Raw genomic sequence first — 115343 nt, 5'->3', positions numbered from 1 at the left:
CACGAAGCGGCGGTCGGTGGCCGCGTTCGCGAACACGATGTGCGGCGCGACGAGCATCGCGCCCGCGCCGGCGGCGGCGACGCGCAGAAAGTGACGACGGGAGAGCATCGGTTATCTCCTCAGAAAATCGGGCGAAACGAGCAGCAGCGCGACCGCGGTCTGCGCGCTTTCGGCATGCGTGACGGCGGCGGCCGTGGGCGCACTCAGCACGCCCGGCAAGACGCTCTCGCCGAGCGTGCGCGGGTCGAGCCGGTCGCCCACGCGCGCGGCGAAGCGCTGCGCGACCTCCACGCGGCGCACGAGCGCATCGGGCGCGGCCCAGCTTGCGGCGATGTCGTCGTAACCGGCGGGCGAGCCGGGGCGCCACACGGGCTGGCCCAGTTGCGCGAGCAGCGGCGCCGCGTTCAGGTCGCCGCGCTCGCGCCAGCCGAGCGCGCGCATCGACGAAACGCTCCAGTCCCACGGCGTCTTGAACTTCGCGCCGGTGGTGCCGCGCCACGCTTGCGGCGCGGCCACGAGCGCGCGATACACCGTGGGCAGGTCGCCGCCGCTTTGCTCGAAGGCTTGCGCGAGCTGCGCGGTGAGCACGGGCGGCGGATCGTCGGCGACGAAGTGCCGCGCGAGCTGAAACGCAATGTGCCGGCTCGTGGCGTTCGCGTGCGCGAGGTCGTGCAGCACGGCCAGCGCTTGTGCTTCGTTATCCTGACTATAGGTTTTGCCCATGACCGTGCGCGCGCCGGGCTCGTGCAGCGCGGGGCGAAACACGAAGGCGCCGGGCGCCGCGTTGCCGGGCTGCGGCCCGCGCACGCCCGCCACGCTCCAGCCTGTGAGCGCGCGCGCGAATTCGGTCACGTCGTCCTGCGTGTAGCCCGTGCGCACGCCGAGCGTGTGCAGTTCCATGATCTCGCGCGCGAGGTTTTCGTTGAGCCCGCGCTTGTGCTCGGGGTCGCGCGCGTCGGCGCGCAGCGCGGCACGGCTGTTCGGCCCCACCGAGCGCACCTGATCGAGAAAGACCTGCATGGCGGCGTGCTGTTCGACGGCCACGAGCAGGTCGTCGAATTTGCCGAGCACGTGCGGGCGAATCGCTTCCATTTCGAACGAACCCGCGAGACCCGCGAGCGCCGGTTTATCGACGGATACGGCGAAGTGGTTGGACCAGAAATGCACGAGGCGCTCGACGAACGGCGTGTCCGTTTGCAGCGCGCTGGCGAGGCGCGCATTCACGGCGCTGCGATACACCTGCGCGCCTTCGCGGCGAATCGCGCGGTTAACGGCCTGGCGTTGCGCCTGTTTTGCCGATGCAGGCGATGCAGGCGATGCAGGCGATGCGGACAATGCGGACGATGTCGACGATACGGCAGGCGGCGCGCTCGCGGCCGTATCGGCGGCATTATCGGCACCGTTCAACCCCTGCATGCGCTCCTCGCCGAAGCGCGTCGTGAGCGCCACCGCGCCGGGTTGGTCGCGCCACGCGGCGGGCAGCGGCTCGTAGCGGTCGAACTGATCGAGCAGCCATTGCTGCGGATCTCGCGGCGGCGTTTCGTCGGGGCGCGCGCCCAGGCCGAAGCGATTCATCGCGATCGCGGCGGCGCGTGCGGTCGGCTGGCTTTCCATGCGCGTTCCTCGTGGCGTTGCGTAGGTGTCGGTGTGTGCCTCTCTGTTCCTTAAACGCCGCTCGCGCCACTATCCGTCGCACGATTTTTGATTTTTTTCGCGCCGCGCCTTCGCTGCCGCCTTTATCGTTTCAAGCGCCGTTCTAGTCGGCTTCGCTGGCCTTGTTGCGTGGCGGCGCGGCGGGTTGCCGCCACTGGCCGCTGCGCTTCAGCCCTTCGGCGAACTTCTGGCGTTCGTCGGGCGTGAGCGTGGCTGCGTAGTCGGCCACGCCGCCTTCGATTTTCGCGCGCAGGGCGCTGTCGGCGGCGCGCGTGCGCGCGAGCGCGTCGTCGAGCGCGGCGCGGTCGAGCGTGGGCGCGGCGAGCAGATCGAGCACGGCGCGGCGGTCTTCGCGTGCCTCGATCGCGTCGGCGCGGCCCGCGCGGCGCGCGGCGCGCAGCGCTTCGACGAACTGCTCGCGGCGCGCCGGCGAAAGGTCGTCGGTGGCGAAACGCAGCGCGGTGCGTGGGCCGGGATGCGCCGCCGTCTGCTTCTGCATCAGCGACTGCATCGTGCCCTGCGCCGCGACCCAGCGCCACGCGCCGCCCGCGATCGCGCCCAGCAAAAACACGTTGAGCAGCACCGATCCCACGATCAGCGCCTTCCAGGAACGGCGGTTCATTCGTCGCTCCCTTCGTCGAGCGAGCCGAGGAAACTGCTTTCGTGCGCGCCGTCGTAACTGCCGTAGCTGCTGTCGGCGATCGGGTGTGCCGTGTTCGGCGCGCCCGCGAGCAACGAAAACGACATCGCGAACGACACGGCGAACGCGCCGGCCAGCGCGCCCGCGAGTCCCACGCCGGCGAGTCCCACGCCCGACCACCAGAAGCGCCGCCGCGTGGCGGGCGGGCGCGCGGGCGGCGCCGCCGAAGGCGCGCCCGTCGCGATCCGCTCGATCAGCGCGCGTGAGGGCGGCTCGATGAAGTCGCGTGAAAGCCACGCGTCGAGTTCGAGCGCGCGCGCGAGCGCCGCGTCGGCTTCGTCGCGATGCGCGCGCGCCCACGCCAGCGCTTCGGCGCGCTCGTGCTCGGGCCAGCGGCGCGGGTCGCCGCCCCACGCATCGACGAGCGTGTGGAATCGTTCGGGTGTCATGCTGAGTCCTTGCCGGCGCTTTCGCCGGCCAGTTGTGCGCGCAGGGTGCGCCGGGCGCGCGCCAGCAGGCTTTCGAGCGCGTCGACCGAAATGTCCATCAGGCCGGCGGCTTCCAGATTCGAAAGCTCTTGATAATAAGTGAGCACGAGCGCTTCGCGCTGCCGCACGGGCAACGCGGCCAGCGCCGCGCGCACGCGTTCGTCGCGCGAGCGCGTTTCCATATGCAGATCCGGCGCGGCGGCGGGATCGGCTTCCTCGGGCATGGTGTCGGCGGGCTGCTCGCGGCGGCCACGCAGGCGGTCGTAGCAGAGATTGAGCGCCACGCGATGCAGCCACGTATCGAATTTCGCCTCGCCGCCGCGCCAGTGGGGCGCCTGTTTCCAGATGCGCACGAAGGTCTCCTGCGCGATGTCCTCGGCCTCCATGCGGTCGCCGAGCAGGCGCGTGGCGAGCGCGAGCAGGCGCGGCAGCTTGCGCGCGACGAGCGTGCGCACCGCGCCCGCGTCGTGTTCGCCCACGCGTGCGACGAGGTCGGCGTCGGGATCGCGCTCGCTCAAGGCGCGGCACCGTTCCGGCGAGGCGCGGCACCGTTCCGGCGAGGCGCGCGCGGCGATCGGGCGGGAATGCGCGTCGGCGCGCGTGTCATCGTCGTGTTCTCCGTGGAGGGCGGGCGCCGGCCGGGCGGCCCGCGCGGCTTTGGCCGGTTCGCGAACGTTCAATATACGACGACCGCCGGCCGGTAGTACGCCGGGCGCGCCGGCACCACGATGCAGCCGCTCAGGGTGGCCGCAACGAGCGCGAGCAGGGTGAGGGCGGCGAGCGTTTTCATGGCCGCGCACCGCGTCGGCCGACAGGGCTCATGCCGCCGTCTCACGCCCAGTGGCCCGGCACCCAGCGCCAGTTCGGGCCGCGCGCGACCCAATGCCCCGGCACCCAGCGATAGCCCGCGCGCACCGGCCGCCAGTGGCCCGGCGCCCAGACGTAGCCGCCGTGCGCCCAGCGCCAGTGGCCGGGGTCCCACGCATAGCCCGCGCGCGGCGGCGGCACGGTTTCCACGCGCGGCGGCGGCGGCGCATTGGGCGCGACGATCACGGTCTGGGCGAAGGCGGAAGCGCTGGCGAGCGCGAGCACGGCGGCGCCGAACAGCGTGCGCAGCGGGCGGGCGGATTGTGTCGGCATGAAGGGCCTCCCGGAGTTCCTGGGTTCGCAAGGGCGGGCCGGCGCGTGCGGCTGCGCGCGGCCTCTATCGCTTGAACGGAGGGAGGCGGGGAAATCCGTCGCGCCAATCGAGAATTTTTTCGCGCGACGGGTTGCGCCGGCATCGACGGGGAAATGCCGGGAAGCGCCTGCGTTCGCTCAGAAGCGATGGCGCAGATTGAGCCGGATCGCCACCTGATTGGGCGTGCTCGATGCGCTCAGGCTCGCGATATCGGCCACGGCGGCTTTGCCGGTCGAGTCCGTGCCCGTGGCGTGTTGCCAGACGCCGATCAGGCCGATGTCGGTGCGGCGCGACAGCGAGTAATCGGCTCCCAGGTTGATCTGCGTGTATTTAGCGGTTTCGCCTTTCGTGTAGATGAATGCCGCGCCCGTCAGCAGTTGCGGCGCGAAGCGGTAGCTGCCGTTGACTTCGACCGTGTTGAACTGCGCGGTGCCGCCGCGAAACGGCGTGGTTGCCGTGGGTTGCACGTTTTGATAGCGCGTGTTCGTGTAGATCGCGTCCAGCCGCAGGCCCGCGAGCGTCACGTTCGCGCCCGCGCCCACGATCTGCAACGTGTCCGCCGAGGCGTAGCCGCTGTAGATCGGGCTCGCCACCGGACTCGCATAGCCCGTTTGCCCCGGCAGCACGGTGCCGCCATACGCCGACACCGAAGGATCGTTCAGGTTCAGATACGCCGCGCTCACCCCGCCGAACGCGCCTTGCCAGCCCGCGCCGAAGCTCATCGCCCGCTGGCGCGCGAACGAGCCGGCCACGCCGCCCGGCGCGAACATCGCCTTGAACGAGAAGCCGTTCCATGCCGGGCTTGCGTATTCGAGCGAGTTGTTGAAACGGATGGTGGACTGCATGTTGTCGACGTCGCCCGGATGCGCGCCGGTCCAACCCGCCCATTGCAGCGCGCTGCTCAGCGAGCCGAGGTATTCGCTCACCGGTTCGTACTGGCGGCCCGCCGTGACCGTGCCGTAAGGCGAGGCGATGCCGACGCTCGCGGTGCGGCCAAACAGCAGACCGCCCTGGCCGAGCTTGCCCGTGGAGGCGTCGAAGCCGTTTTCCAGCGTGAATACCGCGCGATAACCGCCGCCCAGGTCCTCGGCGCCGCGCAAGCCGACGCGACTCGTGTTGGTCGCGCCCGTGGTCGCCTGGAGCGTGGCGCCGCCTTTCTGGTTGTTCGTATAGACGAGGCCGTCCTCCACGATGCCGTAGAGCGTGACGCTGCTTTGAGCGTGCGCATCGGCGGCGAGAACGAACAAGGCGGCGCTGGCCGCGGTGGCGGCGCAATGCAGCGGGCGCCGGCGCGAGAAGTGAGTTGTCATTGTGGGAATCCGGACGTAAGCGTGAGTGAGTGAAACGATGCTGGCGCGGCAGATCAATCTGCAATCCTTATTAATTCGACGCCAGGTAAGAGGCGGATCGTCGAATCCGCCTGCATGGGTGGTGCGGGTTACGGCAAGGCCGAACGCGATGCGTTTATTCGAGCGCTTGCATGATGGCGCGATGCACGTCGAACAACGCGGGATCGTCGGGGTTGCGCGGGCGCGGCACGTCCACGTCGATGGTTGCCGCAATGCCGCCCGAATGCTTGCCGATCACGTAGATGCGGTCGCACAGAAATGCCGCCTCCAGCATGTTGTGCGTGACGAGCACGCCGGTCGGGCGGCGCTCCTCCTCGCCCACCCACATCGCTTGCAGCAATTCGCGCAGCTTTCGCGCGGTGAGTTCGTCGAGCGCGCTGAACGGTTCGTCGAGCAGCAGCACGTCGGGATGCACGGCGAACGCGCGCGCAATCGCCACGCGCTGTTTCTGTCCGCCCGAAAGAAACTGCGGATACGCGCGCCGGTGGCCGAGCAAACCCACTTTCGCGAGCAGGTCGTGCGTGGCGGCCTCGCGCGCGGCCGCGTCGGGCGCATCGCGCGAGCCGTCGCGCACGCGGTCGAACGCAATGGCAATGTTCTCGTCCACGTGCAGCCAGTCGATCAGGCGCGGCTGCTGAAACACCACGCTCAATTCGGGCGCGGCGCGCGAGCGGCCGTCGCCGAAACGGATCGCGCCCGCCGTGGGCGCGTCGAGGCCCGCGATCATGTTGAGCAGCGTGGATTTTCCGCAGCCCGAAGGCCCGACGAGCGCCACGAGCTGCCCGGCGGGAATATGGATGTCGATGCCGTCGAACACCGTCAATGCGTTGCCGTGCGCCGAGCGCGGAAACGTCTTGCGCACGCTTTCGATCGTGATGCTGCTGCTCATGCGGCGGTCCTTTTCTTCCAGCGATTGGCGTGGTGCTCGATGGGCGCGAAGATCAGATGCTCGACCACGAGCATGGTGGCCCAAAACGCGACCGTCCACGCGATCACGCCTTCGACGTTCTGCGTGCTGAACTGCGCGTTGAGCTGATAACCCACGCCATCGGACATGCCGAAGATTTCCACGAGCACGATCACTTTCCATGCGATCGAAAAGCCCACGCGCGTGCCCGGCACGATGAAAGCGTAAAGCAGCGGCAACCAGATCTTGCGCAGTATCGTGAGCCGTTTGAGACGAAACACATGCGCCATTTCCACGAGTTCGCCGCTCAGCGACTGAATGCCTTCCTTCACCGAAATGACGAGCGAAGGCAGCACGCCGAGCGCCACCGAAATCACCGGCGAAAGCAGGCTCGTGCCGAACCAGATCACGCACAGCAGCGCCCACACGAGACCCGGCACCGTGAGGCCGAGCGTGATGCCGGGCTCGACGAAGCGCGCGAGCAACTTCGAGCGCGCCGTGGCGATGCCCACCGGCAGCGCGACCGCGAGCGCGAGCAGAAAGCCGAGCGCCATGCGCGCGAACGTGAGCCAGATTTGCACGAAGGCGCTGCCGTTCGCGACGATCTCCACGATCTGCGCGTAAATGGCGCGCACGTCGGGCACGAGCGGCGAATGCAGCGCGCGCGCCATCGCTTCCCACGCGGCCAGCAGCACGACGAAGTACAGCAGCGAAGGCAGCACGCGCGCCGCGAGCGGGCGCAGGAGCGCGGCGAGCCGCGGCGGCGCGGCGGGGCGCATCAGGCGGGTCTTGACGGCATCGCTCATGATAGTTGCGTGTAGATTTGGCGATTCGGCTTCTTCGCGAGAATGCCGAGCGAAACCGCCGTGTCGATCTGCTTGTCGATGGTGGCGAATGTTTCGGTGTCCCAGGCGGTTGCATAGGCGTCGGTCAACCGTTGCGGCAGCAGCGCGGCGGCGGCCGTTTCGTCGGGCCTGAAGCCGATTTGCGTCGCGATCTGCGTGAGCGATTGCGGACGCCGATGCACGAAGCCGTTGACCTCGACGAACATCTTCACGATGCGTTGCGCGGTGTCGCGATTCGCGTCGAGCCAGCGGCGGCTTGCCGCCAGACCGACGAGGAACGGCGAGTTGCGCTCGCCCGTGGCGTGCTTCCAGATGTCGGCGACGCGCGCGATTTCTCGCGCGCCTTGCGCGACGAGGCGGCTCGCCGTGGGTTCCAGCGTGACGATGGCTTCCACGTCGCCGCGCTGGAACAGCGCGAGATTCGCCGTGGGCGAACCGTGGATCACCTTGAAGTCCTTGCGCAGATCGAGGCCGTCGAGATGCGCGGCGATCAGCGCCTGCTGCCAGGTTTCGCTGGTTTCCGCGGTGGAGGCAATCGGCTTGCCGATCAAATCGCGCGGCGTGCGATACGGGCTGTCCGCCTTCACGAGCCAGCGGCCGTGATTGTTGAGCGCCGGGCCGAACAGCACGATGTCGCTGCCCTTGTTGACGAGCGTGGCGAGGCCCACCGCGCCGAACACGCCCACGTCGAGCGACCCGGCCGTGAGCTGCACCTGCATGCTGCCGGGGTCGGCGGTGACCCAATGCAAATCGAGACCCTGGTCGAAATGATTCTGGTCGATCAGCGGACGCCAAACCGAGCCGGCGCTGCCCGTGGAAGGCAGCGTGATGCGCACCGGCCCGCTGGACGAAGCGCCGCCGGCCGCGAGCGCGCGGCCGGCGGTGGCGCTCCATCCCATTGCGCCGAGCGTGCCGAGCGCGGTCAGGCTTTTGAGTGCTTCACGGCGATTCATCGTTATTTTCCGTAGCGTATGAGGAATGGTTGTGGCGCGCCGTCACTCGACCACGGCGCGCAGCAGCACGCGATGCCCCGAGCCGTAATCGCCCACGCCGCGATGCTGCACGACGCGGTTGTCCCAGATAAGGACCGAGCCTTCTTCCCACTGGAAGCGCGTGAGCACTTCGGGCGACTTCACCAGGTCGAACAGAATGCCGAGAATGTTCTGGCTGGCGATGCGCGAGAGCCCGAGAATGCGCTGCGTATACAGCTCGTTGACGTAAATCTGCTTCTTGCCCGTTTCGGGATGCACGCGAACGAGCGGCGTGCGAATCCACGGAAAACGCGCTTTCTGGCGTGCGAGTTCTTCTTCGTCGCGATAGGCGAGCGTGAGAAAGCCCATCGTTTCCACGTCCTGCGCCACGTAAAGTGTTTCGAGGTACTGAGCAAATAGCGGATCGAGAAGTTCATAGGCGGCTTGTGCGTTGCTGAACACCGTGTCGCCGCCGAACGGGGGCACCTTCTTGCCGAACAGCACCGTGAAGCGCGGAGGCTCGGCGCGAAACGCCTGGTCGATGTGCCAGATGAAATTCATGCGCGTTTTCTTGACCTCGGAGTCGATCGTGTTGACGTTCGAACTTTCCTCGGCAACGGGCGTGTACGGTGTGCCCGTGTACTCGGAACGGCCGAACAGTTGCACGAGATGCGCGAAATCGGCCGCCGACACCGTGCCGGGCTCGAACGCGAGAAAGCCGTGCCGGCTCAGGCTGTCGAGCAGGAACTGGCGCACTTCGCCGGGCACCGTGTCGGTGCTGTTGATGCGCAGGCCGCGCACTTTCGCGCCCACGACGGGCGAGTAGGGTTCGAGCGCGATGCCGAAGCGCGCTTCGCCGTGCGCGCGATAGGCGCTTTCCGGCAGCAGGCGTTGCTGTAGCAATTCGAAATCGTCGTCGAGAAGGGTTGCCATGGGAGGCTCCAGAATGGGATCGGGTGTTGTGGTTATCGGAATGCGTCAATTCGCGGACGTTTCGACGGGCAGATCGGCGCGCGCACCCCATTCGCCCCACGACGACTGGTAGACGCTCGCCCGCGTATAGCCCGCGCGCTGGAGCGCGAGCCAGGTGCGCGACGCGCGCGGGCCGCCGCCGCAATACACGACGATGGGTTCGTGCTTCGCAAGGCCGAGTGCGCCGAAGCGTTCGGCGAGGGCGTCCGGGGTGTCGAGCGTGCCTGCCGCGTTCAGCTCCTGGCGGTTGTCCCAGTGCAGCGCGCCGGGAATGTGGCCCGCGCCAGGCTTCGTGCCTGCGTTGGTGCCTGCGTTGGTGCCTGCTTTCGTGGCCGCTTTCGTGCCGCGATAGTCGTCGGCTTCGCGGGCGTCCACGATGCGCGTGCCCGCGTTGCCGAGGGTGGCGGCAATGTCGTCGGCGGTGGCGAGCAGGGCGCGTTGCGCGGAAAGCGCGAACGGTTGCGCGGCGAACACCGGCGCCTCGCGTGAGAGCGGCACGCCGTCGGCCTGCGCGAGCGGCCCGGCGAGCACGCTGACGCGTTTGACGCCCGCGAAGGCCAGCGCCCAGGCGGCGCGCGCCACGCTGCCGTCGAAGTTCTCGCCGTAGACGAGCACCGGCGCATCGGCGTTCAAACCGAGGGTGGAAAAGAGCCAGCGCAGGCGCGCTTCGTATTGCTGCACGGAGGCGGCGTCGGTTTTCGGCAGCGCGAAGAGGGCGGCGTCGACCTGCCGCGCGTTCGGCAAATGGCCTTGCCAGTAGCTGTCCGGCGAGCGCAGGTCAAGGGCGATGCCGGCGCTCGCCTGGGACAGTGCCGAAGGGTCGATCAACGAAAGCTGGGTCATGGCGGTTGCGGGATGAAGAATTGGCGCGAACGGTGACGGTCGGCCCGGAATAAGTACGTACACTAACTATTGGACTACACTATCTGCGAAACGAATCCGCTGAGAACACGGTGATGCTATGCGAAAAACATCGCGACGTTTATATCAATTGATTCAAAGCAAAGCGCAAATTCACATTTGATGCCGTTGAAATAGGCGTCAAAATCGCGTCTCGCTGCGAAAGCAGTCGTCGTGAAGCTGCGGCAACGCCATTTCATCGTGTGTAGTTAGTATGCGAACCCATATGCCGAATATGATCGACGCCAAAACAGATTTTCGTCCGCTTTCGCTGCTGGTCGGCAGCGCGTTCTTCATGGAGCAGCTCGATTCCACGATCATCGCGCCGGCCGTGCCGCAAATCGCGCATGCGCTGGGCGTGGGCGCGCTGAGCCTCGATCTGAGCATGACGGTCTATCTGCTGTGCAGCGTGATCTTCATTCCGCTGAGCGGCATGCTCGCCGGCAAGTGGGGCACGCGCTCGACGTTTCAGTTCGCGCTGCTGGTGTTCGTGCTGAGTTCGGCGGTATGCGGCGTGGCGGGGAACTTGCCCACGCTCATCGCGGCGCGCGCGGTGCAGGGTTTCAGCGGCGCGCTGATGGTGCCGGTCGGGCGCATCGCGATCGTGCGCACCACGCCGCGCGCGTCGCTCGTCGCGGCGCTCGCGTGGATGATTACGCCCGCGATGCTCGGGCCGTTGTTCGGGCCGCCGCTCGGCGGCGTGATCGCCACTTACGCGTCGTGGCGCTGGATTTTCTGGCTCAACATACCGGTCGGGCTTGCGGGTTGTCTGCTGACGAAGCGCATCGTGCCGCAGATCGTCGACGAGGACGACACGCCGTTCAATCTGCGCGAATGGGCGAGCTTGAGCGTGGCGCTCGCGGCCTTGGTGGCGATGCTGGAAATGGCGCGTCACCGCGAGATTCCGCTCGCGGTTTATCTCGCGCTGGGAGCGGCGTTCGCGCTATCGGCCGCGGCGTATGTCACGTTCGCGCGCCGCAGCGTGCGTCCTTTGCTCGACTTCACGCTGCTGCGCTTTCAGACCTTCAGTACGTCGTTTTGGGCGGGTAGCCTCGTGCGCGTGGGTTATGGCGCGGTGCCGTTCCTGCTGCCGCTCATGCTGCAAATCGGGCTGGGCTATTCGGCGGTCGAAAGCGGGGCGGTGCTGCTCGCGAGCGGCGCCATCGCGTTCGTGACCAAGACGCAGACTTCGGGGCTGCTGCGCCGTTTCGGCTTTCGCAACGTGCTGATCGTCAACGGGGTGCTGTGCTCGGGCGCGCTCGTCGCTTGCGCGGCGTTTCGCGCGGACTGGGGCATCACGTTGATCGCCGTGATCGTTTCGGCGGGCGGCTTTTCGCGCTCGGTGCAATTCAACGCGCTCGCGGCCATTGCCTACGCGGATTTGCCGGGCAGCAAGGTCTCGCCCGCGACCACCTTGAACACGGCCGCGCAGCAACTCGCGGTGATGCTCGGTATTTCGATGGCGACGGTGATCGTCGGGCTTTCCGCGCAAATCGGCCAGCGCGCGCAGCCTGGCGCGATAGACTTCGCGCACGCGTTCGCGCTGATCGGGTTCATCGCCATGACGAGCGTGCCGTTCTGCTTGCGTTTGAGCGCGAAAGCCGGGCTCGAATTGAGCGGGCAGACGGCGCGGCGTTGACGTTTCATGCCGCTTTTTCCGGGCTTTTTTATCATCGCGGGCAGCGTAGCCTGACCGCCAATCGTCGTTATCTCAATCATTACCTCATGCCCACCATCAAGGCCGCCGAACGCGCGCGCATCGCGCGCCGCGCGAACACATTGACGCTCGATCTGCCCGCGACGCTCGTGCAGGCGCTCGGTTTGCGCGAGGGCGAGCAAGTCGAGATTCGCCCGCATGGCGCGACGGGTTTCGAAGTCGTGCGCGTGGCGCCCGCCGCCGATGCGCTCGAAAATCTGCGGCGGTTTCGCGGCCGTTTGCCCGCAGATTTTTTCGCGGACGAAGGCGAGGGCGCATGGTGACGCAAGCGTTCGTGGACAGCAGCGTGCTGCTGCTTTTGCTCGACGGCGACGCCGCGACAGCCGACACGGCCGAGCGTATTCTGCGCGAGGGCGTGGTGCTCACGGCGCAAGGGCTGACCGAGACGATTCAGGTGCTGCAAGGCACGCTCGGCCTGCGCTGGAACGAGATCGACGAATGTATCGAAACGATCCGCGCGCATGCCGTGACGCACGACGTCACGAGCGCCACGCTCGATGCCGCACGCACGATCGCGCAGCAAAGCGGCCTCGATTTCGCGGCGGCCGTGCTGGTTGCGGCCGCCACGGAAGCCGGTTGCGCGACGCTGTATTCGGCGCGGCTTCGCGACGCGCAGGTCGCGAACGTGAGCGTGCGCAATCCGTTCGCCGCCGGGCGCAAAGCGGCGGCGCGCGCACGCACGACGCGAAAAACGCCCAAGGAGCGCCTTGCGCTGCTGTACGCGCGGCCCGGTTTTTTGCTGCGGCGTGCGCATCAGATTTCGGCGGCGATTTTCGAGGGCGCGTGCAGCGGCGTCGGCATTACGCCCGGGCAGCTTTCGGTGCTCACGGTGCTGCATGCGTGCCCGCGTCTCGATCAGGCGACGCTCGCGCGCGCCATTGGTCTGGACAAGGTGACGACCTCGCATCTCGCGCGTGCGCTCGAAGCGCGCGGGCTTTTGACGCGGTCGCCCGCGGACAGCCGGCGCGGCGTGTCGATGGAATTGACCGGCGAAGGCAACGCGTTGCTCGATCGCGTCGATCCGTGCCTGGATCATGCGTACGAAACGTTGATGTCGGTGTTGAACGCGGCCGAGCAGGCGCAATTGCTGACGGTGTTGCGTCGATTGAACATGCGGCTCGAGGATCGGGCGCGCACGCCGTTTCATCCGTTGTGAGGGTTTGCGGCCGGCGGCATGCGTTTGTTGCGAGTGCGGAGAATGTCGATAATTTGCATTATGTTAAATAACGCTTAAAACAAAAAGCCTGCGCATGGCAGGCCTTGCCGGATCTTGCCGAATCACGCGCGCTTCTTACCTCGCGCGCCCGATCCGAAAACCGTCAATCAAGCCTTGCGCACGAACTCGGTCTTTAAGCTCATCGCGCCGAAGCCGTCGATCTTGCAATCAATGTCGTGATCGTTGTCCACCAGCCGGATGTTCCTGACCTTGGTGCCCATTTTGATGACGCCGCCCGAGCCCTTGAGCTTCAGGTCCTTGATGACCGTGACCGTATCGCCGTCCTGGAGCACGTTGCCCGCCGAATCGCGATAGACCCGGCTTGCGGAGCCGGCCGCCTCGTCCGTTGCCGCGGCGGCCGAAGTCGACCACTCGTGCGCGCATTCCGGGCAGATAAAGACGCCGGCATCCTCATACGTGAACTCGGAATGGCATTTCGGGCAGGAAGGCAAGGCGCTCATGAGAATCCTGAAACTGGCTGGGCAAGAAAGCGCGAAAGTATAGCGCGGCGCGACGGCGTTTTTCGCGTCGCGCCGTGTGCCAGCGGCTATTCGCCGCGCGACATGATGTCTTGGCGCGAAGTTGCCAAACGCGTTTCCGGTCGCCCGCCAATGCGCCGCGCCGGAATTCTCGAAAATAAGTGCTGGCCCGCCAAAGCGAAATCCGGGTGCGGTGCGAGCGTCGCACGGGACGTGGCGCGATGTGAGATCGCTTGAATAACGGGCGATCGCGGGCAACGCGCGGGCATCGCGCATTACATCGCATTACTTTCATAAGGCTGATGAAACCCCGGCATTGCCTGTTGGCAAACCCTTCTCGTCGCTCGCAGCACGCGCTGGCCGACCTGGCGCTTCGTGCGTTTCGTTACATTCGGCAAAGGCTTGTAGGCATGGCAAACGCTAGCATGCACGCAAGTCCAACCCACATGGATACGAAACGACATGACACACGCCCTCCTCCGCCGCCGCATCGCCATGAGTTTGTCGGCCGGCGTCGTCCTGGCTTCCGCATGGTTCGCCGGCTGCGCGCCCGCCAACGCGCAGGTCATGGTGCTCGCGCCGCCCGCGCCCGTTTATGAGGCCGCGCCCGCGCCGCGCGTGGGCTATGCGTGGCAGGCCGGCTATTACCGCTGGCAATATGGCCGCTACGTTTGGGTGCCGGGCCACTGGATCGAGGTCGCGCGCGGCGCGCCGGTTCCCCCGCCCCCGCCCGAGCCCGTCGCGCAAGTGATGCGGCTTTCGGCGGACGCGCTCTTTCCGTTCGATCGCGGCGACGTTGCCGACGTGCTGCCCGGCGGCCGCGCCGACATTCGCGAGATTGCCGCGAAGCTGAACGCGAAGCGCTTCGGCCATATCGAAGTGCGCGGCTATACGGACCGGCTCGGCGCCGCTTCGTACAATCTCGCGCTTTCGCAACGCCGCGCGGAAGCCGTCAAGGCGCTGCTGGTCGAGCAAGGCATTCCGGCCGATCGCATCGACGCGCGCGGCTTCGGCATGCAGGACCCCGTTTCTCATTGCGCCGACAATCAGCCGCGCGAGAGCCTCGTCGCTTGTCTGCAACCGGATCGCCGGGTGGAGATCGTGACTTATGCGCGTAACGACCGGCGCTATGCGCCGCCACCGCCGCTATGCGCCGCCACCGCCGCCACCTGTGCAATGACCTGGATGCGGACCCATGACATTGCGTCATTCGTCTTGGGCCTTTCATGCCATGTTGTTTTCGCGCGATTGGCCGGAATGCCGGTCGAGGACGACGTCATGGAATACAGCGCACTCGGCAGAACCGGGCCGCGCATTTCGCGCATGAGTATTCTCGATGACGTTCGGTGCAGGAACGGGCATCCGCCTAAAACTGAGCCGTTAGCTGAAACCCGACTGTCACGCGGGCAGTCGGGAATCCTGATGGTTTGTAGATCGGCGTTCCTGCGAACAGGTCGTAGGACACGCCGACATATTTCGACGGCACGCCGCCGCGAATGCCAATCACCGCGCCCGCCAGTTGTGTCCCCGCCAGAGCCGCCGTGTTCGGTCCGAACACGCGCCCGTAGTCGATCCCCGCATACAGCGTCTGGCCCGTCCGGAACACCGGCCATTGCAGTTCGTTGCGCCAGTAGAAGCCGCGTTCGGCCGCGAGCATCGTTTCGCCGTCGAAGCCGCGCACCGTGTAGCGGCTGCCGATGGTCAGGTCGTCGATATAGAACAGCGTGTCGTTCGTGAACTGGCCGTGTACCGTGCCGACATACTGCAAACTCTGGCCGCCGATTGCGAACGGCACCGAGAGATTCGCGTCGAGTACGGCCATATGGAAGCGGTACGTCGGGCCTTCCGCGTAGGGATCGTCGGTTGCGCCCAATCCGCCGATGCCCTGACGGTAGGCGAGCGTGCCGTCGAACTGTGCCGCACCGAAGTAATGGCGGTCGTTCGCGCCGAGCTCCAGGAAGGTGTTGTTGCGCGCTTGTGTCGGGACGGTCGCGTCGTTTAGGAAGCTGTCGCCGAAGCGCTTCGATAGCTGCACATAGCCGCCGAGCACGTCGTTCTGGCTGCGCGAGAGCACGCGTGCGATGCGTAGTGCTGCGCTCTGCGAGTTGCCGCTGGAGACCAACGTCTGGTTCACGCCCGCGATGTTCTGGTAGTACGTGTTGGTGTTGCCCGAAAGCGTTGCGGTCCAGTAGCCCCACGGGATTGAATACGAGCCGTTGAAGCCGTGCGAGCCGAGTGCCTTGTTGCCGAACGATAAGTCCTGATTTGCGCCGAGAGAAAGGATGTCGTTCAGGCCGAGCGGGTTATCAACACCGAGGCTGACGTTGCCTTGCCATTTGCCCGTCGATTCGGTTCCCGAATTATCGACCGATGCGACGAACGTCCAGGGCTTCGCGCGCTTGATCGCGAGCACGACATCGCTTTCGCCCGGTACGTCGGTCGGCCGGATTTCCATGCTCACGTCCTGGCTGCTGACGCGCTTCATCTGCTCCAGACCTTGTTCAAGATCGCGCAGGTTCAGCACGTCGCCGCTGCTGGTCGGATAGGCCGTTTTCCATGTGCCCCACATCGACGGATCGGCGAAGGCGATGCTGCGCACGATACCCGGCACAAGTGCGAGTTTCAGGGTTCCGCTTGACAGGTCTTGCGGCTGCACGAGTACGCGCGTGGTCACGTAGCCACGGCTCAAGATTGCCTGCTGCAATCCCTTGGTGAGCACGTCGATACCTTCCTTGCCGACACACTGACCTTGATAGTGGGCGAGCCATTCGCGTGCGAATGCGAACGGGTCTTGCGGTAATGCTGACGCGCCTTTCGTGCGCGCGCTCTCCGGCAGAGCGTCAGGCACGTCGAGCGCGAAACGGTCGATGCGGAAACACGGCGATTCGTGCGGGAGTGCGGGATACGCTTCGATCTTCGGCAGTTCAGAGCGCACAACCGGCGCAGATACTGCGGCTTCACGTTGTTGCGCGTCGCGCCGTTGCTGTTGGTTCTGTTCGGTTTCGATGCCGCCAAGGCTTTGCGCCGGGACATTGGGCGCGAGCGTGACCAGGACTGTAAGCGGCAGCGCCGCCAGCCTCTTTCGAAATTTCATGATGTTCCAGGGTTACAGCTCGTATGTATTGCCGTCTTCGTCCGAGGGCGCGGCCACAGAAAATAGCGGACTCACGATCACAGCGACGCCGTCGAGCTCGGCCGGATCGCTTTCGGAACCGCGTGTGAATTCGTCAACGTGCGCGGGATGCAGGATGAGCGCGACGGGCTTACGCCCATGCTCGCGCTCGTACTGCTCAATTCCGTGCTGAATCAACGACCAGATGCCACAAGCCAATTGATTCATACTAGAACGGCTCTATGTCGAGAATTCGTATCTCGTTGCCGAAACGCCCCCTCTGGAGAGCAACATCGACATCGTCGCCTTCGTGAACTCGGTCATATTTCCAAGGAATCGGGGAGAATTGCAAAGAGTGATTCTCGACAGCTATTTCGAGTGTGTCCTTTGCTGGCATCGTGACATATGCTTTCCCTTGCCATTCGCGGTGTTCGGGGATCACCCATTTCCGCATGACGCGCCCCTTGCTCCTGTGCTGCTTTGCTCCGGCGAAAAGGGAGAGGCGCCGTAAAGACGCAACGCCTAGAAGTAGCAGGCAGACCGTTATTGCTAGTAGTGCGCCGCTCACTTCTTGTCCTCGTCGTCCTTCGTTTCGTAACTTTTGCGCGCTTTTTTGTAGCTGTTGTCGAAGGGCTTCAGTCCGAGTGCGCCCGCGCGTGAGGCATACCCGCCAATCCCGGCGATGGGCAAGCCCAAGATCGCGAATGCGAGGGCTATTGGCCGCGGCAAAAAGTCAAGCCCAATACCACAGCCAAACATTCCGATCCCCAAGATGATTAGACCGATTCGGCCCCACTCTGAGATGTTTCCGTCCACAATGAACTTAATCTTGCTCACTGGAAATGTCCTATTAGCTTCGACCAATTGTTGTTCACCCATTCCTGCGCATTCTGAGCTTGCCCGCTGTTGCTCGTTATGTTGCCAAATTCATTGATTACCGGTGCAGCTACTGGATAACGATTGCTAAGTGCTCCGGTCATTTGGCCGATTGCCGTTGAAACTGCGTAGTTTCCTGTGTTTGGGGTAGCCGCCTGTTGGACGCCATTCAAGAGCCATGAACCGAAAGTGGCACCGACTGCAATGGTTCCGGCCGACACAGAGACGTAGGGAATTGGTGAGCCCGCAGCCTCAAACGCCGTCGCAAATGCAGCGGTGCGGTCTAGTTGAGTAGCACCGAAGCCCGCGACGGCTCCAGCCGTGCTTCGTACGAACTGCGCATCTGACTGGTCGAATTTTGTAAACGGCCCGGTGACATTCATCGAGCCGCTGCCCGTCTGTTGATACGTGAACTGACTCGGCACTTGTCCTGACGATGCGCTGTTGTAGTTCGAGAGAATATAGGACTGCAACGCTGGATCGGCCTGCGCGGTCACTTGCGTCAGGATTGGTTGACCATTCGCCGTCGTGCCGCCCGATATCCACTTCGCGCCGGAATCCGTGGGTGCCTGACCAATCAGCGTCGTCGGCGCGCCAGATTCGCTCGTGCCGTTGTCGCTGACGCCCATGATACGCATCTGGTCCTGGATTTGCGCTTGCGTATATTTGCCGCCGCTCTTGTCGGCGAGTTGCTTCGCGAGCGTCTTTTCTTCTGGATGCAATTGCCGGTTGTAGCGGTCCACGTCCGAACTGGAGAATGCACCCGCACCGCCCGCAGCCGCACCCGCGCCGGTCGCGATGACGTTCGCGACGATGTTCCCGAGCGCCTGATTCACGTTCGCATCGCCGGTCGGATTCGACGCCGCAATCGAGTCGCTGACTTTGTTGAGTTCGCGGCCCATCTTGGAACCGATGGCCGCACCCGCTGCACCTTCGACAGCGCTCGCCACGCCGCCACCAAGGCCCGCCACGACTGCCGCTCCTGCGGCCTGCATCGCTGCGCGCTTGTTTCCGCCTTCCGCCCACTCAGGATCGCCGGTTGCCTTTTCCTGTGCATTCGCGTAATCGCCGATACGCTGCGCAACCGCCTGGCCCGCTGCCTGTGCCGCGTTCATCCGGTCTGCCTGCTGGTTCAGTAGTGCATTCACATCCGGCGTGTTTGCGACCTTGCCGTTCGTGTCCGTGGTATCGCGGCTCAGGCCCGCAACGTTCTGCGTCTGGTGCGCGGTATCCGTAACCGTAATGGTGCCCGCGCTTACTGCGCTGCGCGTTGTCCCGCTTTGGTCGCCGCTTGCGTTCTGCGGAAGCATCGGCGAAATGCCGCCGCCGTTGCTGACCGAACCAGGGCCGACTGACTTGCCCGTATTGCCTACGCCCGCGCCCGCGCTGATGCCGTTGCTGTTGGCACTGTAGTGCGACTGGTTCTCGATGTCGCTGTAGGTGAGCGTGCCGGTGGTGAGGCTGTTCTTCGAGGCGTCTGCGGTACTCGCAATGACCGCGCCGGACAGGCCAGTGTTGCCCTTGACGTTGACGTTGAATCCACCGTTCCCCGCGTAAATCCCGGCCTGCTCGTTCACGCCTGCGTAGTTCGAATCGGCGTGCCCGTTCTGCGCGCTGAAACTTGCGCTGCCGCCGCCCTGGCTGATCGTGACGCCGCCGCCCGCGCTGCTCTGGTGCGCGGCGCTGTTCGTCACGTCCTGCACACTGACGATGTTCAGGTTGCCGCCCACGTCCGCATTGATCTGCTTGCCGCTGATCTGCGAGCCGGTGATGTTCGTATCGCCACCCGAGACGACGGTAACGCTATTCGCACCCGTAACGTGTGAAGCATTCTGGATCGACGCATCGCTGTTCGCGTCGCCGTGCGCGTTCGCCATTGCCGCAGAAACACCGAAGCCGCCGAGCATCGACGCCTGAACGCCGACACTCGCACTACTGGAACTGTTCGAACTACGCATCGAATCCGTGTCCGTCGTGTTGATGACGTTCACCTGATTTTTCGCTGCGAGAACGACATCATTCGCGTTCACGTTTGACCCGGCGATGGTCAGGTCGCCGTTCGTTGCAATGAGTCCCGCGGTCCCGCCCGCCTGAATGCTGGTACCGCGTTGCGTCGTCTGGTCTTCCGACGACTGGCTTTGACTCTTGCTCGAACCGATGCTGACTTGGATGCCGATATCCGTTTTTTTGCCAGCGGCTGTGGTCATCGCGCCACCCGCTGCTGTGAGGATATCGCTCGCCGCCGCGATACCGTGCAGCGCTGCGGCGCGGTCGTTGCCGGTGCTGGTGGAACTCTTCGCCGCCTGACTTTCGGAATACGCATTGTTGATCGCATCGCCCACTGAACCTGCAAGTCCAATCGCGAGACCGCTGCTGCTCTGCTTCTGCGTCTGCGCCTGGTGCGACGAGTCAGTAGCGGCGTCGATGATGACGTTCGCCGCCGTGCCCGCGAGATTGCCGCCCGCAACAAGATCGCTGCCCGTAACATGCAGGGTGTTGCCCGCCTGGATCGACAGGTCGCCATTGATCGAGCCGACCGTACTCGCGTTGTTGGTGACGCTCGACTGCTCGCTCGTCGTCGCGAGCTTGTTCGTACCCACCGTCACCGTCAGGCCGCTCGTGCCGAGGCCGGTGCGCTTCTCCTGATACGTACTCGACGACTGCACCGTGTCCTGCGTCGTCGTGATGTTCACGTCATGCTCGGCGCTGAGCGCAACATCGTTCGTACCGGCAATCGTACTGCCCGCGACGTTGATATCCCTGCCGCCCGCAATCTGCACCGCGTCGGCCGATACCAGGCTGCCTTGCGAGAGCGTCGCCGTGGTATCGCTCGAACTCTGCACCTGCTTGCCGCTCACGACGTTGCTGTGGCTGTGCTGCTCCTGTCCGTTCTCGACGTGCGTTTCCGTCACCGCGCCGATGTTGACGTTGCCCGTCGCCGCGAGCGTGGCCGTGCCCTTGTCGAGCGTGAGCGCGCTGCCGGTGACGTCGATATCCTTGCCCGATGCCACGGTCAGCGAATTGCCCGCATTGAGCGTCGTCGCCGTGAGCGTATCGTCGGAAGTGTGTTTCGACTCCGAGTAGCTGCCGTGACTGTCGCTGCCCGCGCTGTTGCTGTCGACGGTCGAAGTCGCCTTCGCGGCCTGAAGCGTCACGTTGCCGTTCGCTGCGACCACGCCGCCGCCGCCAAGGTTGATGTTCGCGCCCGTCGCCGTCAGGTCGCCGCCCACGCCAATCTGCGAAACGCCGCCGACATTGATCGAACTGCCCGTCGTCTGGTTGATGCTCGTGTTCGACACGCCGTTCGCGCGCTCGACAACCTTGTGTTCGCCGGTCTGCACCGAGCCGATGTCGTAGTTGCCGCCGACCGCCATGCCGAGATTGCCGCCGACGTTCAGGTTCGCCGCGTTCTGCTCGAAGTTGCCGCCCGTCACGATGGCCGCGTTGCCCGCCACATTCAGGTTCGCAACCGGCCCGAGCGTGGTCGTGGTGCGCGTTGCCCCCGTCGCGCTCACCTGGTCGACCGTCTTGACCGCCGTGTTCAGCAGCACGTCGCCGCCCGCGACCAGCGCGAGGCTGCCCGCGTTCACCGTCGCCGAAGTCAGGTCGACGTTGCCCGCCGTCGTCAGCGACATGAGTCCGCCGCTTTGCAGCGTGCCGAACGCGTTGTTGATCTGGCTGCCCTGGATCGACAGTGTATTGCCGGCCTGCACCGTGCCGCTGTTGGTGAAGGTCTGCGCGTTCTGGATGTCGATGTCGGTGGCCGCGATCAGCGGGCCGTTCATGTTCTGCTGGCTCGCCTTCGCCAGATAGACGACCGGCACCAGCACGGACTGACCGTCAACGACTTCGGTCTGCATGATGATGACGTTGCCCGTCAGTTGCGCGACCTGTTCGGCGGAAAGGCTCATGCCGAGCGGCAAATTCAGCGACTGCGCGAGCGATGCGCCTGCGGCAAGCATCGACTGGTACATCGACTGGATATCGGTGTACGGGCCGAGCACGGCCTTGCCCGTGAGCGCCGTCACCTGGTTGCGCACAAGCTGCTGCTCGTACATGCCGTCGCCGAGACGCTTTTCCGTCGTCTGCGGATTGAGGCCGAGCTGTTGCAGGTAGTAATCGCTGGAGATGAATGTTTTCGCGTTCGTGAAGGCCGGGTTGCCTTCGATGAGGTAGGTCGCGCCTGGTGTCGTCGTCGGCCTGAACAGACCGCCCTGGGGCACCGTGAGGTTTTGCAGCACGTTCTGCGCGGTCGCGCTCGCGATGGCCGGATCGACCGTGCGGGAGCCTCCGTTGACCGATGCCGCGCCGGATTTCGCGCCGCTCGCGTTGCCTGTGACCGACGAGGCGCCCGATGTCGCGCCGCCCGCATTGCCGCTCAGGCCGCCGATGGTCACGCCCGACATGGCCTGACCCGGCGCGAGTCCCATCGACGGAATGCCCGCGTTGCCGGCCGTGTTGTCGATGCTGATGCCCGAGCCCGAGAGCGTGCCGCCCGCGACGAAGCTCGATTCGTAGCCCGGCAACAAGTAGTAGCGGATATCGGCCGGCGCGGCCTGCGTGTAGCCGCCGGGATGCGAACCGGTAAACGGCGCGTCGCCGAACGGCAGCGTCCAGTCCGCGATGCTGCCGTCGTAGTTGCGATAGTGGTATTCGCCCGAGTACGTCACCTGCACTTCGGGCGCGCTCTGGCCTTGCCAGCTATTCTGGTCGAGCGACACCGGCGCGGCGATGTTGCCGGCCGCCGTGACCGCGCTCCAGTAGTTCTGGAACATGCCGACATTCGACGCATCGAGATTGCCGCCCGCCACGATCTGCGCCTGCGGGCTGAGGCCGGCGATGAGGTTCGCCACCGCAACGCCCGTGTACGTCGTGTACTGCCAGCCGCTGTTCCACTGGCCGCCATGCGGCGGATCGACGGGCACGCCGCCGATGAGGCCGTCATTGCCATTGATCCAGCCGACAAACGGGTGATTCGCCGCGCACGCCGCCATGTTCGTCGAGATACAGCCCGACAGGCTGATGCCGAGGCTGTCGATCAGCACGGGATCGACGGGCTGGTTCAGGCCCGTCGTCGTCATCGTCGTGCGCGTGTTCGTGACCTGGCCCGCGCGCAGTTCCATGTCGCCCGCCGATTCGATCAGCGCCGACTGGTTGCGGATCAGGTTCGCGTTCGTGTAGTTGCCGTTCGCGTCCTTGCCGCCCGCGAGCACGACCTTGCCGAGACCGTAAATCGCCGTCGTCGCCTGGGTGTCGGTGGCCGTGGTGTCGTCGCGGTTCTCGATGTCCTGCGCGAGCAGTTCGAGCGTGCCGTTGCTGTCGGTCGCGCCGATCAGTGCGCTCGCGCCGACGTTGGCAATCGTGCTGTTCGCGTTCAGCGACACGCTGCCGCCGATCATCGCGCCGGTATTCGTGAGCGTGTTCGAATGCGTCGCGAGCGTGCCGCCCGCCATCATGACGCCGGTGTTTTCGATGTCGCCCGCATTGATGCCGAGGTTGTTCGCGGCTTCGAGCGTCGCGCCGTTGGTGAACGTGCCCGGCAGCGTAAAGGTCAGGTCGTGGCCGGCTGCGAACTGCAAGTCAGGCGTGGGCGCGAAATCGCCCTGGACGCTGACCGCGACATCGTTGGCTGCGCTGTATGCGCCGCCGCCCGTGAGCGCGGCTGCGTTGACGGAAAGATTGTGTGTCGCGCCGATCTGGCCGTTCGTGTTCGTGACCGCGCCCGTCGCGTTGACGGTGACATCGCCGTTCGAACCGGAGAAGCTGCCGATCCGGCCTGCGCTGTTATCGACCGTATCGGCCTGAATGGCGACGTTCGCGCCGCTGACCTGGCCGTTCTGCGTGTTCACGAGCGCCGAGGTATCGACGGAGACGTTGCCGTTGCCGGTCATGACGCCGCCGCTGTTGCCGATCTGGTTTGCAGCCTGGATGGTCGTATCGCCCGCGCCGAGATTGCCGACGAGACCGTTCGTGTTGCCGACTGACGCGGCCTGGATCGCGAGCGTGCTGGCGTCACCCGCCGCGCCCGTGCCGGACTGAATCTGTCCGTTCGTGTTCGTCAGCGTGCCGCCCGTCGTCAGCGACGCCGAGCCGAGCGCGCGGATAGCGCCTTGCGTGTTGTTCGCATCGCCCGCAATGTTCGCCGCGAGTTTGCCCTGTGCGGCAAGGATGCCGTTTGCGTTGTTCAGGCTGCCGGCCTGAGCGGCAAGCTGCCCCGCCGTGATGATCTGTCCGCCGGCATTCGAGAGCGCGCCCGCGCCGTTGCCCGGCGTGAGCGTCAGCGTGCCGGTTCCAGCGTGCAGAATCTTGCCGCCGTCGTTGTCGAGCGTGGCCGGCGCAATCGTCAGGTCGATGCTGTTGGCTTGCAGCGTGCCGCCGTTCGAATTGTCGAACGTGCCGCTGATGTTGAAACCCATCGTCGGCGTGCCGTACTGCGTAATCGTGCCGCCGTGATTCAGCAGGTCCGTCGCGCCCAGGGCGAGCTGGTTCGCCTCGATGTTGCCGCCGCTGTTGTCGAGCGTGCCGGTGGTCGTGACAGAGAGATTCGGCGCGACCATCGAACCGCCGCTGTTCGTCAGCGATCCCGCCCGCACGGTGGCGTTCGTGCCCGCGCCAATCTGCCCGCCGTTGTTGTTCAGCGTGCCGCTCGCAAGGCTCAGGTCCGCGTTCGACAGCAGCTTGCCGTTCGCATTGTCGAGCGCGCCCGCGACCGCCGCCGACAGACCGTTCTGCGCGTTGACCGAACCCGCTGTGTTGTTAAGCGTTCCCGCCTGGATCGTGGCCTTGCCGTTGGTCACGATCTTGCCGTTGGCGTTCGACACGGCGCCTGCGTTCACGGTCAGCGTGCCCTTGCCGGCGTGGGTGATCGTGCCGCCGTCGTTGTCTAGCGTGGCCGGCGCGAGCATGAAATCCGTGCTGTTCGTTTGCAGCGTGCCGCCCGCCGAGTTGTCGAACGTGCCGCTGACGTTGAAACCCATCGTCGGCGTGCCGTACTGCGTGATCGTGCCGCCGCGATTCAGCAGGTCCGTCGCGCCCAGGGCAAGCTGGTTCGCCTCGATGTTGCCGCCGCTGTTGTCGAGCGTGCCGGTGGTCGTGGCAGAGAGATTCGGCGCGACCATCGAACCGCCGCTGTTCGTCAGCGATCCCGCCCGCACGGTGGCGCTCGTGCCCGCGCCAAGCTGCCCGCCGTTGTTGTTCAGCGTGCCGCTGGCAAGGCTCAGGTCCGTGTTCGACAGCAGCTTGCCGTTCGCATTGTCGAGCGCGCCCGCGACCGTTGCCGCAAGACCGTTCTGCGCGTTGACCGAGCCTGCCGCATTGCTGAACGTTGCCGCCTGGATCGCGGCCTTGCCGTTGGTCACGATCTTGCCGCCGACGTTGGACACGGCGCCTGCGTTCACGGTCAGCGTGCCCTTGCCGGCGTGCGTGATCGTGCCGCCGTCGTTGTCGAGCGTGGCCGGTGCAATCGTCAGGTCGGTGCTGCCGGTTTGCAGCGTGCCGCCCGCCGAGTTGTCGAGCGTGCCAGTTACGTCGAGTGTCGTCGTGCCGGTTCCAGTCTGCGTGATGCTGCCCGCGCGATTGACGAGGTTTGCCGCGTGCAGCGTGAACTGGCTGGCGCTGGCCGTGCCGCCGCTGTTGTCGAACGTCGCCGCCGAAAGCGCGAGCGCGCCGGCCGCGCCGATCTGGCCTGCGTTCGTCAGCGTCGATCCCGCCGCGAGCGTCATGTTCGCATTGGCCGCCAACGTGCCGCTGTTGAACAGCGTCTGCGCGGCCGATGCAATCAGGCTCTGGACGGCGGTGAGGGAACCCGCGTTCGCAATCTGTCCAGCCTGCAAGGCGACGCTGCCGTTGCCGCCGATGGCGCCGCCCGCGCCGTTGTTGAGCAGGCCGGTCGTCGTCATGTTGACGCCATCGGCATTCAACGAGGCGACGTGACCGCCCGTATTGTCGAGCGAGCCCGACGTCGCCGAGAGCGCGCCGTTCGCCTGCATCGTGCCGCCCGAATTGTTCGTCGCGGCCGAAACGTTTTCAGTCAACGCGCCGCCCGAAACGATCTGGCCGCTGCGGTTCGAGAGCGCGCCCGCCGTGACCGTCTGCGCGCCGCCCGAGGACATCGCGCCGTGATCGTTGGTGAGCGTGCCGCCCGCGCGCGCATTGAGCGCGCTGCCCGCCGTCGTGGTCGCGCCCGACAGGTTCAGGTCGCCGCCGTTTGTGCCGCCGTTTGCGACACCATTCGCCGCGAGCGATATGGCGCCATTGGCCGACGTGGTGCTGCCGGCGAGGTTGAGCGCCGCGCCGCCAATCGAGGCATTGCCGCCCGCAACGTTTCGGCCCGTCGTCGTGACCGTGCCCGAGGCGTTCACGTTCAGGTCGCCCGACCGCGCCAGTGAACCGTCGCCGTTCACGCCGGCCGCGAGCGTACCGGTCGAATTCACCGCGCCCGCATTGATCGCCGTGTTCTGCTGCGCCGCGACCATGCCGCTGTTGCTGAGCGTGCCCGACGTGCTCACGCTGACGTTCTGCTGCGCGTAGGTCGTGCCGCTGTTGTCGATGCCGTCGCGCGCGCTCGCGCTGATATTGCCGCTTGCGTTCTGCGTGCCGCCCAGCACGAGCTGTCCGTTGGACTGAAGTACGAGGTCGCCCGCATTCGCCGCCGCTACGCCCTTGAGCGACACCCCGACGCCCGACTCGGTGCCGACCAGAACGATACGGTTCGCGTACATCCCGCCGAGATTGCTCACGTCGATGGAGAGACCCGGCGCGAGGCCGTCGCCAGCAACCGGCGTGGTGTTCAGCGTGTCATGGTCGATGCTGTTCGCGCCCGCGATGACGTTCAGGTTCTTCGCGTAGATGGCCGCATTCGCCTGCACGGCGCGCGCAAGCAAATCGACCTGATCGACATTCGACGCGTTCATGCCCGCGCCCGTGACCGTGATGTTGCCGCCCGTGACGCTGAAGCCGGTCAGCGAGCCGTCCGCGCCGTAGTTCGGCGTGCCGGTCGTGAGGATCGCGCGCGACGTGTTGATGAAGCCGCCGCCGTTCACCGAAATCCCCGAGGGGTTCGCAATGACGACTTCCGCGCGGTTGCCCGCCACTTCGAGATAGCCGTTCAGTTGCGACGCGCTCGCGCTGTTGACCTGGTTGACGATGATCTTCGCCGACTGGCCCGCCGCGAAGTTCGGGTTGCCGTTGATGACGCCGCCTTGCTGCGTCTGGACGATGACGGGCGAGTTGTTGAGGATCGCGCCCTTCGACGGCACGTCGAGGCGGTTATAGGTATTCACCGAAACGCCCGCGCCGGACGGTCGATTGATGTTCACCTGATCGAGCCCGTTGGGCGTCTGGATGACGTTGGGCGCGTGCGCGCCGCCCGCGACGATCTGCGCGAAGGCGAGCATCGGCACGAGCGCCAGCAACGCGGCCGGCAGGAGCCGGCGCAGCGCGACGCCTGCTGCCGCCAAACCCGGCGCGCGCCCCCTAATCCGCGTCTCGCCGGCCTTGCCGGCGCCCGTCGCGGTTTCCTCAACGGCGACGAGCATGTTGCGCGCGCGACTCAATACCAGCCTGTAACAACGATTCATCAACCCAATCCCACACTAACCCATCTGCGAGATTTTTCGGGTTCCCTCGGTAAAAATCCTTCAAATATCGTCAAAGCGTGCTTCTTTCGAACTTGTCCTATGAGTGGGCAACGCGCGAGGCATAGCCCGTGGCGTCTCGCCAACACAGAATAAAAAAGCCCGCACAAGGCGGGCAAAACGCGCATGAAGCCTTGCCGCACGGGGAGAGCGGCAAGGTTTGGTATCGAAGTTCGAACTCGATACAGTCCGAATGTGAGGACGCGCGGTGCGCGCGCCATGGAAGCATTCCGATTTATCCGCGTCGCCTCCGAACATCGTCGAGATACACGTTCACGATGATCGACAGCCGCTTGGCGACCGCAGGATCGTCACGGTCCGCCGCGACGATCTTCTCGATCATCGCGCGGGTTCCGTCCGTCGCCGGAACAAAGCGCCCGGCGGGTCGGATCGGCCCGCGAATCAGGCGCTCAAACGGATTACGCCCCGCCGCAGCACTTCGGTTGTCGTTGCGCGGTCGGCGGGACGGCCGAACAGATAGCCTTGCGCGTAACCGCAGCCGAGGCGCCGCAAATCGGCGGCCTGCGTGTCCGTTTCCACGCCTTCCGCGACGATGCGCATGCCCAGCCCGCTCGCGATATCGAGCAGCGCCTTGATGATGAGGCCGCCCGCGCCGCCCACGGCGAGCCGGTCCACGAAGCTTTTGTCGACCTTGATGATGTCGACGGGAAAGTTGAGCAGATGCGTGAGCGACGCGTAGCCGGTGCCGAAGTCGTCGAGCGCGACGAGCACGCCGTCGCGGCGCAATTCGCCGAGCGTGCGCGAAACCTTGCGCTCCCCTTCCCCCTCGTTCATGTAGACGGATTCGGTCACTTCGAGCACGACGCGGTCGAGCGGCACGCCGTAGCGCGCGAACGCTTCGCGCATGCGCTCGCGCAAATCGTGCTGCTCGAAATCCGCCATCGAGACGTTCACGCTCACCGGCGGCACCGGCACGCCATGATCGAGCCAGTAACGCAGATCGCCCGCAACGCGATCGAGCATGCGCTCCGTGACGAGATACCCCATCGAGCGGTCGTGCAGCGCCTGCGCGAGCGCACCGGCCGCAATGATCTCGCCGTCCTTCGTGCGCACGCGGCATAGCGCTTCCAGGCCGACCGGCTCGCCCGTATGCAGATTCACGATGGGTTGATAGTGCGCTTCGAGCCGGTCCTCGGCGAGCGCGTTCGCGAGCGTTTGCAGCACGCGCATGCGACGCGTGAGCGGTCCCGCGAGGCTGGCGTCGTAAAGCACGAACTGGCCGCGCGTCGTTTGCTTCGCATGATTCAGCGCCAGATTGGCGTGCTGGAGCAAAGTGCCCACCGGCTGCGGCCGCGCAAGATCGAAGATCGCGCCGCCGCAGCTCACCGAAAGCGCAATGGCGTGCGTGCCCGCGAGCGGCGAGCGCTGCGCCAGCGCTTCGAGAATGCCGCGCGCCATGGCGGGCAGCGTCGCGGCCGGATCGTCGCCTTCGAGCAGCACGGCGAATTCGTCGGCGTCCACGCGAAAGGTGGCTTCGCGCGTGGCGAGCCGGGCGATGGCGTGGCCCACTTCCTGAATGAGCTTGTCGCCGGCTTCGTGACCGAAAGCGTCGTTCACGCGGCCGAGATAGTCGATGTCGGCGAGCAGGATGCCGAGCGGCCGCCGCGCCTCGCCGACCGCGTTTTCCAGCGTCTTGATGAAGTTCGCGCGATTACCGAAGCCGGTGAGCCAGTCGAAATTGGCGAGCCGCCGGTTTTCGGCGCGCACTTCCTCGCGTTCGAGCACGAGCGAGCAAAGATCGACGCAGTCCGCGACGATCTCGCGTTCTTCCTCGGTCGGCCCGCGATGCTCGCGATAGTAGAAACCGAACGCGCCCAGCACGCGCCCGTCGCTTTGCACGATCGGGCTCGACCAGCACGCTTTCACGCCGTGGCGTTCGAGCAGCACGTTGGCGAGCGCGCGATACGGCAGCCAGCGCGCATCCGCGAAAATATCGTGTACGGCAACGGGATGGCGAAAGAACGCGGCGGTGCCGCACGAACCCACGTCGGGGCCGATCCGGATGCCTTCGAGCGCCGACGAATAATCGGGCGAGAGACTCGCGCCGGCGAACGGATGCAGCATGCCCTCGCGATCCACGACGACGATCGAGCACAGCACGCCGGCGGCGCGCTGTTCCGCATGCCGGCAGATGTATTCGCCGGTTTCCCGCACGGAATGGCCGCGCGCCAGCATGTCCAGAATCCGCTGTTGAAGCTGTCCTTTCATGGCTCGTGTCCGTCGGTTTCCACTGTGCGGAATGCGTTATGTTTATCGCCTCGCGCGTCGGCGTGCGCAATGCAGTCTAGCTCAGCTCTGCGTCATTTCAGTATTCGCCCGAATTCCCCCGCTTTTCATGCCGCCTTTCACGCCGCCTCACGCCGTCATGCGCGCGCGGCTCGAACCTGTCGATTCAATTACGGTTCGCGGCCCTTTCCTTGCGAATTTCCGCGCCCGCTTCCTTGAGGCATTCGACGAACAATTGGCCCGCGCCCTGCAACGCGTCCGCGCGCCAGTATGCGACCACTTCCGTGAGCGCTTCGAGCGGCGCCAGCGGCAGCACGCGCAAATGGCCTCGCATCGCGTGCTCGCGCGCCGTCGAAAGCGGCAGGATCGAGACGAATTCGCCATGCGTGAGCAGCGTGATGTTGAGCGAAAGCGAACTCGATTCGATATGGCTCGCGCCCGGCGCGATCTCGTGCGAAGTGAGCGTTTCGATCAGCGTGGCATAGGCGGGCGAGCCGTGCAGCGGCGTGATCCAGCGGCAATGGCGCAAGTCCGGCCAGTCCACCGGCGTGTCGAGCCGGCCGAGCGTGTGATTCGCGCTCGCCACGAACACGAACGGCTCGCTATGCAGCGTTTCCTGGCGCAATTGGGTTTGCGAAGTCGAAAGACGGTTGCGGCCGATGGCGATATCCAGCTCGCCTTCGTCGAGCATTTTCATGAGCCGGTCGAGCGTGCCTTCGATGAACGAGAGCGAAGCGGCCGGCGCGCGGCGCAAGAATAGCTGCACGGCGTTGGCCGTCATCGGCTCGGGAATCGTCACCACCGCGCCGAAGCGCACGTGGCCGCCCGTGCCTTCCGCCAGCGCGTTGACGTCGCGCCGCGCGAGTTCGAGGTTGCGCAGAATCTCGCGCCCGCACGCCACCAGCACTTCGCCGATGCTCGTGAGTTCGAGCGCATTGCCCACGCGGTTCACCACGCTCACGCCCATCGCCTGCTCGATTTCCGCGATCTGCTTGGAGATGGCGGGCTGCGTCACGTGGAACGCGGCGGCCACGCGCGTGACCTGGCCCAGATCCGCCAGCGCGACCAGAATGCGCAAATGCGGCAGCTTGAGGCCGTTGCGAAAGAACCGGTCGATGGAAACGTCGTTTTGCATAAGGGGTTTCCCGTATTCGACATAACCATATGGTTATGCGCAATACCGAAAGAGTGATTTGCGGCGGCGCGTGGCGGGCGGCTACCCTTGCGTTGCAAACCGGCCGCTGCTTTTTAAGCAGGTAAAGCATAACAAAGCCGGTCGAGACCCGGACCGCGCCCGCGAAGGCCGCCCGAAACGAAGACCGCGCCCCCGCGGCGCACAGGAGACGACATGAGTGCCCAGTCATTCGGCCCGGACGCCTTCACCGCACCCGCCGCCACGGCCGAACCCGGCGACGCCGCGCGCCTCGCGCTTTACGCGAAGCTCGCGCGGCGCATCGTGCCGTTCCTCTTTCTCGCCTTCGTGGTCGCCTACATCGACCGCGTGAACGTGAGCTTCGCGAAGCTGCAAATGCTCGGCGATCTGCATTTGAGCGAAACCGTCTACGGCGTGGGCGCAGGCATCTTCTTTCTCGGCTATTTCGTCTTCGAGGTGCCGAGCAATCTCGTCCTCAACCGCGTGGGCGCGCGCCGCTGGATCGCGCGCATCATGATTTCGTGGTCGATCGTTTCCACGCTCACGATGTTCGCGAGCGGCCCGGCTTCGTTCTACGCGCTGCGCTTCCTGCTGGGCGTGGCCGAGGCGGGCTTCTTTCCCGGCATCGTGCTGTATCTCTCGCAGTGGTTTCCGTCCACGCGGCGCTCGCAGATCATCGCTCTTTTCATGGCGGCGATTCCGGTTTCGGGCGCCGTGGGCGGCCCGCTTTCGGGCTGGGTGATGGCGCATCTGGGCGGCGCCTACGGGCTCGCGGGCTGGAAATGGCTGTTCGCGGTCGAAGGGCTCGCTTCGCTGATCGTCGGTTTCGCGGCGTTCTTCCTGCTGCACGACCGCATCGAATCGGTGCGCTGGCTGAGCGCCGAGGAAAAAGCGCTGCTCGCCGCCGATCTCGCCGACGACGCCCGCTCGCGCCCCGAGGAAACCGTGCGCGGCGCATTCGCGAGCGCGCGCGTGTGGCTGCTGGGCCTGCTTTACTTCTGCATCGCGATGGGCAATTACGGCCTCGCGTTCTGGGTGCCCACCATCATCAAGGCGAGCGGCGTGGCGAGCGTGAGCAACATCGGCTGGCTCTCGGCGGTGCCCTCGCTCATCAGCATCGTGGCGATGGTCGCCGTCGCGCGCCACGCCGACCGCTCGGGCGAGCGCCGCCGTCCCGTGGCCGCGTGCTGCGCGATCGGCGCCGCGGGTTTGCTCGCTTCCGTGCTGTTCGCCGCGACGCCCGCCGTGGCCGTGATCGCGCTGATCGTGGCCGCCATCGGCATCAATTCCATCGCGCCCCTGTTCTGGGGCATTCCCACCGCGCTGATGGGCGGCGCGGGCGCGGCGGCGGCCATTGCCGTCATCAACTGCACGGGCAATCTCGCGGGCTTCGCGAGCCCGTTCCTGGTCGGCTGGCTGTCGGACCTGAGCGGCGGCAAGCTGCTGCCCGGCATGCTCGCCATCGCCGTGGCGCTCCTCGCGGGCGCGGCGCTCGTGCTGACGCTGCGCGTGCCCGCGGCGAAGCCGGCGGCGCGCACGTCGACGTAACCGGCGGCACGCCCGCACCGACTTTTCCAACGAGGACTTTACCCATGACCTACACCGCAACGCCGGTCTGCATGATCACGGGCGCGGCAAGCGGCATCGGCGCCGCCACGGCCGTGCGTTTCGCGCGCGCGGGCTGGTCCGTCGCCATCGGCAATTTCGACGAAAGCACGCGCGCGAGCGCGCTCGCCGTGCAGGACGAATGCCGCGCGCACGGCGCGCAAACGCTCGTGTTCGACGCCGACGTGAGCCAGGACGAAGCCTGCCTGCGCGCCGTGGACGAAGTGACCGCGCGCTGGCGCCGCATCGACGCGCTCGTGAACTGCGCGGGCACCACGCGCGTGATTGCGCACGCCGCGCTCGACCAGGTCGACGCCGCCGAATTCGAGCGCGTCTATCGCGTCAACACCATCGGCCTCTTTCAGATGACGCGCGCCGCCGCGCCGTGGCTGCGCGAATCGGCAAGCGCGACGCGCAGCGCGAGCGTCGTCAACATCTCGTCGCTGGCGGGCCTGAACGGCACCGGCTCGTCGATCGCCTACGCGGCGTCGAAAGGCGCCGTCAACACGATGACGCTCTCGCTCGCGCGCTCGCTCGCGCCGCGCGTGCGCGTGAACGCCGTCGCGCCCGGCATGGTCGACGACGGCCTGTTGCTGCGCTCGCTCGAACCCGCGCAATACCGCGACGTGCTGGCGCGCATGACCGCGAACTCGCCGCTCCAGCGCGTCTCGCAGCCCGCCGAAATCGCCGATCTCGCGTTCTTCCTGACCGAGCACGCGCCCGCCATCACGGGCCAGGTGATCGCCGCCGAAAACGGCTTTCTGCTCGCGAGCGTCTGAGCGCCGCGACGTCGCCCGCCCGCGCCCGCGCCCGCCCGAAAAACCACCACACGACCCATGACCGATCTCCACAAGCACCGCTCCCGCCGCGTCACCGACGGCATCACGCGCGCGCCGCATCGCGCCTTCCTGCGCGCCACGGGCCTCGACGACGCCTCGATGCAGAAGCCCTTCGTCGCCATCGTCGACACCTTCGGCGAGAACACGCCCTGCTCCATGTCGCTGAACCAGATTTCCGACAACGTGCGCCTTGGCGTGGCGGCGGGCGGCGGCGTGCCGATTCGCGGCTCGGCGATCTCCGTTTCCGACGGCACCTCGATGAACCACGCGGGCATGCGCATGAGCCTCGTTTCGCGCGAGGTGATCGCCGACAGCGTGGAATTGTTCGTGCGCGCGCACGGCTACGACGCGCTCGTGGGCGTGGCCGGCTGCGACAAGACGCTGCCCGGCATGCTGATGGGCATGGTGCGCGTGAACGTGCCCGGCGTGTTCCTGTTCGGCGGCGCGATGCTGCCTGGCGTGGCGCCCGGCGCGATTCCCGGCGGCGCGGGCCACGGCCTGCAACGCCAGGCGACCATTCTCAACGCCATCGAAGCCGTGGGCGCGGCGCAGCGCGGCGACATCGCGCGCGCGCAGCTCGACGCCATCGAGAAAGGCTGCACGCCCACGGCCGGCTCGTGCCCCGGCCAGTTCACGGCCAACACCATGGCGATGGTCGCCGAAACGCTCGGCCTCGCGCCGCTCGGCTCGGCGATGGTGCCCGCCGTGTACAGCGAACGCATCGCCATTTCGCGGCGCGCGGGCGAAACGGTGATGCGCGCGTTGCGCTCGGGCGGCCCGCTGCCGCGCGATCTCGTCACCGTGAAAAGCCTCGAAAACGCCTGCGCCGCCGTGGCCGCGACCGGCGGCTCGACCAACGCGTGCCTGCACATTCCCGCCATCGCGCACGAGGCGGGCATCCGCTTCACGCTCGACGACGTGGAGCGCGTGTTCGCGCGCGTTCCGCTGATCGGCGACTTGCAGCCGGGCGGCCGCTATCTCGCGCAGGACCTGCATCACGCGGGCGGCGTGCCGGCCGTGCTCAACGCGCTGCTCGCGGGCGGCCACTTGCACGGCGACGCGCTCACGCTCGACGGCACGACGCTCACCGAAGCGCTCGCGCATTTCGGCGGCCCCGACGGCGAAGTGGTGCGCGCCTGCGACACGCCGATCTCGCGCAACGGCGGCCTCGTGATCCTGCGCGGCAACCTCGCGCCCGAAGGCGCCTGCCTGAAAGTGGCGGGCCTCAAGTCGCTGGCTTTCACGGGCACGGCGCGCATTTTCGAATGCGAGGAGGACTGCATGGCCGTGGTCGCCGCACGCACGTACCGCGAAGGCGACGTGCTCGTGATCCGCAACGAAGGCCCGCGCGGCGGTCCCGGCATGCGCGAGATGCTGAGCGTGACGGCCGCCATCTACGGCCAGGGCATGGGCGAAAAAGTCGCGCTGCTCACCGACGGACGCTTCTCCGGCGCGACCCGCGGCATGTGCATCGGCTACGTGGGACCGGAAGCGGCGCAAGGCGGCCCGATCGCGCTGCTGCGCGAAGGCGACCGCATTCGCATCGACGCGCGCGAAGGCGTGCTGCACGTCGATCTTTCCGACGACGAACTCGCGCAGCGCCGCGCGCAACTTGCGCCGCGCGCGCCCAGACGGCTGGCGGGCGTGCTCGAAAAATACGCGGCGCTGGTGCGGCCCGCGAATGTCGGCGCGGTCACGCATTCGGGCAATCTCGACTGGCCCTACGACGCCCCCACGCATGGAGACACGGAATGAACGCCACGGAGTCCGCCGATGAATACGTCAAGCAGCACGCTGACGAACCCGCTTTGCGCGTCGGTTTTTGCGGCCTCGGCAAGATGGGTTTGCCGATGGCGCGGCGTCTCGCCGAGGCGGGCTTTCGCACGGCGCTATGGAACCGCTCGGCGCAAAAGGCTCACGCCCTGGGTGCGTCGCTGAGCGCGCAGGCAAGCGCCGCGAACGACGCCGCGAATGTTGCCGCGAATGTTGCCGCGAACCGCGCCGCGAACCCTTCGGCGAGCGCATTCGAAACGCCCGCCGAAGTGGCCGCGTACAGCGAAGCCGTCATGCTGTGTCTCGCCGATTACGCCGCGGTCGAAGCCGTTGCGTTCGGCTCGCGGGGACTCGCGCGCGGCGCGCCGCGCGATCTGATCGTCGTCGATCATTCGACGATGGCGCCCGCGCAGGCGCAAGCGCTCGCGCGGCGCTGGCGCGAGGAAACCGGCGGCGCGTGGATCGACGCGCCGGTGTCGGGCGGCACGGCGGGCGCGGCGGCGGGCACGCTCGCGATCATGGCGGGCGGCGACGCGAACGCGATCGACGCCCTGCTCGGCGCGATGCGCGCCTACGCCGCGCGCGTCACGCGCCTCGGCGCCAGCGGCGCGGGCCAGGCCGCGAAGCTCGCGAACCAGACCATCGTGATGACGACCATCGCCGGCATCGCGGAAGCCACGCGCCTCGCGCGGCGCACCGGCATCGAGGCCGCGCGCCTGCCGGCCGCGCTCGCGGGCGGCTGGGCCGATTCGGTGCTGCTGCAAACGCTGCAACCGCGTATGATCGCGGCGCCGGCCCAGCCCAGCGGCACGATCCGCACCATGCTCAAGGATCTCGACGCGGTGGAGTCGTTCGCGCGCGAGAACGGCACGTTCTTGCCGGTCGCCGCGCTCGTGCGCCGCTGGCTCGCGCGCGCCTGCGAGCAAGGTCTCGCCGACGCCGATATTTCGCAGATCGTGACCGTCGAGCTGGATCAGGCGTGAGCGGCGGCGCGTCGGCATAGCAAAAGCGCGCCGTCGGCAAAGAAAAAACAAACACCCGGAGACAACCATGCCCACACTCGAATCGAGCCCCGCGCTCGGTGTATCCCACGCGAGGCTGACCGCCGGCCAATGGCGGCTGATCGTGCTCGCGAGCCTTGGCGGCGCGCTCGAATTCTACGATTTCGTCGTCTACGGCGTGTTCGCGCAATTTATCGGCGCGGCGTTCTTTTCGATGCTCGACCCGATGATGTCGCTCGTGATGTCGTTCGCGGTGTTCGCGATCGGCTATCTCTCGCGGCCCATCGGCGGCGCGGTGCTGAGCTGGTTCGGCGACCGCTTCGGGCGGCGGCGCGTGTTCATCGTCTCGGTGATCGTGGTGTCGCTTTCGACCATCGGCATGGGGCTCGTGCCGCCCTACGCGAGCTGGGGTCTCGCGGCCACCTTCACGATGATCGGCTTGCGGCTCGTGCAGGGTTTCTGCCTTGGCGGCGAGTTGCCCGGCTCGATCACCTATGTCGTCGAAACCGTGCCGCGCCGCGCGGGCTTCGTGTGCGGCATCGTGTTCTTCTGCGTGAATTCGGGCGTGCTGCTCGCGGCCATCATGAATCTCGTGGTGCATGCGGCGCTCACGCCCGCGCAAGTGCCCGCGTACGGCTGGCGCATTGCGTTCGTGTTCGGCGGCCTGATCGGGCTGCTCGGCTTCTGGCTGCGCCGCAAGCTCGAGGAAACGCCCGAGTTCGCGCACATGAAAGGCCTCGCCTCGAAGCATCCGTTCGCGGAACTGTGGCGCGAGCACTGGCGCGCGGTGGTGGCGGGCGTGGTAACGACGGCGGCCACGGCGGGCTACAACGGCCTGTTGTTCGCGCACATGCCCGCCTATCTCGACAAGGTGCTGCATTACGAGCCGCACACCATTGCCGTGGCGCAGAACGTGGCGCTCGCCACGGCGTCGCTCGGCATTCTGGTGGTGGGCTGGATCGGCGACAGCGTGCCGCGCCGCCTGCTGATGCGCGCGGGCGCGCTGCTGCTGATCGCGCTTTCGCTGCCGTTCTACGCGGCGCTCGTGGCGCACCGCATGGATCTGGTCGTGCTGATGCTGCTGGGCGGCCTGGGCGCGGCGCTCATCAACGGCACCTTCGCCTGCATCATCGCCGACATGTTCCCCACGCGCGTGCGCTTCAGCGGCGTGGCCATCGCCTTCAACCTGAGCTTCACGATCTTCAGCGGCACGGCGCCGCTGATCGGCACCTGGCTGATCGGCAGGACAGGTGCGGCGGTCGCGCCCGCGTACTTCATGATCGCGTGCGCGGCGCTCACGTTCATCGGCACGTTCGCGCTCAAGCGCCTGAGCGGCAAGATCGTGCATTCTTGACTCGCATTCAAGACTGTTTGCCCGCGGGAGAGGTTTTTCGCCGAAAGTGAATTCGGGATAATGCTGCATTGCACGATTCCCACGCTTTCGACGGAGCCTCCCGCATGACTTCCCCACACGCCGCATCGACCGGCGCACCGAAAACCGCCGGCGCGGCGCTGCCGCTGCTCGCCCTTGCCGTGGGCGCGTTCGGCATCGGCACCACCGAGTTCTCGCCCATGGGTTTGCTGCCCGTGATCGCCGAAGGCGTACACGTGTCGATTCCCACCGCCGGCATGCTCATCAGCGCCTATGCGATCGGCGTGATGGCGGGCGCGCCGCTCATGACGCTCGCGCTCGCGCGCTGGCCGCGCCGCAAGGCGTTGATCGCGCTGATGAGCATTTTCACGCTCGGCAACCTGCTTTCCGCGCTCGCGCCCGACTACGCGACGCTGCTGCTCGCGCGCCTCGTCACGAGCCTGAACCACGGCGCGTTCTTCGGCCTGGGCTCGGTCGCGGCGGCGAGCTTCGTGCCGCGCGAGCGCCAGGCGAGCGCGGTGGCCACCATGTTCATGGGCCTCACGATCGCCAACATCGGCGGCGTGCCCGCGGCCACCTGGCTCGGCGAGGCGATCGGCTGGCGCATGTCGTTCGTGGCGACGGCCGGGCTGGGCGTGCTCGCCATCGCCGGTTTGCGCTTCGCGCTGCCCAGGGGCGACGCGGGCGCGATGCCCGATCTGCGCGCCGAACTCGCCGTGCTCACGCGCCCCGCCGTGCTGGGCGCGCTCGCCACCACGGTGCTCGGCGCGGGCGCGATGTTCACGCTCTACACCTATGTTGCGCCCACGCTCGCCGCGCTGACGGGCGCCTCGCCCGCCTTCGTGACCGCCATGCTGGTGCTGATCGGCGTGGGCTTTTCGATCGGCAACGCGGCGGGCGGGCGTCTTGCGGACCGCTCGCTCGACGGCACGCTGGTCGGTTTTCTGCTGCTGCTGATCGCCGTGATGCTGGCGTTTCCGGCGCTCGCGCTCACGCACGTGGGCGCGGCCGTTGCGCTGCTCGTGTGGGGCGTCGCGACCTTCGCGGTCGTGCCGCCGTTGCAGATGCGCGTGATGCGCGCCGCGCACGAAGCGCCGGGCCTCGCTTCCTCGGTGAACGTGGGCGCGTTCAATCTCGGCAACGCGCTCGGCGCGGCGGCGGGCGGCGCGGCGCTTTCGGGCGGCTTCGGCTACGCGGCGGTGCCCATCGTCGGCGCGCTCATCGCGAGCGCGGGCGTGGCGCTCGTCGCCTTTCAGTTCGCGCTCAACCGGCGTGCGCGCGGGCAGTCCGCCACGTCGCCGAACGCGTAAATCCCCTTCTGTTCAGGAGAGTTTATGAGCACAGTTTCCACCGCCGTTCCCGCCTTCGGCCTCGGCACGTTCCGCCTCAAGGGCCAGGTGGTCATCGATTCCGTGCGCAACGGCCTCGAACTCGGCTATCGCGCCATCGACACCGCGCAAATCTACGGCAACGAAGCCGAGGTCGGCGAAGCCATCGCGGCCTCGGGCGTGGCGCGCGACGACCTCTATCTCACGACCAAGGTCTGGGTCGACAACTACGCGCCCGAAAAGCTCGTGCCGAGCCTCGAACAGAGCCTCGCGAAGCTGCGCACCGACGCCGTGGATCTCACGCTCATTCACTGGCCCGCGCCCGACAACGGCGTGCCGCTCGAAACCTTCATGGCCGCGCTCGCCGAAGCGAAGGCGAAGGGCCTCACGCGCGCCATCGGCATCTCGAACTTCAATATCGAGCAGACGAAGCGCGCCATCGGCGTGGTGGGCAAAGGCGAGATCGCCACGAACCAGATCGAGTTGAGCCCGTATTTGCAGAACCGCAAGGTCGCGGCGTTCCTGCAAGGCGAAGGCGTGCAGGTGACGTCGTACATGACGCTCGCCTACGGCAAGGTGCTGGGCGACCCGGTGATCGGCGCGATTGCGGAGCGTCACGGCGCGACGCCCGCGCAAGTGGCTTTGGCGTGGGCGCTGCGGCTCGGTTACTGCGTGATTCCTTCGTCGACGAAGCGCGCAAACCTCGCGAGCAATCTGCTCGCGCAGCAACTTGCGCTGAGCGACGCCGACATGCAGGAAATCGCCGCACTGGAGCGCAATGGCCGCGAAGTGAGTCCGGCGGGCCTGGCGCCGCTTTGGGATTGATGTCCGGTTTGGGATTGATGTCCGATTAGGGATTGATGCCCGCTTTGGGATTGATGCCCGATTAAGAACGGGCGCCGAAAGGCGGAAGCGAGCGCGCTTAAACGTGCGCCTCGCCGCGCCGTCGGTAATGAATTTGCGCGGGCACTTGCCGCGATTCGGGCGGCGCTTCGCCTTCGAGCAGCGAGAACACGCAACGCAGGCTATGCGCCGCGAGTTCGCGGCTGTCCTGCACGATGGCGTCGATGCGCAGCGGCAGGCAGTCGAGCAGGCGATGATCGTCGAAGGTCATCAGGCGGCCCGGCGCCTGGCCGAGCTGGTGGGCCTCGTTGACGAATTGCAGCACGCCTTCGAGCAGCGTGATCGAGCCGGCGAACAAGGATTCGGGGTAGCGCCCGTGCGCCTCGAACCAAGCCTTCATCAGCGCATAGCCCGATTCGCGCTGGTAATCGCGCTGGAACACCCAGCCCGGCTGTTCGGCAACGCCGTGTTGCCGCAACGCGAGCCGGTAGCCCGCGAGACGGTCGCGGCTCACCGAAAGATCGGGCTGGCCGCCGAAGTACACCGCTTCGCGCGCGCCCTGCGCGAGCGATTCGCCCACGAGCATCGCGACCGTTTCGGCGGCGTCGGTGACCACGTAGGGAATCGCGCTTTCTTCCACGCGGCGGTCGGCGAACACGAGCGGCAAGCGCTTGACCCACTTTTCGTAGCGCGGCGCTTCCGCCGTGCACGGCACCACCACCACGCCGTCCACCTGCTGCGCGACGAGCCGCGCGATGCCTTCGGTTTCGCGCACGGGGTCTTCGTCGCTCGTCACGATCACGAGCTGATAGCGGTATGCCTCGCGGCACTGCCATTCCATCGCCTGCGCGAGCGCCGCGTGCGCGGAGTTCGTGAGGTCGGGAATCACGAGGCCAATGGTGTTGCTGCGCCGCGAGCGCAGCGCGCGCGCCGACTGCGAAGGCGTGAAGTGATGCTCCTTCGCCACCTTGAGCACGCGCTCGACCGTGGCCGCCGAAATGCGGTAGCGCTCGGCGTTGCCGTTCAGCACCATGCTCGCCGTGGTGCGCGAGACTTCCGCGAGGCGGGCGATGTCGTCGATGGTCAGCCGCTCGAACTGGGGCACGCGGTTTCCTGCTGGCAAGGGTTGAAAGGACGTAAGGCAACGTGCCAAAAACAATGCGCCCCGTTTTGCGGACGGGGCGCGGGCGCGCATCGGCGAAAAACTTCCGCCGATGGTACTACGACGGCATGCGCGCGAGAACTTACTGCTTGTACAGGTTCAGCGGCACGGGGATGAACTTGTCGACGGCCTGGCCGTCCACGAGCTTCTTCGCCGTCTGCACGCCGTACTGGCCGATCAGTTCCGGCTGCTGCTGCACCGTCGCGGCCATCTGGCCGGCCTTCACGGCGGCAATGGCGTCGTCGGTGGCGTCGAAGCCCACCACGGCCACGTTCTTGAGGCCCGCGGCTTGCAGCGCCTTCACCGCGCCCAGCGCCATTTCGTCGTTCTGCGCGAACACGCCCTGAATGTCCTTGTTGCTCTGGATGATGTTTTCCATCACCGAAAGACCCTTGGCGCGGTCGAAGTCGGCGGGCTGCTTCGTGGCGATCTTCACGCCGCCCTTCGCGGCAATTTCGTCGTCGAAGCCCGCGCCGCGCTCGTTCGCGGCCGACGAACCGGGAATGCCTTGCAGCTCGACGATGTTGCCCTTGCCGCCCAGCTTGTCGGCGAGGAAGTCGGCCGCCATCTTGCCGCCGGCCTTGTTGTCCGAGGCGATATGCGAGCTGACTTCGGCGCCGTTCACGCTGCGGTCGAGCGAGACGACCTTGATGCCCTTGCCCGTGGCTTCCTTCACGACGTTGGCCACGGCCGACGAATCGGTGGGGTTGATGAGAATGACGTTGACCTTCTTCTGGATCAGGTCTTCGACACTGGCCTGCTGTTTGGCCGGGTCGTTCTGCGCGTCGACGGTGATGAGCGTCACGCCGTCCTTCTTCGCTTCGTCCTCGGCGCCCTTCTTGAGCGAAACGAAGAACGGATTGTTGAGCGTCGAGATCGACAGGCCGACGACCACCGCGCCGCCCGCCGCCGGGGCCGACGCGCCGCTGGCGGCCGCATCCGACGAACTGGACGGGCCTTCCTTCGAGCAGGCCGCGAGGCCCAGCGCGAGCGAACCGGCGGCGAGCGCGGCGAAAAGCTTCGAGAATCGGGGCGAAACGTGCTGTTGCATGGTCATCTCCTCGTAGTTATGGATAAAACGTGAATGAAAAAATTAATCAGGATTGCTATGAAACCGGACGGCGCGATGCGGCGCGTCAGGACTTCTTGTTGCCGCGATCGATCAGCACGGCGAGCAGAATCACGCCGCCCTTGATGACTTGCTGATAGAACGAGGAGACGTCGAGCAGATTGAGGCCGTTATTGAGCACGCCGATCAAGAGCGCGCCCACCAGCGTGCCGAAAATCCAGCCGCGCCCGCCCGTGAGACTCGTGCCGCCGAGCACGACGGCCGCGATGGCGTCGAGTTCGTAGCCGGTGCCCGCCGTGGGTTGCGCGGAATTCAGACGCGAGGTGAGCACGATGCCCGCAAGCGCCGACATCACGCCGGAAATCGTATAGACCCACAACTGAATGCGATCGACCTTCACGCCCGAGAGCTTGGCCGATTCCGCGTTGCCGCCCGTCGCGTAGATATGGCGGCCGAACACGGTCTTGCGCAGCAGCACCCAGAACACGCCGAACATCACGAGCATGAGGATCACGGGAATCGGCACGAGGCGAGCCACATAGCCGCCGCCGAGCAGCGAGAAGAAGTCGCTGTTGAAGCTGCTGATCGGGCTGCCGTTCGAGACCACGAGCGCGAGGCCGCGCAGCACCGTCATGGAGCCGAGCGTGGCGATGAACGGCGCGACCTTGCCCTTGCTGATGACGAGTCCGTTCGCGAGGCCCATCAGGCCGCCGGCCACGAGACCCGCCAGCGTGGCCACCGCGGCGGGCGTGCCCGTGCTGAGCAGGCTGGCGATGATGACCGAGGAAAGCGCGAGCACCGAGCCCGCCGAAAGGTCGATGCCGCCGAGCAGGATCACGAGCGTCATGCCGAACGCGATGAGCGCGTTGATCGACGCCTGGCGCATCACGTTGAGCAGATTGTCGACCGTGAGGAAGTCGGGGCTCACGATCGAAAGTCCGACCGCGATGATGAGCAGGGCAATAAACGGCCCGAGTTTTTGCAGCGTCGCCCGGCTGCTGGGTGTCATCGTCAGTTGCGCCATGTGATGTCTCGCGAAGGTGCTGTGTCGTCCTGGTCGTGCTGCTTGTGCTGTTCGTGCTGTCTTGTGCCGGATTGCGTGCGCGCGCCGGCGCTCAGGCCGCCGCCGTTTGCGGCGCGGCCTGGCCGCCCGCGGCGGCCGTCATGATCTGTTCCTGGGTGGCCGTGGCCGCTTCGAAAATGCCGGCCTGGCGCCCCTGGTGCATCACGAGAATGCGGTCGCTCATGGCCAGCACTTCGGGCAATTCGGACGACACCATCACGATCGCCACGCCCTGCTCCGCGAGCTGGTTGATGATCGTGTAGATTTCGGCCTTGCCGCCCACGTCCACGCCGCGCGTGGGTTCGTCGAGCAGCAGCACTTTGGGCGGCTTCGCGAGCCACTTCGCGAACACCACTTTCTGCTGGTTGCCGCCCGAAAGCGCCTTCACGTCGAGTTCGGCGTCGCGCGTGCGCACGCGCAGTTGCTTGATGAGGTTGTCCACGGCAATGCGCTCGGCGCGCTCGCTCACGAAGCCGAGCTTCGCGTAGCGGTCCAGATGCACGAGCGTGGCGTTCTCGCGCACCGACATGCCGAGCACGAGACCTTGCCGCTTGCGGTCCTCGGTCACGAAGCCGATGCCCGCGCCGATCGCGCTCGAGGCGTCGCGCACCGCGAGCGGCTTGCCGTCGAGCATGACCGTGCCCGCCGTCTTGCGGTTCGCGCCGAACAGCGTGCGCAGGATTTCGCTGCGGCCCGCGCCCATGAGGCCCGCGATGCCGAGCACTTCGCCCGCGCGCACGTCGAAGCTGATGCCTGCCACGTTGCCTTCGTCGGCGAGATTCGACACCCGCATGCGCACTTCGCCCGGCGTGTGGCGGCGTTTCGGAAAGCGCTCGCCCAGTTCGCGCCCGACCATGAGCCGCACGATTTCGTCGAAGTGCGTGTCCTTGATCGCGCGTTCGCCCACGAAATGCCCGTCGCGCAGCACGCTGATCTTGTCGCAGATACGGAAGATTTCTTCCATGCGATGCGAGACGTACACGATCGCCACGCCGCGCGCCTTCAGCGCGAGCATGATCTCGAACAGCGTTTCGATTTCGCGGTTCGTGAGCGCGGCCGTGGGCTCGTCCATCACGAGCACGCGCGCGTCGAGCGACAGCGCCTTGGCGATTTCCACGAGCTGCTGCTGGCCGATGGAAAGCAGACCGGCTTCCGTTTGCGGGTCGATGCGTTGCGCGCCCACCATGTCGAGCCAGCGGCGCGCCTTTGCGCGCATCGCGGCCGTGTCGACGAAACCGAAGCGGCGCGGCTCGCGGCCGAGGAACAGATTCTCCATCACCGTGAGTTGCGGGATGAGATTGAGTTCCTGGTGAATGATGCCGATGCCCGCGCGCTCGGCTTCCACGGTGCTGCGAATCTGCACGGGCTTGCCGTCGATCAGCACTTCGCCGGCGTCGGCCTCGTACACGCCGCTCAGGATCTTCATGAGCGTGGATTTGCCCGCGCCGTTCTCGCCCATCAGCGCGTGGATTTCGCCGGCCTCGATGTGAAAGTCGACGCCTTCGAGCACGCGCACCGGCCCGAATGCCTTGCCGATGCCTCGCATCATCACTTGCATCATGCGCCCCTTAGAAGATCACGCCCGAATGCAGGATCACATTCGCATACGGGCTGCATTCGCCGGTACGGATCACCGCCTTGGCCTCGCGGCAGCGGCGCTTGAATTCTTCGTGCGGCACTTCTTCCACCGCGATCTCCGCCGCCGCCAGCGCGCGTTCGCGCGCGACCACGGCGGCGTTGTGCGTTTGCGCTTCGCTCGCGAACACGGCGCGCTCGGCCTTGAAGTCGGCAAGCACGCTGTCGAGCACGTCGAAAAAGCCGGGCACGCCCAGCGCGAGCGACACGTCGATGCATTCGACGCCTGCCGGAACCGGCAGGCCGCAATCGGCGATCACGAGGCTGTCGGTATGGCCCATGCCGGCCAGCACGCGGGCGATGTCGCGATTCAGATGTCCGTGTTTCTTCATGCTTGATGTGCCTGTTCGGCTCGTGCGGCGGGTTCGGCTTGCGCGTTCAGGAACGCTTCGAGTTCGGCGAGCGTGGGCATGCCGCCCTGCGCGCCCGCGCGCGTCACGGAGAGCGCGCCCGCCGCGTTGGCGCGGCGCACCGCTTCGCGCAGGCCCAGATGCCAGAACGCCGCCAGCGCGCCGTTGAAGGTGTCGCCCGCGCCGGTCGAATCGACGGCGTTCACGCTGAAGCCCGGCTGATGCACGAGCGCGCCGGTTTCGTCGGCGAAGTACGCGCCGTCCTTGCCGTGCGTCATGGCGATGCGGCCCGGCATGCGCGCGAGCGTTTCGCTCCATGCGCCCGCGGGTGTTTGCAGCGCGGTCGCGAGTTCGTGTTCGTTGGGCGTGAGCAGCGTGGCGAGCGCGATCAGTTCGTCGCTCAACGCCACGGCGGGCGCGGGATTCAGAAAGAACGGCTTGCCGAGTTCGCGCGCGCGGCGCGCGGCGTGCAGCACGGTTTCCAGCGGCGTTTCGAGTTGCGCGAGGATCACGTCGGCCTGCGCGAACGCGTCGCTCGCGCGGTCCACGTGGGCGGCCGATAGTTCGTGGTTCGCGCCGGGCACGACGATGATGGCGTTGTCGCCGCCCGAAACCGTGATCGAGGCGATGCCCGTGGCTTCGCGGCCCGTGCTCACGTGGCGCGTGTCCACGCCTTCGCGTTCGAGCGTGGCTTTCATTTCGCCGCCGAAAGCGTCGCTGCCCACGCAGCCGACCATCGTGACGTGCGCGCCGAGGCGCGCGGCCGCGACGGCCTGGTTCGCGCCCTTGCCGCCCGGATGCGTGGAAAAACGCGTGCCGAACAGCGTCTCGCCGAGGCGCGGAAACGTCCCGGTCGCGACGACCATATCCATGTTGATGCTGCCTACTACCACCACGCGCGCCATGACACTCCCTTTCGAGCGGATTTCGACGGATGGCTGCGCCGTCGATTTTTGCCGTGCTAAAACGTAATCAGCTTGGGAGCGCAGTTATACCAGAGTCGTGCCGGGCGGGAAATAGACCCAGGGTATAACCGGATATTCGGGCTTAAACGGGGCGGGATTGAGCAACGCGGACTTCACGCGGATTCGGCGCGCGCTTCGAACGAAGCGGCCCGCCGGGGCGGGCTTGCTCGGTGCGATCGGCGCGATCGGCGCGATCGACATGATCGCCGTGACGGCTGCGGCTATTGCGCGACCGTGCGCCGCGCCATGAACCAGTAGAACAGCGCCGCGCAACCGGCAATCGCCCCGCCGATCACGAACGCGAGCGAATACGAGCCGGTGCGATCGACGATAAAGCCTGCCACGACCGGCGAGAACGCGCCGCCGAAATAGCCGCCGAAGTTCTGGATCGCGCTGACCGAAGCGATCATCGACGAAGGCGCGATATCGCCCGCGAGCGCCCACGCATTGCCGATGGTCGCCGAGATGAACGCGAGGCCGAGCGTCATGAAGACCACCGTCGTCGTGATCGAACTCACGAACGGCAACGCCAGTGCGCAAGCCGCCGCGCACAGCGAGCAGACGACGATGATGAGTCGCTTGGCGACCATTGGCGTGGCGACGCGCCGGTCGACGAGTTTCTTCGCCACCCAGCCGGCGGCGATCTCGCCCGCCGCGCCGCCGAACCAGGGGATGCTCGCGTAAATGCCGAGTTGCGCGAGCGAGATATGAAAGCGGTCGAGCAGATAAAGCGGCAGAAACACGAGAAAGAGATTCCACAGCCAGATCGCGCAGAAGTAGCCGAGAATCATGCCCCACACGCTGCGCGAGGCGAACAGCGCGCGCCAGCGAATGGGCGCGCTCGTGAGCGAACGTTCATGGCCGCCGCCGCCCGCTTCGATATAGGCGAATTCCTCGCGCGTGAGCCGCTTGCTGTGCGCGGGGTTGCGATACAGAAACAGGAACAGCACGGCGAATGCAATGCCGACCGCGCCCGTCACGTGAAAAAGCGAGCGCCAGCCGAACGCGATCATCAACGCGACGAGCACGGCGGGCGCGAGCGCCGGTCCCCACTTCGACGACGAGTCCCAGATGCCGGTGGCAAAGCCGCGCTCCTTGGCCGGGAACCACGCGGCCGTGATTTTCGCGGAGGTCGGCCAGCACGGCGCTTCGCCCACGGCCAGCAGCACGCGCATGACGATCAGCCCGGAGATCGAACCCGCCACGCCCGTGAGCCATGTCGCCACGCTCCACCAGATCATGCCGATGGCATAGGCGCGTTTCGCGCCGAAGCGGTCGATGATCCAGCCCGCGGGCAACTGCATTACGGCATAGGTCCATGAAAACACGGTGCCGAGCAAACCGATTTGCGTGCGCGTGAGGCCGAGATCGTGAATCATGCCGGGCGCGGCAATGGCGAGATTCGCACGGTCGAGATAATTGATGACGCCGCCGATCATCAGCCAGATCAGCACGCGCCAGCGGAAATTCGCGGTGGCGGCCATGGCTGCATTCGACGTTGCGTTCGCAACGAACTTGTCGTCCATTCTGTCTCCTCCTTGTGGGTCCGCAATGCGCGTCCAAGGCCATTTTGCGCTTGCTTTCGGCAATTGGAAAACCGGGAATGCTCGCCCCGAAGCGGGTTTTATGCGCGACTCATTTTTATTTTCGATTTTCTTTTCTATTTTGGCCTTACCACTCGTTACATAAACAAATCGCTCGTTTCACCTGTAGAAGAAGTGCGTTCCTAGAATTCGTCAACCGTCGGGTAGCCGTCGAGGCGCAACGCATCGGCCGTCGCATTGAGCCGTCGCATTTCAATGCGCGCGCATTTGGCCGCGATCGGACCCACGGTCGATTGATATGAAATTCGTATCAATCCCAATCAACGAAAAAGGAGTGCTCATGACTCGCCTCTCGCTTGCTTCGCTTCTCGCTGCTTCGGCTGCCAGCCTCTGTGCCGTCACGCTCGACGCTCACGCGCAAACCAGCGCGCCCGCGGCGGCCGGAACGCCCGAACTGCATGCCGCCGACAAGACCTTTATCGCCGACGGCACGCAAACGGTGTCCACGCAGCGCGACGCCGCGCGCATTGCCGACTCGCGTTCCACCGACCGCGACGTGAAGGCGTTTGCGCAGAAGATTGTCGCCGACTATGCGAAGCTCACGGACGCCATGCGCGCCGCCAGCCCACGCGGCGTGGACGTGCCGCGCGACGATCCGGACACGGCCGTGCTCGACGGCATCAAGAACCTGCGCGGCGCCGACTTCGACAAGGCGTATATCGAGCAGGTGGCGCTGGCCGGCCAGCAAAAAACGCTTTCGGCATTCCAGGCGGAAATTGCCTCGGGCCGCGACGCCGGCTTGAAAAAGGCCGCGACCGATGGGCTGCCGGTGATCCAGGCCGACTATGCAAAGGCGCAGGAACTCGCCACGCGCAAGCACCTGGGCGGCTGATAAAAGCCAGTAAAAGACGGTTGGCAACTTCGCGTCCGGCGCAAGGCAAACGCTCGCGCCGGACGCCGCTCATTCCGCTTCGCCGTGCTCGCGCGACGCGAGTGCGAGCCGTTCCATGCGCTGATCGGGCACGAGCCAGAGCAGCGCGACGAGCCAGTAAAAAATCGCGCCGATATGCGGATAATCGAAGGCTGCCAACGCGCAGCCCGCGAGATAAAGCACCGGCGAAATCTTGCCCTTGAAGTCGCGCCCGAGTGCGCGCGCAAGCGGGCTTTCGTGCCCGTGATAGCGCACCAGCACGATTTGCAGCACGACATACGCGAGCGCGCACAAAAGCAGGTTCACGCCATAAAGCACGGTGGGCCAGCGTCCGAAATGGTTTTCGCCCATCCAGCCGGTCGTGAACGGCAGCAGCGAAAGCCAGAACAGCAAATGCAGATTGGCCCACAGCACCGAGCCATTGACGCTGCGCGCCGCGTGCATCATGTGGTGATGATTGTTCCAGTAAATCCCGACGTAGATAAAGCTCAGCACATAGCTCAGATACGTGGGCCACAGCGGCGCGAGCGCGGCAAGCGACTCGCCATGCGGCACCTTGAGTTCCAGCACCATGATGGTGATGATGATGGCGAGCACGCCATCGCTGAACGCTTCGAGTCGGTTCTTTTCCATCTTGACGTTGGGAGTCGCGCGTGAATTGAAAGGCAAGCGGAAGTATCGCCGAAGTCGCGCGGCAACGCCATGTAAGCGCCGCATGCCTGCTTTATCATCGAGCCAGATGCGAACTTTTAACGCCGCGAATCATGGAACCGCATTCATCGGACAACACGGCTGAGCGCCGCGTGCGCGTATGGGATCTGCCCACTCGCCTTTTTCACTGGCTGACGGTGGTGCTCGTCGCCGCGGCGTACGTGACGCAACGCTTGAACTGGATGCAGACGCACGTGCGTATCGGCGAAACGCTGCTCACGCTCGTGATCTTTCGCATTCTGTGGGGCTTCTTCGGCAGCGAAACGGCGCGCTTTTCGCGCTTTATCGCCTCGCCGCGCAAGGCGTTCGCGCATCTGCGCGACTTGGCGCGCCGCGAACCCGACGTGCAGGTGGGCCACAACGCGGCAGGCGGCTGGATGGTGCTGTTGCTCGTCGCGCTGCTGCTCGTGGAGACCTTGAGCGGCCTTTACGACAACAACGATATTGCCGACGAAGGCCCGCTCAGCGAGATCGTGCCCGCCGCCATCGCCAACGTCATTGCCGCCGTGCATGCGATCGGCTGGGACGTGCTCGCCGTTGCGGTCGTGCTGCATGTCGGCGCGATTTTCGTGTACGCGCTCGTAAAAGGCCACCATCTCGTCGGGCCGATGTTGAGCGGCAAGAAGCGCTTGCCGGCTTCGGTGCGCGCGCCCGCGCGCGGCTCGCTGTGGCTCGCGGCGCTGCTGCTCGGTTTCTCGGGCGTCGTGGTTGCGCTGTTGGCCGCTTATCTGTAACGACTGTGTGGCATTTGCCACGCTCGCACGCTTGCCGCTTCCCCGCGAGGGGCGCGTAGCGCGTAAAATCGGCGACTCGTTTGACTCGACACGATGCACCGATGGCAACTTACCGCGAACTGCTCGCCCAGAAGCGCGCGCTCGACGAGCGTATCGAAGCCCTGCGCGCCGAAGCCGCGCAACAAGCGCTTGCGTCCGTACGCGCGGCAATCGAAGAATTCGGCTTCACGCCCGAGGATTTGTTCGGCAAGCCGCGCCGCGCCAAAAACGCGAAAGGTGCGAAGGCGCCGGCCGCTGCGCGCCGCAAGTCAGGCGCTGACGCCAATCTCGATCTTTTCGGCGACGGCGCCGACAAGTCCTGAACGGTCTCTCGCCAAACGCCGCGCATGCGGCATGAAAAAACAGGGCCCTTGCGGCCCTGTTGCGTTTTTAACGCGTGACGCTTATTGCGCGCCGAGCTTCTTGATGAGCACGTCGAGTTGCGCAAGCTCGTCTTCCGTGAGGTCCGTGAGCGGCGCGCGCACCGGCCCCGCGTCGCGGCCCACGAGTTTCGCGCCCGCTTTCACGATGCCGACCGCGTAGCCCGCGCGCCGGTTGCGGATCGCGAGATACGGCAGGAAGAATTCGTCGATCAGGCGGCCCGTGGTTGCGTGGTCGTCGGCGGCAATCGCGCGGTAGAACGCCATCGCCGTTTTCGGAATGAAATTGAACACCGCCGACGAATACACCGGTACGCCCAGCGCTTTGTATGCGGCGGCGTAGACTTCCGCCGTGGGCAGGCCGCCGAGGTACGAGAAGCGGTCGCCCAGGCGGCGGCGGATCGTCACCATGGCTTCGATTTCGCCCACGCCGTCCTTGAAGCCGATCAGGTTTTCGCAGCGGTCGGCGAGCCGTTCGAGTCCGTCGGCGTTGAGCTTCGAATTCGCGCGGTTATAAACGATTACGCCCATCTTCGGCACGGCCTTGCAAACCTGCTCGACGTGCGCGGCAATGCCGTCCTGCGACGCTTCCGTGAGGTAATGCGGCATCAGCAAAATGCCTTGCGCGCCGTTGCGCTCGGCTTCCTGTGCGTATTCGATCGCCACGCGCGTGGCGCCGCCCGCGCCCGCGAGAATCGGCACCTTGCCCTTGCAGGTTTCCGTTGCGGTCTTGATGACCTGCGAATATTCGCTGCGGGTGAGCGAGAAGAATTCGCCCGTGCCGCCCGCCGCGAACAGCGCGGTTGCGCCATAGGGCGCGAGCCATTCGAGGCGCTCGGCGTAGGTGCCGGCGCGAAAGTTGCCCTGCGCATCGAAGTCGGTCACGGGGAACGACAGCAAGCCTTCGGAAACGATTTGCTTGAGTTCTTGCGGCGTGGTCATGGTCTTTTCCTGTAATTGATCAGGTATGCTGAATAGTGATCGGCGGGGCCGCGTCAGCGCACGAGGCACGGGCGCTTGTTGTCGAATTTCCAGCCGGGAATGAGATATTGCATGGCGACGGCGTCGTCGCGTGCGCCCAGGCCGTGCTCGATATAGAGCGCGTGAGCCTTCTCCAGCGCATCCATGTCGATCTCGATGCCGAGGCCAGGCTTCTTCGGCACCTGCACCTTGCCGCCGGCGATTTGCAGCGGCTCGCGCGTGAGATGCTGGCCGTCCTGCCAGATCCAGTGCGTGTCGATCGCGGTGATCTTGCCGGGCGCGGCGGCGGCCACGTGCGTGAACATCGCGAGCGAAATGTCGAAATGATTGTTCGAGTGCGAGCCCCACGTGAGGCCCCAGTCGTTGCACATCTGCGCGACGCGCACCGAACCCTGCATGGTCCAGAAATGCGGGTCGGCGAGCGGAATGTCCACCGATTGCAGTTGGATTGCGTGGCCCATCTGGCGCCAGTCGGTCGCGATCATGTTGGTTGCCGTGGGCAAGCCCGTGGCGCGGCGGAATTCGGCCATGACTTCGCGGCCCGAATAGCCGTTTTCCGCGCCGCAGGGATCTTCGGCATAGGCGAGCACGCCGTGCTTGTCGCGGCACAGGCGAATCGCCTCGGCAAGCGACCATACGCCGTTCGGATCGAGCGTCACGCGCGCTTGCGGGAAGCGCTCGGCCAGCGCCGTGACGGCTTCCATTTCCGCGTCGCCGGCCAGCACCCCGCCCTTCAGCTTGAAGTCGTTGAAACCGTAGCGTGCTTGCGCGGCTTCGGCGAGACGCACGACGGCTTCGGGCGTCATCGCGGCTTCGGTGCGCACGCGCTCCCAGTCGTCGCGGCCGTCGGCGCCGCTGGCGTACGGCAAACCGGTTCGGTTGCGATCGCCGATAAAGAACAGATAGCCGAGCATTTCCACTTCGCTGCGCTGCTGCCCTTCGCCGAGCAAAGCCGCGACCGGCACGTTCAGATGCTGGCCGAGCAGATCGAGCAGCGCCGCTTCGAGCGCCGTGACCGCATGAATGGTCGTGCGCAGGTCGAAGGTTTGCAGGCCGCGCCCGCCCGCGTCGCGATCGGCGAATTGCTGGCGCACCGTGTTGAGCACGGCCTGGAGATTACCGATCGACTGGCCGACGACAAACGCACGCGAATCTTCGAGCGTCTTGCGGATCGACTCGCCGCCCGGCACCTCGCCGATGCCGGTATGGCCCGCGCTGTCGCGCAGCAGGACGACGTTGCGCGTGAAGAACGGACCGTGCGCGCCGCTCAGATTCAGCAGCATGCTGTCGCGGCCCGCGACGGGCACGACGCGCAGCTCGGTCACGACGGGCGTGGCGTTGGGGCGATCGGTATGGATAGGCATGAACGTATTACCTGTGAAAAAACCGGCTTGAAAAGAAGATCGAGACGATTCGCATATGAATGCTCAATGTGCGCTTCGGTGCATCGCTTCGTCGGCCAACGCGCGGCGCGTGGGCTTGTTGCGCGCGAGGAAGGCCGCGGCGGCGGCGATGAGCGACGTCACGCCCAGGCCGTAAAGTCCGCCCGTGATCGAGCCCGTGTGCTGCTGCAAATAGCCGAACGTCGCGGGCGCGAAGAAGCCGCCAAGATTGCCGAGCGAATTGACGAGCGCGATCACGGCGGCGGCCACGCGGGCGTCGAGATAGCCTTGCGGAAGCGGCCAGAACAGCGAGGAAGCGGCCTTGAAACCGATAGCCGAGAAACAGATCGCCACGAACGAAAACACCGGATTCGCCGAGGTGGATGCGAACAATCCGCACGCGGCAATGACGAGCGCCAGTGCAAGCCACGCCTGCTGGAAGCGATATTTCGCGGAAAGCATGGCGAAGCAATACATCGCGACGATGGCGATCATCCATGGAATCGCGTTATAGAGGCCCACCTGGAAATCGCTGAGGCCGCCCATTTTGCGGATGATCGTGGGCAACCAGAACGTGGCCGCGTAGATGGTGAGCTGGATCGCGAAGTAGAGAAAGCAGAACAGCAGGATTTGCGGGTCGCGCAGGAGGCGCAGCGCGCTTACGTGCTTGCCGGTGGCGGCTTCGCGTTCGGCCTGCTCGCGCGCCATATAGGTTTCCAGCGCGCCCTGCTCGTCGCTCGACAGCCAGTGTGCGTCGCGGATGCGCGACTTCAACAGCAACCAGCTTGCGCCGCACAGCACGATGGAGAACGCGCCTTCGATCAGGAACATCCACTGCCAGCCCGCGAGTCCGAGGCCGCGCACGGAAAGCAGCGCACCCGTGATCGGACCGGAGAGCACCGAAGCGAACGCGGACCCGGCAAGAAACACGGCCACCGCTTTGCCGCGCGCCTTTTGCGGCAACCACTGCGCGAAGTAATACACCACGCCCGGAAAAAAGCCCGCCTCCGCGATACCCAGCAAAAAGCGCAGCACATAGAACGAGGTGTCGTTTTGCACGAACGCCATTGCGCCCGCGACGATGCCCCACGTGCCCATGATGCGCGTGAGCCACGCGCGCGCGCCGTATTTCTGCATGAGCAGGTTCGACGGCACTTCGAACAGGGCGTAGCCGACGAAGAACAGTCCGCTGCCGAATCCATATGCAGCCGCCGAAAGACCGAGATCGGCTTCCATGTGCGCATTCGCGAAGCCGACGTTCACGCGATCGATGTAGTTCGCGATGAACATGATGAGAAAGAGCGGCAGCACGTGGCGCATGACCTTGGCGCTGGCCGAGTTCAGCAGGTCTTCATGACGTTGCGGGAATGCGGACATCGAACTGGTCTCCTGAACGGTGCAGCGGCTGGCGCGCATGCATTATCGTGCGTGGTACGTTGTCTGATGACATATTACGCGAGACTGCCTAATGCCCGATATGGCGTTAACCCTCAATCGTCGCCACGCAGAGGAGATGGACGCGCTTAAGGCACCCGTGAATGAACTAAAGTGCTGGCCGGGAAAGATAAGACATCATATAACATAACCGACGAGGACAAGCGCCCTCCTCGCCTCAGACCTTCTCGCCCGACTCCGCCGCCGCGCGTCGCAAGCGCTCGCGGCTGCTCGACAGGTGCATGCGCATGGCCGCGCGCGCGCCATCCGGATCGTGACGCGCAATCGCGTCGAAGATGCTTTCGTGCTCGCGGTTCACGAGTTCCGCATAGGTTTTCGGATCGCGGTGCGCGATGCTGGCCGAATTGACGCGATGGCGCGGAATGAGCGCCGCGCCCATCTGCGTGAGGATGTCCACGAAATAGCGATTGCCCGTGGCGCGCGCCACGCAGATATGAAATTCGAGGTCGGCGCCCGAGCTGTCGCCGCCGCTGCGCGTTGCGATGTCGAGCGCATCGAGCGCCGCGCGCAGGTTCGCGAGATCGCGTTCGCTCGCGCGCTGCGCCGCAAGTCCGGCCGACTCCGTTTCGAGGCTGATGCGCAGTTCTAGTACGGAGAGTACGTCGTTGAGCGTAGCCGCCGGCACCATCTCCAGGTCGAGCGGCTCGCGGCGCGGCTCGAGCACGAAGCTGCCGATGCCGTGACGCGTTTCGATCACTGCCATGGCTTGCAGCCGCGAAATGGCTTCGCGCACCACCGTGCGGCTCACGCCGAGTTGCGTCATGAGGCTGCTTTCGGTAGGCAGCTTGTCGCCGGGTTTGAGCGCACGCGAGGCAATCTGCTCGCTGATGTAATTCACGGCCTGCTCGGCGAGATTGCGGCTACGCCCAGCAATCGGGGTGGCGAGCGACTCCGCCATGGGGCTCTCCTGAGAATCGGGTTATCTCTTCAGGCTTCATTATACGTTGTCGTATAACCGATGCCGCTTGCGTTGTGCGCATCCCGAAGCGTCGTGGCGGCTGCACTGCGCGGGCGTCCCCGCGATATGCGAAGAGATCGGATGACCCTGCGACATCAGGCAACCTGTCGCGCCATCGCCCTTCCGTTTATTTAGTTAGGATACCGATGCAATTATCCTGTCGCAGGGAAAACCTTGATTCGTTGCGTTTGCAAACTTCGGGCGTGCGACGTCACGTCACAAATTTTTTGCACACATTCATGGCGCTAATTTTCTTTTTTCTTCCATAATGTGTTCAGAGGATGCGCGCCCGAATGCCCAGCAACCCAGGTCCCCACGGACGACGCCTCAACTGATATCGAATCGCATCGCGCTTGTGTTGTCACAAACCGCACCGAGGGAATCATTGAGCCATCGCATCGTTATCCTCATTCTTGCACTCGCGCTGCCGTGCGCGCCGCTCCTTGCGGCGCCGCCCGCGGAGCGCGCGCCTGACACGATGCAGGCGCGCGTCATGGGCTGCGCGGCGTGTCACGGCGCCCATGGCGAAGGCACCGACAGCGACTATTTTCCTCGGCTCGCGGGCAAGCCGGCGGGCTATCTCTACAATCAGTTGATCGCGTTTCGCGACGGCGGCCGCAGTTATCCGCCAATGAATTACCTGCTTGCGTATTTGCCCGACGCGTATCTCAAGCAGATCGCCGACTTCTTCGCGCAACAGCATCCGCCGTATCCCGCGCCCGCCACGCCCACCGTGGACGCGGCCACGCTTGCGCTCGGCAGGCAACTCGTGACGAACGGCGCGCCCAACCGCAATGTGCCCGCGTGCGCGAGCTGCCACGGCGCTTCGCTCACGGGCATGCAGCCGGCCATTCCCGGTCTGGTCGGGCTGCATGCGAATTACATCAGCGCGCAACTCGGCGCGTTCCGCTACGGCACGCGCCGTGCCGCGAGCCCCGACTGCATGCACGACGTTGCCACGCGTCTTGCCGACCGCGACATCACGGCCATCGCCGCGTGGCTGGCATCGCAACCCGCGCCGGCCGATCCCAAGCCGGCGGCGCCCTCGCCGCTGCCGATGGCGTGCGGCAGCGTTCACAACTAGACGGGGACTCGACGTGCGCAGACTTCGAACTCTCCTCTCTTCATCGCTGCTGCGAAGCCTCGCGGCGTGCGCGTGTGCATTGCTCCTTGGCGCCGGTGCGGGCGCGACCTTCGCGCAAACGGCCGCGCCTCGCGCAAATGCCGGTGCGACCGCCGGCGCGACGAATGCCGAGCTTATCGCGCGTGGCGAATATCTCGCGCGCGCAGGCGACTGCATCGCGTGCCACACGGTGCCTTCCGCGCAAATGTTCGGCGGCGGCCGCCCGATGGAAACGCCGTTCGGCACGCTCTATACGCCGAATATTTCTTCGGACAAGCAATACGGCATCGGTGACTGGACCGCCGCCGAGTTCTATCGCATGCTGCACGACGGCAAATCGCGCGACGGCACGCTGCTTTATCCGGCCATGCCGTTTGCGTCGTACACGAAAGTCACGCGCGCCGATTCCGATGCCATTTTCGCGTATCTGCAATCGACTCAGCCCGTGCATCAGGCGAATCGACCGCACGACTTGCGCTTTCCGTATAACCAGCGTTCGCTGCTGCTCGGCTGGCGCACGCTATTTTTCCGGCCCGGCGAATTCAAGCCCGATTCCACTCAGTCGGTCGAATGGAATCGCGGCGCGTACCTTGTCGAAGGGCTCGGCCATTGCACGATGTGCCACACGGCAATCAATGCGCTTGGCGGCAATTCGGCTTCGAAGCAATTTCAGGGCGGCTTGATTCCCGTGCAGAACTGGTACGCGCCTTCGCTCACGTCGAACAAGGAAGCCGGCTTGGGCGACTGGAGCATTAGCGATATCGTCGATTTGCTGCACGCGGGCGTGTCGAATCGCGGCGCCGTGTATGGACCGATGGCCGAAGTCGTCTACGACAGTTTCCAGTATTTGACCGAAGACGACGTGCGTGCCGTGGCCGTTTATCTCAAGTCGTTGCCGGGTCGCTCCAACGAAGTCGACAAGTCGCCGAAAACGAGTTTCATGACCGAGGAAGGCGCACGTCTCGCGCCGCTCGGCAAGAAGATTTATGACTCGCAATGCGCGGTGTGTCATGCAACCGAAGGGCAAGGCAAGTTACCGCACTTCCCGCCGCTCGCGAACAATCAGTCGATTCAAATGAATTCGGCCGTGAATCCGATTCGCATGGTGTTGAACGGCGGTTATGCGCCGGGCACGAAAAAGAATCCGATGCCGTATGGCATGCCGCCGTTCGCGCAGTCGCTCTCCGACGAAGAAGTCGCGGCCGTGGTCACCTATATCCGCACGGCGTGGGGCAATCACGGCACGCCGGTTTCCATACGCGAAGTGAACGAGCTGCGCTCGGCGCCGCTTTTCTGAGGTTGCCATGATCGAGACATCCGTTCCCGAACAACCGGGCGAACGCCCGCAACATGAACAGGTCGACGAAATCGTGCGCAGCGGCCCGAGCGGCGCGCTCGCGCTGGCGAGCATCGCCACGGCCATTGTCGCGGCGATCTGGTTCGCGTTTTACTTCTTCGTGTTCGTGCCGCGCGGCGTTATTCAATAGTTCGCCATCGTTCGAATAGACCACATTGATCACATAGGGCCGGCCTCATGTCGAACCCACTCGATACCCATGCCAGTGCCGAAGTTGCCGCGCGCGTCGAGCGACGCTGGGCGTTCTTCATGGTGGCGCTCGTGCTCGTGCTCGTGGCGATGGTCGTGTTCACTGGCCTGCATTGGGCCATGATGCCGCCGTCTCGCGTGGAAACCATCGACCCGGAAACACTGCATGTTTCGGGCGAATTCGTGGAGTCGAATCTGGGCAGCGCGGTCGAGCCGGATGGGTCCGTCACCGTGCGCGTGATCGCGCAGCAATACTCGTTTACGCCGCAGTGCATCGTGGTGCCGGCGAATACGCCCATCACGTTTCGCGCCACGAGCGCCGACGTCGTACACGGCTTTCTCATCAGCGATACCAATCTCAACTCGATGGTCGAGCCCGGCTACGTCTCCACGTTCCGCACCACGTTCGATCAGCCCGCCGATCATCTCATGCCGTGCCACGAATACTGCGGCACGGGCCATCAAGGCATGTGGGCGCACGTCAAGGTGGTAGATCGGGACGCGTTCATGCAGATGGCTTCACAGTCCGGCAATTCCGCGCGGAGGCTCAGCTGTGTTAAATAACAAGCGACTCGTACTCGCCCACTTCTGGCTCGCGTTCATCCTGTTCGGTGTCGCGCTGCTGCTCGGCGCGTGGCAGATGCTGGTTCGCAGCCCGCTTCATCCGATGGTCAGGAATCCAGAGCTTTATTACCGCTCCGTGACGGAACACGGCACGGTGATGGGTTACGCGTTTCCCACGCTCATCGCCATGGGATTCGGCTACGCGGTTTCGGAGCTGGCGTTGAAGCGGCCACTAGTGGGTGTCCGGTGGGCTTGGCTCGGCTTCATCCTGCTCGCGTTGGGCGGCGTGACGGCTTCGGTGCCGGTCGCGCTCGGGCTGGCCTCGGTGCTTTACACGTTTTATCCGCCGATGATCGGCAACGTGTTCTATTACATCGGCGTCGTGTTCGTGGTTGTCGGTTCGTGGATCTGGGTCGCGCTGATGAGCGTGAATCTCACTGCCTGGAAGCGCGAGAATCGCGGCAAGCCGGTTCCGCTCGCCATGTTCGCGACCACGGCGGGCGCCTATCTCTGGGGCTGGACCGCGGTGGGCGCGGCCATCGAAGTGCTGTTCATGATCCTGCCTGTTGCACTGGGCTTGCGCAGCACCATCGACGCGGGACTTGCGCGCGTGTTCTTCTCGTGGACATTGCACGCCATCGTGTACTTCTGGCTGATGCCGGCTTATATCGCTTACTACACCATCGTGCCGCGCGCCATTGGCGGGCGGCTCTATAGCGATTCGATGGCGCGCATCTCGTTCATTCTATTTCTCGTGGTGGCCATGCCGATCGGCCTGCACCATCTTTTCACCGATCCGCAAGTGGGTTCGGGCTTCAAGTTCGTGCAGTCGGTATTCACTGCGCTCGTGGCCGTGCCCACGCTGCTCACCGTATTCACGATTTGCGCTTCAGTGGAAATCGCGGGGCGGCTGCGCGGCGGTAAAGGCACATTCGGCTGGCTCGCCAAACTGCCGTGGCATAACCCGCAAATGCTCGCGCTGGCCTTCTCGTTCGTCATGCTCGGCTTTGGCGGCGCAGGCGGTCTCATCAACATGAGTTATCAGCTCGATCAGCCCGTACACAACACGCAATGGGTCACGGGTCATTTTCATCTGATCTTCGGCGGCGCGATCGTCATCATGTACTTTGCGATTGCCTACGATCTCTGGCCGCAACTCACTGGCCGCGCGCTGGCGAACTGGCGGCTGATGCGCTGGCAATTGTGGTTGTGGTTTATCGGCATGATCGTGCTGACGTTTCCGTGGCATGTGGTCGGCCTGCTCGGCATGCCGCGCCGCATGTCTTATTTCGATTACACCGATCCGTTGCTCGCGAGTTGGGGGCCCTATGTGACCATGTCGGCAATCGGCGGCTTTATTCTGGTGATTTCGGCTGTCCTGTTCTTCGTCGTGCTGTTGCAAGGTCACCGCGCGGCCGTCGTCAAACCCGATGAGTATCGCTTCAGCACACCCGTGCACGAGTCGCCCACGCTGCCCGTCGCGCTCAACAGTTTCGGCTTGTGGATCGTGCTGATGATCGCGCTCACCGTCGCCAACTACGGCTATCCGATCGCACAACTGCTCGCGACGCCCGACACGGCGGTGCCGGCGATCCCGATTGGAGCACAGCGATGAGCGACGAACGCCTGTTCTCGTTTCGCAATGTGTGGTTTCGCGCGGGCGTTGGCGCGACGGCGCTGGCTTTTGTCGCGTCCGCGCTCATCGGTTTCGTGTGGCTGCCTTCGGTGCAGAAAGATGCGCAGTTTCAGGGCATCTGGAACGCGATCTGTAGCGCTGCCGGCGTGCCGAACCGATGGCATCCCTTCGAGCCGGCCGTCGAGCCCGCTTATAAGGTGAGTACGGTCGAACTCGCGCCGCACATGCTGGACGGCGCGACGAGTCTTTCGATCGGACGCGGCGCCACGCTCTCGCTGCGTTGCACGATGTGTCATGGTCCGCGCGGCTTGAGTATGGCGAATTCGCCGAATCTCGCGGGCCAGTACGCAACGGTTGTTTATAAGGAACTGCACGACTTTCAAACGGGCGCGCGTCAGAACGCCGTCATGTCGCCGATGGCGCGCGATCTTTCCGATCAGGACATGCGCGATCTCGCCGCTTACTACGCTTCGATTCCGCCTATCGCGCGCGTGCGCGGCAATGCGCCAGCGATCGTGGCATTCGGCGCGCCCATGCGCAATATTCCCGCGTGCGGCGCTTGCCACGGCAACGTGGACAGCAAGGTCGGCAGTCCGTGGCTCGACGGCTTGCCGGCGCTGTACACGAAGTCGCAACTCGCGGCGTTTGCAAGCGGCACACGCCATAACGATATTTCCGAGCAGATGCGCAACATCGCGCGCAACATGACGCCCGACGAAATCGACGCTGCCGCCGCGTGGTACGCGGGACAAGCGACGCGTTAATACGGGTATTCCTTTAAGTCGCAGGCGGGGCATGCAAGTTGCGCGCCCTGCCTTTTCCCATTTCCTTTTTTACTTCGCGGAGAGACACCATGCAAAAGACGGCATCGGCAAAATGGCACGGCGGAATCAAGGATGGTCAGGGCGCGATTTCGACCCAAACCGGCGTGCTCAAGGATGCACCTTACGGCTTTGCTTCGCGCTTCGAAGGCGGCCCCGGCACGAATCCCGAGGAGTTGATCGGCGCGGCGCACGCGGGCTGCTTTACGATGGCGTTCTCGCTCTTTCTCACGCAAGCGGGTTTCAAGCCCGAGAGCATCGAAACGAAATCGACGGTCACGCTCGACAAAGTGGGCGAAGGCTTTGCAATTACCGCGTGCCAACTCGATATGAGCGCGAAAATTCCCGGCATCGACCAAGCGAAGTTCGAAGAACTTTCGACGGCAGCGAAGGAAAATTGCCCCGTTTCCAAGCTCTTTGCCAATAACGCGAAGATCACGCTGAACGCAAAACTCGAAAGTTGAATGCGTTGAAGCCGTAGCAAGTTAACTTAAGTGGCTCGCCAATGAATTGCAATTGCGGGCCATTTTTATATTCATACGAAAGCGCGCCTCGAGGCGCGCTCTGTGGCACTCGCGCCACGCTCCGATTGCACTTGCCTGCCCGCAAGCTATAACTAAAGGGCAGCGCGTGCATTTCCTGCGCGCCGTTTTTTCCGCGCCGCTTTCCGAGCCGCTTTTTCCGTGCTCTCCCCGGCCTTATGCCGCGCCGCGCTGTATCGCCCTCGCTGTATCGCCCTGTTACGCGGGCCCCTATTTTCCTCGACAGATAACTCGAACTGGCAGCCGCGTAAACCGGGCGGGTATTTGGCTGGGTCAACGTCGCGCGCGTTTGCAAACAAGCAGCACGCTGCGCGAGCAAGGAGGCGTAAATGAAAACCCGTTTGGCGTGGATTGCCGCGTGCGTGACCGCCGTGGCGGCCGGCATGCCGGCAACGGCGCGTGCATCCGACGATGCGCCCGCGCAACAAGGCACACAACCGCACTCGCAGCAGAGAATGACCGATGCCGCGAACGCGTCGGCGCAAGCGACCACCGACATCTCGTACGGCGGTACGGTCGATTCGCATGGCGCATCGGGTTATCGTGCCGGCAAGCCGTGTACGCCGCGCGCGCAGTGCGACGTGTTTTTCGGTCAGTAAGGCACGGTGCGCCGGGCGTGGCGTGCCGCGCAGAGGATTTGGTTAGCTATGCAGATTAATGTTTGACGAGACCCACTGCGCGCCACGTATAAAGCGCGCCCGCGAGCATCAGCACGCTCGTGCCGAGAAACACCGCGCGCATGCCGAAATGGCCGCCGATAAAGCCGCCGATGAGCGGTCCGAGCACTTGTCCCGCGAATTGCGCCGATACCGAATAGCCGAGCACGGAACCGGCCGCGTGATCGGGCGCATTGTGCCGGATTACCGTGGCGATGCACGGCAGCAGGCCCGCGAGCGAAACACCCATTAGAAAGCGCAGCGCGACGAGCTGCCAGCCCGCCCAAACGAACGCCTGCGGCACGAGCAGCACGGCGCACACGAGGAGCGCGCCCACGATCACCCTGGCGTGGCCGATGCGGTCTGCGAGCCGGCCGATGCGCGATGCAGCGACGATACTGCCGAGCGCCGCCGCCGACATTGCGAGGCCCGCGACGAAAGTCACGCGCGCGGGATCGTGCACGAGCGTCGCCACGTAGACGGTGATGATGGGTTCGATCGACATGTTCGCGAGCATGAGCAACGTGCCGGTCACCAGCATGGCCACGATGGGCCGCTTGTCGGGCAGCGCGGACCAGCCGCCCGACTGCTTGTCTTTTGCCGCGCGCACGGGGCGCGGCGCTTCCTTCACGAACACACAGGTCGCAACGAACGCCGCGAAGATCGCAGCGCCCGCGACCCAGAACGTGCCGCGCAAACCGATGAGCGGCGGCAGCGCGCCGCCAAGCAACGGCCCGATCAGATTGCCGGCCATGATCCCGGAGGAGAGCATGCCGAGCGCCCACGCGGAGCGATGCCGCGGCGTTTGCGTCGCAACGAGAATGGTCGATCCCGACGAGTAGCCGCCCGCGAATCCGGCGAGCAACCGTAGCGCGACGAGCTGCCAGATATTGCGCGACATGCCGATCAGCGACATCGTGACCGCCATGCCCAGGCTTGCGCGCACGAGCATGGGCTTGCGGCCGTAACGATCGCCCAGTCGTCCCCACAGCGGTGCAACGAGCGCGGCGGTGAAGAACGTCGCGCTGTATGCGATGCCCGACCACTGCACGATGGCCGCATGGCCGCGCACGCCGAGTTCTTCGACGTAGAGCGGAAGGAACGGCAGCATGAGCGTCATGGCGACGAGCGTCGTGAACGAGCCCACCACGCAAACCGCCAGATTGCGTTGCCAATGCTGCGCGGCCGAAGTTTCGGATTGAGCCGCGGACGAGGCGGCGGCCTCGGTGTCGTTCGTATCGGCGGTCAAAGGCTGCACCCCGGCCGTGTCGTGGGACGTATCGGCGGGGGAATCGGCGCGGGAAGTCATCGGTGAATGGAAAGCGGCGAACGGACGATCGCGGCGCCGTCCGTCAGAAAGGCGAAGTCAGCTAAGGTACGCGAAGGTCGCCGCACCTGTCAATTTTTTAAGTATTCGCCGAACACGCACTACAGTGCCGTTTCTGCACTGCATACGTCTCAGTGCATGGCGCCCTCGATCAGTGCCGGCACGCGCTGGAGCGGCGCGAGCACTTCCGGCGCGATGCCATAGAGCGGGCCGAGCGTCTGCGAAACGTCACGGTAGTCCACGCGTACGTGCCCTTCGTCGTCTTCCCACACCACGAGGCGCAGCGGCAATTCCACTGCTGCATGCGGGTTCGCGGCCATCACGGGCGTGCCCGCCTTCGGATTGCCGAACAGGATCAGGCGCGTGCGCCGCAGTGTGAGTCCGGCCGTTTCGGCGGCTTCGCGCTGATCCACGTCGGCGAACACGACCGCGCCGGCCGTGGCGAGCAGCGTTTTCACCCGGGCGATGGTCGTGTCGAAGTCGTGGACGCTCCTGAGCGCCAGCACGGATGAGGGATGCTGCCCGTATTCGGCCATGGCGAACTTCCTTCGTTGAGGTGGCGCGGGATGCGCAACGCATGCAACGCACTTTAGACCAGAATTTGCGTGGTTTCAGTATGTTCGAGTGCAGGTTCGGCACCGGGCTTCATGCGGCGTATTTCTCTGCACGATAGTGCAATGCACGGATGTGCAACGGCCGCGGTGCCTGGCACGTTAGCAAACATGAAACCCGTCAAACGAAGTTCGCCGATTTTTTAACCAGTACGTACGCATTGAGAAAGCACCGGAGATCGAAACGATGATCCCTTCCCTCCGCTGGGTGTTCGCGATCGTCGTGAACGTGGCGTTGCCCGCGCTCGCGTACCATCTCGCCTTCGCGCGCTACGGCGTGACCGGCGCGCTAATTGCATCGAGCTTGCCGCTACTCGCGTGGCTCACGGTCGATATCCTGCGCTTTCATCACTTCGACGCCTTGAGCGCCCTTGTACTCGCCGGAATCGCACTTTCGCTGCTCATACTCGAATCGGATGCCGGCCGCGGGTTGCGCGAGGCGCGAGAACCCGTGGTAAGCGGCGCGATCGGCACGTTGTTTCTCGTTTCCCTGGCGCTAAAAAGGCCGCTCGTGTTCTGGCTCGCGAGGTCGACGCTCGCGCGTGAACAGCACGGCCGCGAACTCGAGTTCGACGCGATGTGGTCCACGCGCCCCCGTCTCGTGCGTTCGATTCGGCTCATGACTGTCGTGTGGGGCGTCGGTCTCGTCATGGAAAACGTCATTCGACTGTGGATCGTCATTGATTCGAACGGCGTGGACGAGGCGCCGCTTTCCAATGCGATTCGCTATGCGGTGTACGGCGCGCTTGCTGGCTGGACGATTGTGTATCGGCGTCTCTATCTCAAGCGTCAATAGCAGGTCATCGTGATGCGCATTTATGGAGCGCGCGGCAATTTGCGTGCATTCGATATGCGCGCATTGCGAGCCACCAGCCCCGGCAATCCCGAGCGCAGCACCAGCGGCACGATACGCTTCGGTCCCACGAGCAACGACCCGAGCACAACGGAGCCGAGCAGCGTGACGTTGGGAGCCGCAAACAATGCGCGGCCGAGATTGGGTAGCGTGAGCGCGTTGTTGGGCGCTTTGGCGGCCTGCTCGTCTAGCCGCAAGCCCACATTGGCCGCGAGCAATTGGACGCGCGTCATCTCCATGCGGGCCAGCGTGGCGGCCTCGCGTTGCCGACGCGTACGGGTGCGCAGGTTCATTTGAGTGCCTCCTTGAGCGTTTCGATATCGGCCCGCACTTCATCCTTTAGCAATCCGAATGATTTGGCGGGTCGCTGCGAACGCACGACCAGCAGTGCCGCTATCGACATGACGAGCCAGGCCGCCGCGATGCCCCATACGACGTGAAGAAAATACGGCGTATTCCACGCCGTTGCGATCAACGCTATGCAGAGAAATGACAGGGTGAACAGCCCGCCTACGGCAAGCGCAACCAGTGCGATCATCTCGCGCATCACGCGAGCGCGTGTTTCGGCGAGTTCGATCGAAAAAAGTTGACCGTAATCCGTGAGACGGGCCGAGAGAAACCGCGACACGTTGCGCCAGCGGTCGAGCTTCGAGTGAATCGACATGGCTGTCCTCCTGCGCAAAGCGCTATCCGGCGACGCAAAATTGGCGGGTTCTCGTGCTTCGTTTTGAACTGCGCTTAATCGCGCTCAATCACGGTTGTTGGCCCAGAGCGCACCGAGCGCGAAGCCGATGCCGATTGCCGCGCCCAGCACGACGAGCGGTTTGTCGCTCATCGCGTCGCGCGCGACCACGGCGGCATCCGCCATGAGTTCCTGGGAGCGGCCGCACAGCGCCTTGGCCTTGCCCGACAATTGCATGCCGGCGTCGCCGAGCACGTCGCCAGCCATCTGCTTCGCTTCGCCCGCTGCTTCGCGCGCCATGCCTTCCACTTTTGTCGTTTCCATAATCTTGCTCCTGGCTATGCCGCTTGCGCGGCGGTTATCGACGACGACTTGAGTCGCGCTCGTTGTTACTACTTAGCAACGACCATACCAAGCTGAACAGCGGCGGTATCGGCGGCCATTTCGGCGTTTCGTCGCGCAAAGTGATGCGAGAGACGGTAAGAACGAAAGTGCATGCCTGCAAAGATGCGACGCGAGGGTTCGGCGCGCGCGGATCAGGAGCGTGCGAGCGCGGGTTCGGTTTCATGCTCGCCGGCTGCTTCGGCCGCGTTGGTTTCGTGAAGCGTCTCGCGCGCGGCTGCCTCGCCTTCGACCGCGATGTTCGCCGTCGAGAGCGCGTTGCGCGCGTGCGCGCCCAGGTCGTCGACGGCGTGCTGCGCGTCGGGTTCGCGCACCCAGACGCTCAGACGTAAGCGCACGCCGCCGCTGGCCAGATAGCTGTCGACGAAAACGGCCGGCGCGAGCGTGTTGCCCGCCAGCACGCGGGGTTCATCGGCGACCAGTTTCTTTAGCTGCGCAATCGCGGCGTCGACCTGCTCGCGTCGTGCGATATCGACCATGACCTCGACACGCTGCGTGCCGCCGCTGCTGTAATTGACGACGGGATTGCTCCAGATCTGGCTGTTCGGCACGAAAACGGCGTTGCCGTCGCTGCGTTCGATGCGAGTGGTGAACAAACCCACTTCGCGCACGATGCCGGCCGCTGCCCCGCTGCCTTCGATTACGTCGCCGGCACGGAATGGCCGCAGCATCAGCAACATAATGCCGGCTGCAATATTTTGCAGCGTGCCTTGAAGCGCGAGCCCGATGGCAAGCCCGGCGGCGCCGAGCGCGGCCAGCACGCTCGCCGTGGCAATGCCGACTTCGCTCAACGCAGCGACGATGGCGATGGCGCGCACGGCCCACGCGACAATGCCCGCAAGCATCGGGGCGAGCGTGGGATCGGCGTGCGAGCGCAGCAGCGTGCTCGCGAACACCTGCGCGACGCGGTTGGAAATCCACCATCCGATCACGATGATCAGCACGGCGACGATCAAATGCATGACGTCGTGCGTGGCCGTTGCAAGCAACGAGGGTTGCAGATGGAAAAGGCGATTGAAAAAAGCATCCATGGTTTTGTCGGCCGAATGCGCTGCGGCCGTTTAGGAAGTCCAGCTTTCGACGCCAGCAGGCACCATGCCCGCCAGTTCTCCTGCGATCCGTACCGTTCAGCGTTTGCCAAACTGTATCGGTACTGTACCGCGCGCCGTCGATAAACTGGCTTACCGTCAGAACCTGCACTTTATTTCGGAGCCTTCGTCATGCTGACCGATCTGCTCAGCGCACTGCCCGCCGGCATGCTCTTCGTCGTGGTCACGTCGATCACGCCGGGGCCCAATAACACCATGCTGCTCGCCTCGGGCGTCAACTTCGGTTTCCGCCGCACGGTGCCGCATCTGCTCGGCATCAGCGCCGGCGTCGTCGTGCTCATGCTCGCGGCCGGTTTCGGGCTGGGCGCGTTGTTCCGGCACTTTCCCTCGCTTTATCTCGCGCTGGAAGCGGCCAGCGTCGCCTATCTGCTCTATCTGGCGTGGAAGATCGGCACGTCGGGCGACCTCAAGGTCAAGAGCGGCGAGCACCGCCCCATGCGCTTTCACGAAGCCATTGCGTTTCAGTGGATCAATCCGAAGGCATGGATGATGGTGCTCACCGCCGCCACCACGATTCGCCTTTCGGCCGAATTCGGGCCGAATACGCTCATGATGGCCGTGCTGTTTTTCGTGATCGGCCTGCCGTGCATTTGCGTCTGGGCGGCGTTCGGCACGGGCATGCGGCGCTTCCTTTCGAATCCGCGCCGCCTGCGAGCGTTCAACGTGGCGATGGCGCTCTCGCTCGTCGTGTCGATGTACCCGCTCGTCGCGCATCTGCTGCAACGCTGAACGCTCACTGACTCGCTTATTACTCACTCACGCCGCCGCGCGCCTCAACCGCTACAATCGCAAGCGGGAAACAGCGGCGGCGGAGTCATATTTTGTCTGAGTTTGAAGCGGGTTTTATCCTTACCCGCCATTGGCGCGATACAAGCGACCACACGGAAGTCGATTTCTGGCTCGCCACGGATGCGGGCCCGCGTCAGCTTCGGCTGCGCCCGCAGCCTTCCGTCGCGTTCGTGCCCACCGCGCACGAAGCCGCGCTGCGCAGCGAACTCAAGCGCACGCTAAAAAAGGACGCTCGCATCGAGTTGCGTCCGCTCGCATTGCGCGACTTTCGGCAGCGCCCCGTTTTGGGGCTTTATTCGCCGCAATATCGCGCATTGGCGGGGCAAGCGAAGCGCCTCGCGCAGGCGGGCATCGACATCTACGAGGCCGACGTGCAGCCGCCCGATCGCTACATGATGGAGCGCTTCATCACCGCGCCCGTGGTGTTTCGCGGCGAAGCGAGCGGAGGCGGCCTGCTGCGCGAGGGTGAAATGAAGCCCGCAAACGGCTATCGCCCGAAGCTCAAGCTGGTCTCGCTCGATATCGAAACGAGCGCGCACAGCGAGTTATATTCGATCGCGCTAGAAGGTTGCGGGCAGCGCAAGGTGTTCATGCTCGCGCCCGCGAACGGCGACGCAAGCGGCATCGACTTCGATCTGGAGTACTGCGAAAGCCGCGCGCGCATGCTGGAACGACTCAACGCATGGATGGCGGAACACGATCCCGACGCGATCATCGGCTGGAATCTCGTGCAATTCGATTTGCGCGTGCTGCATGCGCATTCGCAGCAAACCGGCGTGCCCCTGCGTCTTGGCCGCGGCGGCGAAGTCATGGAGTGGCGCGAACATGGCGTACACGCGAATCATTTTTTCGCGAGCGCGGCAGGCCGTCTCGTCATCGACGGCATCGAGGCGCTGCGCTCGGCAACGTGGAGCTTTCCATCGTTCAGCCTCGAGTACGTGTCGCAAACATTGCTCGGCGAAGGCAAGTCGATCGACAATCCTTATCAGCGCATGGACGAGATTCAGCGCCGTTTCGACGAAGACAAGCCGGCGCTCGCGCGTTACAACCTTAAGGACTGCGAACTGGTAACGCGCGTGTTCGAAAAGACGGAGTTGATGTCGTTTCTGCTCGAACGCGCCTCGGTGACCGGCCTGCCCGTCGATCGCAGCGGCGGGTCCGTTGCGGCCTTCACGCATCTTTATTTGCCGAGAATGCATCGGCTCGGCTATGTGGCGCCGAATCTCGGCGACGTCGTGGGCGAGAATAGTCCCGGCGGTTTCGTGATGGATTCGCGGCCCGGCATTTATGATTCCGTGCTCGTGCTCGATTACAAGAGTCTTTATCCGTCGATCATTCGCACGTTTCTGATCGATCCGGTCGGGCTGATCGAAGGTTTGGCTAACCCGTCCGACGAAGCCTCCGTGCCCGGCTTTCTCGGCGCGCGCTTTTCGCGCGAAAAACACTGCTTGCCCGATATCGTCGGGCAAGTGTGGGAGGGACGCGAGCAAGCGAAGCGCCAGCACAACGCGCCGCTTTCGCAAGCGCTCAAGATCATCATGAACGCATTCTACGGCGTGCTGGGTTCGACGGGTTGCCGCTTCTTCGATCCGCGTCTTGCTTCGTCGATTACGATGCGCGGCCACGAAATCATGCGGCAAACGCGGATGCTGATCGAGGCGCAAGGCTACGACGTGATTTACGGCGATACGGATTCGACGTTCGTCTGGCTCAAGCGTGCGCACGACGAAACGGATGCAACGCAAACCGGCCGGCAACTGGTCGCACACGTCAACGCGTGGTGGAAGTCGCACTTGCGCGAACGATATGGCCTGGAAAGCGCGCTCGAATTGCAGTTCGAGCGCCACTATTCGCGTTTCCTGATGCCGACCGTGCGTGGCGCCGAAGAAGGCAGCAAGAAACGCTATGCAGGCCTAAGCATTGCGAAAGACGGCAGCGAGGAAGTGGTGTTCAAAGGGCTGGAAACGGTGCGAACCGATTGGACACCGCTCGCGCAACAATTTCAGCGTGAACTCTATCGACGCATTTTCAAGCGCGAGCCCCATGTCGACTATGTTCGCGATTACGTGCGGCGCACGCTCGACGGCGAACTGGACGACCAGTTGATTTATCGAAAGCGTCTGCGCCGCCCGCTCGCGGACTATGAGCGCAACGTGCCGCCGCATGTGCGCGCGGCGCGCGTGGCTGACGAATTCAATCGCGCGAAAGGCCGGCCGCTTCAATACCAGAACGGCGGCTGGATCAGCTATGTGATGACGACGGCCGGTCCCGAGCCGCTGGAAACGCTTAGCTCTCCGCTCGATTACGCGTTCTACGTGAATCGGCAGCTACAGCCGGTTGCCGATGCGATTCTGCCCTTCCTGCGCGAGGATTTCGAAACGCTGATGTCGGGCCAGCAAAGCCTCTTTTAACGCACGCGTTCGATAAAGCGCCAGAGCGCGTCGTCGAGCGAATACGGTGCGTTGAAGCGAAACCACGCACTCGGTGCGTCGTCGGGCCGGAAGTACGAGCCGGGCGCGAGCCAGATGCCGTCGCGCAATGCGGCTGTGGCGATCTCGCCCGCTCGCTCGGCTTCCACCGGTAGTCGCGCCCAGACGAATAGACCGGTACGCGGCCGATGAAACACCTCGAGGCCGAGGCTATCGAGACGCTCCTCCACCGTTGCGTGCGCAACTTTCAGGCGCTCGTTCACCAGCTCGACGTGGCGCGCATGGCGACCTTCGAGCAACACTTTGTCGACGAGCCGTTCGATCGTTTCCGACGACGTAAGCCCCACCGCCATCTTCGTGCGTGCGAGTTCGCGCAGCACGTCGCGCTCGGCGACGACATAGCCGCAGCGCAGCGACGGCGTGACCGTTTTGGAGAAACCGCCGACATACAGCACGCGCTGCAAACCTTCCATGGCGGCGAGCAACGGCGCACCGGGCGGCGCGAGCTCGCGGCTCACATCGTCCTCGATGACCCACATGCGCTCGCGCTCGGCGATTTGCAACAGGCGAAACGCGTTTGCCATCGTGTAGGTCGCGCCTGTGGGGTTTTGCAGCGTGGTATTCACGAAAATGGCTTTAGGCCGATGCGCAGCCACCTGGCGTTCGAGTGCATCAATATCGAGACCAGCCGGCGTGCGCGGCACGCCCTGCACGGAAAGTCCGGCAAGCTTGAGGATCTGCAATAAGTTGCAGTAGCCCGGATCTTCGACGAGCACTGCATCGCCGGGACGCAATATGGTGCGTACGATCAGATCAAGGCCTTGTGTCGCGCCCTGCGTGAGCAGGACATTCGAGACTTCGACGGGCAATCCCTGCCGGTCCAGTTGCACTGCAATGCGTTCGCGCAGCGGCGCATAGCCATAGGGATGACCGTAGTCGCCAAGGCGCGCCGCCGGTACGCGGCTCATCGCGCGTAACGCATGATGCAGCCCGCTTTCGTTGATCCACTCGCCCGGCATCCAACCGCAACCGGCCTTGATCGGCACCGAATGGTCGGCGAATACATCGGAAAGCAGCCAGGTGGCCGCGAGCGCGGGCGGTTGCCAGCCTGTCACGCTGGCGCGCGCCGCCTCGCCGCGCGGCGCCACGCGGTAGCCCGAGCCGCGCCGCGCGACTACCAGCCCGATCGAGACGAGCCGGTTGTACGCTTCCGTCACCGTATAGGTAGACAGCGCGTGCATTTGCGCGAGTTGGCGCACGGACGGCAAAAGCGCGCCGGCGCGCAGCGTCTGCGCCTCGATGGCGCGCGTGAAACCTTGCACGAGTTGCTCGACGAGGGTGGCGGAAGCCCCGCGGCCGCGCTCCAGAACGAATTCGATCATCGGAATACTGAGGGAAAACCCGAGTTTTTATCCACGTCGACCAATACAGTTGACGTGAGTTGTCCAGCACGGTTATCAGCGCAGTATAGAGACTGTCTATGTGGTCATTCAAGCACGAGCGCTACAGTGGGACGAATCAACCGTCTCAAATTTGAGGAGAACACCGCATGACTTCGCGCCCCGTCATCGACGATCTCTCGTCGTTCTGGATGCCCTTCACGGCCAACCGTCAGTTCAAGGCCGCACCGCGCCTGTTCGAATCGGCCAAGGGCATGTATTACCGCACGACCGACGGCCGCGAAGTGCTCGACGGCTGCGCGGGCCTTTGGTGCGTCAACGCCGGCCACGCACGCGAGGAAATTGTCGCCGCGATCACCCAGCAGGCCGCGACGCTCGACTTCGCGCCCACCTTCCAGATGGGGCACCCGCTCGCATTCGAAGCGGCGCGCAAGGTCGCGGAGCTGATGCCGGAGGGGCTCGACCGCGTGTTCTTCACGAACTCGGGGTCGGAGTCGGTCGACACGGCGCTCAAGATCGCGCTGGCCTACCAGCGTGCGCGCGGCGAAGGCCAGCGCACGAAACTGATCGGCCGTGAGCGCGGCTATCACGGCGTGGGGTTCGGCGGCATTTCGGTCGGCGGCATCGGACCGAATCGCAAGGCGTATTCGGGGCAGTTGCTGCCCGCCGTCGATCACCTGCCGCATACGCACAATCTCGAACACAACGCGTTTTCGAAAGGCCAGCCCGCGTGGGGCGCGCATCTCGCCGATGAACTCGAACGCATCGTCGCGCTGCACGATGCTTCCACTATCGCCGCCGTAATCGTCGAGCCGGTCGCCGGGTCGACAGGCGTGCTGATTCCGCCGCAAGGCTATCTGCAACGCCTGCGCGAACTCTGCACCAAGCACGGCATCGTGCTGATTTTCGATGAAGTCATCACGGGTTTCGGCCGGCTCGGCAAGGCCACGGCCAGCGAATATTTCGGCGTGACGCCCGACCTCATCACGATGGCGAAGGCGATCAACAACGCCGCCGTGCCGATGGGCGGCGTGGCCGCGAGCCGCGCGATTCACGACACCATCGTGAACGGCGGCGCGGCCGGCGCGATCGAACTGTTCCACGGCTACACCTATTCGGCGCACCCGCTCGCTGCTGCCGCCGCCATCGCGACGCTCGACCTCTATCGCAAAGACGGATTGTTCGAGCGCGCGAACAGCCTCGCGCCCGCCTTCGAAGCCGCCGCGCATGCGTTGCGCGACGCAAAGCACGTCAAGGACGTGCGCAACCTCGGTCTGGTCGCGGGCATCGAACTCGATTCGCGCGACGGCGCACCCGGCGCGCGCGCCTATGAAGTATTCGTGAAGTGTTTCGAGGCGGGCGTGCTGATCCGCTTCACGGGCGACATTCTCGCGTTCTCGCCGCCGCTGATCGTGAGCGAAGAGGAAATCCAGCGCATCTTCGGCACCGTGCGCGACGTGCTCAACGGTGTGGCTTGAGCGATTGAGTCGATGCACTGGGCGCGCGCAGTGCATGTGCGCGCCCTGACCTGCACTTCAATGCAGGCAAACTTTAACTAGCGATGCGACGCGCGAGCGGCCCGGGTTTGGGCCGCCTTTTTCGCGGCTGCGGATCGCCCGGCAGCGCCCTTTGTCTCTGCGCCCTTTTTCGCGGCTGCCGAGCGGCTTGCCGCGCTGCGCTTGGCTGCTGCGGTTTTTGTCTGCTTCGAAATCGCCGACTTGCTCGCGCCCGCCGTGCTTTCGCGGCGCAGCGCTTCCGTAGCGGCGCGCGAGCGCGTTGCACGGCTTTCGCTGCTGGGCGCGCGCGCCGTCGAACGCTTCGCGCCGGCCTTTTTCGCACTGGCGCTTCCCGCCGGCGGCGGCTTCACGTCAACGCCCGCCTGACGGGCCTTCGACAGACCGATCGCCACAGCCTGCTTCGCCGAGCGCACGCCGTGCTCGCCCTTGCGCACGCGATCAATTTCATCCTTCACGAATTCGCCGGCCTGCGTGCTGGCCGACTTGCCTTCGCGCTTCGCCGCGCGGGCGCGTTCGATGGTTTTCTTCTCCGGCATCATGACCTCCGTTCGCATTCGTTACCGCGCAATCCCACGCGGACGCAAAGCGGGAGCGCAACGGCCATACCTGCGAAGCGCCGATCACGGCCGGAGCACGTAGCGCGGCGTGGGCGTATCGTTTATATATCGAGTATTCAAGCCCTGCGCGAGGAGGAAATCTCATGAAGATGCCAGTTCGCACCGGCACCCATATCGAAGGCATTCACTGGGTCGCCGAATATCTTGAAGCGACTCGTCATATTCGGGTGTTTCGCGACGGCCGCGAGGTCGACACGATTCCCGCTCCCGCAGCGATGTTCGGCGAGGAACGCGACGCCGGTTCGGCAAGCGACGCCGCCAGCCGTGCCGAGGAAGCCGCGTTGCTCGCGTGTTTGCGCCGCTATGTGGCCGACGTGCAGCCAGAAGAATAATTATTTCGGATGCCGAATTATTGACGCCGAAAAAAATCGCGAGCCGAAAGGCCCGCGATTTTCACTGAAGCCCGAACGTTCAACTCTGCTCCGCGTCTTGCTCGCGGAAAATCTTGTCGGCAAGATGGAACGCCGAATTCGCGGCAGGCACGCCGCAATAAATCGCCGTTTGCAGCAACACTTCCTGGATCTGTTCGCGCGTGACACCGTTGTTGCGCGCCGCGCGCAAATGCAGCGCGAGTTCTTCATTACGGTTGAGCGCGACCATCATGGAAATTGTGATCAAGCTGCGTGTGTGGCGCGGCAAACCCTCGCGCGTCCAGATTTCGCCCCACGCATAGCGCGTGATGAGATTCTGGAATTCTTCGGTCACTTCCGTGCGGTTTGCAATCGAGCGATCGACGTGCGCGTCGCCAAGCACCGCGCGCCGCACATTCATGCCGGCTTCGTAACGGTCCTCGTCGTTCATCACGCCCCCTGTAGAAAGCCGAGCACGAGCTTGTTCCATTCTTTCGCCAGCTCGACGTTCGAAATGTGCGCCGCGTCGAGTTCGACGTAACGCGCACCCGGCACCGATTCCGCGAGCTCGCGGCCTTGCGCGGGCGTCGCGGCAACGTCGTGCGTGCCCGAGATCACGAGCGTGGGCGCCTTGATCGAGCCGGCCTCGCCGCGCAGATCGGCCGCATTGATTGCTTCGCAGTTCGAAGCATAGCCGTCCTTGTCGGTATGCACGAAAACGTCGCGCACTTGCGCCATCACGAGCGGATGACGCGAGATGAAATCGGCGGTGTACCAGCGCGGCAGCACGGCGTCGGCAAGAGCGAGCATCCCCTCATCGCGCGCCTTCGCGGCACGCGGCAGCCACACTTCGGGCGAGCCGATTTTCGCGGCCGTATTGCAAAGCACGAGCCGGTCGATACGGTTGCCGAAACGCGCGCCCAAGCCCACGCCGGTGAGACCGCCCATCGACACGCCGGCGAAATGGGCACGCTCGATGCCGAGACGGTCCATCAAGCCGATCACGTCGCCCGTCAATTGCTCGATGGTGTAGGAGCCCTGCGGTGCCGCCGAACGGCCGTGGCCGCGCGTGTCGTAGCGCAGCACGCGAAAGTGCTTCGAGAACTCGAGAAGCTGCGGCGTCCACATCGACACGTCGCTGCCGAGCGAATTCGAAAGAACGAGCCACGGCGCCGTTTGGTTCGTCGCACCGTCGATGCGGTAGAACAGCTGCGTGTCGTTGACAGCTACGTAGGGCATGCGAGTTACTCCTCGGAAGTCGTGTATCTGCAATAAAGTTCAATGCATTCTAGTGCGCATTGTGCACTGCATATGACGCAAGCACTGCGTCGACAAACGCATGCGCTTCGCCGACGTAATTTGCAGGATCGAGCAGCGCCTTTAGGCGCGCGCCGTCCAGATGACGGGTGACTGCCGGCTCGGCGGCCAACACCTCGTAAAGCGTGCGACCGGATTGCACCGCCGATTTCGACGCCTGCTCGACAAGATGATGCGCATCCAGCCGGCCGATCTTGTCGCCGAGCGCGAGCATCACGGCTTCGCCGAGAATCAGTCCGTGCGTGGTGTCCAGATTGGCTGCGAGACGCTCGGGCCGCACTTCGAGACCGCCTGCGACCTGCTCGATCTGCGCGAGCGCGCCACCCGCGAGGCGCGCGAGATCGGGCAGCGCGTCCCACTCCGCCTGCCAGCCGCCGAGCGCGCGTTCGTGCTCCTGCACCATGCCCGCGAACACCGTGGCGACCAGGCCCGGCGCGCGCGTCGCGGCGGTGAGCACGGCCGCGCAGCCGACGGGATTGCGTTTGTGCGGCATCGTCGACGAACCGCCTTTGCCCGCCGCGGCAGGCTCGCCGAGTTCGCCGATTTCCGTCTGCATTTGCAGGGAAATGTCGCGCGCGATCTTGCCCAGCGTGCCGATCAGCATGCCGAAAAATGCGGCCGCCTCGGCGATGCGATCGCGCTGCGTGTGCCACGGCAACGCCGGCCGCGCGAGCGCCAATGCTTGCGCGAGCGCGGCGCTCACGTCCGGCGCCGCGTCGCGCAGACTCGCGAGCGTGCCGGCCGCGCCGCCGAATTGCAGCACGAGCACACGTTCGCGTAGCGCCGCGAGCCGTTCGCGATGGCGCAGCAATGCATCGAGCCACTGAGCGAACTTCAGACCGAGCGTGATCGGCAGCGCCTGCTGAAGCCACGTGCGGCCGATCATCGGCGTCGCCCGGTGCGTGCGCGCGAGATCGGCGATCTTCGCGCAGGTCGCGTCGAGCCCGCTTTCGATCAAGGCGAGCGCGTCGCGCAATTGCAGCACCGTTGCCGTATCAATGATGTCCTGGCTCGTCGCGCCCCAGTGCACGTACTTCGCCGCTTCGGGATCGACTGCCTTCACGCGCGCCGTGAGTTGCTTGACGAGCGGAATCGCAAGATTGCCGCCGAGCGCGGCATCGCGCGCGAGCGCGGGCGCGTCGAGTTTTTCCGCCGCACAGGTTTCGACGATGGCGGCGACAGCCGACTGCGGAATCACGCCATGCGCCGCACAGGCCCGCGCGAGCGCGGCTTCGACGTCGAGCATGCGCTGCAAGGTGGCGTCGGACGACCAGACCGCGTTCATCGGCTCGGTCCCGCAAATCAGGCTCGTGAGACGTTCAATCATGGAAAGTGACGCGAAGAATAGTGCAGTCTTTCAGAGACAGATGGCGCTTCAACCGGCAATGCAGGTACGCCGCTGCCGGTTGAAGCGCCATGAGCGTGTCATGCACGCGAGTGCAGTTTACGCCGCGCGGCGATTTTGCGTCGCGTCGATCAACGGCACGCCGACGAGCTTCTGGAGCGCGTCGAAGTCGATGTCCGAGTAGATTTCGCGGACGGCCAGGCCGTCGCTCGTCACGTCGAAGGCAGCGAGGTCGGTGTAGATGCGGTCGACGCACGCCACGCCCGTGACCGGATACGAGCATTCGGCCACGAGCTTGCTTTCGCCCTGCTTCGTGAGCAGTTCCATCATCACGAATACCTGCTTCGCGCCGATCGCAAGGTCCATCGCACCGCCCACGGCGGGAATGGCGTCCGGTGCGCCCGTGTGCCAGTTCGCGAGATCGCCCTTCGCCGAGACCTGGAACGCTCCGAGCACGCAGTAATCGAGATGGCCGCCGCGCATCATCGCGAACGAGTCGGCGTGATGGAAGAACGCCCCGCCCGTCAGCAGCGTGACGTGCTGCTTGCCTGCATTGATGAGTTCGTCGTCCTCCTCTCCGGGCGCGGGCGCCGGTCCCATGCCGAGCAGGCCGTTCTCGCTGTGCAGGAAGATTTCCTTGTTCGCGTCGAGATGATTGGCCACCAACGTAGGCACGCCGATGCCGAGATTCACGTACGCGCCTTCCGGAATGTCCGCGGCCACGCGTTGGGCCATTTCCTCGCGATTCAGTCGTTTCATTGCCTCTCTCCCTCTCACGCCGCGTGGCTATCTTGCAATTGATGAACTGCCTGCGGCACGGCGACGACACGCTGCACAAAAATGCCGGGGGTGACGATCACTTCCGGGTCGAGCTGGCCGAGTTCCACGACTTGCGACACCTGCGCAATAGCGACCTTCGCGGCGCTGGCCATGATCGGGCCGAAATTGCGCGCCGTTTTACGATATACGAGATTGCCCCAACGATCGCCCTTGTACGCCTTGATGAGCGCGAAGTCCGCGTGCAGCGGCGCTTCGAGCACATAGTGACGGCCGTCGATCAGGCGCGTCTCCTTGCCTTCGGCGAGTTTCGTGCCGTAGCCCGTGGGCGTGAAGAATCCGCCGATGCCAGCACCCGCCGCGCGAATGCGCTCGGCCAGATTGCCTTGCGGCACGAGTTCGAGTTCGATTTCGCCCGCGCGGTAGAGCGCGTCGAATACGTGCGAGTCGGTCTGGCGCGGGAACGAGCAGATGATCTTACGCACGCGCTTCGCCTTGAGCAGCGCGGCCAGGCCCGTGTCGCCGTTGCCGGCATTGTTATTGACGATCGTGAGGTCGCGCGCGCCCTGCTCGATCAGCGCGTCGATCAGTTCGGCGGGCATTCCGGCGGTGCCGAAACCGCCGATCATCACCGTGGCGCCGTCATGGACGTCGGCCACGGCGGCTTGAAGCGAGTCGGAAATCTTGTTGATCATGCCTGTTCCTGAGAGCGATGCGCATCGCGGAGAATCCACGCCACTGATCGCAAAAAGTTCTTTATACGAACACTGATTCGTTTAGCGAACGTGTAGCGCATTATGGAAGGCGACGCGCGGGCTTGTCAAGGCGGGCTTGCCCGTGCTGCGGGCCGATGCAGACGCGCCCCAGTGCATCTCTTGCAAGACAGGAACGGCCGTGCGAGCTATCCCCAATATCATGAATTCGAATTCATCGGCTAGGCTTTATCTCAATTCAATATAGTTCCGGAGCCGCTCCCGGCGCTGCGTGCAAGACCTCGACCTGAATCTCATTCCCTATCTGGTGGCCATGGATGAGGCGCGCAACGTGAGCCGTGCCGCCGAACGGCTCGGCGTGAGCCAGCCGCGCGTGAGCACGGCGCTCGGCAAGCTGCGCGACTATTTCGGCGACCCGCTGTTCGTGCGCACGTCTCGCGGAATGGAGCCCACGCCTCGTGCGCTCAGCCTCGTGCCCGCCGCGCGTGACGCGCTCATTCGTATCGAAAAGGGCATGCTCCAGGATCAGGATTTCGATCCCGCGACCAGCACGCACACGTTTTCGATCGCACTTTCCGACGTCGGAGAAATCGTATTTCTTCCGCGGCTTTTGCAAGTGTTCGCCGAACGCGCGCCGAACGCGAACCTGCGCTCGGTATCGCTGCCGCCGAACCAGGTCGAACGGGGCCTCGAATCCGGAGACATCGATCTGGCGGTCGGCTACTTTCCCGATCTGGGCGGCAACAACTTCTTTCAGCAACGTCTTTTCACGCACCGCTTCATCTGCATGATGCGCAGCGCGCACCCGCTCGCGGGCAAGCCCATCACGCTCGAACAATTCCTGAGCCTCGGCCACGCGGTCGTGCGCGCCGAAGGACGCAGCCAGGAAGTGCTCGAACAATATCTGGAAAAGAAGCGCCTGCACCGCCGTGCCGTGCTCGAAACGCCCCACTTCATGAGCTTGCCGTTCATTCTCACGCGCTCCGACCTGATCGCGACCGTGCCGCATGCAATCGGCTTCGCGTATGTGTCCGAGCATGCGTCGATCACCCTTGTCGAGCCACCCTTGCCGCTGCCGCGCTTCGACCTCAAGCAGCACTGGCATCGCAAGTATCACAATGCGCCGCGCGGTGAATGGCTGCGCGGCGTCGTCGCCGAGCTGTTCAACGACGCTCTGGACGAATGGCCCAAGTGAGCGTACGCACTCGATTGCCGGTGCCTTCGGCGCAGCTTGACGAAACATGAAACAATGCGCGTTTGCGGTGCGCGCCCTTACGGTGTGCATCCGTGTCGCCATCTATTTTTCTGGCGGCACTATCTTGCTTGTGACTGGCATTCGCGCTGAAGCCTGCTTGCCGGTCGACATTGGAGCCGATGCATGAGCGAAGAAAAGAAGAAAACGAAGCAACGCAAAACCGAAGCGGCCGAGCCGCCCGCGAGCGCATCCGTCGCACGTCCGTCGCGCGAGGAAGCGGAAGCCGCCGTGCGCACGCTGCTGCGCTGGGCCGGCGATGATCCCGCTCGCGAAGGCTTGCTCGACACGCCCGCGCGCGTGGTGCGGTCTTACGAAGAATTCTTCGCGGGCTACCAGGTCGATCCGCGTGAAATCCTCGCGCGCACGTTCTCGGAAGTGGACGGCTACGACGAGATGATCGTGTTGAAGGACATTCGCTTCGAAAGCTACTGCGAGCATCACATGGTGCCGATCATCGGCCGCGCGCACGTCGCGTATCTGCCCAGGCATCGCGTCGTCGGCATTTCGAAGCTGGCGCGGCTCGTGGATGCGTTCGCGAAGCGCTTGCAGATCCAGGAGAAGATGACGGTGCAGATCGCCGACACGCTCAATGATGTCCTGCAACCCGAAGGCGTCGGCGTGATTCTGGAGGCGGCGCATCAGTGCATGTCGACGCGCGGCGTGCACAAGGCCGGCGTTTCGATGGTGACGTCGCGCATGCTCGGCGCATTCCGCACCGACCCGTCCACGCGCCGCGAGTTTCTTGCCATCGTCGGCCACGCGTCTGCGGTGGGTCTCACCAATACTTGATGCATTAAACTGCCAAAAAATTGGGACGCCGCGGCGTCCCATTTTCTTTGCACTTTATTTCTTCGGCTTCAGCCGTTGGTGTCGCCGCGCTCGATTTCGCGAATCTTGCCCTGACGCACGCTGCTGCCCGGCGGCACGCTATGCGTGAGCCACACATTTCCTCCGATCACCGAGCCGCGCCCGATCGTCACGCGGCCGAGAATGGTGGCGCCCGCGTAAATCACCACGTCGTCCTCGACGATCGGATGGCGTGCGTTGCCCTTCACGAGCGTGCCGTCCAGATCGGCGGCAAAGCTTTTCGCGCCCAGCGTCACGGCCTGATACACGCGCACGCGTTCGCCGATGATCGCCGTTTCGCCGATCACGACGCCCGTGCCGTGATCGATGAAAAAACTCGAGCTGATCTGCGCGCCCGGGTGAATGTCGATGCCGGTGGCCGAATGCGCGATTTCGTTGATAAACCGCGCGAGCAACGGCACCCCGAGGCGGTGGAGCGCGTGCGCGAGCCGATGATGCGTCATGGCCCAGACGCCGGGATAGCACAGCAGGATTTCGGTGATGTTCTGCGCGGCGGGGTCGCCCGTGAAGGCCGCCTGAATGTCGCTGACGAGCAGCGCGCGAATGTCGGGCAACTGATGGCCGAATTCACGCGCGACTTCGAAGGCGCGGGCGCGCAGAACGTCGTCGCTGGCTTGCGCGTTTTCCGGCAGGAAGCGCAGCGCGCGGCGAATTTGCTCCGAAAGCAGGCGAAGCGTGCTTTCGAGCGTGTGGCCCACGTAATAATCGACGCTCTCGTCAGTCAGATCGGGCGCGCCGTAATGCGTGGGAAAGAGCGCCGCGCGCAGGCCGGCCACGATGTTGATGATTGCCTCGCGCGACGGCAACTCGCGAATGCCAAGCGGATGGCGCGTGCGATGCCGTTCTTCGCGCGACGCACGCAAATTGGCGACGATTTGTTCGAGACCCCAGTCAGGGGAAGCAGCATTGGACATGGTGATGCAGCAGCGCAGGCGCGGCCGCGCGGGAGTGAATCGACCCTAGAGATTACCGTGTTTTGTCAAGTTTCGCCGAGGCGCCTTTCCGCTGCCGCCTTCGGTGTTTAGAGCGTGACGCTGCTGGCGTCGATCCAGCGCACGGCCCAGTCGCGTGCGTGCGCAATGGCGGAAGCCTCGTCGGCGAAGCGCAATTCGGCGGGGAAAAAACGGTTCGCGACCAGTTCGCCGTCGCTCGAACGCGAAATCACGACATACGGTTGCCACGATCCGTCGCCGGCGCGTGCCGGCGCGCAATTCAGCAGATAGCCGCGATGCGTGAATGCAGCGTCGAAGTGCATGTGTTTCACCCGCCCCTGACTGCCTCGTCCATTTAACATTTATATGGCGCGGCTGTCCGGGATTGCGAGGCAAAACCCCACCGTGGGCCGATGCTTCGGCCCATTAATCGAAAGCGCGCCAACTCGATGAAAGAGGATCATACTCCTGGGAAAAAAGCCGATCCAACGAAAAAAATGCGAAATCGCTGGAAGCGTTCTCCTGGCGAACCGGCTTGCATTTCCCGCCCGCGTTATTTCGCGCCCGTTCGTGGCGCCCGCCTGGTACAGCGCTTGCGTAGTATGGCTGACCATGGCCACTTTTCGTCCAAGGAGGAAGCATCGTGAATCGTCCCGACGACACCAGCAAAATCGAAACGGGTTCGAAGGAAGGTCCGACCCGCACCGCGGAGTTGCAAAACGACCGCACGCACGATAGTACCGTCGACACCGACGGCAAGAACCGCGAGGCCGCGCGACTTGCCGGTGACGGCCCGATCGGACCCGACGAAGTAATTACGAGCAACGCCACGCTGGTCAACAGCGTGCCCGAAACGCCCGACGGACTGGCCGGTTACGACAGCCGCCGGAGTGGCGGCCGCCGGCTGCTGTTCGCGTTGGAGGCCGGTTACGAGGTCGTGGACAAAGGCATGACGCCGCCCGAGTTGCCCGACGACGTCGCCGGACAGTTCGTCGACCCGGAGGGCACTGGACAGCGGCGCAACCCCGGCCGCATGCACTACGCGCTCAATCATCTGCGTCCGACGCGCATCGTGGAGTTCCTGCGCAAGCCTTGACGCGCGATTGAAGCTTCGAGCATCAACCCCGGCGGGCGGCAATAAAATGCCGCCCGCCGTTATTAGCACAACGAGCACAACGGTTACCGGTATTCAGATGCGGAATGCCGTGACCATTTTTGCCATCGCGCATTTTATTTCCCGCGTTGAATTCCGAAGAAACAAACTGCATCGGGTCGAATGCATATAAAAAGAGAAAAGCACATGACCAGCAATTCACACAGGGTTAATCTCAGGTTATTGTCCGCGCGGTTTGCATTTGTTTTCCACCTGGTCAATGAAATCTGTTTCCTGCCGCTTCCTGCTGTTTCCTGCCGTTTCCTGTTTCGGACGGATGAGGCACGGCAACGCCGTTATCCTCGTCGCAGGCGCTGCGACACGGCGCGCCGCCGCCCTCATCCGACAGAAAAACGATCCTTTCCCGCCGTCCTTTTGCGGATTTAGGGCAATCAGGGAGGGATTTAGTGATAAATTCTTACATCATAAGAAGCGAGGCGCCGATGCCCGTGGCCGTCCACGCTCGCGCCTACCGCTGATGGAGAGTGTTGAACGTGCCTCTACATTTCATTGAGCAGATGTCGCCCGTGCTCGACGCGCCCGAAGAGGCAGCGTGGTTCGACGCGGTCGCCGAGCTTGCCAGTTCGTGGGGATTCAGCCAGTTGATGCTGGCTATCCTGCCGCGTCCGGGCATGCGTCTCGAGGACGCGTTCATCCGGACGAACTACTCTGCCGCGTGGCGGCAGACGTATAACGACAACGGCATGGCCTATTTCGACCCGACCGTGTCGCATTGCACGACGCGGTCGGCGCCGCTCATCTGGTCGCCGGAACTCTTCGCGACCGAGCAGCAGCAATCCATGTATGAGGAAGCCCGCTCGTACGGGCTGCGCGCAGGCATCACGCTGCCGATCCATGGCCCGCGCCAGGAAATCGGCATGCTGTGTTTCGTGAACGATACGAACCCGACGCAGGGGTTCTGGGACGACGTGAATCGCGCGCTGCCGAACCTCGTGCTGCTGCGCGATCTCGTGCTGGACACGAGCCAGCGGCATCTGACCGAGCACGCCCAGTCGCTGATTCCGAAGCTGACGCCGCGTGAAAAGGAATGCCTCAAGTGGACCGCGCTGGGCAAGTCCACCTGGGAAATTTCTCACATCCTCAATTGCTCCGAGGCCGTGGTCAACTTCCACATGAAGAACATTCGCGGGAAGTTCGGGGTCAATTCACGGCGGGCGGCCGCCGTGATCGCCACCCAAATGGGCCTTATTGACCCGGGCTAAACGCCATCGGACCTTCGGCACGGCGCAGCACGCGCTCGGCGCGACCGAGATCGCCGTCCGAAATCGTTTTGTTGAAATACAAACCCAGCAGAATCGACACCGGCGGCGGAATTTCCGCGCCCGATTCGAAGCGGCTGCCGCGCGACTGCGTTACGCCGAACCGCGCCCAGAAACGGCGCTGGCTCTCTTTCTTCTTTTTCCGGTACGCAATGATCAGCACGCGGTCGATTACCGACGACAGGTCCCCCGAGGTCGAAACTGCGGACGAAACACTAGTCGCACCCGAGTGCCATTGATTCTCAATTAGTTCCATGATGACTCTCGCTGTCAGTTATGCCTGGTGAGTGGATTGCCGCCTGACGAATTCTCCTGAAGAGACCTGGCTCGCGCACCTACCTACCTAGGTAGGTGTTTTTTTATATTCACCACGCATAGCTTTCGATCCGTACTGCCGCGCTTCCTACACGCACAACGGAGAGTTGTCATGCAAGCTGCAATCCGGATCGGACAAAGACAAGATTTCGACAACGAAGTCATCAACGAAATGTACCGGCTGCGCGCGCGAGTGTTCCGCGACCGGCTCGGCTGGGACATTCCCACGATCGCCGGCATGGAGATCGACGGCTACGACGCGCTCGGGCCCCATTACATGCTGATCCAGGATGCAGGCGGCCACGTCAGGGGTTGCTGGCGGTTGATGCCGACCGAAGGCCCGAACATGCTGCGCGACACCTTCCCACAGCTATTGCACGGCGCTGAAGCGCCATCTGGCCGCAACGTCTGGGAATTGAGCCGATTTGCCATCGAATCGGGCAATGATCAGACGTTTGGATTCGCCGAAGTGACGTTGCACGCGATGCGCGCGGTGGTTTCGTATGCCGCGCGCATGGGCATCGCCAGCTATGTGACGGTGACGACCACGCCGATCGAGCGGCTGCTGCGCCGCACCGGCATCGAAATCCGGCGTCTCGGCGCACCCATGCGGATCGGCGTCGAAAATGCGGTCGCTCTGGAAATCATGATGAGCGCGCAAACGCGTCACGCACTCTTCGGCGAAATGGCGGTCGCTGCCTGAGCGATACGATTCCCGCAAAAGCCGCGGCGCGCCGGAGGCGGATGTTGTTTTCGTCAGACAAATATCCTTGCCGCTTTCGCGCCGTTGACAAAGCGGTTCAGTTCGCCTCCGCCTCGCTCGCTTGCGCCTCGGCAGGCTTTGCCGTCGAGGCGCTTTTGCTGAAGCGGATATGCGAAATGCGCCGAACCATCAGCGCCGCCGCCAGCGCCGCGGCGCCCGTCAGACCGATGCCAAGATGGATGGCGTCGACGAGCACATGGCGCACCGCCTCGATGAGCGCGCCGCCGTCCAGCCCCGCCGCTTTCATCTGCACAATAAGACCGCCGCGCAGCGCCGGATCGATCAGCACGCGCGGGTCGGCAAGCTGCGGTTGCCAGCGCGCCTGCAACGGCGCGCCCAGCACGGCCAGCGCATCGCCGACGCCCGCTGCATAACGGTGATTCACGATGGTCGCGACGATGCTCGTGCCGAGCATGCCGCCCACCATGCGCGTCGATTGCAGCAGCGCCGTCGTGATGCCGAAGCGCTCGCGGCCGGCAATCTCCTGACCGAAGATATTGAGATTGTTGAGGATGAAGCCGAGCCCGATGCCGACCGCCGACATGGACAACTCCAGCCACACGTGCGGCGTGCGCAGCGACGTTAGCGCAAGGCCTGCCGAAGCGATCACCAGCAGACTGAAGCCGACCGTCAGGATTGTCGTCGGTTTGCGCAGCTTGATGACGATGCGCGTATTGATCAGGCTGCCGAGCGCGATGCAAGCGGCAATCGGCGTCGCGAGCAGGCCGGCCTGCTGCGGTGAGAGCCCGAAACCGCCTTGCAGCAGCAGCGGCGCGAAGAAAATCAGCGAAAACATCACGAAGCCGGAGAGCGTCGAGAGCGTAAACAGCGTCACGAGTTGCGGATCGCGGAAAAGATCGAGCGGAATCATCGGGTGCGTGGCGCGCCGTTCGCACACCAGCAGCACCAACGCGCCAACCAGCACCAACGCTGCGAGCACAATATTGCCGGTCGTAAGACCGTCCTTCGGCACGGCCTCGATGAAGGTCTGAAAACCGCCCAGCACGAGCGCGACGAGCGCGGCCCCGGTCCAGTCGATGCGCACCTCGCCGGTGCGCGCGGGCCGATAGGACGGCAGATGCGCCCAGATGAAATAAAGTGCGAGCGCGCCGACCGGCAAATTCACCATGAACGTCGAGCGCCACCCGAAGTGCTCGCTGAGCCAGCCGCCCAGCGACGGCCCCGCCGCCGTGCCGATGCCATACGCGGCGGCCATCACGACCTGCCAGCGCACTCGCGCGCGCGGATCGGGGAACAGGTCGGGAATCGAGGCGAACGCGGTGCCCACCATCATTCCGCCGCCCACGCCTTGCAACGCCCGCGCGAAGGCGAGAAAACGCATGTCGGTCGCGAGTCCGCACAGCACCGAGGCGACCGTAAAGACGATCACCGCCGCGATCACGAAGCGCTTGCGCCCGAAGTAGTCGCCGAGCCGCCCGAACACCGGCACCGTCACGACCGAGGCGAGCAGATAGGCGCTTGCGATCCACGCGTAGAACTCGAAACCGTGCAATTCGGCGACGATCGAGGGCAATGCGGTGCTGACGACGGTCTGATCGAGCGCGACCAGCATGTTGACGAGGCCGATGCCGAGCATGGCCAGAAGCGCGTCGCGAAACGGCAGCGTGGCGGAAGTGGATTTCACGGGAAGGATGACAGTGCGCGGCGAAAAAGACGCAACGATAGCGGCATGATCGTGCAGGCGCAACCGCAGCAAAAAAGGAAAGCGGCAAGCTTATCGCGGATTATTGCATTCGATTTCGGCTGTCATGAAACCGATTTCCAATGCGGAACCAAAGTGCATTTGCTTCCGATGAAACTGCGGTATTCCGACGCACTGATCTTGATCTTCCTTCGCATTACTTCCATCTTTCATACAAGCCGACTGCATGTTACCGCGCGATCCTTTAAGCTTCTCGCCAGTCGCCATATCACCAGACGCCGTGCGTCTTTCGATCCACTTCAAGCGGAGGTTCTATGTACAAACGCATTCTTGTTGCCGTCGACGGCAGTGCCACCTCGCGCCGCGCTTTCGAAGCGGCGGTCGAACTGGCTAAAGCCATGGGATCGACGCTGTATCCGTTTTACGTGGTCGAAAACACGCCGATGTATTTCGATGCGCCGGGCTACGATCCGTCGATCCTGCGCAACCAGATGATTGCGCAAGGCAACGATCTCGCCGGGGAAATGAACAAGGCCATGCGCGAGCGCGGCGTGCCGGGCGACATGATCACGGGCGAGGCGTCGTCGCTCGACGACGTGCCGACGCTCGTGCTCGAAGCCGCGAAGACGCACGGCGCGGAGCTGATCGTGATGGGCACGCACGGCCGCCGCGGCGTTCAGCGGCTAATTCTGGGGAGCGTTGCCGAACGATGCGTGCGGCAATCCTCGCTGCCCGTTCTGCTGATTCCGTCGGCGGCCGGCGCGACGCCCGACACCGGCGAGCAATAACGCCCGGACGAAACGCCCAGGCGCGGAGCCGCTTGCGCTCCATCAGCTTCGCAGCAAGCGGCCTCTGACAAGGCTCAAGCCAATCCATCTCAAAAGCGCGGCAGTTTGTCGCGAATTCGAGATTGACCCCGGTGGAAAATGGTCGACACAGATCAAAGGAGCTTGTCGATGTTGACCCCTACCGTGGTATCGAACAACACCGTGCGCCGCAACAATCGCCCGCCCGCGCCCGCCGCCAGAACGGCCACGCGCTGCTCCAGTTGTGCGATGCGGCATCTGTGCATGCCGCAAGGCCTCACGCTCGACGACCTGCCCAAGCTTGAAGCGCTGATCTACAACGCCCGCAGCGTGCGGCGCGGCGAATCCGTCTATCGCGCCGGCGATCCGTTCGAAAACCTTTTTGTCGCGCGCTCGGGTTCGCTCAAGACCGTCATGGCGCACCGCGACGGCCGCGAACAAGTCACCGGCCTGCGTCTCGCGGGCGACCCGCTCGGGCTCGACGGCATCAGCACCGGCCTGCACACGGCCAGCGCCATCGCCCTTGAAGACAGCTCGGTCTGCATCATTCCTTACTCGGCGCTCAAGCACATGTGCCGCGAAACGGGCGCCATGCAGGATCGCTTGCATCGCCTCATGAGCGAGCAGATTATCCGCGAATCGTCGCAGATGATGGTGCTGGGCTCGCTGTCCGCCGACGAACGCGTGGCCGCGTTTTTGCTCGATGTGTCCGAACGCAACGGCCAGCGCGGCTATTCGCACGCGGAATTCAACCTGCGCATGACGCGCGAGGACATGGGCAGTTATCTCGGCATGACGCTCGAAACCGTCAGCCGCACCTTGTCAAGATTTCAAAAGCGCGGGCTGATCGACGCTCAAGGCAAGCTCATTCGCATTATCGACCTCGACGGCTTGCGCCAGCTCTAAAGCGCGTGCGCGCACGATCCGCGCGGCGTTCCGGCTGCCTTTCGGCCGTGCGCTACGTGCATTAACCTCCATTCGACCCGGGGCGACCCAGGTTCAAGCGCGCCCGGCCCCGTTACGGGGCGGCGCGCCGCGACCGGCTTGCGGCGGCGGGCCGGCTTGGCTTTGTCATTGGCACAACTTCTGCGCAGGGGATAAAGTCTTGTCCTACGCCCTCGTAAGGAGAGTCGCCGAATGCAACTCCCGCAACAACCTTCGCTGGCCACCCGCCTGAATCTGGCGCGCGCCGCCAGCGACGCCCTCTTCGACATCGTAAAACCCGAGTTCCGCTACGAGCGCCCGATTCGCGAACGTCATCGCATTGTTTTCTATATCGGGCATCTGGAAGCGTTCGACCGCAATTTGTTCGACAAAAGGCTGTTCGACCTGCCGGCGTCGAATGCGCGCCTCGACCAGTTGTTTGCGTTCGGGATCGATCCCGTCGATGGCGGGCTGCCCACCGACACGCCCGACGACTGGCCCGCGCTGCCCGAAGTCTATGAATACGCGCAGGCGGCGCGGCGCGGCATCGACGAACGGCTGGCCGATCTCGAACTGGCGCCCGACGCGTCGAATCACGACGCGCCGGCACAGCTGCTGAACGTCGCGATCGAGCATCGGCTGATGCACGTGGAAACGCTGGCGTACATGCTTCACCAGTTGCCGTTCGAGCAGAAGCGCGGGCCGGATACCCCGAACGCGCGCGGCGACCACCTCTATGCGGTGACGCCCGAAATGGTCGCGGTGCCGGCGGGCCGCACCGAACTCGGCATGACGCTGGAGCGCGGCGTGTTCGGCTGGGACAACGAATTCGGCGAGCAGCAGGTGGACGTGCCCGCGTTCGAGATCGACCGCTACATGGTGACGAACGGCGCCTTCCTCGAATTCGTCGAAGCCGGCGGTTATCGCGACCGCTCGCTCTGGAACGACGCCGACTGGGCCTGGAAGGAAGCCGCGGGCATCGGGCACCCCGTGTTCTGGCTGCGCGCCGACGACGGCTGGCGGTTGCGCACGATGTTCGACGATGTGCAACTGCCGCTCGCCTGGCCCGTCTACGTAAGCCACGCCGAAGCGAGCGCCTTCGCGCGCTGGCGCGGCGCGAAGCTGCCGAGCGAAGCGCAATGGCAACGCGCGGCGCACGGCGCACTGCCCTGCGCGACCGACAACTTCGATTTTCGCGACTGGAACCCCGTGGCCGTGGACGCCACGCCCGACAGCGCGAGCACCTGGGGCGTCGAAGGGCTGTACGGCAACGGCTGGGAATGGACCTCGTCGCTGTTCGCTCCGCTGCCCGGGTTCAAGGCGTTTCCGTTCTACGAAGGCTATTCGGCCAACTTCTTCGACGGGCAACATTACGCGATGAAAGGCGGCTCGCCGCGCACCGCGCAATGCATGTTGCGCCCGACCTTTCGCAACTGGTTTCAGCCGCGTTATCAATATGTTTATGCGGGCTTCCGGTGCGTGCGGGACTGAAGAATGAGGCGATGAGGGATTGCCGCCGCGAATCGACACGAATTCCCGGCTGTCCCTTTGTCGCCAAAGTCCGGCCAAGTGAAGCCGCGCCCTGACCAAATGCCGCAGCGCGCCGCGAGTCAGCGCATGTTTGCGTAAAGTCATCGAGCGACGCGCACCGCCTTGCTATCTTGATAATTTCATCGAGAAAGCAATCCGTTCGCTTCGCCCGCCTTCATGTCCTCGCTCACCGCGCCCCTGGTCTCGCTTCCGGCCTCGCTTCCGTCCTCGCTTCCAACCTCGCTTCTACCCGCCGAACTCCAGCTTGGCGAACCCGTCACCGACGCCACGCACACCGAATTCCTTTACCTGCTCGACCGCGCGCGCGACGCCACGGACGACGCGCTCGTGGGCGCACTCGACGCGTGGATCGCCCATACGCGCGAACATTTCGCGCAGGAGGAACGGTGGATGGACGCCACGGAATTCGGGCCGCGCCACTGCCATGCGGGACAGCATCGCCATGTGCTGCAAGTCGCGGCTCTCGTGCGCGCCGAAATCGCGGACCACGGTCGCTTCGATCTGGGCCGCCGGTTGATCGGCGAAGTGCGCGACTGGTTCGCGCATCACGTCCTGACGATGGATTCGATGATGATCAGCCACATGCGGGAAGCGGGCGTCGCGCCCGTTGCCTGACTAACCTTGCCTCTCCCCTGGCGGATTGCGTTCATTGCACTCATTCCGCTCATTCATCTCCCCAACCTGTCATGAACAACGACGTCATCATCGTGGGCGGCGGCCCCGTCGGCCTGTGTCTCGCGCGTGCGCTCAGCGGCCACGGCTTGCGTATCGCCGTCGTGGAGCAACAGTCGCCCGACGCGCTCGCGGCGCCCGCCTTCGACGGCCGCGAAATCGCGCTCACGCAAAAGTCGGTGCGCCTGATGCGCCGGTTCGGCGTGTGGGAACGCATCGCCGCCGATGCCCGCTCGCCGCTGCGCGAGGCGAAAATCTTCAACGGCATGTCCGCGCATGCGCTCGAAATCGGCGTCGATGCGGGCAAGCACGCGGAGCTCGGCTGGCTCGTCGCCAATCACTTGATTCGCAAGGCGGCGTTCGAATCGCTGCAAGCGAGCATCGGCACGCACGGCGACGTTCGCTTGATCGCGGGCGAAACGGTAAGCGCCGTCACGGCCGACGATCAATCGGCGCGCGTCACGCTGGAAAGCGGCACGGTGCTCACGGGCGCGCTGATCGTGGCCGCCGACAGCCGGTTTTCGGCGACGCGGCGCATGATGGGCATTGCCGCCGACCTGCATGACTTCGGCAAGACCATGCTCGTATGCCGCATGACGCACGCGCGGCCCCACGGCGAAGCGGCGTGGGAATGGTTCGGCTACGGTCAGACGCTCGCGCTCTTGCCGATGAACCCGCACGCGCAAAGCGGCGCGCATCAGTCGTCGGTGGTGCTCACGCTGCCCGCGCACGAGATCGGCGCGCTCGCGGCGCTGGACGCGCAGGCGTTCGAGCGCGATCTCGAACGGCGCTTCGCGGGGCGGCTCGGCGCGATGCGGCTGGCGAGCACGCGGCATCTTTATCCGCTCGTGTCCGTCTACGCCGATCGTTTCGTGTCAACGCGCTTCGCGACGGTGGGCGATGCGGCGGTCGGCATGCATCCGGTGACGGCGCACGGGTTCAATTTCGGGCTGGCGAGCGTGGAAACGCTGTGCGAAGGCGTGACGGCCGCGCTGCGAAGCGGCGGCGATATCGGCGCGCAAACGGTCTTGCGCCGCTACGAGGCGCGGCACCGGCGCGCGACGCGGCCGCTTTTTCTCGCGACGCGGCTGATCACCGACATCTACACGAACGGGACGCTGCCCGCGCGGCTCGCGCGCGATGTCATGCTGCGTGCCGCTTCGCGGCTCGCGCCGTTCAGAAAAGCCGTCGCCGCTTCGCTGATGGGCTGATGGGTTGACGAACGGCGCGATCGCGGCGCCCGCGCGGCGCCGGGCCGGTTGCGTCGATTCACGCAGACGGGCGGCACGACTTGCCGCTCGCTGTTTTCGTCGACATAAACTTCGCATTCCAAACTAATCCGGACGAAGTTGCGCGCGCAACGGTGCGAACGGCTGGAGTCGGTTTTCCAGGGGCGTTTGTCGGCCACTTGCCCCGCCGATTCGCATCGCATATCCAATACGCACATTCCCGTTTCCTCCCGATGGAGCGGCGGCGGCTCGCCTCAAGCAGCCGCAGCCACGCTGGCCGCTCCTGGATCGCGGGCGTCACCCCGCTTCCCGGACGATGCGGTGCGGCCGGCGAGGCGGGGCCTGCAAGGCTCCAAGCGCGGTATTTTTCCCTCGCCTAGAATGCGTACCGAAGAAGCCTCACCCACGATACGCCAACAACGGAGCCGCCCCCATGATCACGCTTCTCATCAATGGCCAGCCGCACGAGGTCGACGCGCCGCCGGACATGCCCCTGCTCTGGGCCATCCGCGATCTCGTCGGGCTCACGGGTACGAAATTCGGCTGCGGCATCGCGCAGTGCGGCGCCTGCACCGTACACCTCGACGGCGCGGCGGTGCGCTCCTGCGTGCTGCCGGTCGCGGCCGTCGCCGGAAGAAAGATCACGACGATCGAAGGCGTCGGCGCCACGCCGGCCGGGCAGCAGGTGCAGCAGGCATGGCGCGCGCTCGACGTCGTGCAGTGCGGCTACTGCCAGTCGGGCCAGGTGATGTCGGCGGCCGCGCTGATCGCAAGCAATCCGCGCCCTTCCGACGCCGATATCGACGCCGCCATGGCCGGCAACATCTGCCGCTGCGGCACCTACAATCGCATTCGCGCGGCCGTCAAGCTCGCGGCGAAGCCGGTTTCCGGGGGAGCGTGACATGCGCCACGGACAACCCGATTCGACTCGCCCGGCAGAAGGCGAACCGCAACACGGCGCGAGCTTGTCGCGCCGTGCGTTCCTCAAATACGCGGCCGTGGTGGGCGCCGCGTCCGGCGGCGGCCTGCTGTTCGGCTTCAGCGTGCCCGCGCTCGGTCAAGGCGGCCAGACCGGCGCCGCGCGTCAGTCCGTGGTTGGCGGCGACGGTGTGGAACCCGCGCAGCCCGGCGTGTTCGCGCCCAACGCTTTCATCCAGATCGATCGCGAAAGCAAGGTCACGCTCGTCATTCCGAAGGTGGAAATGGGCCAGGGCGTCTATACGTCCATTCCGATGCTGATCGCCGAGGAACTCGAAGTGCCGCTCGAAAGCATCACGGTCGATCACGCCCCGCCCGACGCCAAACTCTTCACCGACCCGCTGCTGGGCGGCCAGCTCACGGGCGGCTCCACGTCGATCCGCTATGCCTGGAACCCCATGCGCCAGGCCGGCGCGAGCGCGCGCACGCTGCTGGTCGCGGCCGCCGCGCAGCAATGGCAGGTCGATCCGGCTACGTGCCAGGCGCAGGCGGGCCGCGTCTTGCATGCGCCGACCCAACGCAGCCTCGGTTATGGCGAACTCGTCGATGCGGCCGCGAAACTGCCGCCACCGCAAAACGTGAAGCTCAAGGACCCGAAAGACTTCAAGCTGATCGGCACGCGCGCGAAGCGCCTCGATTCGCCGGAAAAGGTCGATGGCGCGGCGATGTTCGGTTTCGACGTGCGCCTGCCCGGCATGGTGTACGCGGCGATCGCGACGTGCCCCGTGTTCGGCGGCACGCTGGCGAGCGTCGACGACACCCACGCGAAGACCCTTCCCGGCGTGCTGCAAACCGTGAAATTCGACAACGGCGTGGCCGTGATCGGCGCGCATACGTGGGCGGCCAAACGCGGCGTCCAGGCGCTCGCGATCCAGTGGAACGAAGGCGCGGGCGCCAACGTCTCGATGCAGACGATCGTCGCGGACCTCGCGAACGCGGCGAAGCGCCCCGGCGCGGTCGCGCGCAAGGAAGGCAACGTCGAACAGGCGTTTTCCAATGCGAAAACGCGCGTCGACGCCGTGTATCAGCAGCCGTTTCTCGCCCACGCGACCATGGAGCCGGTCAACTGCACGGTACACGTGACGGCGGATGCGTGCGAAATCTGGGTCGGCTCGCAGGTGCCCACGCGCGTGGTGGACACGGCCGCGAAGCTCACGGGCCTGCCCGCCGAAAAGATCGTGGTACACAACTACCTGCTCGGCGGCGGCTTCGGGCGGCGGCTCGAAACCGACATGGTCGCGCAGGCGGTGAAGGTGGCGAAGCAGCTTGGCGCGCCGGTCAAGGTCGTGTGGACGCGCGAGGAAGACATTCAGCACGACATGTACCGCCCTTACTATTACGACACGATCTCGGCGGGTCTCGACGCGAACGGCAAGCCCGTCGCGTGGCAGCACCGCATCGTCGGGTCGTCGATCATGGCGCGTTTCGCACCGCCCGCGTTCAAGAACGGGCTCGACCCGGACGCCGTGGAAGTCGCCTCCGACCTGCCCTACGACTTGCCGAACCAGTTCGTCGACTACGTGCGCCAGGAGCCGCATGCGGTGCCCACGGCGTTCTGGCGCGGCGTCGGGCCGACGCGCAGCACCTTCGTGGTCGAGAGTTTCATCGACGAACTCGCGGCGCAGGCGAAAGTGGACCCGGTGAAGTATCGCCAGGATCTGCTCGGCAAGTCGCCGCGCGCGCTCAACGTGCTCAACGTCGCCACGCGCGCCGCGAACTGGATTCCCGGCGCGCAACTGGCGCCCGATAAAAACGGCGGCAAGGGGCGCGGCGTTTCCGTCATGCACGCGTTCGGCAGTTTCTTCGCGATCGTCGTGGACGTGGCGGTCGAGAACGGCGAGGTGCGCGTGAATCACATCACGTGCGCCGTCGATTGCGGCATGACCGTGAACCCCGACACGATCGAGGCGCAGGTTCAGGGCGGCATCATCTTCGGCCTCACGGCGGCGCTCTACAGCCAGATCACGATCAGCAACGGCCGCGTCGAGCAAAGCAATTTCACCGACTACCGGATGCTGCGCATCAACGAAACGCCCGACATCGACGTGCATATCGTGCAGAGCGGCGAAGCGCCGGGCGGAATCGGCGAGCCGGGCACGGCCGCGTTGCAGCCGGCGCTCGCGAACGCGATCTTCGCGGCCACGGGCAAGCGGCTGCGGCACTTGCCCGTGGGCGATCAACTGAAAAGCGCGTGAACGGAGACGAGCGATGATCAACACACTGAAGGGTTTCGGTGCGTCGCTGCGCGTCGCGCTTTTTGCGTTCGCCCTGGCAACGGCGTGCGCGCCGGCAATCTCCCGCGCGGCCGCGAACGAAGCAAACGGCGCGGGCGGCGACGCCGACGCGGCGCTCGTCGCGCGCGGTGCGTATCTGGCCCGGGCGGGCGACTGCATCGCGTGCCATTCGGCGCCGCGCGGCAAGCCGTTCGCGGGCGGGCTGCCCATGAACACGCCGCTCGGCCGCATCTATACGACCAACATCACGCCCGATCCGCAAACCGGCATCGGGCGCTACACGCAGGAGGACTTCAACCGCGCGATGCGCGAGGGCGTGGCGAAGGACGGTCACAACCTGTATCCGGCGATGCCCTACCCGTCGTATGCGAAGATCAACGACGCCGACATGCAGGCGCTTTACGCGTATTTCATGCACGGCGTGGCGCCCGTCATTCAGCCGAACCGCGCATCCGACATCAAATGGCCGATGAACATGCGCTGGCCGCTCAAGCTGTGGAATCTCGTGTTCCTCAAGAAAGGCGTGTACGAGGACAAGGCGGGCAAGGATGTCGCGTGGAATCGCGGCGCGTATCTGATTCAGGGCCTCGGCCATTGCGGGTCGTGCCATACGCCGCGCGGCTTCGCGTTCCAGGAGCAGGCGCTCGACGAAAGCGGCAGCGAGTTCTTGACGGGCGGCCTGCTCGACAACTGGTTCGCCTCGAACCTCACGAGCGATCGCAACGTCGGGCTCGGGCGCTGGAGCGAAGCCGATCTCGCCACGTTCCTCAAGACCGGCGCGAACCAGCATGCCTCGGCCTACGGCGCGATGACCGACGTCATCAACAACAGCACGCAGTCGCTGAGCGACGCGGACATCGGCGCGATGGTGGCGTATCTCAAGTCGTTGCCTCCGGCGGGCGGCAACGGCGCGCCGCCTTACGAGTACGACGCGCGGCAAACGAAGGTGTCGCTCGCGCATCCGGCCAACGACGCGGGCGCGCGCGTGTACAACACCTACTGCCTGCAATGCCACGGCGCGGACGGGCGCGGCTTCGCGCCGCTGCTCGCGCCGCTCGCGGGGAATCCGACCGTGCTCGGCGGCGACCCGTCGTCGCTCATCAACGTGACGCTGAACGGCACCAGGGATCTCGTGATCGGCGGCGTGCCCGCGCCGTACCCGATGCCGAAATACGCGGGCGTGCTCACCGACCAGCAGATCGCCGACGTGTTGACCTTCGTGCGCGCCGGCTGGAACAACGGTGCGCCGGCGGTGACGCCCGAAGCCGTGGGCAAGCTGCGCAAGGCGACGACGGCCGACGCGCACTGAGGTGGCATTGGGGTGGCACTGACGTGGCATTGACGCCGCGTTGATGCAACACGCGAGCAACGCGCAGGCAGCACAGCGTCGTCTCCCGGCGCACGGCAACGCGCCGGGAGACGACTGCGAGCAACGCCGCGCCGCCCGGAACGGCGTGCGCAGGCTCGCGCTTGCGCCGAAGCGGTTCGATTTGCCCGCGAAGGTCAGCCGCCCGTTCGGATCGTCGATCGACTTCGAGATACACGTTCGGTGCGCTTGCTCAGTGCATAGCCGGCGATACCGGGAAGCCTTCGGCCACGGCTTCTACGCTCATCGTGCGTCCGGTTTCGCGTGCGACCTGTCGGCGGCCGCTACCGTTGCCACGTAAATCACAAGGCGAACGGCCGGCTCGCCCGACGCGCAGGCGGCGCCGTTGCAGCAGTCGGCATTGGCATTCCGCGTGCAGAAAATGGCGCGGTAATCTTCGCGCCCGAATTTACTTGTGCAATGCGCATCGGCTTTAAAGCGGGTTGTGCGACGCATCAGTCGCCCGACCCAATCAGGTTTCTCGCACTCAATCACGAGTGCAAGACAATTCGCGTTTTCCCGCAGGTATTAAGCCAATCAAAGTAAGTTTCGACTTTGGCATTGAGACTCGCGCACTTAAAGGCATTTAAAGCGGACTTAACTCAACGTGCCGCGCACGACCGACTCCGGCCCTCACGCCGATGCGTCGCGCCAAGTCGCTGTCAACGGGCGTTGTAACGGCGACACAGCTTTTTTGAATTTGTTAATAAATTTGATCAGCCAGCTTATGATCCCCCCACTTAAGCGCGCCAGTACCCACTGACGCATTAGATCAATACCCACCAAAGCCGCGCCCTACAGGGTGTTGGCTTACAAATAGAATCGGGGATTCCATGAAGAAGACCGCCGCAGCATTTGCCGTCAGCCTGCTTGCTCTTTCTGCCCAGTCCGCTTTTGCACAAAGCTCGGTCACGCTGTATGGCCTCGTCGATACGGCTATCCGCTATCAGACCAATGCGAATTCGGCCAATGACGGCCTCGTGTCGATGCGCGAAGGCGCGGTGACGCCGAGCCGCTGGGGCGTGAAGGGCACGGAAGATCTGGGCAACGGCACGTCGGCGATCTTCAAGTTGGAAAACCAGTTCAATCTGTGGAACGGCCAACTCTCGAACACTTCGAACACGCTGTTCCAGCGTAATGCGTATGTCGGTTTGTCGAACACGCAATACGGCACGCTGACGCTCGGTCGTCAACAAACGCCGTTCTTCGACGAAATGGGCAATACGTTCGACCCGCTGACCGTTGCCGACTACTGGCAGGATAGCTGGGCGTACAACCCGGTCGGCCCGTTCCTGTTCACGAACAGCTCGGTCAAGTACACGAACACGCTGGGCGGCCTGCACGTGGAAGGCATGTACGGCTTTGGCGGCGTGGCGGGCAGCACGGGCCAGAACAGCATGTTCGGCTTCACGGCTTCGTATGCGCTCGGACCGCTCCAGGCACTCGTGGGCTTCCAGCAAAACGACGTCGCCGGCAAGAAGTTCAACATCGCCAACGTGGGCGCCGTGTACGCATTCACGCCCGGCCTGCGCCTGCTGGCAGGCTGGCTGCACTCGCAGGACAACACCGGCACGGTCGACAACGCCAGCCAGCAGTCGGGCGCGCCCACGCTGCTGCGCGTGAGCCCGAACCGCATCGACGACAACTTCTACCTGGGCACCACCTGGCAAGCCACCGTGCCGCTCGCGATCACGCTGGCCGGCTACTACGGCCACGCCCGCAACGCGGCGATGGAAGACGGCTCGCTTGGCGTCGGCACGAACTACTCGGCCACGCTGCTCGCCGAATACTCGCTCTCGAAGCGCACCGAGGTTTATGGCACGGTCGACTTCACGCGCGGCACGGGCGCGTACCTCGTGGACTACCCGGGCCGCAACAACCAGACCGGCGTCGCCGTCGGCCTTCGCAACATCTTCTGATGTCGCGGCCCGGCCTCGCGCCGGGTTTGTCGATACTTATCGACACGAAGCCGCATACGTCTCGCGACGTGTGCGGTTTTTTTATTTGCGCCGCGCGCGCGGCTCGCGCATCAACGCTTCGCCCCCCGCGCCAGCGGCGCGCATTCCGCGCGCAAGCACTCGACGAAAGCTTCCTGCACCGCCGTGCCGAGCCAGTCGGTGCGCACGGTGTAACCCACGGTGCGCGCCGCCTCCGGCGTTTGCACTTCGAGTTCCAGCGCCGCCATTTCCATGCCGGGATATCCCTCGCGAATCAGCGAGCGTGCGAGCAGCGTAATGCAGTCGCTTTCCACGAGCATTGCCATCATCATCGGCATCGAACTTGTTTCGGCGACATGACGCGGCTTGACGGCAAGGCGCGCGAGAATCGAATCGATCACGACGCGGCGCGGCACATTGCGTTGCGGCACGACCCAGTCGTACGGCGCGAGATCGCGCGTTGCCAATGACTTCTTGCCGGCCAGCGCGTGACCCTTGCGCACGGCCACCACATAGGGATCGGTAAATAGTTCGTTTTCCTGAACACTTCCCGAAAGACGCGGATCGCGCAGCGCGCCGATCACGACGTCGAGGGTACCCATGCGCAACTCGCGCAGCAAACGCGCGTGCGAGCCTTCGTCGATCGTCACCCGCGCGGCCGGATAGCGCTCCCGCAGCCGCTCGATAGTGCGCGCGACAAGACGCGGCGGCATCATCGGCAGCACGCCGATCGAAACGCGCCCCGTCAACAAGCCGCGCGCGTAAGCGAGATCCTCGCGGGCCTGCGCGATTTCATAGAGCGCAAGACTCAAATGGCGCGCGAACTCGATACCGGCCGGATTCGCCGCGACGTTATGCACGCGGCGCCGATACAGCGACACGCCCACGGTCTGCTCGAGTTGCCGTGCCGCGCGATGCACGGCCGGCTGCGAAATGCCGAGTTGCTGCGCGGCTTCCACCGCCGAACCGGCGTTCGCGATGGCGATATGGCAGCGCACCTGGGCGTCGGTGAGATGGCGGCAAATATTACTGGCCGACGCGGACGGCGTGGCGTGACCGATCAGCCACGCCACGCCGCGCTCCATTTGATCGAGCATGCGCCGCACGCGCCGATGCAGGATCGCGCCTTCGGGCGTGAGTTCGCTGCCGCCGAAGCCGCGCTTGAACAAGGTTCCGCCGAAACCCGCCTCCAGCTTGCCGATTGCGAGACTCACGGCCGGTTGTGTGCGGCCCGCGCGTGCCGCGGCCTGACCGATTCCGCCCGCCTCGCACACGGCATCGAAGAGAAAAAGACGCCTTAATCGCGTCAGTTCGTCGCCTGCAATTTCGTCTTGCCGCGCGGCCTCCGTTGCTTTCATTCAGTTTTCCATCTCATCCGCATAAACCACTAGCTTAACAAGAATTTATGCCATGCGCCCCACTACCTATTAAGGTTGCCGCTGGCTTCTCGCTTACAGTGACGCACATCGCATCGCAATGTTTTCAGCAAGGAGTCTCTTCCATGTCGGTCGTCATTGATACGCACACTCATGTCATTTCGCCGGATAAGGCGCGTTATCCGCTCGCGCCGGTGGGTGGCCATCAATCGGAATGGTCGGCTAAGCGCCCGGTCAGCATCGACGGCCTGCTTTCGTCGCTGGACGCCGCCGGGATCGACCGCGCCGTGGTCGTGCAGGCATCGACGGTTTATGGCAACGACAATAGTTATGTGGTCGAAGCGGTGCGCAATCATCCGAACCGCTTTGCCGGCGTGTTTTCGATCGACGTGCTGGCAAGCGACGCCGTGACGCAAATGCAGCGCTGGCTGGACGCGGGCCTGAGCGGCCTGCGCCTGTTCACGACGGGCAGCACGATGCCGGGTCAGGCAAGCTGGCTCGACGACGAGCGTTCGTTTCCGGTATGGGAATATGCACAGCGCCATGACGTGTCGATCTGCCTGCAAATGACGGCGCAAGGCATTCCCGCTCTGCTTAACATGTTGGACCGTTTTCCCGAAGTGCGCGTGCTGCTCGATCATCTCGCCCGCCCCGAACTCGCCGGCGGCCCTCCGTACGAAGCCGCCGCGCCGCTGTTCAGCCTCGCCTCGCATCGCGGTGTCTATCTCAAGCTCACGAACCGCACTATCGCCGAAGCCTCGCGCGGCGCGTCCACGCCCGAAGCGTTCTTCCCGCGCGTGCTCGAAGCATTCGGCGCCGGCCGCATTGCATGGGGCTCGAATTTCCCCGCTGCCGAAGGCTCGCTGCCCGAGCTGCTGACGCAAGCGCGCGAAAGCCTCGCGATGCTGCCCGTGCCAGCCCAGGAAGCCATTTTCGGCGGCACCGCGCGCACGATCTATCCCGTGCTCGCCGCTTGAGCGCGCAGTCCCGGTAACGATAAGGACATCTAATCGTGAGCACGAATTCGAACGCGCCGAAAGTCAAGATCGCACTGAAGCGCTATCCGCATACGCAGCCGTTGATCGACGGCGAATTCACCGATCCGGCCGTGGATCTGGTTTTCGACGAAGTCGAGCCGATTCACCGCGCCTTCGCGCCGATGGCGCGCGAGCAGGCGTTCGACGTGAGCGAACTGGCGATCGTCACGTATTTGCAGGCCAAGGCGTACGGCAAGCCGCTCGTGCTGCTGCCCGCCGTGGTTGCCGCCCGCTTTCAGCAAGGCTGCATTATTTATAATGCGCGTCGGGGCAAGCTCGACGTCGGCAATCTGGCGGGAAAGAAAATCGGCGTGCGGGCGTATTCGCAAACCACGGGCATGTGGGTGCGGGCGATTCTTGCGCAAACTTATGGCGTGCCGCTCGAACAGATTGATTGGGTGACGTTCGAAGGCGCGCATCTCGAAGAGTACGCCGCGCCCGCCTTCGTTCGCCGTGCTGCTCCGGGGCAGCAAATGTTGCCGATGCTGCGTGCGGGCGAACTCGATGCCGCGATTCTCGGCAACGATCTGCCCGACGAAGCGGGCCTCGAGCCTCTGATCGAAAACGCGGCCGCCGCCGACCGCGAATGGTATGCGCAACACCATTACGTGCCGATCAATCACGTCGTGGTGGCGACCGAAGCGCTGCTGCGCTCGCAACCCGGCGCCGTGCGCGCCGTCTACGATCTGCTCAAGCGTGGCAAGGCCTCGGTCGCCGCGCAAAACGCGGGCAAGCCGGACAAACTGCTGTTCGGTTACGAAGCCTTGCGCGGACCACTGGAGGAAACCATCGCCTTGTGCGAAGCACAGCAACTGCTGCCGCGCAAGCTGACCGTCGACGAGATTTTCGCCGACACACTCGACATTCTGGGCGACGCCGCGCGCTGAGTTTCGCGCCCGGGCAACGCGCCGTCATTGCCACACTGATTTCGAGCGAGCCCGAGCCCGCCGCCGTTTGAGAAGGAGACGTCATGAGTTTGCCAGGCCAGCCCGCCACGAAGCCCAAGGTTCGCCAGCCGTTTTATCGCGACCTGTCATTCCAGGTGTTGGCGGGCATGGCGCTCGGCATCGCGACGGGTTACGTCTTTCCGAGGTTCGGCATCTCGCTGCAACCGCTCGGCGACGCGTTCATTCGCGTCATTCAGATGCTGATCGGCCCGATCATCTTCTGCACGGTTTGCAGTGGCATTGCAGGCGTGAACGACTTCAAGAAAGTGGGCCGCGTTGCGATCAAGGCACTCTTCTACTTCGAAGTCGTCACCTCGCTCGCCCTCGTGCTCGGGCTCGTCGTCATCAACGTGCTCAAGCCGGGCGTGGGCATGAACGTGGACATGAGCAGCGTACATTCTTCCGCCGTGGACGCGTATGTCGCGAAAGCACATCACGTAGTCACGACAAGCGAATTTCTGCTCAACGTGATTCCGCATACGGCGATCAGCGCGTTCGCGGGCGGCGACGTGTTGCAGGTGCTGTTCTTCTCCGTGCTGTTCGCCTTCGGTCTCGCGGCAATCGGCGAACGCGCGCGCCCCGCACTCAACTTGATCGACGCCGTATCGGGCTCGCTATTCTGGATCATCGGCCTGACGATGAAAGTCGCGCCGCTCGCGGCATTCGGCGCCATCGCGTTCACTGTCAGCAAGTTCGGTTTCGGCACGCTGATTTCGCTCGGCAAGCTCGTGCTCGAATTCTATTTGACGTGCGCGCTGTTTCTTCTGCTGATTCTCTGGCCGATCGCGAAGCTCAACGGCTTCAGCCTGCTGCGTCTCATGCGCTACATCGGCGCGGAATTGCTGCTCGTGATCGGCACGAGTTCGTCGGAAACGGTGTTCCCGCAACTGATCGACAAACTCGAACGTCTGGGCTGCGAGAAGTCGGTGGTCGGTCTCGTGCTGCCCACGGCCTACACCTTCAACCACGACGGCACCTGCCTCTATTTTGCCGCCGCTGCCGTGTTCCTCGCGCAAGCAACGAATACGCCGATGAGCTGGCACGCGCAACTCGTGCTGCTTGCCGTACTGCTGCTGACCTCGAAGGGCGCGGCGGGCGTTTCCGGCGCCGCCATCGCGGTGCTCGCCGCCACGCTGGCTGCATCGAACACGATTCCCGTCGAATCCATCGCGCTGATTCTCGGCATTCACAAGGCACTCTCGAGCGGCTTCGTATTCACGAATATCGTGGGCAACAGCGTGGCGACCATCGTCGTGGCGAACTGGGAAAAGGCGCTCGACCGCAAGGCGCTGCATCACGAACTGAAAACGGGCTTCAAACCGCTGGAAGCGCCGGTCGGCCACCTCGAGCAGTCGGGCAGCGGACCCGCGGGCCATTAAGTCCGCAACCGAATTCGCCATCGAACATGTCTCGGGCGAAGCACGTTCACTTCGCCCGGTGACTGACGGATTCAGTTAGTTATACGAATCAAATGGACGCGCACGGCTCGTTGCGTCGCGTCCGCCTCTGAACGATAAAACAACATAGGAGACTCGCAGTGAAGATCAAGGTCTGGAATACGATTGGACTGGGGCTGTCCGCCTCGGTGGGCTTGCTGGGCGCGGTGCCGGCGCATGCGCAAACGAGCGTGCAACTGTACGGCACGGTAGACGGCGGGATTCGCTACCAAAGCAATGCGGCTGCGGGCGGCGGCTCCGTCGTGACGATGAATTCGAACGGCTACTACAGTTCGAACAAGCTCGATTTCGGCGCGCGGGAAGATCTCGGTAACGGCTGGTACTCGCACTTCCTGCTGGAAAGCGGCTTCAATCTCGGCAATGGCCAGTTCGACAACACCACGGGCACCGAATTCAACCGGCAGGCATTCGTCGGTATCGGCAACAAGCGTTATGGTTCGCTCGACATGGGCCGCCAGTACACGATCGCGCACGACATCATCAGCATTTACGATCCGTTCCATTTCCACTTCACGCCGATCATTCCGCTGACGCAGGCCTCGGACGGCACGCGCAACAACAACGACGTGAAGTACAAGAACACGTTCGGCAATCTGCTGTTCGAAGTCGACAACTCGTTCGGCGGCGTGCCGGGCGACATCGCCAGCGGCGCGACGCGCGCGGTGGGCGCGAGCTACTCGCTCGGACCGGCAAGGCTGGGCGGCGTATATGGCCACCGCAACATTCTTTCAGGCAAGAACTATGTGGGCGACAGCTACTACATGGTGGGCGGCAGCTATCGGCTCGGGCCGGTGAATCTCTCGGGCGGTTTCATGTCCGAAGATCTGCAAAGCCCCGGCACGCCGCACTCGGTCACGAACAACGGCTTCGGCGGCCTTTCCTGGAACATCTCGCCCTACCTCGTGTTTCGCGGCGCGTACTATCAAACCACCGTTTCGACCGACAAGGCCGCGCGGCGCGGTCTCTCCGTGATCTCGCTCGCGTATCTGCTTTCGAAGCGCACCACGCTGTATAGCGAAGCCGATTACACCTCGTATCGTCACGCCGTGGTCAGCACGCTCAATCCGGCCGGTGCGTCGAGCCAGACCGCGGTGACGATCGGTATCGATCACCTGTTCTAGGCATCGAGCGAATGACTTGTCGATACCCTTCTTCAAGTCAATTCGGATTCCTTAATTTCAAAAGCCGTCGCGTGGAACGGCGCAACGTGGCGCTGCCGCGATCAAGAGGAACCGAAGCGAACCGAGGAAAACCAGGGGGAAACTAACGGAGACGAGGCGCGCGGCAATCGCAAGCGATTGCACGCGCGATAACTACGTGAAACTCAGGCGACCGCGGGTTGCTTCGCGTGCCAGTCGTCGATGGACTGCTTCGCCGTTTGCTCGATCGCGCTCAGCGCCATCAGCACATCAATCTTCAGCTTGGGAATGGCCAGCTCGACGTTGGACAGCTTCGCCGCCTGAGTTCGTGCTTCGATTCCTTCCAGTTCCGCGCGACACAACCATTGCGTGTCCGTTGCGTCCGCCTTCGCGTCGACAGTGACTCGAAAGCCGCGATATTCGACTGCCATACATTCTCCTGAAACCTGACAAAACGTAATTCCCGATGCGCCAGGCAAAGTGCCGCCAGGCGCAGTTGACGCCGAATATATCATCAACGGGAAAGCGTTTCAGTGAATGCTACACAAGCCGGCGCCGAATTTTATTGCACCCTCTTTACTCCTTGTTTCAAGGGCTCGAATGCGATTTTCGAATGCCGGTGGCTGCGCAGCATTCGCCAGCCCACAATCGCGAGCGAAACGCCCGAAATCGTGGCCGCAAGCGAAACGTAATAAGCCGGCGCGAGCGTGTCGCCGGTCGTGTGAATGAGCAATTCGGCGATAGTCGGCGCAAAGCCGCCAAACAGCGTCACGCCCAGGCTATAAGCGATCGACAACCCCGCCGAGCGTACGCGCACCGGAAAAATTTCCGACATCAACGCGGGCATCGGCCCCGAATACGCCGCCTTGAAAATGCCGGCCGCGCCTTGCAGCACGAGCAGCCAGCCGAGCGTGGGATGGCGCTGCAATAGCGCGAACATCGGATACGTCAGCGAAGCCATCAAGATGGACGTGGTCAGCATGATGCGCAAACGCCCGATGCGGTCCGAAAGCGCACCCATCACGGGCGAAAGCAAAAATTGCAAACCACCGTTGAGCACGACCACGCCAAACGAGGTGGCCGCCGCCATGTGCAGTTGCTTGACCGCGTACATCGACATGTAAAGCTGAAGGATGTACACGCCCACCGTCGATTGCGCGACGATGCCGACGGCAAGCAGAAGACTGACCCACTGGCGCGCGAGGCGCGGACTGTCCTCCGGCGCAGCCGACTCGGCATGGGCTTGTTGATTGGCGAGAAATTCTGGCGTTTCGTCAAGATGCGAGCGAATGTACCAACCCACCGGACCCAACACGAGGCCGAAAAAGAACGGCACGCGCCAGCCCCACGATTGCAGTTGCTCCGGCGGCAACCAGCCCGCGAGCAGCGAGCCGAACGCCGCCGCCAGAATGGCCGCCGCGCCTTGGCTGGCGAATTGCCAGCTCGCGTAATAGCCGCGTTTCGCGGGGCTGTGCTCGACCATGAACGCCGTCGCGCTGCCGAACTCACCGCCCACGGCAAAGCCCTGCACGAGCCGGGCAAGCAGAATCAGAAGCGGCGCCGCAATGCCGATCGACGCATAAGGCGGCATCACGGCCATTGCGAGCGTGCCCGCCATCATCAACGCAATGGCGAGCGTGAGCGCCGCCTTGCGTCCCTTGCGGTCGCCGTACATGCCCAGCACGATCGCGCCCAACGGGCGCATGAGAAACGAAATGCCGAACGTGCCCACCGCGAGCAAGGTGGAAAGCCATTCGTCATGCACCGGAAAGAATTGTTTCGCGATGGCGGGCGCGAAATAGCCGTACACGAGAAAGTCGAACCATTCGGGCGCATTGCCGATCGACGATGAAAACACAATGCGCCGCACCATGCCGCGACTGAGCGGCGCAATGGCGCTCGACGGTCCGCTTTCCATGACTGCCTCCCTGATTTATTTCGGCATCCTGATCGAATGCCTCATGGTACTTCGCGCTTTTTGCGCAAAGCACCGTGTTTTGCGGCGGCGTGAAGGCTGCCGCAAAGCCGGGTTAAAAGCCCGCCGCCAGTCCGTCGCGGCGCGTGTCGCTCGCGGCTACGTAACCGCGATCGGGATCGTTGCGATCGAGTTTCCAGATGAACTGGCCTGAGCCGAAGTCCATATACGGATCGTCGATGCCCTTGATTTCGTGACCCAGCGCCTGCAACGCGCTCGCGCATTGCGGGTCGAACGTGGACTCGATATCGAGCGTGAAATCGCGATTCACCTTCCAGCGCGGCGCATCGCACGCGGCCTGCGGCTGCTGGCCGTAATCGAGCATGCGCACGACCGACTGCAAATGCCCTTGCGGCTGCATGTCGCCGCCCATCACGCCAAAACTCATCACCGCTTCCTGCTTGCCGTCGACCTGCTGCGTGAGGAACGCGGGAATGATCGTATGGAACGGCCGCTTGCCGCCCTCCACCACGTTCGGCGACTTCGGGTCCATCGAAAAACCGCAGCCGCGATTTTGCAGCGCGATGCCCGTTTCCGGCACCACGACGCCCGAGCCGAAACCCATGTAATTCGACTGAATGAAGCTCACCATCATGCCGCTTTCGTCGACGGCGGAAAGATAGATCGTGCCGCCCGTGCGCGGCATGCCGAAGTCGAAATGCGTGGCGCGCTTCGGGTCGATGAGCTTCGCGCGCGACTTCAAATACGCGTCGTCGAGCATTTGCTCGGGCGTGACTTCCATCGAGCGCGGATCGGCCACGTAGCGATACACGTCGGCGAATGCGAGCTTCATTGCTTCGATTTGCAGATGCTGCGATTCGATCGAATCGCGCTTGAGAGAGGCGAGATCGAATTGCTCGAGAATGCCGAGCGCGATCAGCGCGGCTATGCCTTGCCCGTTGGGCGGAATTTCGTGCACCGTATAGCCGCGATAATCCTTGCCGATCGGCTCGACCCACTCGGGGCGATAGTTGCGCAGATCGGCGGCGGTCATGGCGGCGCCGCATTCGCGCGAGAACGCGGCAATGCGCTCGGCGATTTCGCCTTCGTAATACGCGCGCGGACCGTGTTCGGCGAGCGCGCGCAGCGTCTTCGCATGACCCGGAAAGCGCACCAGTTCGCTGATTTCAGGCGCGCGGCCGTGCGGCATGAAGGTATCGGCGAAACCGGGTTGATCCTTCAACTCGGGAATGGCCGCGCTCCATTTGCGCTGCACGATGGTGGCGATCGCGTGGCCGCGCTCCGCGATTTCAATGGCAGGTTCGAGCAGGTCCGCGAACGGCAGCTTGCCGAACTTCGCGTGCAACGCCTCCCAGCCCGCCACCGCGCCCGGCACCGTGACCGTGTCCCAACCGCGTTTTGGCTGATTCGCGAGGCCGTGCTCCTCGCCGTATTTGCGCTTGAAATAGTCGAGATTCCACGCCGCCGGAGAGACGCCCGATGAATTGAGCCCGTGCAGTTTCGCGCCGTCCCACACCAGCGCGAAGCAATCGCTGCCCAGGCCGTTCGACACGGGTTCGACCACGGTGATGGCCGCCGCGGCCGCGAGCGCCGCATCGACGGCATTGCCGCCCTTCCAGAGCATGCGCAGGCCGGCTTGCGCCGCGAGCGGATGCGAAGTCGAAACGATATTGCGGGCGAACACCGGCAGGCGCGGTGTGGGATACGGGTTTTGCCAGTTGAATGCCGTCATGTGATTGCCGTATGAATGAAGCCGATCCAGCGATTATGTTGAAGACTCAAGCAAAAAAATATTAATATTTTATTGTCGATACTTAAAATTTCCTTGTCATGCTGACGTTACGCATGTTGCGCACCTTGCAGGCCGTGGCGCGCACCGGCTCGTTCGCCACGGCCGCCGAAAAGACGGCGCTCACGCAGGCCGCCGTGAGCTTGCAGATGCGCGGCCTGGAAGACGCGCTCGGCCGCCAGATCTTCGACCGCCGCGCGCGCCAGGTCGCGCTCACGCGCGAAGGCCGCGAAATCTGCGCACAGGTCGACCGCATTCTCGCGCTCGTCGACGAATTGCCCGCGCGCGCCGGCGATTCGATGCGCGGCTCGATCATCATCGGCGCGGTGGTGTCGGTGATCGGCGCGCTCTCGCTGGCTGTCGCGCACCTGAAAACGGGGCATCCCGAACTCGAGGTGCGTTTGACTTCGGCGCGCTCGAACGAACTCGCGCGCATGGTCGAGGACGGCGACGTGGATCTCGCCATGGTGGTCGGCAACGCCAACGGCGCGATGCACGACACGCTGGCGTGGACGCCGCTCTACGAAGAACCGCTCATGCTCGTCACCAGCCGCGCCACCCACGGCGACGACGCGCGCCGCATCCTGCGCGAACGCGGCTTTCTGCGCTTCGACCGGCGCGTGCCCACCGGCGTCGTGATCGAAAACGCCTTGAGCGAGCTGCGCATCGCCCCGCTCGAATATCTCGAACTCAATTCGATCGAAACCATCGTCTCGCTCGTGCGCAACGACGTGGGCGTGAGCGTCCTGCCCGTACTGCGCGGCGGCAACTGGCAAAACGATCCGAATCTGCGTCTCGTGCCGCTGCCGGGCCGCGCGTTCATGCGCAGCGTGGGCATGATTCATCGCAAGTCGCATAAACGCACGCTGCTCACCGAAACGATTGCAGACATGTTGCGCGGTTGACGACGGCCGATGTGGCGATCGTCCCGGTATTCAAGGGCGATTTCGTGCGCAGCCACGCGAGGCGCAAAACGTCGATCGCGTAAGCTCGGCACATCTCGTTGCGAACGGATCGAACGCGCCCATGATCAGATCGCTGGCCTTGCTGCTTGTGACGTCGATGCTGGCCGGTTGCCAGTTGCCGCCGCCCGGCGAACGCGCGCCCTCAGCCGCGCTTTCGGCCTCCGACGCGCAGGCCACACCGCTTGGCGCGGCCGTGGCGCACGACATTGCGGCGCATCCGGGCTTCACCGGCATCGACCCGCTCGCCGATCCGCTCGAATCGTTCGCTTCGCGCGTGAGCCTTGTGCGCAGCGCGCAACGCACGCTCGACGTCCAATATTACATCTGGCGCAACGACCTCACGGGAACGCTGCTGCTGGAAGCGCTCCGCGAAGCAGCCGATCGTGGCGTGCGCGTGCGGCTGCTGCTCGACGACAACGGCATTCCCGCTTCGCTCGACAGCACGCTCGCGGCGCTCGACGCGCATCGCAACATCGAAGTGCGGCTTTTCAATCCGTTCGTCGTGCGGCGGCCTAAATTCATCGGATACCTAACTGATTTTTCGCGCCTCAATCATCGCATGCACAACAAGTCGCTCACGGCCGACAGCGTGGCGACGATACTGGGCGGCCGCAATATCGGCGATGAATACTTCGCCGCCACGGACGGCGTCGTGTTCGCCGATCTCGACGTGCTCGCGATCGGCCCTGCCGCCACCGACGTCGCGCACGATTTCGACCGATACTGGGCGAGCGCCTCGTCCTGGCCGATCGCGCGAATCGTGGCGCCCGCCGCGCCCTCGCAACTGGCCACGCTCGATCGCGCGGCGCAGGCCATTGCGCGCAATCCGGCGGCCATGGCCTATGTCGCCTCGCTGCACAAGACCACCGACGTGAACCGCCTGCTCGACGGCACGCTGCCGCTCGAATGGGCCAAAACACGTCTCGTAAGCGACGATCCCGCCAAAGCGCTCGGCCGGGCGCCGCCGCAAGCGCTGATCTTGCCGCAACTGCGCGACCTGCTCGGCGAACCCGCGCGCGAACTCGATCTCGTTTCACCCTACTTCGTGCCCGCGAAAACCGGCACCGATTACTTCGTGCAACTCGCCGCGAAAGGCGTGACGGTGCGCGTGCTCACCAATTCGCTCGAAGCCACCGACGTGAGCGCCGTGCATTCGGGTTACGCACGCCGGCGCAAGGATCTGCTCGGCGGCGGCGTGGCGTTGTTCGAATTGCGCCGCGCCGCGGGCGCGATAAAAGACTCGGGCGCGAGTCCGTTCGGCAGTTCGGGTTCGAGCCTGCACGCGAAAACATTCGCAGTGGACTCGCAACGCGTTTTTGTCGGCTCGCTCAATTTCGATCCGCGTTCGGCGAATCTGAACACCGAACTCGGGCTCGTCATCGAGAGTCCCGAACTTGCGCATCGCATCGAGTCGGCGTTCTGGACCCAGGTGCCGAAACTCGCGTGGCAAGCGCATCTCGACACGCACGGCGCGCTGTACTGGACACGCGTTTCGAACGGCCGAACGCTGCGCTACGACACCGAACCCAACACCACGTGGAGCCAGCGGCTCAGCGTCTGGTTCTTTTCGCTCTTGCCCATCGAATGGCTTTTGTAACGTTGTAGCGGGCACCGCTCAAGTGCATTCGCGCACCGCGATTTATCAGAGGGTTATCACCTATTTCTCATCAGTTGTCTATACAACATGATGCAACGAATCATGCTCGCCCGCGCGGGCGTCTTGCCCCATTTCCCCTTCTGCTCCGGAGCTTCCCGTGGCCATGCCTGAATCCGCCGTCATTGATACCGACGGCCGAAAACTCCTCGAAACACGCTCGATCGACTATATCCCCGACGCGGAGCGCCACGGCAGTCTGTTCAGTCAGTTCACGCTCTGGCTTTCCGCGAATCTACAGGTCACGGCCATCATCACGGGCGCGCTCGCCGTGGTGCTGGGCGGCGACGTGTTCTGGTCGCTCGTTGCGCTGCTGCTCGGGCAACTCGTGGGCGGCGCGGTCATGGCGCTGCACGGCGCGCAAGGCCCGCAACTCGGCTTGCCGCAGATGATTTCGAGCCGGGTGCAGTTCGGCGTGTACGGCGCGGCCATTCCCATCGTGCTCGTCTGCATCATGTACGTGGGGTTTTCCGCGAGCGGCACGGTGCTCGCCGGTCAGGCCACGGCGCAATTGCTCGATGTTTCGGACACCTTGGGAATTTGTCTTTTTGCCGCGCTGATCGTCGTGCTCACGCTGCTCGGCTACCGGTCGATTCACTTCGTGGGCCGCGTGGCCAGCGTGATCGGCGTACTCGCGTTCGTGTTCATGTTCGCGCAGTTGTTCACGCATCACGATATCGGCGCGCTGCTCGGCAACCGTCACTTCGCGATCTCGAGCTTCTTGCTTTCGATGTCGCTTTCGGCTTCATGGCAAATTGCATTCGGCCCTTATGTCGCCGATTATTCGCGCTACTTGCCGCGCTCCACTTCGCCCACCCGCACGTTTTTCGCGGTCGGTTTGGGCTCGGTGATCGGCGCGCAGGCGGCCATGGTGTTCGGCGTATTCGCGGCCGCACTCGCGGGCAAGGCATTCGCGCATCATGAAGTGGCCTATATCGTGGGCCTTGGCGCGAGCGGCGCGGTTGCGGCAATGCTCTACTTCAGCATTGCATTCGGCAAGCTCACGGTCACGACGCTCAACGCTTACGGCAGCTTCATGTCGATGGCGACGATCGTCAGCGCGTTTCGCGAGAAGCGCGCGATATCGGCGCGTCACCGCTTCGTCTACATCATCGTGATGGTCGGCATTTCAACGCTTGTCGCACTGGCCGGGCGCCATTCGTTTCTCAAGGATTTCACGGCGTTTATTCTTTTCCTGCTTGCGTTCTTCACGCCGTGGAGCGCGATCAATCTCGTCGATTACTACTGCTTCACCAAATCGCGCTACGACGTGCCCGCGCTTTCGAATCCCGAAGGCCGCTATGGCCGCTGGAACGGTAAGGCCATCGCCATCTACGCGCTCGGCATTCTCGTGCAGATGCCGTTCATTTCCACGAGCTTCTATACCGGGCCTTTTGTCGATGCGCTGGACGGCACCGATATCTCGTGGATTCTCGGCCTGGTCGTGCCTGGCGTCGTCTATTACGTCGCGAGGCGCCGTGCGCCGCAACCGGTTCCCGAACGGTTGATCCTGCCAGTCGAGCGAGACTGATCCGGCCGGCTCAAGCAAAAACGGCGTGCGACCTTCCGATCGCACGCCGTTTTATCGTAAGCGCAACGCGCTTTAGCTTGCGGCTTCGTTCAATGCCCGTTCAATGCCTTTACCGCTTCCAGCGCGCCGCCCACCATGTTGCGCAACACCGGTTGCGCTTTATTCGCGAGCGCCGGTACGTAATCGAACGGCAGCGTCTCGCTCATATACGTGGACTGGCACATTTCGAGTTGAATGGCGTGAATGCCGTCTTGCGGCGCGCCGAAATGGCGTGTGATATAGCCGCCTTTAAAGCGGCCATTCGCAATCCACGTAAAGCCGCTTGCGGCCGCCGCTTCTTCCGCGCGCGCCTGCACCTGCGCGTGGGCGGTGCGGCCGTCCTGCGTGCCAAGATTGAGATCGGGCAGCTTGTTATCGAAGAGGCGCGGCAACACGCTCGCGATCGAATGCGCTTCCCATAGCAGCACGTTGGCGTGGCCGCCGCGCAAACGCTTCAATTCAGCGGCCAGCGCGTCGTGATACGGCTGCCAGTAAGTTTGCACGCGACGCTGCTTTTCGGCGGCATCGGGCGTGTAACCGTCGCGATAGACCGGCTCGCCGCGAAACGTTTCAGTCGGGCACAGCGAGGTCGTGGTTTGGCCCGGATAAAGGCTTTCGTCGTTCGGAGGCCGGTTCAGGTCGATCACATAGCGCGACATGCGCGCGCCCAGTATCGTCGCGCCCAACTCTTTCGCGAACGCGTAAAGCCGGTCGAGATGCCAGTCGGTGTCCGCCACCGTGAGCGCGACGTCCGTATAGTGCGCGCGCAATGCCTCGGGAATCTGCGTGCCGAGATGCGGAATCGAAATGATGAGCGGCGCCGCGCCGCGTTCGAGTGAATAGATATCGGTCATGGTTCGATCTTTGGGTTGGCGCGCGGATTCGACACGCGCTCACGCATTGGCGAGCAGCCGCGAAAGCGCCGCGCGGTAATCGGCATAAAGACGCGCTTCGTCGCGATGGCGGCGCGCCTGCACCACGCGTTCGCCGCCCGTGTAGACGTCGAGCACCGGCGTTTCGCCATGCTCGCAGAATACGACCGACGAAAGCCACGTTCGCGCAGGCTGTTCCGCGAGATTCGGATGCTGCGGGTCGAGCACGACGAAATCGGCACGCGCGCCCGTTTCCAACGCGCCGGTCGCGCGGCCCGTCGCTCGCGCGCCGCCCCGCAATGCCGCGCCAAACAAACGATCGGCGACATGCGTTTCATGCGTCGAGGCAAGCACGTTGCGCTCGCGGCGCACGAGCCGCTGGCCGTATTCGAGCAAGCGCAATTCCGCGCGCCAGTCGACGCCGATATGACTGTCCGAACCCACGCCGAACGCGCCGCCCGCATCGAGATAATCGTGCGCCGGGAAAATGCCGTCTCCGAGATTCGCTTCGGTCGTGAGGCATAAGCCCGCAATCGCGCCGCTGCGCGCGAGCGCGGCCGTTTCGTTCGTGTCGATATGGGTGGCATGCACGAGGCACCAACGCGCATTCACATCGAAGCGATCGAGCAGCCATTGCACGGGCCGCGCGCCTTCGGTTTCCAGGCACGCGTCCACTTCGGCGGTTTGCTCCGCAATGTGAATATGCACAGGTGCGCTGGGCGAAATGGCGTTCAGCCCTTCCAGTAGCGCACGAAGCGAATCGCGCGACACCGCGCGCAAAGAATGGGGCGCCACGCCGTAACGCAGTGCGCCATGCTCGGGACGCCAGGCGCGCAACGCATCGACAATACCGAGCAACTGCTCCGGCGTGTTGATGAAGCGGCGCTGATCGTCACGCGGCGCGCGCGCGCCAAAACCGCTGTACTGATAGAGCACGGGAAGCATCGTCATGCCGATGCCCGTTTCGCCCGCGGCAGCCACCACGCGCTGCGCGAGTTCGGCGGGGCTCGCGTAACGCTGCCCGTCTTGCGCGTGATGCACGTAATGGAATTCGCACACCGACGTGTAACCGGCCTTCAGCATTTCGGCGTATAGCCAGCGCGCGATTGCGCCGAGATCGTCGGGCGTGACAAGCGCGGCGAAGCGATACATGAGATCGCGCCAGCTCCAGAAACTGTCCGTGGGATTCGCGCGATATTCGGTGAGCCCGGCCATCGCGCGCTGAAACGCGTGCGAATGCAGGTTGGGCATGCCGGGCATCAACGGACCGGCCGCATGCGTAACGCCGGCCGGCGGCTGCGCGAGACCGGAAGTCACGCGCGCGAGCGAGCCGCCCGTGGTCCATTCGAGCAGTACGTTTTCGCGCCAGCCTTCCGGCAGCCAGGCGTGTCGCGCGAACAGCGCGCGTGAAGTATCAATAGTGGAATTCATGCGTCAAGGTAGCGCCGGGTGGCGACGTTCGAAAACCGTTTTTCCGCCGCGCACCACGCGTGCGCACAGCGGCCGGCCGATCCAGTACGCGAGTTCCGCGAGCGACTGCACCGACCACACGGCGAAATCCGCGGGACGTCCTGCCGCAAGCGTGCCGTGGCGTTCGGTGTCGCCGAACGCCTGGGCCGCGTGGCGCGTCACGCCTTGCAGCACCTCGGGCACGGTCATGCGGAACAACGTGGTCGCCATGTTCATCATGAGCAGGAGCGACGTGGCCGGCGACGTGCCGGGATTGCTGTCGGTGGAAATGGCGATGGGCACTTCGTAGCGGCGCAGCAGATCGAGCGGCGGCAACTGCGTCTCGCGAATGAAGTAATACGCGCCCGGCAGCAGCACGGCCACCGTATTCGCCGCCTTCATCGCGGCCACGCCTGCTTCGTCGAGAAACTCCAGATGATCCGCGGACAAGGCGCCATAACGCGCGGCCAGCGCCGCACCGCCGCTATTCGAAAGTTGTTCCGCATGCATCTTCACGGCGATGCGGCGTTTCGCGGCCGCTTCGAGCACGCGCTCGGTCTGCGCGAGCGAAAAGCCGATGCGCTCGCAAAACACGTCGACGGCATCGACCAGTCCTTCTTCGGCGAGCGCGGGCAACATGCGCTCACACACTTCGCCGATGTAGTCGTCGGCGCGGCCCGCGAATTCGGGCGGCAGCGCGTGCGCGCCGAGAAACGTCGTGCGCACCGTGACGGGATAGCGCTCGCCCAGCCGCCGCGCCACGCGCAGCATCTTGCGCTCGCTCGCGAGATCGAGACCGTAGCCCGACTTGATTTCGATGGCCGTCACGCCTTCGGCGAGCAAAGGTTCGAGACGTGCCGCCGATTGCGCGAACAACGCATCTTCGCTCGCGGCGCGCGTGGCGCGCACCGTCGAAACGATACCGCCGCCCTGCTTCGCGATTTCCTCGTAGCTCGCGCCGGCAAGACGCTGCGCGAATTCGTCGGCACGCTGGCCGCCATAGACGAGGTGCGTGTGGCAATCGACGAGACCCGGCGTTACCCACGCGCCGTGCAGATCCTCTCGCGGCCATTCGGCGAATTCGCGCGGGAGATCCTGCGACGCGCCGAGCCATGCGATCTTGCCGTTCTCCACCGCAATGGTTGCGCTCTCGACGACATCGCCAGGATCGCCGTGCGCGCACAGTTTGAGGTTGTGCCAGAGAGTGCGTGTCATCGCTGCGATTCCGGTGAATTTATGGCAAGCCTGGTGAGCCCGATGGCGAGCAACGCGCCCGCGCCGCGCGTGTCGATTTTCAGCACGCGTTGCGAGGTCTGCGTGTCGATGCGCAATGTGTCGCCCGTGGCGAGTTGCGCGCCGGGTTCACCGTCGACGCTGACGTACTGTTCGCCTTGCGCGCAGTAAAGCAGCACCGTTTGCGCCTGAACCTCATGCGAGCCGTTGTCGCGCCAGACGTCCAGCGTGCCGCGCGCGGCGTCACGCTGCACCATCAGATTGAAGTCGCGCGTGGGTCCGTCGACCAAGCGCGCGCCGATCGCGGCTTCGCCGCGAAACCGTGCGATATCGAGCGGCTGCCTCAGGGCATGCGTTCGCGATTGCGCTTCGCCGCGCATCGCGTCGCTGCTTTCATCGAGCACCATA

The 115343-nt window shown here is 64.5% G+C and carries 105 protein-coding genes and 1 pseudogene (1 of these 106 running past the window's edge); 48 read left to right on the top strand and 58 right to left on the bottom strand.

All coding sequences use genetic code 11. The features are described from left to right. The 12 genes from U5805_RS14965 to U5805_RS14910 all read right to left on the bottom strand — a co-directional run. Positions 1-108: the start of a DUF1501 domain-containing protein gene (locus U5805_RS14965; protein ID WP_322104258.1), read on the bottom strand. It extends 1041 nt beyond the left edge of the window; the window shows 108 of its 1149 coding nt (coding positions 1-108); the start codon lies at positions 106-108; the stop codon falls past the left edge of the window. Between the two features lie 3 nt (positions 109-111). Continuing rightward, entirely contained in the window at positions 112-1614 is a 1503-nt protein-coding gene (locus tag U5805_RS14960; protein WP_322104257.1) for a DUF1800 domain-containing protein, read from the bottom strand. Positions 1615-1756: 142 nt separating this feature from the next. Further along, the gene (locus U5805_RS14955; RefSeq protein ID WP_322104256.1) at positions 1757-2275 is read right to left on the bottom strand and encodes a periplasmic heavy metal sensor; all 519 of its coding nucleotides are present in this window, start codon (positions 2273-2275) and stop codon (positions 1757-1759) included. After that, positions 2272-2742 (bottom strand): hypothetical protein, encoded by a 471-nt coding sequence (locus U5805_RS14950; RefSeq protein WP_322104255.1) that lies wholly within the window; start codon positions 2740-2742, stop codon positions 2272-2274. Before U5805_RS14950 ends, U5805_RS14955 begins: the two co-directional genes overlap by 4 nt. Then, positions 2739-3464, bottom strand: coding sequence for an RNA polymerase sigma factor (locus U5805_RS14945; protein WP_415914604.1), 726 nt, complete (start codon positions 3462-3464; stop codon positions 2739-2741). Before U5805_RS14945 ends, U5805_RS14950 begins: the two co-directional genes overlap by 4 nt. Positions 3465-3612: 148 nt before the next feature. After that, the gene (locus U5805_RS14940) at positions 3613-3921 is read right to left on the bottom strand and encodes a hypothetical protein (RefSeq protein WP_322104254.1); all 309 of its coding nucleotides are present in this window, start codon (positions 3919-3921) and stop codon (positions 3613-3615) included. A gap of 177 nt (positions 3922-4098) precedes the next feature. Further along, positions 4099-5271, bottom strand: a complete 1173-nt coding sequence (locus U5805_RS14935; protein WP_322104253.1) for a porin — start codon at positions 5269-5271, stop codon at positions 4099-4101. Between the two features lie 154 nt (positions 5272-5425). After that, the gene (locus tag U5805_RS14930) at positions 5426-6199 is read right to left on the bottom strand and encodes an ABC transporter ATP-binding protein (RefSeq protein WP_322104252.1); all 774 of its coding nucleotides are present in this window, start codon (positions 6197-6199) and stop codon (positions 5426-5428) included. Continuing rightward, on the bottom strand, positions 6196-7023 hold the full coding sequence (locus U5805_RS14925) for an ABC transporter permease (protein ID WP_322104251.1): 828 nt from the start codon (positions 7021-7023) through the stop codon (positions 6196-6198). The genes U5805_RS14930 and U5805_RS14925 overlap by 4 nt, the downstream gene beginning before the upstream one ends. Beyond that, positions 7020-8015: an ABC transporter substrate-binding protein gene (locus tag U5805_RS14920; RefSeq protein ID WP_322104250.1), complete on the bottom strand. Its 996-nt coding sequence runs from the start codon at positions 8013-8015 to the stop codon at positions 7020-7022. The genes U5805_RS14925 and U5805_RS14920 overlap by 4 nt, the downstream gene beginning before the upstream one ends. 42 nt (positions 8016-8057) lie before the next feature. Further along, entirely contained in the window at positions 8058-8966 is a 909-nt protein-coding gene (locus tag U5805_RS14915; protein ID WP_322104249.1) for a TauD/TfdA family dioxygenase, read from the bottom strand. 45 nt (positions 8967-9011) lie between these two features. Then, positions 9012-9848, bottom strand: a complete 837-nt coding sequence (locus U5805_RS14910) for a sulfurtransferase (RefSeq protein ID WP_322104248.1) — start codon at positions 9846-9848, stop codon at positions 9012-9014. Positions 9849-10131: 283 nt separating this feature from the next. On the opposite strand from U5805_RS14910, the gene U5805_RS14905 reads away from it, so the two are divergent. The 3 genes from U5805_RS14905 (at position 10132) to U5805_RS14895 (ending at position 12778) form a co-directional block, all read left to right on the top strand. Beyond that, positions 10132-11544, top strand: a complete 1413-nt coding sequence (locus U5805_RS14905) for an MFS transporter (RefSeq protein WP_322104247.1) — start codon at positions 10132-10134, stop codon at positions 11542-11544. Positions 11545-11630: 86 nt separating this feature from the next. Then, positions 11631-11885: an AbrB/MazE/SpoVT family DNA-binding domain-containing protein gene (locus U5805_RS14900; RefSeq protein ID WP_322104246.1), complete on the top strand. Its 255-nt coding sequence runs from the start codon at positions 11631-11633 to the stop codon at positions 11883-11885. Next, positions 11879-12778 carry a MarR family transcriptional regulator gene (locus U5805_RS14895; protein WP_322104245.1) on the top strand — a complete coding sequence of 300 codons (900 nt, stop codon included), beginning with the start codon at positions 11879-11881 and terminating at the stop codon, positions 12776-12778. Before U5805_RS14900 ends, U5805_RS14895 begins: the two co-directional genes overlap by 7 nt. Positions 12779-12945: 167 nt before the next feature. On the opposite strand, the gene U5805_RS14890 is transcribed toward U5805_RS14895, so the two are convergent. Further along, a complete protein-coding gene (locus U5805_RS14890) occupies positions 12946-13299 on the bottom strand; it encodes a zinc ribbon domain-containing protein YjdM (protein WP_322104332.1) in 354 nt (117 codons plus the stop codon). Between the two features lie 480 nt (positions 13300-13779). Between U5805_RS14890 and U5805_RS31810 the strand changes: the two are divergent. After that, positions 13780-14307: pseudogene (locus tag U5805_RS31810) on the top strand (OmpA family protein); the annotation flags it as partial. Between the two features lie 137 nt (positions 14308-14444). Here U5805_RS31810 and U5805_RS14880 read toward each other — a convergent pair. From U5805_RS14880 to U5805_RS14850, 7 genes are all read right to left on the bottom strand, one after another. Then, positions 14445-14642, bottom strand: a complete 198-nt coding sequence (locus tag U5805_RS14880; protein WP_322104243.1) for a hypothetical protein — start codon at positions 14640-14642, stop codon at positions 14445-14447. Positions 14643-14683: 41 nt separating this feature from the next. Further along, complete coding sequence (locus U5805_RS14875) at positions 14684-16411, bottom strand: ShlB/FhaC/HecB family hemolysin secretion/activation protein (RefSeq protein ID WP_322104242.1); 1728 nt, start codon at positions 16409-16411, stop codon at positions 14684-14686. Positions 16412-16423: 12 nt separating this feature from the next. Beyond that, entirely contained in the window at positions 16424-16657 is a 234-nt protein-coding gene (locus tag U5805_RS14870; RefSeq protein WP_322104241.1) for a hypothetical protein, read from the bottom strand. Positions 16658-16993: 336 nt separating this feature from the next. Then, complete coding sequence (locus U5805_RS14865) at positions 16994-17266, bottom strand: hypothetical protein (RefSeq protein WP_322104240.1); 273 nt, start codon at positions 17264-17266, stop codon at positions 16994-16996. Then, entirely contained in the window at positions 17263-26841 is a 9579-nt protein-coding gene (locus U5805_RS14860; RefSeq protein WP_415914600.1) for a beta strand repeat-containing protein, read from the bottom strand. Before U5805_RS14860 ends, U5805_RS14865 begins: the two co-directional genes overlap by 4 nt. Positions 26842-27342: 501 nt before the next feature. Beyond that, positions 27343-29169: a putative bifunctional diguanylate cyclase/phosphodiesterase gene (locus U5805_RS14855; protein ID WP_322104238.1), complete on the bottom strand. Its 1827-nt coding sequence runs from the start codon at positions 29167-29169 to the stop codon at positions 27343-27345. A gap of 184 nt (positions 29170-29353) precedes the next feature. Continuing rightward, positions 29354-30322, bottom strand: coding sequence for a LysR family transcriptional regulator (locus U5805_RS14850; RefSeq protein WP_322104237.1), 969 nt, complete (start codon positions 30320-30322; stop codon positions 29354-29356). 213 nt (positions 30323-30535) lie between these two features. Between U5805_RS14850 and U5805_RS14845 the strand changes: the two genes are divergently transcribed. From U5805_RS14845 to dkgB, 7 genes are all read left to right on the top strand, one after another. After that, a complete protein-coding gene (locus U5805_RS14845) occupies positions 30536-31888 on the top strand; it encodes an MFS transporter (protein ID WP_322104236.1) in 1353 nt (450 codons plus the stop codon). Between the two features lie 44 nt (positions 31889-31932). Next, the gene (locus U5805_RS14840) at positions 31933-32724 is read left to right on the top strand and encodes an SDR family oxidoreductase (protein WP_322104235.1); all 792 of its coding nucleotides are present in this window, start codon (positions 31933-31935) and stop codon (positions 32722-32724) included. 57 nt (positions 32725-32781) lie between these two features. After that, positions 32782-34539, top strand: coding sequence for a dihydroxy-acid dehydratase (ilvD, locus tag U5805_RS14835; RefSeq protein WP_322104234.1), 1758 nt, complete (start codon positions 32782-32784; stop codon positions 34537-34539). Beyond that, a complete protein-coding gene (locus U5805_RS14830) occupies positions 34536-35540 on the top strand; it encodes an NAD(P)-dependent oxidoreductase (RefSeq protein WP_322104233.1) in 1005 nt (334 codons plus the stop codon). The genes ilvD and U5805_RS14830 overlap by 4 nt, the downstream gene beginning before the upstream one ends. 67 nt (positions 35541-35607) lie before the next feature. Continuing rightward, a complete protein-coding gene (locus tag U5805_RS14825; RefSeq protein ID WP_322104232.1) occupies positions 35608-36912 on the top strand; it encodes an MFS transporter in 1305 nt (434 codons plus the stop codon). Positions 36913-37016: 104 nt separating this feature from the next. Further along, positions 37017-38240: an MFS transporter gene (locus U5805_RS14820; protein WP_322104231.1), complete on the top strand. Its 1224-nt coding sequence runs from the start codon at positions 37017-37019 to the stop codon at positions 38238-38240. 24 nt (positions 38241-38264) lie between these two features. Continuing rightward, positions 38265-39083, top strand: coding sequence for a 2,5-didehydrogluconate reductase DkgB (gene dkgB, locus U5805_RS14815; protein ID WP_322104230.1), 819 nt, complete (start codon positions 38265-38267; stop codon positions 39081-39083). A 97-nt stretch (positions 39084-39180) separates the two neighbouring features. Here the strand turns inward: dkgB and U5805_RS14810 are convergent, their stop codons facing one another. The 7 genes from U5805_RS14810 to U5805_RS14780 form a co-directional block, all read right to left on the bottom strand. Beyond that, positions 39181-40206 carry a substrate-binding domain-containing protein gene (locus U5805_RS14810; RefSeq protein ID WP_322104229.1) on the bottom strand — a complete coding sequence of 342 codons (1026 nt, stop codon included), beginning with the start codon at positions 40204-40206 and terminating at the stop codon, positions 39181-39183. Between the two features lie 139 nt (positions 40207-40345). Continuing rightward, on the bottom strand, positions 40346-41314 hold the full coding sequence (rbsB, locus tag U5805_RS14805) for a ribose ABC transporter substrate-binding protein RbsB (protein ID WP_322104228.1): 969 nt from the start codon (positions 41312-41314) through the stop codon (positions 40346-40348). A gap of 85 nt (positions 41315-41399) precedes the next feature. Next, positions 41400-42356, bottom strand: coding sequence for an ABC transporter permease subunit (locus U5805_RS14800; RefSeq protein ID WP_322104227.1), 957 nt, complete (start codon positions 42354-42356; stop codon positions 41400-41402). A gap of 91 nt (positions 42357-42447) precedes the next feature. Continuing rightward, on the bottom strand, positions 42448-43944 hold the full coding sequence (locus U5805_RS14795) for a sugar ABC transporter ATP-binding protein (protein WP_322104226.1): 1497 nt from the start codon (positions 43942-43944) through the stop codon (positions 42448-42450). A gap of 19 nt (positions 43945-43963) precedes the next feature. Beyond that, positions 43964-44362, bottom strand: coding sequence for a D-ribose pyranase (gene rbsD, locus U5805_RS14790; protein ID WP_322104225.1), 399 nt, complete (start codon positions 44360-44362; stop codon positions 43964-43966). Continuing rightward, the gene (gene rbsK, locus U5805_RS14785; protein WP_322104224.1) at positions 44359-45285 is read right to left on the bottom strand and encodes a ribokinase; all 927 of its coding nucleotides are present in this window, start codon (positions 45283-45285) and stop codon (positions 44359-44361) included. Before rbsK ends, rbsD begins: the two co-directional genes overlap by 4 nt. Positions 45286-45566: 281 nt before the next feature. After that, positions 45567-46871, bottom strand: coding sequence for an MFS transporter (locus tag U5805_RS14780; protein ID WP_322104223.1), 1305 nt, complete (start codon positions 46869-46871; stop codon positions 45567-45569). Positions 46872-47229: 358 nt separating this feature from the next. On the opposite strand from U5805_RS14780, the gene U5805_RS14775 reads away from it, so the two are divergent. Next, complete coding sequence (locus U5805_RS14775; protein ID WP_322104222.1) at positions 47230-47781, top strand: DUF4142 domain-containing protein; 552 nt, start codon at positions 47230-47232, stop codon at positions 47779-47781. A gap of 69 nt (positions 47782-47850) precedes the next feature. Here the strand turns inward: U5805_RS14775 and U5805_RS14770 are convergent, their stop codons facing one another. Next, a complete protein-coding gene (locus U5805_RS14770; RefSeq protein ID WP_322104221.1) occupies positions 47851-48453 on the bottom strand; it encodes a TMEM175 family protein in 603 nt (200 codons plus the stop codon). Positions 48454-48584: 131 nt separating this feature from the next. Between U5805_RS14770 and U5805_RS14765 the strand changes: the two genes are divergently transcribed. Further along, positions 48585-49265: a cytochrome b/b6 domain-containing protein gene (locus tag U5805_RS14765; protein WP_322104220.1), complete on the top strand. Its 681-nt coding sequence runs from the start codon at positions 48585-48587 to the stop codon at positions 49263-49265. Positions 49266-49366: 101 nt separating this feature from the next. Continuing rightward, positions 49367-49627: an H-NS family nucleoid-associated regulatory protein gene (locus U5805_RS14760; RefSeq protein ID WP_322104219.1), complete on the top strand. Its 261-nt coding sequence runs from the start codon at positions 49367-49369 to the stop codon at positions 49625-49627. Between the two features lie 81 nt (positions 49628-49708). Here U5805_RS14760 and kdgD read toward each other — a convergent pair whose 3' ends face one another. The 4 genes from kdgD to U5805_RS14740 form a co-directional block, all read right to left on the bottom strand. Further along, complete coding sequence (gene kdgD / locus U5805_RS14755) at positions 49709-50626, bottom strand: 5-dehydro-4-deoxyglucarate dehydratase (protein ID WP_322104218.1); 918 nt, start codon at positions 50624-50626, stop codon at positions 49709-49711. Between the two features lie 53 nt (positions 50627-50679). Then, entirely contained in the window at positions 50680-52029 is a 1350-nt protein-coding gene (gene gudD / locus U5805_RS14750; protein ID WP_322104217.1) for a glucarate dehydratase, read from the bottom strand. Positions 52030-52092: 63 nt separating this feature from the next. Continuing rightward, positions 52093-53424: an MFS transporter gene (locus U5805_RS14745; protein WP_322104216.1), complete on the bottom strand. Its 1332-nt coding sequence runs from the start codon at positions 53422-53424 to the stop codon at positions 52093-52095. 235 nt (positions 53425-53659) lie between these two features. After that, positions 53660-54400, bottom strand: a complete 741-nt coding sequence (locus U5805_RS14740) for a FadR/GntR family transcriptional regulator (RefSeq protein WP_322104215.1) — start codon at positions 54398-54400, stop codon at positions 53660-53662. A 538-nt stretch (positions 54401-54938) separates the two neighbouring features. Between U5805_RS14740 and U5805_RS14735 the strand changes: the two genes are divergently transcribed. The 8 genes from U5805_RS14735 to U5805_RS14700 all read left to right on the top strand — a co-directional run bounded on the left by U5805_RS14735 (position 54939) and on the right by U5805_RS14700 (position 61291). Continuing rightward, the gene (locus tag U5805_RS14735) at positions 54939-55544 is read left to right on the top strand and encodes a c-type cytochrome (RefSeq protein WP_322104331.1); all 606 of its coding nucleotides are present in this window, start codon (positions 54939-54941) and stop codon (positions 55542-55544) included. 46 nt (positions 55545-55590) lie between these two features. After that, positions 55591-56880, top strand: coding sequence for a c-type cytochrome (locus U5805_RS14730; protein WP_415914603.1), 1290 nt, complete (start codon positions 55591-55593; stop codon positions 56878-56880). A gap of 7 nt (positions 56881-56887) precedes the next feature. After that, on the top strand, positions 56888-57070 hold the full coding sequence (locus U5805_RS14725; protein WP_322104213.1) for a hypothetical protein: 183 nt from the start codon (positions 56888-56890) through the stop codon (positions 57068-57070). 47 nt (positions 57071-57117) lie between these two features. Beyond that, positions 57118-57693, top strand: coding sequence for a cytochrome C oxidase subunit II (locus tag U5805_RS14720; RefSeq protein WP_322104212.1), 576 nt, complete (start codon positions 57118-57120; stop codon positions 57691-57693). Continuing rightward, positions 57683-59308, top strand: a complete 1626-nt coding sequence (locus tag U5805_RS14715; RefSeq protein WP_322104211.1) for a b(o/a)3-type cytochrome-c oxidase subunit 1 — start codon at positions 57683-57685, stop codon at positions 59306-59308. The genes U5805_RS14720 and U5805_RS14715 overlap by 11 nt, the downstream gene beginning before the upstream one ends. Further along, complete coding sequence (locus U5805_RS14710; protein WP_322104210.1) at positions 59305-60093, top strand: c-type cytochrome; 789 nt, start codon at positions 59305-59307, stop codon at positions 60091-60093. Before U5805_RS14715 ends, U5805_RS14710 begins: the two co-directional genes overlap by 4 nt. Positions 60094-60182: 89 nt before the next feature. Further along, positions 60183-60614, top strand: a complete 432-nt coding sequence (locus U5805_RS14705; protein ID WP_322104209.1) for an OsmC family protein — start codon at positions 60183-60185, stop codon at positions 60612-60614. 407 nt (positions 60615-61021) lie between these two features. Next, positions 61022-61291 carry a hypothetical protein gene (locus U5805_RS14700; protein WP_322104208.1) on the top strand — a complete coding sequence of 90 codons (270 nt, stop codon included), beginning with the start codon at positions 61022-61024 and terminating at the stop codon, positions 61289-61291. Between the two features lie 55 nt (positions 61292-61346). Here U5805_RS14700 and U5805_RS14695 read toward each other — a convergent pair whose 3' ends face one another. Then, positions 61347-62657 (bottom strand): multidrug efflux MFS transporter, encoded by a 1311-nt coding sequence (locus U5805_RS14695; protein ID WP_322104207.1) that lies wholly within the window; start codon positions 62655-62657, stop codon positions 61347-61349. Positions 62658-62806: 149 nt separating this feature from the next. Further along, positions 62807-63211 carry a DUF302 domain-containing protein gene (locus tag U5805_RS14690; protein ID WP_322104206.1) on the bottom strand — a complete coding sequence of 135 codons (405 nt, stop codon included), beginning with the start codon at positions 63209-63211 and terminating at the stop codon, positions 62807-62809. Positions 63212-63473: 262 nt separating this feature from the next. On the opposite strand from U5805_RS14690, the gene U5805_RS14685 reads away from it, so the two are divergent. Continuing rightward, entirely contained in the window at positions 63474-64082 is a 609-nt protein-coding gene (locus U5805_RS14685; protein ID WP_322104205.1) for a VC0807 family protein, read from the top strand. 20 nt (positions 64083-64102) lie between these two features. Here the strand turns inward: U5805_RS14685 and U5805_RS14680 are convergent, their stop codons facing one another. The 4 genes from U5805_RS14680 to U5805_RS14665 all read right to left on the bottom strand — a co-directional run bounded on the left by U5805_RS14680 (position 64103) and on the right by U5805_RS14665 (position 66254). Further along, complete coding sequence (locus U5805_RS14680; RefSeq protein ID WP_322104204.1) at positions 64103-64432, bottom strand: hypothetical protein; 330 nt, start codon at positions 64430-64432, stop codon at positions 64103-64105. Further along, on the bottom strand, positions 64429-64803 hold the full coding sequence (locus tag U5805_RS14675) for a phage holin family protein (protein WP_322104203.1): 375 nt from the start codon (positions 64801-64803) through the stop codon (positions 64429-64431). The genes U5805_RS14680 and U5805_RS14675 overlap by 4 nt, the downstream gene beginning before the upstream one ends. Before the next feature lie 84 nt (positions 64804-64887). Next, a complete protein-coding gene (locus U5805_RS14670) occupies positions 64888-65145 on the bottom strand; it encodes a CsbD family protein (RefSeq protein ID WP_322104202.1) in 258 nt (85 codons plus the stop codon). Positions 65146-65357: 212 nt separating this feature from the next. Then, the gene (locus U5805_RS14665; protein WP_322104201.1) at positions 65358-66254 is read right to left on the bottom strand and encodes a mechanosensitive ion channel family protein; all 897 of its coding nucleotides are present in this window, start codon (positions 66252-66254) and stop codon (positions 65358-65360) included. A gap of 189 nt (positions 66255-66443) precedes the next feature. Here U5805_RS14665 and U5805_RS14660 point away from each other — a divergent pair, with 189 nt between their 5' ends. Then, the gene (locus U5805_RS14660; RefSeq protein ID WP_322104200.1) at positions 66444-67061 is read left to right on the top strand and encodes a LysE family translocator; all 618 of its coding nucleotides are present in this window, start codon (positions 66444-66446) and stop codon (positions 67059-67061) included. A 92-nt stretch (positions 67062-67153) separates the two neighbouring features. Next, positions 67154-69532: a DNA polymerase II gene (locus U5805_RS14655; RefSeq protein WP_322104199.1), complete on the top strand. Its 2379-nt coding sequence runs from the start codon at positions 67154-67156 to the stop codon at positions 69530-69532. Here U5805_RS14655 and U5805_RS14650 read toward each other — a convergent pair. Then, entirely contained in the window at positions 69529-70932 is a 1404-nt protein-coding gene (locus U5805_RS14650; RefSeq protein WP_322104198.1) for a PLP-dependent aminotransferase family protein, read from the bottom strand. The two genes, U5805_RS14655 and U5805_RS14650, sit on opposite strands and share 4 nt — an antisense overlap. A gap of 167 nt (positions 70933-71099) precedes the next feature. On the opposite strand from U5805_RS14650, the gene U5805_RS14645 reads away from it, so the two are divergent. Next, positions 71100-72428 carry an aspartate aminotransferase family protein gene (locus tag U5805_RS14645; RefSeq protein ID WP_322104197.1) on the top strand — a complete coding sequence of 443 codons (1329 nt, stop codon included), beginning with the start codon at positions 71100-71102 and terminating at the stop codon, positions 72426-72428. A gap of 77 nt (positions 72429-72505) precedes the next feature. On the opposite strand, the gene U5805_RS14640 is transcribed toward U5805_RS14645, so the two are convergent. Beyond that, complete coding sequence (locus U5805_RS14640) at positions 72506-73003, bottom strand: DUF6496 domain-containing protein (RefSeq protein WP_322104196.1); 498 nt, start codon at positions 73001-73003, stop codon at positions 72506-72508. A gap of 164 nt (positions 73004-73167) precedes the next feature. Here U5805_RS14640 and U5805_RS14635 point away from each other — a divergent pair, with 164 nt between their 5' ends. Beyond that, positions 73168-73416: a hypothetical protein gene (locus U5805_RS14635; protein ID WP_322104195.1), complete on the top strand. Its 249-nt coding sequence runs from the start codon at positions 73168-73170 to the stop codon at positions 73414-73416. Between the two features lie 79 nt (positions 73417-73495). Here U5805_RS14635 and pcaC read toward each other — a convergent pair whose 3' ends face one another. The 5 genes from pcaC to U5805_RS14610 all read right to left on the bottom strand — a co-directional run bounded on the left by pcaC (position 73496) and on the right by U5805_RS14610 (position 77568). Next, complete coding sequence (gene pcaC / locus U5805_RS14630; protein ID WP_322104194.1) at positions 73496-73885, bottom strand: 4-carboxymuconolactone decarboxylase; 390 nt, start codon at positions 73883-73885, stop codon at positions 73496-73498. Continuing rightward, the gene (gene pcaD / locus U5805_RS14625) at positions 73885-74673 is read right to left on the bottom strand and encodes a 3-oxoadipate enol-lactonase (protein ID WP_322104193.1); all 789 of its coding nucleotides are present in this window, start codon (positions 74671-74673) and stop codon (positions 73885-73887) included. The genes pcaC and pcaD overlap by 1 nt, the downstream gene beginning before the upstream one ends. A 49-nt stretch (positions 74674-74722) precedes the next feature. Continuing rightward, positions 74723-76078, bottom strand: coding sequence for a 3-carboxy-cis,cis-muconate cycloisomerase (locus U5805_RS14620; protein WP_322104192.1), 1356 nt, complete (start codon positions 76076-76078; stop codon positions 74723-74725). A gap of 117 nt (positions 76079-76195) precedes the next feature. Further along, positions 76196-76855, bottom strand: coding sequence for a 3-oxoacid CoA-transferase subunit B (locus tag U5805_RS14615; protein ID WP_322104191.1), 660 nt, complete (start codon positions 76853-76855; stop codon positions 76196-76198). A gap of 14 nt (positions 76856-76869) precedes the next feature. Beyond that, entirely contained in the window at positions 76870-77568 is a 699-nt protein-coding gene (locus U5805_RS14610; RefSeq protein ID WP_322104190.1) for a 3-oxoacid CoA-transferase subunit A, read from the bottom strand. A gap of 289 nt (positions 77569-77857) precedes the next feature. Here U5805_RS14610 and U5805_RS14605 point away from each other — a divergent pair, with 289 nt between their 5' ends. Together U5805_RS14605 and folE are read left to right on the top strand one after the other, a co-directional pair. Then, positions 77858-78781, top strand: coding sequence for a LysR family transcriptional regulator (locus U5805_RS14605; protein ID WP_322104189.1), 924 nt, complete (start codon positions 77858-77860; stop codon positions 78779-78781). Positions 78782-78964: 183 nt separating this feature from the next. Continuing rightward, entirely contained in the window at positions 78965-79630 is a 666-nt protein-coding gene (gene folE / locus U5805_RS14600; protein ID WP_322104188.1) for a GTP cyclohydrolase I FolE, read from the top strand. 68 nt (positions 79631-79698) lie between these two features. Here folE and epsC read toward each other — a convergent pair whose 3' ends face one another. Beyond that, positions 79699-80622, bottom strand: a complete 924-nt coding sequence (gene epsC, locus U5805_RS14595) for a serine O-acetyltransferase EpsC (protein ID WP_322104187.1) — start codon at positions 80620-80622, stop codon at positions 79699-79701. A 107-nt stretch (positions 80623-80729) separates the two neighbouring features. Further along, entirely contained in the window at positions 80730-80963 is a 234-nt protein-coding gene (locus U5805_RS14590) for a hypothetical protein (protein ID WP_322104186.1), read from the bottom strand. A gap of 320 nt (positions 80964-81283) precedes the next feature. Here U5805_RS14590 and U5805_RS14585 point away from each other — a divergent pair, with 320 nt between their 5' ends. Next, on the top strand, positions 81284-81736 hold the full coding sequence (locus tag U5805_RS14585) for a DUF3005 domain-containing protein (RefSeq protein WP_322104185.1): 453 nt from the start codon (positions 81284-81286) through the stop codon (positions 81734-81736). A gap of 22 nt (positions 81737-81758) precedes the next feature. On the opposite strand, the gene U5805_RS14580 is transcribed toward U5805_RS14585, so the two are convergent. Beyond that, positions 81759-81908, bottom strand: a complete 150-nt coding sequence (locus U5805_RS14580; protein ID WP_322104184.1) for a hypothetical protein — start codon at positions 81906-81908, stop codon at positions 81759-81761. A gap of 403 nt (positions 81909-82311) precedes the next feature. Between U5805_RS14580 and U5805_RS14575 the strand changes: the two genes are divergently transcribed. Then, positions 82312-83016: a LuxR family transcriptional regulator gene (locus U5805_RS14575; protein ID WP_322104183.1), complete on the top strand. Its 705-nt coding sequence runs from the start codon at positions 82312-82314 to the stop codon at positions 83014-83016. On the opposite strand, the gene U5805_RS14570 is transcribed toward U5805_RS14575, so the two are convergent. Then, complete coding sequence (locus tag U5805_RS14570) at positions 83000-83329, bottom strand: helix-turn-helix transcriptional regulator (protein ID WP_322104182.1); 330 nt, start codon at positions 83327-83329, stop codon at positions 83000-83002. The genes U5805_RS14575 and U5805_RS14570 overlap by 17 nt on opposite strands. 171 nt (positions 83330-83500) lie before the next feature. On the opposite strand from U5805_RS14570, the gene U5805_RS14565 reads away from it, so the two are divergent. Further along, positions 83501-84091: an acyl-homoserine-lactone synthase gene (locus tag U5805_RS14565; RefSeq protein WP_322104181.1), complete on the top strand. Its 591-nt coding sequence runs from the start codon at positions 83501-83503 to the stop codon at positions 84089-84091. A gap of 97 nt (positions 84092-84188) precedes the next feature. Here U5805_RS14565 and U5805_RS14560 read toward each other — a convergent pair whose 3' ends face one another. Further along, positions 84189-85748, bottom strand: a complete 1560-nt coding sequence (locus U5805_RS14560) for an MFS transporter (RefSeq protein ID WP_322104330.1) — start codon at positions 85746-85748, stop codon at positions 84189-84191. 380 nt (positions 85749-86128) lie between these two features. On the opposite strand from U5805_RS14560, the gene U5805_RS14555 reads away from it, so the two are divergent. From U5805_RS14555 to U5805_RS14515, 9 genes are all read left to right on the top strand, one after another. After that, positions 86129-86602, top strand: a complete 474-nt coding sequence (locus U5805_RS14555; RefSeq protein ID WP_322104180.1) for a universal stress protein — start codon at positions 86129-86131, stop codon at positions 86600-86602. A gap of 267 nt (positions 86603-86869) precedes the next feature. Continuing rightward, on the top strand, positions 86870-87526 hold the full coding sequence (locus tag U5805_RS14550; protein ID WP_322104329.1) for a helix-turn-helix domain-containing protein: 657 nt from the start codon (positions 86870-86872) through the stop codon (positions 87524-87526). Positions 87527-87757: 231 nt separating this feature from the next. Continuing rightward, entirely contained in the window at positions 87758-89035 is a 1278-nt protein-coding gene (locus U5805_RS14545) for an SUMF1/EgtB/PvdO family nonheme iron enzyme (RefSeq protein ID WP_322104179.1), read from the top strand. A gap of 216 nt (positions 89036-89251) precedes the next feature. After that, on the top strand, positions 89252-89710 hold the full coding sequence (locus U5805_RS14540; RefSeq protein ID WP_322104178.1) for a hemerythrin domain-containing protein: 459 nt from the start codon (positions 89252-89254) through the stop codon (positions 89708-89710). A 71-nt stretch (positions 89711-89781) separates the two neighbouring features. Further along, positions 89782-90978, top strand: coding sequence for a 5-demethoxyubiquinol-8 5-hydroxylase UbiM (gene ubiM / locus U5805_RS14535; RefSeq protein ID WP_322104177.1), 1197 nt, complete (start codon positions 89782-89784; stop codon positions 90976-90978). Between the two features lie 451 nt (positions 90979-91429). Beyond that, positions 91430-91897: a (2Fe-2S)-binding protein gene (locus U5805_RS14530; RefSeq protein ID WP_322104176.1), complete on the top strand. Its 468-nt coding sequence runs from the start codon at positions 91430-91432 to the stop codon at positions 91895-91897. Between the two features lies 1 nt (position 91898). Continuing rightward, on the top strand, positions 91899-94169 hold the full coding sequence (locus U5805_RS14525) for a xanthine dehydrogenase family protein molybdopterin-binding subunit (protein WP_322104175.1): 2271 nt from the start codon (positions 91899-91901) through the stop codon (positions 94167-94169). A 13-nt stretch (positions 94170-94182) separates the two neighbouring features. Further along, complete coding sequence (locus tag U5805_RS14520; protein ID WP_322104174.1) at positions 94183-95517, top strand: cytochrome c; 1335 nt, start codon at positions 94183-94185, stop codon at positions 95515-95517. Positions 95518-96407: 890 nt separating this feature from the next. Beyond that, the gene (locus U5805_RS14515) at positions 96408-97493 is read left to right on the top strand and encodes a porin (protein ID WP_322104173.1); all 1086 of its coding nucleotides are present in this window, start codon (positions 96408-96410) and stop codon (positions 97491-97493) included. A 110-nt stretch (positions 97494-97603) separates the two neighbouring features. Here U5805_RS14515 and U5805_RS14510 read toward each other — a convergent pair whose 3' ends face one another. Further along, on the bottom strand, positions 97604-98869 hold the full coding sequence (locus U5805_RS14510; protein ID WP_322104172.1) for a LysR substrate-binding domain-containing protein: 1266 nt from the start codon (positions 98867-98869) through the stop codon (positions 97604-97606). Between the two features lie 143 nt (positions 98870-99012). On the opposite strand from U5805_RS14510, the gene U5805_RS14505 reads away from it, so the two are divergent. The 4 genes from U5805_RS14505 (at position 99013) to U5805_RS14490 (ending at position 103449) form a co-directional block, all read left to right on the top strand. After that, on the top strand, positions 99013-99864 hold the full coding sequence (locus U5805_RS14505; RefSeq protein ID WP_322104171.1) for an amidohydrolase family protein: 852 nt from the start codon (positions 99013-99015) through the stop codon (positions 99862-99864). A gap of 35 nt (positions 99865-99899) precedes the next feature. After that, positions 99900-100811 carry a hypothetical protein gene (locus tag U5805_RS14500; RefSeq protein WP_322104170.1) on the top strand — a complete coding sequence of 304 codons (912 nt, stop codon included), beginning with the start codon at positions 99900-99902 and terminating at the stop codon, positions 100809-100811. Between the two features lie 83 nt (positions 100812-100894). After that, a complete protein-coding gene (dctA, locus tag U5805_RS14495; protein ID WP_322104169.1) occupies positions 100895-102250 on the top strand; it encodes a C4-dicarboxylate transporter DctA in 1356 nt (451 codons plus the stop codon). A gap of 158 nt (positions 102251-102408) precedes the next feature. After that, on the top strand, positions 102409-103449 hold the full coding sequence (locus tag U5805_RS14490) for a porin (RefSeq protein ID WP_322104168.1): 1041 nt from the start codon (positions 102409-102411) through the stop codon (positions 103447-103449). Between the two features lie 203 nt (positions 103450-103652). Here U5805_RS14490 and U5805_RS14485 read toward each other — a convergent pair whose 3' ends face one another. The 3 genes from U5805_RS14485 to U5805_RS14475 all read right to left on the bottom strand — a co-directional run bounded on the left by U5805_RS14485 (position 103653) and on the right by U5805_RS14475 (position 107135). Further along, complete coding sequence (locus U5805_RS14485; RefSeq protein ID WP_322104167.1) at positions 103653-103898, bottom strand: hypothetical protein; 246 nt, start codon at positions 103896-103898, stop codon at positions 103653-103655. A gap of 131 nt (positions 103899-104029) precedes the next feature. After that, positions 104030-105385, bottom strand: a complete 1356-nt coding sequence (locus U5805_RS14480; protein WP_322104166.1) for an MFS transporter — start codon at positions 105383-105385, stop codon at positions 104030-104032. Between the two features lie 112 nt (positions 105386-105497). Then, positions 105498-107135 (bottom strand): gamma-glutamyltransferase family protein, encoded by a 1638-nt coding sequence (locus tag U5805_RS14475; protein WP_322104165.1) that lies wholly within the window; start codon positions 107133-107135, stop codon positions 105498-105500. Between the two features lie 98 nt (positions 107136-107233). Between U5805_RS14475 and U5805_RS14470 the strand changes: the two genes are divergently transcribed. The 3 genes from U5805_RS14470 to U5805_RS14460 all read left to right on the top strand — a co-directional run bounded on the left by U5805_RS14470 (position 107234) and on the right by U5805_RS14460 (position 111342). Next, positions 107234-108097 (top strand): LysR family transcriptional regulator, encoded by an 864-nt coding sequence (locus tag U5805_RS14470; protein ID WP_322104164.1) that lies wholly within the window; start codon positions 107234-107236, stop codon positions 108095-108097. Between the two features lie 121 nt (positions 108098-108218). Beyond that, positions 108219-109754: a phospholipase D family protein gene (locus U5805_RS14465; RefSeq protein WP_322104163.1), complete on the top strand. Its 1536-nt coding sequence runs from the start codon at positions 108219-108221 to the stop codon at positions 109752-109754. Positions 109755-109917: 163 nt separating this feature from the next. After that, positions 109918-111342, top strand: a complete 1425-nt coding sequence (locus U5805_RS14460) for a cytosine permease (protein WP_322104162.1) — start codon at positions 109918-109920, stop codon at positions 111340-111342. 89 nt (positions 111343-111431) lie between these two features. On the opposite strand, the gene hutG is transcribed toward U5805_RS14460, so the two are convergent. The 4 genes from hutG to U5805_RS14440 all read right to left on the bottom strand — a co-directional run. Next, positions 111432-112235 (bottom strand): N-formylglutamate deformylase, encoded by an 804-nt coding sequence (hutG, locus tag U5805_RS14455; RefSeq protein WP_322104161.1) that lies wholly within the window; start codon positions 112233-112235, stop codon positions 111432-111434. 39 nt (positions 112236-112274) lie between these two features. Continuing rightward, on the bottom strand, positions 112275-113684 hold the full coding sequence (locus U5805_RS14450) for a formimidoylglutamate deiminase (RefSeq protein ID WP_322104160.1): 1410 nt from the start codon (positions 113682-113684) through the stop codon (positions 112275-112277). Positions 113685-113687: 3 nt separating this feature from the next. Continuing rightward, a complete protein-coding gene (gene hutI / locus U5805_RS14445; protein ID WP_322104159.1) occupies positions 113688-114917 on the bottom strand; it encodes an imidazolonepropionase in 1230 nt (409 codons plus the stop codon). After that, positions 114914-115343: HutD family protein (locus tag U5805_RS14440; RefSeq protein ID WP_322104158.1), on the bottom strand; the 430-nt coding region annotated here is incomplete at its 5' end. The genes U5805_RS14440 and hutI, both read right to left, overlap by 4 nt.

Origin of the sequence: Paraburkholderia sp. J41 (assembly GCF_905220235.1) — a bacterium.
In the GTDB taxonomy this organism is placed as follows: domain Bacteria; phylum Pseudomonadota; class Gammaproteobacteria; order Burkholderiales; family Burkholderiaceae; genus Paraburkholderia.
This window is presented reverse-complemented; position numbering and strand designations above follow the sequence as displayed.

Coding starts and splice junctions, on each gene's coding strand:
- U5805_RS14960 (WP_322104257.1), bottom strand. CDS start 1,614: ATGGAAAGCCAGCCGACCGCACGCGCCGCCGCGATCGCGATGAATCGC.
- U5805_RS14955 (WP_322104256.1), bottom strand. CDS start 2,275: ATGAACCGCCGTTCCTGGAAGGCGCTGATCGTGGGATCGGTGCTGCTC.
- U5805_RS14950 (WP_322104255.1), bottom strand. CDS start 2,742: ATGACACCCGAACGATTCCACACGCTCGTCGATGCGTGGGGCGGCGAC.
- U5805_RS14940 (WP_322104254.1), bottom strand. CDS start 3,921: ATGCCGACACAATCCGCCCGCCCGCTGCGCACGCTGTTCGGCGCCGCC.
- U5805_RS14935 (WP_322104253.1), bottom strand. CDS start 5,271: ATGACAACTCACTTCTCGCGCCGGCGCCCGCTGCATTGCGCCGCCACC.
- U5805_RS14930 (WP_322104252.1), bottom strand. CDS start 6,199: ATGAGCAGCAGCATCACGATCGAAAGCGTGCGCAAGACGTTTCCGCGC.
- U5805_RS14925 (WP_322104251.1), bottom strand. CDS start 7,023: ATGAGCGATGCCGTCAAGACCCGCCTGATGCGCCCCGCCGCGCCGCCG.
- U5805_RS14920 (WP_322104250.1), bottom strand. CDS start 8,015: ATGAATCGCCGTGAAGCACTCAAAAGCCTGACCGCGCTCGGCACGCTC.
- U5805_RS14915 (WP_322104249.1), bottom strand. CDS start 8,966: ATGGCAACCCTTCTCGACGACGATTTCGAATTGCTACAGCAACGCCTG.
- U5805_RS14910 (WP_322104248.1), bottom strand. CDS start 9,848: ATGACCCAGCTTTCGTTGATCGACCCTTCGGCACTGTCCCAGGCGAGC.
- U5805_RS14905 (WP_322104247.1), top strand. CDS start 10,132: ATGCCGAATATGATCGACGCCAAAACAGATTTTCGTCCGCTTTCGCTG.
- U5805_RS14900 (WP_322104246.1), top strand. CDS start 11,631: ATGCCCACCATCAAGGCCGCCGAACGCGCGCGCATCGCGCGCCGCGCG.
- U5805_RS14895 (WP_322104245.1), top strand. CDS start 11,879: ATGGTGACGCAAGCGTTCGTGGACAGCAGCGTGCTGCTGCTTTTGCTC.
- U5805_RS14890 (WP_322104332.1), bottom strand. CDS start 13,299: ATGAGCGCCTTGCCTTCCTGCCCGAAATGCCATTCCGAGTTCACGTAT.
- U5805_RS14880 (WP_322104243.1), bottom strand. CDS start 14,642: ATGCGCGAAATGCGCGGCCCGGTTCTGCCGAGTGCGCTGTATTCCATG.
- U5805_RS14875 (WP_322104242.1), bottom strand. CDS start 16,411: ATGAAATTTCGAAAGAGGCTGGCGGCGCTGCCGCTTACAGTCCTGGTC.
- U5805_RS14870 (WP_322104241.1), bottom strand. CDS start 16,657: ATGAATCAATTGGCTTGTGGCATCTGGTCGTTGATTCAGCACGGAATT.
- U5805_RS14860 (WP_415914600.1), bottom strand. CDS start 26,841: ATGCTCGTCGCCGTTGAGGAAACCGCGACGGGCGCCGGCAAGGCCGGC.
- U5805_RS14855 (WP_322104238.1), bottom strand. CDS start 29,169: ATGAAAGGACAGCTTCAACAGCGGATTCTGGACATGCTGGCGCGCGGC.
- U5805_RS14850 (WP_322104237.1), bottom strand. CDS start 30,322: ATGCAAAACGACGTTTCCATCGACCGGTTCTTTCGCAACGGCCTCAAG.
- U5805_RS14845 (WP_322104236.1), top strand. CDS start 30,536: ATGAGTGCCCAGTCATTCGGCCCGGACGCCTTCACCGCACCCGCCGCC.
- U5805_RS14840 (WP_322104235.1), top strand. CDS start 31,933: ATGACCTACACCGCAACGCCGGTCTGCATGATCACGGGCGCGGCAAGC.
- ilvD (WP_322104234.1), top strand. CDS start 32,782: ATGACCGATCTCCACAAGCACCGCTCCCGCCGCGTCACCGACGGCATC.
- U5805_RS14830 (WP_322104233.1), top strand. CDS start 34,536: ATGAACGCCACGGAGTCCGCCGATGAATACGTCAAGCAGCACGCTGAC.
- U5805_RS14825 (WP_322104232.1), top strand. CDS start 35,608: ATGCCCACACTCGAATCGAGCCCCGCGCTCGGTGTATCCCACGCGAGG.
- U5805_RS14820 (WP_322104231.1), top strand. CDS start 37,017: ATGACTTCCCCACACGCCGCATCGACCGGCGCACCGAAAACCGCCGGC.
- dkgB (WP_322104230.1), top strand. CDS start 38,265: ATGAGCACAGTTTCCACCGCCGTTCCCGCCTTCGGCCTCGGCACGTTC.
- rbsB (WP_322104228.1), bottom strand. CDS start 41,314: ATGCAACAGCACGTTTCGCCCCGATTCTCGAAGCTTTTCGCCGCGCTC.
- U5805_RS14800 (WP_322104227.1), bottom strand. CDS start 42,356: ATGGCGCAACTGACGATGACACCCAGCAGCCGGGCGACGCTGCAAAAA.
- U5805_RS14795 (WP_322104226.1), bottom strand. CDS start 43,944: ATGATGCGAGGCATCGGCAAGGCATTCGGGCCGGTGCGCGTGCTCGAA.
- rbsD (WP_322104225.1), bottom strand. CDS start 44,362: ATGAAGAAACACGGACATCTGAATCGCGACATCGCCCGCGTGCTGGCC.
- rbsK (WP_322104224.1), bottom strand. CDS start 45,285: ATGGCGCGCGTGGTGGTAGTAGGCAGCATCAACATGGATATGGTCGTC.
- U5805_RS14780 (WP_322104223.1), bottom strand. CDS start 46,871: ATGGACGACAAGTTCGTTGCGAACGCAACGTCGAATGCAGCCATGGCC.
- U5805_RS14775 (WP_322104222.1), top strand. CDS start 47,230: ATGACTCGCCTCTCGCTTGCTTCGCTTCTCGCTGCTTCGGCTGCCAGC.
- U5805_RS14770 (WP_322104221.1), bottom strand. CDS start 48,453: ATGGAAAAGAACCGACTCGAAGCGTTCAGCGATGGCGTGCTCGCCATC.
- U5805_RS14765 (WP_322104220.1), top strand. CDS start 48,585: ATGGAACCGCATTCATCGGACAACACGGCTGAGCGCCGCGTGCGCGTA.
- U5805_RS14760 (WP_322104219.1), top strand. CDS start 49,367: ATGGCAACTTACCGCGAACTGCTCGCCCAGAAGCGCGCGCTCGACGAG.
- kdgD (WP_322104218.1), bottom strand. CDS start 50,626: ATGACCACGCCGCAAGAACTCAAGCAAATCGTTTCCGAAGGCTTGCTG.
- gudD (WP_322104217.1), bottom strand. CDS start 52,029: ATGCCTATCCATACCGATCGCCCCAACGCCACGCCCGTCGTGACCGAG.
- U5805_RS14745 (WP_322104216.1), bottom strand. CDS start 53,424: ATGTCCGCATTCCCGCAACGTCATGAAGACCTGCTGAACTCGGCCAGC.
- U5805_RS14740 (WP_322104215.1), bottom strand. CDS start 54,400: ATGGCGGAGTCGCTCGCCACCCCGATTGCTGGGCGTAGCCGCAATCTC.
- U5805_RS14735 (WP_322104331.1), top strand. CDS start 54,939: ATGCAGGCGCGCGTCATGGGCTGCGCGGCGTGTCACGGCGCCCATGGC.
- U5805_RS14725 (WP_322104213.1), top strand. CDS start 56,888: ATGATCGAGACATCCGTTCCCGAACAACCGGGCGAACGCCCGCAACAT.
- U5805_RS14720 (WP_322104212.1), top strand. CDS start 57,118: ATGTCGAACCCACTCGATACCCATGCCAGTGCCGAAGTTGCCGCGCGC.
- U5805_RS14710 (WP_322104210.1), top strand. CDS start 59,305: ATGAGCGACGAACGCCTGTTCTCGTTTCGCAATGTGTGGTTTCGCGCG.
- U5805_RS14705 (WP_322104209.1), top strand. CDS start 60,183: ATGCAAAAGACGGCATCGGCAAAATGGCACGGCGGAATCAAGGATGGT.
- U5805_RS14700 (WP_322104208.1), top strand. CDS start 61,022: ATGAAAACCCGTTTGGCGTGGATTGCCGCGTGCGTGACCGCCGTGGCG.
- U5805_RS14695 (WP_322104207.1), bottom strand. CDS start 62,657: ATGACTTCCCGCGCCGATTCCCCCGCCGATACGTCCCACGACACGGCC.
- U5805_RS14690 (WP_322104206.1), bottom strand. CDS start 63,211: ATGGCCGAATACGGGCAGCATCCCTCATCCGTGCTGGCGCTCAGGAGC.
- U5805_RS14685 (WP_322104205.1), top strand. CDS start 63,474: ATGATCCCTTCCCTCCGCTGGGTGTTCGCGATCGTCGTGAACGTGGCG.
- U5805_RS14680 (WP_322104204.1), bottom strand. CDS start 64,432: ATGAACCTGCGCACCCGTACGCGTCGGCAACGCGAGGCCGCCACGCTG.
- U5805_RS14675 (WP_322104203.1), bottom strand. CDS start 64,803: ATGTCGATTCACTCGAAGCTCGACCGCTGGCGCAACGTGTCGCGGTTT.
- U5805_RS14670 (WP_322104202.1), bottom strand. CDS start 65,145: ATGGAAACGACAAAAGTGGAAGGCATGGCGCGCGAAGCAGCGGGCGAA.
- U5805_RS14665 (WP_322104201.1), bottom strand. CDS start 66,254: ATGGATGCTTTTTTCAATCGCCTTTTCCATCTGCAACCCTCGTTGCTT.
- U5805_RS14660 (WP_322104200.1), top strand. CDS start 66,444: ATGCTGACCGATCTGCTCAGCGCACTGCCCGCCGGCATGCTCTTCGTC.
- U5805_RS14650 (WP_322104198.1), bottom strand. CDS start 70,932: ATGATCGAATTCGTTCTGGAGCGCGGCCGCGGGGCTTCCGCCACCCTC.
- U5805_RS14645 (WP_322104197.1), top strand. CDS start 71,100: ATGACTTCGCGCCCCGTCATCGACGATCTCTCGTCGTTCTGGATGCCC.
- U5805_RS14640 (WP_322104196.1), bottom strand. CDS start 73,003: ATGCCGGAGAAGAAAACCATCGAACGCGCCCGCGCGGCGAAGCGCGAA.
- U5805_RS14635 (WP_322104195.1), top strand. CDS start 73,168: ATGAAGATGCCAGTTCGCACCGGCACCCATATCGAAGGCATTCACTGG.
- pcaC (WP_322104194.1), bottom strand. CDS start 73,885: ATGAACGACGAGGACCGTTACGAAGCCGGCATGAATGTGCGGCGCGCG.
- pcaD (WP_322104193.1), bottom strand. CDS start 74,673: ATGCCCTACGTAGCTGTCAACGACACGCAGCTGTTCTACCGCATCGAC.
- U5805_RS14620 (WP_322104192.1), bottom strand. CDS start 76,078: ATGATTGAACGTCTCACGAGCCTGATTTGCGGGACCGAGCCGATGAAC.
- U5805_RS14615 (WP_322104191.1), bottom strand. CDS start 76,855: ATGAAACGACTGAATCGCGAGGAAATGGCCCAACGCGTGGCCGCGGAC.
- U5805_RS14610 (WP_322104190.1), bottom strand. CDS start 77,568: ATGATCAACAAGATTTCCGACTCGCTTCAAGCCGCCGTGGCCGACGTC.
- folE (WP_322104188.1), top strand. CDS start 78,965: ATGAGCGAAGAAAAGAAGAAAACGAAGCAACGCAAAACCGAAGCGGCC.
- epsC (WP_322104187.1), bottom strand. CDS start 80,622: ATGTCCAATGCTGCTTCCCCTGACTGGGGTCTCGAACAAATCGTCGCC.
- U5805_RS14590 (WP_322104186.1), bottom strand. CDS start 80,963: ATGCACTTCGACGCTGCATTCACGCATCGCGGCTATCTGCTGAATTGC.
- U5805_RS14580 (WP_322104184.1), bottom strand. CDS start 81,908: ATGCAGTTTGTTTCTTCGGAATTCAACGCGGGAAATAAAATGCGCGAT.
- U5805_RS14575 (WP_322104183.1), top strand. CDS start 82,312: ATGTCGCCCGTGCTCGACGCGCCCGAAGAGGCAGCGTGGTTCGACGCG.
- U5805_RS14570 (WP_322104182.1), bottom strand. CDS start 83,329: ATGGAACTAATTGAGAATCAATGGCACTCGGGTGCGACTAGTGTTTCG.
- U5805_RS14565 (WP_322104181.1), top strand. CDS start 83,501: ATGCAAGCTGCAATCCGGATCGGACAAAGACAAGATTTCGACAACGAA.
- U5805_RS14560 (WP_322104330.1), bottom strand. CDS start 85,748: ATGCTCGGCATCGGCCTCGTCAACATGCTGGTCGCGCTCGATCAGACC.
- U5805_RS14555 (WP_322104180.1), top strand. CDS start 86,129: ATGTACAAACGCATTCTTGTTGCCGTCGACGGCAGTGCCACCTCGCGC.
- U5805_RS14550 (WP_322104329.1), top strand. CDS start 86,870: ATGCGGCATCTGTGCATGCCGCAAGGCCTCACGCTCGACGACCTGCCC.
- U5805_RS14545 (WP_322104179.1), top strand. CDS start 87,758: ATGCAACTCCCGCAACAACCTTCGCTGGCCACCCGCCTGAATCTGGCG.
- U5805_RS14540 (WP_322104178.1), top strand. CDS start 89,252: ATGTCCTCGCTCACCGCGCCCCTGGTCTCGCTTCCGGCCTCGCTTCCG.
- ubiM (WP_322104177.1), top strand. CDS start 89,782: ATGAACAACGACGTCATCATCGTGGGCGGCGGCCCCGTCGGCCTGTGT.
- U5805_RS14530 (WP_322104176.1), top strand. CDS start 91,430: ATGATCACGCTTCTCATCAATGGCCAGCCGCACGAGGTCGACGCGCCG.
- U5805_RS14525 (WP_322104175.1), top strand. CDS start 91,899: ATGCGCCACGGACAACCCGATTCGACTCGCCCGGCAGAAGGCGAACCG.
- U5805_RS14520 (WP_322104174.1), top strand. CDS start 94,183: ATGATCAACACACTGAAGGGTTTCGGTGCGTCGCTGCGCGTCGCGCTT.
- U5805_RS14515 (WP_322104173.1), top strand. CDS start 96,408: ATGAAGAAGACCGCCGCAGCATTTGCCGTCAGCCTGCTTGCTCTTTCT.
- U5805_RS14510 (WP_322104172.1), bottom strand. CDS start 98,869: ATGAAAGCAACGGAGGCCGCGCGGCAAGACGAAATTGCAGGCGACGAA.
- U5805_RS14505 (WP_322104171.1), top strand. CDS start 99,013: ATGTCGGTCGTCATTGATACGCACACTCATGTCATTTCGCCGGATAAG.
- dctA (WP_322104169.1), top strand. CDS start 100,895: ATGAGTTTGCCAGGCCAGCCCGCCACGAAGCCCAAGGTTCGCCAGCCG.
- U5805_RS14485 (WP_322104167.1), bottom strand. CDS start 103,898: ATGGCAGTCGAATATCGCGGCTTTCGAGTCACTGTCGACGCGAAGGCG.
- U5805_RS14480 (WP_322104166.1), bottom strand. CDS start 105,385: ATGGAAAGCGGACCGTCGAGCGCCATTGCGCCGCTCAGTCGCGGCATG.
- U5805_RS14475 (WP_322104165.1), bottom strand. CDS start 107,135: ATGACGGCATTCAACTGGCAAAACCCGTATCCCACACCGCGCCTGCCG.
- U5805_RS14470 (WP_322104164.1), top strand. CDS start 107,234: ATGCTGACGTTACGCATGTTGCGCACCTTGCAGGCCGTGGCGCGCACC.
- U5805_RS14465 (WP_322104163.1), top strand. CDS start 108,219: ATGATCAGATCGCTGGCCTTGCTGCTTGTGACGTCGATGCTGGCCGGT.
- U5805_RS14460 (WP_322104162.1), top strand. CDS start 109,918: ATGCCTGAATCCGCCGTCATTGATACCGACGGCCGAAAACTCCTCGAA.
- hutG (WP_322104161.1), bottom strand. CDS start 112,235: ATGACCGATATCTATTCACTCGAACGCGGCGCGGCGCCGCTCATCATT.
- U5805_RS14450 (WP_322104160.1), bottom strand. CDS start 113,684: ATGAATTCCACTATTGATACTTCACGCGCGCTGTTCGCGCGACACGCC.
- hutI (WP_322104159.1), bottom strand. CDS start 114,917: ATGACACGCACTCTCTGGCACAACCTCAAACTGTGCGCGCACGGCGAT.